This is a genomic window from Paraburkholderia acidipaludis NBRC 101816, from assembly GCF_000684975.1.
GTDB lineage: Bacteria > Pseudomonadota > Gammaproteobacteria > Burkholderiales > Burkholderiaceae > Paraburkholderia > Paraburkholderia acidipaludis.
Genome location: NZ_BAXZ01000009.1, coordinates 55,661 through 167,987, shown reverse-complemented (window position 1 = coordinate 167,987; position 112,327 = coordinate 55,661). Strand labels below are relative to the sequence as shown.

Annotated in this window: 106 protein-coding genes (2 of these 106 cut by a window edge); 50 read left to right on the top strand and 56 right to left on the bottom strand. The window is 67.0% G+C overall.

Going from position 1 to position 112,327, the window contains the following annotated elements; genetic code table 11:
* From BAC01S_RS12665 to BAC01S_RS12655, 3 genes are all read right to left on the bottom strand, one after another.
* A protein-coding gene (locus BAC01S_RS12665) for an enoyl-CoA hydratase/isomerase family protein (protein WP_027795102.1) crosses the window boundary here: on the bottom strand, positions 1-587 show its 5' portion. Its footprint begins 562 nt before the window's first position; only the first 587 of its 1,149 coding nucleotides appear in the window; the start codon lies at positions 585-587; its stop codon lies beyond the left edge, outside the window.
* Between the two features lie 34 nt (positions 588-621).
* On the bottom strand, positions 622-2,337 hold the full coding sequence (locus BAC01S_RS12660; RefSeq protein ID WP_027795101.1) for an AMP-binding protein: 1,716 nt from the start codon (positions 2,335-2,337) through the stop codon (positions 622-624).
* A gap of 76 nt (positions 2,338-2,413) precedes the next feature.
* Positions 2,414-3,547 (bottom strand): acyl-CoA dehydrogenase family protein, encoded by a 1,134-nt coding sequence (locus BAC01S_RS12655; protein WP_027795100.1) that lies wholly within the window; start codon positions 3,545-3,547, stop codon positions 2,414-2,416.
* Between the two features lie 266 nt (positions 3,548-3,813).
* Here BAC01S_RS12655 and BAC01S_RS12650 point away from each other — a divergent pair, with 266 nt between their 5' ends.
* The 4 genes from BAC01S_RS12650 to BAC01S_RS12635 all read left to right on the top strand — a co-directional run bounded on the left by BAC01S_RS12650 (position 3,814) and on the right by BAC01S_RS12635 (position 7,447).
* Positions 3,814-4,818 carry an AraC family transcriptional regulator gene (locus BAC01S_RS12650; protein ID WP_043202142.1) on the top strand — a complete coding sequence of 335 codons (1,005 nt, stop codon included), beginning with the start codon at positions 3,814-3,816 and terminating at the stop codon, positions 4,816-4,818.
* Between the two features lie 77 nt (positions 4,819-4,895).
* The gene (locus tag BAC01S_RS12645) at positions 4,896-5,153 is read left to right on the top strand and encodes a DUF4148 domain-containing protein (protein ID WP_027795098.1); all 258 of its coding nucleotides are present in this window, start codon (positions 4,896-4,898) and stop codon (positions 5,151-5,153) included.
* 331 nt (positions 5,154-5,484) lie between these two features.
* Positions 5,485-6,786 carry an NCS2 family permease gene (locus BAC01S_RS12640; protein WP_027795097.1) on the top strand — a complete coding sequence of 434 codons (1,302 nt, stop codon included), beginning with the start codon at positions 5,485-5,487 and terminating at the stop codon, positions 6,784-6,786.
* A gap of 130 nt (positions 6,787-6,916) precedes the next feature.
* A complete protein-coding gene (locus tag BAC01S_RS12635; protein ID WP_027795096.1) occupies positions 6,917-7,447 on the top strand; it encodes a cytochrome b in 531 nt (176 codons plus the stop codon).
* Between the two features lie 164 nt (positions 7,448-7,611).
* Here BAC01S_RS12635 and BAC01S_RS12630 read toward each other — a convergent pair whose 3' ends face one another.
* Complete coding sequence (locus BAC01S_RS12630) at positions 7,612-7,905, bottom strand: DUF1488 family protein (protein ID WP_027795095.1); 294 nt, start codon at positions 7,903-7,905, stop codon at positions 7,612-7,614.
* A 329-nt stretch (positions 7,906-8,234) separates the two neighbouring features.
* On the opposite strand from BAC01S_RS12630, the gene BAC01S_RS12625 reads away from it, so the two are divergent.
* The 3 genes from BAC01S_RS12625 to BAC01S_RS31165 all read left to right on the top strand — a co-directional run bounded on the left by BAC01S_RS12625 (position 8,235) and on the right by BAC01S_RS31165 (position 11,087).
* Positions 8,235-10,196 carry a sigma-54-dependent Fis family transcriptional regulator gene (locus tag BAC01S_RS12625; protein WP_027795094.1) on the top strand — a complete coding sequence of 654 codons (1,962 nt, stop codon included), beginning with the start codon at positions 8,235-8,237 and terminating at the stop codon, positions 10,194-10,196.
* A 21-nt stretch (positions 10,197-10,217) separates the two neighbouring features.
* Positions 10,218-10,517: a 2Fe-2S iron-sulfur cluster-binding protein gene (locus tag BAC01S_RS12620; protein ID WP_027795093.1), complete on the top strand. Its 300-nt coding sequence runs from the start codon at positions 10,218-10,220 to the stop codon at positions 10,515-10,517.
* Positions 10,518-10,823: 306 nt separating this feature from the next.
* Positions 10,824-11,087, top strand: coding sequence for a DUF4148 domain-containing protein (locus BAC01S_RS31165; protein ID WP_043202075.1), 264 nt, complete (start codon positions 10,824-10,826; stop codon positions 11,085-11,087).
* A 136-nt stretch (positions 11,088-11,223) separates the two neighbouring features.
* Here BAC01S_RS31165 and BAC01S_RS12610 read toward each other — a convergent pair whose 3' ends face one another.
* The 3 genes from BAC01S_RS12610 to BAC01S_RS12600 all read right to left on the bottom strand — a co-directional run bounded on the left by BAC01S_RS12610 (position 11,224) and on the right by BAC01S_RS12600 (position 12,502).
* A complete protein-coding gene (locus BAC01S_RS12610; RefSeq protein WP_027795092.1) occupies positions 11,224-11,418 on the bottom strand; it encodes a YqaE/Pmp3 family membrane protein in 195 nt (64 codons plus the stop codon).
* 32 nt (positions 11,419-11,450) lie between these two features.
* Positions 11,451-11,645, bottom strand: a complete 195-nt coding sequence (locus tag BAC01S_RS12605) for a DUF1653 domain-containing protein (RefSeq protein ID WP_027795091.1) — start codon at positions 11,643-11,645, stop codon at positions 11,451-11,453.
* Positions 11,646-11,776: 131 nt separating this feature from the next.
* Positions 11,777-12,502 (bottom strand): GntR family transcriptional regulator, encoded by a 726-nt coding sequence (locus BAC01S_RS12600; RefSeq protein ID WP_027795090.1) that lies wholly within the window; start codon positions 12,500-12,502, stop codon positions 11,777-11,779.
* A 170-nt stretch (positions 12,503-12,672) separates the two neighbouring features.
* On the opposite strand from BAC01S_RS12600, the gene BAC01S_RS31160 reads away from it, so the two are divergent.
* The 6 genes from BAC01S_RS31160 (at position 12,673) to iaaH (ending at position 18,452) form a co-directional block, all read left to right on the top strand.
* Complete coding sequence (locus BAC01S_RS31160) at positions 12,673-13,923, top strand: cyanate transporter (RefSeq protein WP_043202073.1); 1,251 nt, start codon at positions 12,673-12,675, stop codon at positions 13,921-13,923.
* Between the two features lie 180 nt (positions 13,924-14,103).
* Positions 14,104-14,490, top strand: coding sequence for a hypothetical protein (locus BAC01S_RS33300; protein ID WP_245616579.1), 387 nt, complete (start codon positions 14,104-14,106; stop codon positions 14,488-14,490).
* Between the two features lie 347 nt (positions 14,491-14,837).
* Positions 14,838-15,506, top strand: coding sequence for an NADPH-dependent FMN reductase (locus tag BAC01S_RS12585; RefSeq protein WP_156954400.1), 669 nt, complete (start codon positions 14,838-14,840; stop codon positions 15,504-15,506).
* Positions 15,507-15,762: 256 nt separating this feature from the next.
* Entirely contained in the window at positions 15,763-15,978 is a 216-nt protein-coding gene (locus tag BAC01S_RS12580) for a hypothetical protein (RefSeq protein WP_027795087.1), read from the top strand.
* A 65-nt stretch (positions 15,979-16,043) separates the two neighbouring features.
* On the top strand, positions 16,044-16,964 hold the full coding sequence (locus BAC01S_RS12575; protein ID WP_027795086.1) for a hypothetical protein: 921 nt from the start codon (positions 16,044-16,046) through the stop codon (positions 16,962-16,964).
* 33 nt (positions 16,965-16,997) lie between these two features.
* Positions 16,998-18,452 (top strand): indoleacetamide hydrolase, encoded by a 1,455-nt coding sequence (iaaH, locus tag BAC01S_RS12570; protein ID WP_027795085.1) that lies wholly within the window; start codon positions 16,998-17,000, stop codon positions 18,450-18,452.
* Between the two features lie 33 nt (positions 18,453-18,485).
* On the opposite strand, the gene ppk2 is transcribed toward iaaH, so the two are convergent.
* Complete coding sequence (gene ppk2, locus BAC01S_RS12565) at positions 18,486-19,316, bottom strand: polyphosphate kinase 2 (protein WP_027795084.1); 831 nt, start codon at positions 19,314-19,316, stop codon at positions 18,486-18,488.
* A 270-nt stretch (positions 19,317-19,586) separates the two neighbouring features.
* On the opposite strand from ppk2, the gene BAC01S_RS12560 reads away from it, so the two are divergent.
* The 4 genes from BAC01S_RS12560 (at position 19,587) to BAC01S_RS31150 (ending at position 22,900) form a co-directional block, all read left to right on the top strand.
* On the top strand, positions 19,587-19,832 hold the full coding sequence (locus BAC01S_RS12560) for a FeoA family protein (RefSeq protein ID WP_027795083.1): 246 nt from the start codon (positions 19,587-19,589) through the stop codon (positions 19,830-19,832).
* Positions 19,829-21,697 carry a ferrous iron transporter B gene (feoB, locus tag BAC01S_RS12555; protein ID WP_027795082.1) on the top strand — a complete coding sequence of 623 codons (1,869 nt, stop codon included), beginning with the start codon at positions 19,829-19,831 and terminating at the stop codon, positions 21,695-21,697. Before BAC01S_RS12560 ends, feoB begins: the two co-directional genes overlap by 4 nt.
* On the top strand, positions 21,694-22,002 hold the full coding sequence (locus BAC01S_RS12550; RefSeq protein WP_027795081.1) for a DUF6587 family protein: 309 nt from the start codon (positions 21,694-21,696) through the stop codon (positions 22,000-22,002). Before feoB ends, BAC01S_RS12550 begins: the two co-directional genes overlap by 4 nt.
* Before the next feature lie 124 nt (positions 22,003-22,126).
* Complete coding sequence (locus BAC01S_RS31150) at positions 22,127-22,900, top strand: CDP-diacylglycerol diphosphatase (protein WP_043202071.1); 774 nt, start codon at positions 22,127-22,129, stop codon at positions 22,898-22,900.
* An 83-nt stretch (positions 22,901-22,983) separates the two neighbouring features.
* On the opposite strand, the gene BAC01S_RS12540 is transcribed toward BAC01S_RS31150, so the two are convergent.
* The 4 genes from BAC01S_RS12540 to BAC01S_RS12525 are packed head-to-tail and all read right to left on the bottom strand — an operon-like array spanning position 22,984 to position 28,693.
* Positions 22,984-24,993 (bottom strand): acetyl/propionyl/methylcrotonyl-CoA carboxylase subunit alpha, encoded by a 2,010-nt coding sequence (locus BAC01S_RS12540; protein ID WP_027795080.1) that lies wholly within the window; start codon positions 24,991-24,993, stop codon positions 22,984-22,986.
* 10 nt (positions 24,994-25,003) lie between these two features.
* The gene (locus tag BAC01S_RS12535; protein WP_027795079.1) at positions 25,004-25,804 is read right to left on the bottom strand and encodes an enoyl-CoA hydratase/isomerase family protein; all 801 of its coding nucleotides are present in this window, start codon (positions 25,802-25,804) and stop codon (positions 25,004-25,006) included.
* Between the two features lie 52 nt (positions 25,805-25,856).
* Positions 25,857-27,464 carry a carboxyl transferase domain-containing protein gene (locus BAC01S_RS12530; RefSeq protein ID WP_027795078.1) on the bottom strand — a complete coding sequence of 536 codons (1,608 nt, stop codon included), beginning with the start codon at positions 27,462-27,464 and terminating at the stop codon, positions 25,857-25,859.
* 47 nt (positions 27,465-27,511) lie between these two features.
* Positions 27,512-28,693: an isovaleryl-CoA dehydrogenase gene (locus BAC01S_RS12525; RefSeq protein WP_027795077.1), complete on the bottom strand. Its 1,182-nt coding sequence runs from the start codon at positions 28,691-28,693 to the stop codon at positions 27,512-27,514.
* A 245-nt stretch (positions 28,694-28,938) separates the two neighbouring features.
* Here BAC01S_RS12525 and BAC01S_RS12520 point away from each other — a divergent pair, with 245 nt between their 5' ends.
* Complete coding sequence (locus BAC01S_RS12520; RefSeq protein WP_027795076.1) at positions 28,939-29,697, top strand: TetR/AcrR family transcriptional regulator; 759 nt, start codon at positions 28,939-28,941, stop codon at positions 29,695-29,697.
* Positions 29,698-29,742: 45 nt separating this feature from the next.
* Complete coding sequence (locus BAC01S_RS12515) at positions 29,743-30,753, top strand: DUF2891 domain-containing protein (RefSeq protein ID WP_027795075.1); 1,011 nt, start codon at positions 29,743-29,745, stop codon at positions 30,751-30,753.
* 19 nt (positions 30,754-30,772) lie between these two features.
* Here BAC01S_RS12515 and BAC01S_RS12510 read toward each other — a convergent pair whose 3' ends face one another.
* The 4 genes from BAC01S_RS12510 to BAC01S_RS12495 are packed head-to-tail and all read right to left on the bottom strand — an operon-like array spanning position 30,773 to position 35,327.
* Complete coding sequence (locus BAC01S_RS12510; RefSeq protein WP_027795074.1) at positions 30,773-32,266, bottom strand: chemotaxis protein CheW; 1,494 nt, start codon at positions 32,264-32,266, stop codon at positions 30,773-30,775.
* A gap of 14 nt (positions 32,267-32,280) precedes the next feature.
* Complete coding sequence (locus tag BAC01S_RS12505; RefSeq protein ID WP_027795073.1) at positions 32,281-32,787, bottom strand: chemotaxis protein CheD; 507 nt, start codon at positions 32,785-32,787, stop codon at positions 32,281-32,283.
* A complete protein-coding gene (locus BAC01S_RS12500; protein ID WP_027795072.1) occupies positions 32,771-33,613 on the bottom strand; it encodes a CheR family methyltransferase in 843 nt (280 codons plus the stop codon). Before BAC01S_RS12500 ends, BAC01S_RS12505 begins: the two co-directional genes overlap by 17 nt.
* Positions 33,614-33,629: 16 nt before the next feature.
* Positions 33,630-35,327, bottom strand: a complete 1,698-nt coding sequence (locus BAC01S_RS12495) for a methyl-accepting chemotaxis protein (RefSeq protein ID WP_027795071.1) — start codon at positions 35,325-35,327, stop codon at positions 33,630-33,632.
* A gap of 555 nt (positions 35,328-35,882) precedes the next feature.
* Here BAC01S_RS12495 and BAC01S_RS12490 point away from each other — a divergent pair.
* On the top strand, positions 35,883-36,260 hold the full coding sequence (locus BAC01S_RS12490) for a hypothetical protein (RefSeq protein WP_027795070.1): 378 nt from the start codon (positions 35,883-35,885) through the stop codon (positions 36,258-36,260).
* Between the two features lie 25 nt (positions 36,261-36,285).
* Positions 36,286-36,801, top strand: a complete 516-nt coding sequence (locus BAC01S_RS12485) for a YMGG-like glycine zipper-containing protein (RefSeq protein WP_027795069.1) — start codon at positions 36,286-36,288, stop codon at positions 36,799-36,801.
* Positions 36,802-36,880: 79 nt separating this feature from the next.
* On the opposite strand, the gene BAC01S_RS12480 is transcribed toward BAC01S_RS12485, so the two are convergent.
* On the bottom strand, positions 36,881-40,057 hold the full coding sequence (locus BAC01S_RS12480) for a transglycosylase domain-containing protein (protein WP_027795068.1): 3,177 nt from the start codon (positions 40,055-40,057) through the stop codon (positions 36,881-36,883).
* Positions 40,058-40,331: 274 nt separating this feature from the next.
* Here BAC01S_RS12480 and BAC01S_RS12475 point away from each other — a divergent pair, with 274 nt between their 5' ends.
* Positions 40,332-40,664 carry a hypothetical protein gene (locus tag BAC01S_RS12475; protein WP_027795067.1) on the top strand — a complete coding sequence of 111 codons (333 nt, stop codon included), beginning with the start codon at positions 40,332-40,334 and terminating at the stop codon, positions 40,662-40,664.
* Between the two features lie 218 nt (positions 40,665-40,882).
* Positions 40,883-41,092 carry a hypothetical protein gene (locus tag BAC01S_RS12470; protein WP_043202138.1) on the top strand — a complete coding sequence of 70 codons (210 nt, stop codon included), beginning with the start codon at positions 40,883-40,885 and terminating at the stop codon, positions 41,090-41,092.
* A gap of 82 nt (positions 41,093-41,174) precedes the next feature.
* Here BAC01S_RS12470 and BAC01S_RS12465 read toward each other — a convergent pair whose 3' ends face one another.
* Positions 41,175-41,894, bottom strand: a complete 720-nt coding sequence (locus tag BAC01S_RS12465; protein WP_027795065.1) for a response regulator transcription factor — start codon at positions 41,892-41,894, stop codon at positions 41,175-41,177.
* Between the two features lie 190 nt (positions 41,895-42,084).
* On the opposite strand from BAC01S_RS12465, the gene BAC01S_RS31145 reads away from it, so the two are divergent.
* Positions 42,085-43,569: an MFS transporter gene (locus BAC01S_RS31145; protein ID WP_043202065.1), complete on the top strand. Its 1,485-nt coding sequence runs from the start codon at positions 42,085-42,087 to the stop codon at positions 43,567-43,569.
* 58 nt (positions 43,570-43,627) lie between these two features.
* On the opposite strand, the gene BAC01S_RS12455 is transcribed toward BAC01S_RS31145, so the two are convergent.
* From BAC01S_RS12455 to BAC01S_RS34610, 3 genes are all read right to left on the bottom strand, one after another.
* Positions 43,628-43,897, bottom strand: coding sequence for a hypothetical protein (locus tag BAC01S_RS12455; protein ID WP_027795064.1), 270 nt, complete (start codon positions 43,895-43,897; stop codon positions 43,628-43,630).
* 44 nt (positions 43,898-43,941) lie between these two features.
* Positions 43,942-44,373, bottom strand: a complete 432-nt coding sequence (locus tag BAC01S_RS12450) for a DoxX family protein (RefSeq protein WP_027795063.1) — start codon at positions 44,371-44,373, stop codon at positions 43,942-43,944.
* A gap of 285 nt (positions 44,374-44,658) precedes the next feature.
* Positions 44,659-44,820 carry a hypothetical protein gene (locus BAC01S_RS34610; RefSeq protein WP_156954399.1) on the bottom strand — a complete coding sequence of 54 codons (162 nt, stop codon included), beginning with the start codon at positions 44,818-44,820 and terminating at the stop codon, positions 44,659-44,661.
* Between the two features lie 120 nt (positions 44,821-44,940).
* On the opposite strand from BAC01S_RS34610, the gene BAC01S_RS12440 reads away from it, so the two are divergent.
* The 4 genes from BAC01S_RS12440 (at position 44,941) to flhC (ending at position 48,084) form a co-directional block, all read left to right on the top strand.
* Positions 44,941-45,780 (top strand): helix-turn-helix domain-containing protein, encoded by an 840-nt coding sequence (locus BAC01S_RS12440; protein WP_043202062.1) that lies wholly within the window; start codon positions 44,941-44,943, stop codon positions 45,778-45,780.
* Positions 45,781-45,889: 109 nt separating this feature from the next.
* Positions 45,890-46,642 (top strand): 2OG-Fe(II) oxygenase, encoded by a 753-nt coding sequence (locus BAC01S_RS12435; RefSeq protein ID WP_027795061.1) that lies wholly within the window; start codon positions 45,890-45,892, stop codon positions 46,640-46,642.
* Between the two features lie 508 nt (positions 46,643-47,150).
* Positions 47,151-47,471, top strand: coding sequence for a flagellar transcriptional regulator FlhD (gene flhD / locus BAC01S_RS12430; RefSeq protein ID WP_027795060.1), 321 nt, complete (start codon positions 47,151-47,153; stop codon positions 47,469-47,471).
* A gap of 10 nt (positions 47,472-47,481) precedes the next feature.
* Positions 47,482-48,084: a flagellar transcriptional regulator FlhC gene (gene flhC / locus BAC01S_RS12425; RefSeq protein WP_027795059.1), complete on the top strand. Its 603-nt coding sequence runs from the start codon at positions 47,482-47,484 to the stop codon at positions 48,082-48,084.
* Positions 48,085-48,233: 149 nt separating this feature from the next.
* Here flhC and BAC01S_RS12420 read toward each other — a convergent pair whose 3' ends face one another.
* The 5 genes from BAC01S_RS12420 to BAC01S_RS12400 all read right to left on the bottom strand — a co-directional run bounded on the left by BAC01S_RS12420 (position 48,234) and on the right by BAC01S_RS12400 (position 56,665).
* A complete protein-coding gene (locus BAC01S_RS12420) occupies positions 48,234-49,559 on the bottom strand; it encodes an Nramp family divalent metal transporter (protein WP_027795058.1) in 1,326 nt (441 codons plus the stop codon).
* Positions 49,560-49,638: 79 nt separating this feature from the next.
* On the bottom strand, positions 49,639-51,189 hold the full coding sequence (locus BAC01S_RS31140; protein ID WP_084168561.1) for an efflux transporter outer membrane subunit: 1,551 nt from the start codon (positions 51,187-51,189) through the stop codon (positions 49,639-49,641).
* A gap of 14 nt (positions 51,190-51,203) precedes the next feature.
* The gene (locus tag BAC01S_RS12410) at positions 51,204-54,389 is read right to left on the bottom strand and encodes an efflux RND transporter permease subunit (protein ID WP_027795057.1); all 3,186 of its coding nucleotides are present in this window, start codon (positions 54,387-54,389) and stop codon (positions 51,204-51,206) included.
* Positions 54,390-54,479: 90 nt separating this feature from the next.
* Positions 54,480-55,721, bottom strand: coding sequence for an efflux RND transporter periplasmic adaptor subunit (locus tag BAC01S_RS12405; protein WP_027795056.1), 1,242 nt, complete (start codon positions 55,719-55,721; stop codon positions 54,480-54,482).
* Positions 55,722-55,753: 32 nt separating this feature from the next.
* On the bottom strand, positions 55,754-56,665 hold the full coding sequence (locus BAC01S_RS12400; RefSeq protein ID WP_027795055.1) for an alpha/beta hydrolase: 912 nt from the start codon (positions 56,663-56,665) through the stop codon (positions 55,754-55,756).
* A gap of 187 nt (positions 56,666-56,852) precedes the next feature.
* Between BAC01S_RS12400 and BAC01S_RS12395 the strand changes: the two genes are divergently transcribed.
* Positions 56,853-57,857, top strand: a complete 1,005-nt coding sequence (locus BAC01S_RS12395; RefSeq protein WP_027795054.1) for a LysR family transcriptional regulator — start codon at positions 56,853-56,855, stop codon at positions 57,855-57,857.
* Positions 57,858-58,011: 154 nt separating this feature from the next.
* The gene (locus BAC01S_RS12390) at positions 58,012-58,224 is read left to right on the top strand and encodes a hypothetical protein (RefSeq protein WP_027795053.1); all 213 of its coding nucleotides are present in this window, start codon (positions 58,012-58,014) and stop codon (positions 58,222-58,224) included.
* A 27-nt stretch (positions 58,225-58,251) separates the two neighbouring features.
* On the opposite strand, the gene BAC01S_RS12385 is transcribed toward BAC01S_RS12390, so the two are convergent.
* The 5 genes from BAC01S_RS12385 to pdxR form a co-directional block, all read right to left on the bottom strand.
* A complete protein-coding gene (locus BAC01S_RS12385; RefSeq protein WP_027795052.1) occupies positions 58,252-59,172 on the bottom strand; it encodes a cation diffusion facilitator family transporter in 921 nt (306 codons plus the stop codon).
* A complete protein-coding gene (gene selD / locus BAC01S_RS12380; protein ID WP_027795051.1) occupies positions 59,169-60,260 on the bottom strand; it encodes a selenide, water dikinase SelD in 1,092 nt (363 codons plus the stop codon). The genes BAC01S_RS12385 and selD overlap by 4 nt, the downstream gene beginning before the upstream one ends.
* 71 nt (positions 60,261-60,331) lie before the next feature.
* Positions 60,332-61,126, bottom strand: a complete 795-nt coding sequence (locus BAC01S_RS12375; RefSeq protein ID WP_027795050.1) for an alpha/beta fold hydrolase — start codon at positions 61,124-61,126, stop codon at positions 60,332-60,334.
* Positions 61,123-62,160: a M14 family zinc carboxypeptidase gene (locus BAC01S_RS12370; RefSeq protein ID WP_043202057.1), complete on the bottom strand. Its 1,038-nt coding sequence runs from the start codon at positions 62,158-62,160 to the stop codon at positions 61,123-61,125. The genes BAC01S_RS12375 and BAC01S_RS12370 overlap by 4 nt, the downstream gene beginning before the upstream one ends.
* 200 nt (positions 62,161-62,360) lie before the next feature.
* Complete coding sequence (gene pdxR / locus BAC01S_RS12365) at positions 62,361-64,004, bottom strand: MocR-like pyridoxine biosynthesis transcription factor PdxR (RefSeq protein ID WP_027795048.1); 1,644 nt, start codon at positions 64,002-64,004, stop codon at positions 62,361-62,363.
* A 158-nt stretch (positions 64,005-64,162) separates the two neighbouring features.
* Between pdxR and BAC01S_RS12360 the strand changes: the two genes are divergently transcribed.
* Both BAC01S_RS12360 and gabD read left to right on the top strand, forming a co-directional pair.
* On the top strand, positions 64,163-65,446 hold the full coding sequence (locus tag BAC01S_RS12360; RefSeq protein ID WP_027795047.1) for a 4-aminobutyrate--2-oxoglutarate transaminase: 1,284 nt from the start codon (positions 64,163-64,165) through the stop codon (positions 65,444-65,446).
* A gap of 27 nt (positions 65,447-65,473) precedes the next feature.
* Positions 65,474-66,925 (top strand): NADP-dependent succinate-semialdehyde dehydrogenase, encoded by a 1,452-nt coding sequence (gabD, locus tag BAC01S_RS12355; RefSeq protein ID WP_027795046.1) that lies wholly within the window; start codon positions 65,474-65,476, stop codon positions 66,923-66,925.
* 97 nt (positions 66,926-67,022) lie between these two features.
* Here gabD and BAC01S_RS12350 read toward each other — a convergent pair whose 3' ends face one another.
* The 6 genes from BAC01S_RS12350 to cyoA all read right to left on the bottom strand — a co-directional run bounded on the left by BAC01S_RS12350 (position 67,023) and on the right by cyoA (position 73,266).
* The gene (locus BAC01S_RS12350; protein ID WP_027795045.1) at positions 67,023-67,604 is read right to left on the bottom strand and encodes a hypothetical protein; all 582 of its coding nucleotides are present in this window, start codon (positions 67,602-67,604) and stop codon (positions 67,023-67,025) included.
* 343 nt (positions 67,605-67,947) lie between these two features.
* The gene (pcaF, locus tag BAC01S_RS12345; RefSeq protein WP_027795044.1) at positions 67,948-69,150 is read right to left on the bottom strand and encodes a 3-oxoadipyl-CoA thiolase; all 1,203 of its coding nucleotides are present in this window, start codon (positions 69,148-69,150) and stop codon (positions 67,948-67,950) included.
* 250 nt (positions 69,151-69,400) lie between these two features.
* The gene (gene cyoD / locus BAC01S_RS12340; protein WP_027795043.1) at positions 69,401-69,745 is read right to left on the bottom strand and encodes a cytochrome o ubiquinol oxidase subunit IV; all 345 of its coding nucleotides are present in this window, start codon (positions 69,743-69,745) and stop codon (positions 69,401-69,403) included.
* Positions 69,746-70,357 (bottom strand): cytochrome o ubiquinol oxidase subunit III, encoded by a 612-nt coding sequence (cyoC, locus tag BAC01S_RS12335; RefSeq protein WP_027795042.1) that lies wholly within the window; start codon positions 70,355-70,357, stop codon positions 69,746-69,748. It abuts the gene before it with no gap.
* Positions 70,357-72,366: a cytochrome o ubiquinol oxidase subunit I gene (gene cyoB / locus BAC01S_RS12330; protein WP_027795041.1), complete on the bottom strand. Its 2,010-nt coding sequence runs from the start codon at positions 72,364-72,366 to the stop codon at positions 70,357-70,359. The genes cyoC and cyoB overlap by 1 nt, the downstream gene beginning before the upstream one ends.
* Before the next feature lie 3 nt (positions 72,367-72,369).
* Positions 72,370-73,266 carry a ubiquinol oxidase subunit II gene (gene cyoA, locus BAC01S_RS12325; RefSeq protein WP_043202053.1) on the bottom strand — a complete coding sequence of 299 codons (897 nt, stop codon included), beginning with the start codon at positions 73,264-73,266 and terminating at the stop codon, positions 72,370-72,372.
* Between the two features lie 573 nt (positions 73,267-73,839).
* On the opposite strand from cyoA, the gene BAC01S_RS12320 reads away from it, so the two are divergent.
* Positions 73,840-74,664, top strand: coding sequence for an IclR family transcriptional regulator (locus BAC01S_RS12320; RefSeq protein WP_043202050.1), 825 nt, complete (start codon positions 73,840-73,842; stop codon positions 74,662-74,664).
* A 93-nt stretch (positions 74,665-74,757) separates the two neighbouring features.
* Here BAC01S_RS12320 and phnN read toward each other — a convergent pair whose 3' ends face one another.
* From phnN to phnF, 3 genes are read right to left on the bottom strand one after another with little or no spacing between them, the layout of a single operon-like run.
* Positions 74,758-75,312 carry a phosphonate metabolism protein/1,5-bisphosphokinase (PRPP-forming) PhnN gene (gene phnN, locus BAC01S_RS12315; protein ID WP_027795038.1) on the bottom strand — a complete coding sequence of 185 codons (555 nt, stop codon included), beginning with the start codon at positions 75,310-75,312 and terminating at the stop codon, positions 74,758-74,760.
* A complete protein-coding gene (locus BAC01S_RS12310) occupies positions 75,309-76,040 on the bottom strand; it encodes a DUF1045 domain-containing protein (protein ID WP_027795037.1) in 732 nt (243 codons plus the stop codon). Before BAC01S_RS12310 ends, phnN begins: the two co-directional genes overlap by 4 nt.
* Positions 76,037-76,795: a phosphonate metabolism transcriptional regulator PhnF gene (gene phnF, locus BAC01S_RS12305; RefSeq protein WP_027795036.1), complete on the bottom strand. Its 759-nt coding sequence runs from the start codon at positions 76,793-76,795 to the stop codon at positions 76,037-76,039. Before phnF ends, BAC01S_RS12310 begins: the two co-directional genes overlap by 4 nt.
* 200 nt (positions 76,796-76,995) lie before the next feature.
* On the opposite strand from phnF, the gene phnG reads away from it, so the two are divergent.
* The 11 genes from phnG (at position 76,996) to BAC01S_RS12250 (ending at position 87,469) form a co-directional block, all read left to right on the top strand.
* Positions 76,996-77,487: a phosphonate C-P lyase system protein PhnG gene (gene phnG / locus BAC01S_RS12300; RefSeq protein ID WP_027795035.1), complete on the top strand. Its 492-nt coding sequence runs from the start codon at positions 76,996-76,998 to the stop codon at positions 77,485-77,487.
* Positions 77,484-78,137 (top strand): phosphonate C-P lyase system protein PhnH, encoded by a 654-nt coding sequence (gene phnH / locus BAC01S_RS12295; protein WP_043202047.1) that lies wholly within the window; start codon positions 77,484-77,486, stop codon positions 78,135-78,137. The genes phnG and phnH overlap by 4 nt, the downstream gene beginning before the upstream one ends.
* Positions 78,137-79,273 (top strand): carbon-phosphorus lyase complex subunit PhnI, encoded by a 1,137-nt coding sequence (locus BAC01S_RS12290; protein ID WP_027795033.1) that lies wholly within the window; start codon positions 78,137-78,139, stop codon positions 79,271-79,273. The genes phnH and BAC01S_RS12290 overlap by 1 nt, the downstream gene beginning before the upstream one ends.
* A complete protein-coding gene (locus BAC01S_RS12285) occupies positions 79,270-80,166 on the top strand; it encodes an alpha-D-ribose 1-methylphosphonate 5-phosphate C-P-lyase PhnJ (RefSeq protein ID WP_027795032.1) in 897 nt (298 codons plus the stop codon). Before BAC01S_RS12290 ends, BAC01S_RS12285 begins: the two co-directional genes overlap by 4 nt.
* Positions 80,163-80,933: a phosphonate C-P lyase system protein PhnK gene (phnK, locus tag BAC01S_RS12280; RefSeq protein WP_027795031.1), complete on the top strand. Its 771-nt coding sequence runs from the start codon at positions 80,163-80,165 to the stop codon at positions 80,931-80,933. The genes BAC01S_RS12285 and phnK overlap by 4 nt, the downstream gene beginning before the upstream one ends.
* A gap of 10 nt (positions 80,934-80,943) precedes the next feature.
* Entirely contained in the window at positions 80,944-81,717 is a 774-nt protein-coding gene (phnL, locus tag BAC01S_RS12275) for a phosphonate C-P lyase system protein PhnL (protein ID WP_027795030.1), read from the top strand.
* 35 nt (positions 81,718-81,752) lie between these two features.
* Positions 81,753-82,886, top strand: coding sequence for an alpha-D-ribose 1-methylphosphonate 5-triphosphate diphosphatase (locus BAC01S_RS12270; RefSeq protein ID WP_027795029.1), 1,134 nt, complete (start codon positions 81,753-81,755; stop codon positions 82,884-82,886).
* A gap of 346 nt (positions 82,887-83,232) precedes the next feature.
* Positions 83,233-84,000 (top strand): ABC transporter substrate-binding protein, encoded by a 768-nt coding sequence (locus BAC01S_RS12265; protein WP_027795028.1) that lies wholly within the window; start codon positions 83,233-83,235, stop codon positions 83,998-84,000.
* A 259-nt stretch (positions 84,001-84,259) separates the two neighbouring features.
* Complete coding sequence (locus BAC01S_RS12260; RefSeq protein WP_027795027.1) at positions 84,260-85,375, top strand: succinylglutamate desuccinylase/aspartoacylase family protein; 1,116 nt, start codon at positions 84,260-84,262, stop codon at positions 85,373-85,375.
* Positions 85,376-85,698: 323 nt separating this feature from the next.
* Entirely contained in the window at positions 85,699-86,901 is a 1,203-nt protein-coding gene (locus tag BAC01S_RS12255; RefSeq protein ID WP_043202043.1) for a porin, read from the top strand.
* Between the two features lie 163 nt (positions 86,902-87,064).
* Positions 87,065-87,469 (top strand): DUF6232 family protein, encoded by a 405-nt coding sequence (locus BAC01S_RS12250; RefSeq protein WP_027795025.1) that lies wholly within the window; start codon positions 87,065-87,067, stop codon positions 87,467-87,469.
* 60 nt (positions 87,470-87,529) lie between these two features.
* On the opposite strand, the gene BAC01S_RS12245 is transcribed toward BAC01S_RS12250, so the two are convergent.
* Entirely contained in the window at positions 87,530-89,983 is a 2,454-nt protein-coding gene (locus tag BAC01S_RS12245) for a glycogen/starch/alpha-glucan phosphorylase (RefSeq protein WP_027795024.1), read from the bottom strand.
* A 407-nt stretch (positions 89,984-90,390) separates the two neighbouring features.
* Between BAC01S_RS12245 and BAC01S_RS12240 the strand changes: the two genes are divergently transcribed.
* A complete protein-coding gene (locus tag BAC01S_RS12240; RefSeq protein ID WP_027795023.1) occupies positions 90,391-91,743 on the top strand; it encodes an MFS transporter in 1,353 nt (450 codons plus the stop codon).
* A 22-nt stretch (positions 91,744-91,765) separates the two neighbouring features.
* On the opposite strand, the gene ltaE is transcribed toward BAC01S_RS12240, so the two are convergent.
* Both ltaE and BAC01S_RS12230 read right to left on the bottom strand, forming a co-directional pair.
* On the bottom strand, positions 91,766-92,773 hold the full coding sequence (ltaE, locus tag BAC01S_RS12235; RefSeq protein ID WP_027795022.1) for a low-specificity L-threonine aldolase: 1,008 nt from the start codon (positions 92,771-92,773) through the stop codon (positions 91,766-91,768).
* Positions 92,774-92,844: 71 nt separating this feature from the next.
* Positions 92,845-93,591: a M23 family metallopeptidase gene (locus BAC01S_RS12230; protein WP_027795021.1), complete on the bottom strand. Its 747-nt coding sequence runs from the start codon at positions 93,589-93,591 to the stop codon at positions 92,845-92,847.
* A gap of 204 nt (positions 93,592-93,795) precedes the next feature.
* Here BAC01S_RS12230 and BAC01S_RS12225 point away from each other — a divergent pair, with 204 nt between their 5' ends.
* Together BAC01S_RS12225 and BAC01S_RS12220 are read left to right on the top strand one after the other, a co-directional pair.
* Complete coding sequence (locus tag BAC01S_RS12225) at positions 93,796-94,116, top strand: hypothetical protein (RefSeq protein WP_027795020.1); 321 nt, start codon at positions 93,796-93,798, stop codon at positions 94,114-94,116.
* A gap of 152 nt (positions 94,117-94,268) precedes the next feature.
* Positions 94,269-95,000 (top strand): DUF2968 domain-containing protein, encoded by a 732-nt coding sequence (locus BAC01S_RS12220; protein ID WP_027795019.1) that lies wholly within the window; start codon positions 94,269-94,271, stop codon positions 94,998-95,000.
* Positions 95,001-95,403: 403 nt separating this feature from the next.
* Here the strand turns inward: BAC01S_RS12220 and BAC01S_RS12215 are convergent, their stop codons facing one another.
* The 7 genes from BAC01S_RS12215 to BAC01S_RS12185 all read right to left on the bottom strand — a co-directional run bounded on the left by BAC01S_RS12215 (position 95,404) and on the right by BAC01S_RS12185 (position 101,604).
* On the bottom strand, positions 95,404-95,706 hold the full coding sequence (locus tag BAC01S_RS12215; RefSeq protein WP_027795018.1) for a DUF4148 domain-containing protein: 303 nt from the start codon (positions 95,704-95,706) through the stop codon (positions 95,404-95,406).
* A gap of 225 nt (positions 95,707-95,931) precedes the next feature.
* Complete coding sequence (gene gndA / locus BAC01S_RS12210; RefSeq protein WP_027795017.1) at positions 95,932-97,341, bottom strand: NADP-dependent phosphogluconate dehydrogenase; 1,410 nt, start codon at positions 97,339-97,341, stop codon at positions 95,932-95,934.
* 111 nt (positions 97,342-97,452) lie between these two features.
* Complete coding sequence (locus BAC01S_RS12205; RefSeq protein WP_043202038.1) at positions 97,453-98,085, bottom strand: DUF938 domain-containing protein; 633 nt, start codon at positions 98,083-98,085, stop codon at positions 97,453-97,455.
* Positions 98,086-98,099: 14 nt separating this feature from the next.
* Complete coding sequence (locus BAC01S_RS12200; protein WP_027795015.1) at positions 98,100-99,008, bottom strand: NAD-dependent protein deacetylase; 909 nt, start codon at positions 99,006-99,008, stop codon at positions 98,100-98,102.
* Positions 99,005-99,229, bottom strand: coding sequence for an oxidoreductase-like domain-containing protein (locus BAC01S_RS31135; protein ID WP_043202036.1), 225 nt, complete (start codon positions 99,227-99,229; stop codon positions 99,005-99,007). The genes BAC01S_RS12200 and BAC01S_RS31135 overlap by 4 nt, the downstream gene beginning before the upstream one ends.
* A 107-nt stretch (positions 99,230-99,336) precedes the next feature.
* Complete coding sequence (locus tag BAC01S_RS12190; RefSeq protein ID WP_027795014.1) at positions 99,337-100,110, bottom strand: SDR family oxidoreductase; 774 nt, start codon at positions 100,108-100,110, stop codon at positions 99,337-99,339.
* Positions 100,111-100,191: 81 nt separating this feature from the next.
* Positions 100,192-101,604, bottom strand: coding sequence for a DUF2252 domain-containing protein (locus BAC01S_RS12185; protein ID WP_027795013.1), 1,413 nt, complete (start codon positions 101,602-101,604; stop codon positions 100,192-100,194).
* 297 nt (positions 101,605-101,901) lie between these two features.
* On the opposite strand from BAC01S_RS12185, the gene BAC01S_RS12180 reads away from it, so the two are divergent.
* Positions 101,902-102,879, top strand: coding sequence for a 2-dehydropantoate 2-reductase (locus BAC01S_RS12180; protein WP_027795012.1), 978 nt, complete (start codon positions 101,902-101,904; stop codon positions 102,877-102,879).
* Positions 102,880-102,951: 72 nt separating this feature from the next.
* On the opposite strand, the gene BAC01S_RS12175 is transcribed toward BAC01S_RS12180, so the two are convergent.
* On the bottom strand, positions 102,952-103,968 hold the full coding sequence (locus BAC01S_RS12175; protein ID WP_027795011.1) for a LysR family transcriptional regulator: 1,017 nt from the start codon (positions 103,966-103,968) through the stop codon (positions 102,952-102,954).
* Between the two features lie 150 nt (positions 103,969-104,118).
* Here BAC01S_RS12175 and BAC01S_RS12170 point away from each other — a divergent pair, with 150 nt between their 5' ends.
* Positions 104,119-105,063, top strand: coding sequence for a LysR family transcriptional regulator (locus BAC01S_RS12170; RefSeq protein ID WP_027795010.1), 945 nt, complete (start codon positions 104,119-104,121; stop codon positions 105,061-105,063).
* A gap of 43 nt (positions 105,064-105,106) precedes the next feature.
* On the opposite strand, the gene BAC01S_RS12165 is transcribed toward BAC01S_RS12170, so the two are convergent.
* The 5 genes from BAC01S_RS12165 to BAC01S_RS12145 form a co-directional block, all read right to left on the bottom strand.
* Entirely contained in the window at positions 105,107-105,919 is an 813-nt protein-coding gene (locus BAC01S_RS12165) for a fumarylacetoacetate hydrolase family protein (protein WP_027795009.1), read from the bottom strand.
* A gap of 73 nt (positions 105,920-105,992) precedes the next feature.
* Positions 105,993-107,240 (bottom strand): formyl-CoA transferase, encoded by a 1,248-nt coding sequence (gene frc / locus BAC01S_RS12160; protein ID WP_027795008.1) that lies wholly within the window; start codon positions 107,238-107,240, stop codon positions 105,993-105,995.
* Positions 107,241-107,542: 302 nt separating this feature from the next.
* Complete coding sequence (locus BAC01S_RS12155; protein WP_027795007.1) at positions 107,543-108,274, bottom strand: GntR family transcriptional regulator; 732 nt, start codon at positions 108,272-108,274, stop codon at positions 107,543-107,545.
* Entirely contained in the window at positions 108,252-108,479 is a 228-nt protein-coding gene (locus BAC01S_RS12150) for a hypothetical protein (protein WP_027795006.1), read from the bottom strand. Before BAC01S_RS12150 ends, BAC01S_RS12155 begins: the two co-directional genes overlap by 23 nt.
* A gap of 273 nt (positions 108,480-108,752) precedes the next feature.
* Positions 108,753-109,916 (bottom strand): porin, encoded by a 1,164-nt coding sequence (locus BAC01S_RS12145; RefSeq protein ID WP_027795005.1) that lies wholly within the window; start codon positions 109,914-109,916, stop codon positions 108,753-108,755.
* 266 nt (positions 109,917-110,182) lie between these two features.
* Between BAC01S_RS12145 and mprF the strand changes: the two genes are divergently transcribed.
* A protein-coding gene (gene mprF, locus BAC01S_RS12140; protein ID WP_027795004.1) for a bifunctional lysylphosphatidylglycerol flippase/synthetase MprF crosses the window boundary here: on the top strand, positions 110,183-112,327 show its 5' portion. Its footprint extends 465 nt past the window's final position; 2,145 of the gene's 2,610 nt are visible here — the first part of the coding sequence; its start codon is at positions 110,183-110,185; its stop codon lies beyond the right edge, outside the window.

The window sequence follows — 112,327 nt, the reverse complement described above, 5'->3', positions numbered from 1 at the left end:
TCCGCGAGTCCGCAATGGAGCGCGTCCGCACCGGAAAGCGTGATGCCGGTCAGGCCCACGTAAAGCTCCGTTTCCACCGGCATCACCGCGAGAAAATGCGTCGCGCCCACATCGGGCAAGAGGCCGATGCGCGTCTCCGGCATGGCGATCTTCGTGCGCGAAGTCGCAATTCGCAGCGCGGCCCCCTGGCCGAGGCCCATGCCCCCGCCCATCGTCACGCCGTCGAGCAGGGCGACGACCGGCTTCGAGAACGTATGCAGCGCATGGTCGAGCCGGTATTCGTCGACGAAGAACTGCTGCCAGCCGGTGTCGCCAAACCGCTCCCCGCGCCGGGCCAGCTGGTAGAGGGCGCGCACGTCGCCGCCCGCGCAGAAGCCTTTCGGCCCCGCCCCGTTGAGCACCAGGGCGGCGATTCCGTCGTCGGCCCGCACGCGTTCGAGCAGCGCGGCCAGGGTGCGCACCATGCCGTGCGAAAGCGCGTTGAGCGCGGCGGGACGGTTCAGCGTGACGATCGCGACGCGATTGACGACGCGAAACAGCACTTCGGCTTCCTGAGATGTCTGTGCGCACGCGGGTGTTGCATTCATTCCCTGGTTCTCCATTTCAATTTGCGGACGCGGATCAGCGCAGCTCGGGGAAATCCTCGTCCCAGTACTCGTCGGGCAGGCGCGCCATGTCGGCCGGGCGTTCCATCTCGCGGCGGCGCAGCTCGACGCGGCGAATCTTGCCGGAGATGGTCTTCGGCAGTTCGCTGAACTGAAGACGGCGAATGCGCTTGTACGGCGCGAGTTTTTCGCGCGAGAAGCGAAACACCTCGCGCGCCAGATCGGGACCGGCTTCGTAGCCCTGACGCACGATCACGTAGGCCTTCGGCACCGAAAGCCGCAATTCGTCCGGGCTCGGCACCACGGCGGCCTCGGCAATCGCCTCGTGCTCGATCAGCACGCTCTCCAGTTCGAACGGGCTCAGCCGGTAGTCGGACGACTTGAACACGTCGTCCGCCCGGCCCACGTAGACGTAGTAACCGTCGTCGCGCAGCATCGCGACATCGGACGTGTGGTAGTAGCCGTTGCGCATCGCGTGTTCGGTCGCTTTCGCATTGTTCGCATAGCCCGTCATGAGGCCGAGCGGCCGCTGCGTCGCACCGGGTCCCAACGGCAGTGCGATTTCGCCTTCGCTCGCGGGCTGGTCGTCGGTATCGACGAGTTCGACGCGGTAGCCCGGCAGCGGGCGGCCCATCGCCCCCGGCACCACGGGCTGGCCCGGCGGATTGCCCATCTGGCAGGTGGTTTCGGTCTGGCCGTAGCCGTCGCGGATCGTGATATTCCACGCATGGCGCACGCGCTCGATGATCTCCGGATTGAGCGGCTCGCCCGCGCCGACGATCTCGCGCAGCTTCACCGCATACGAGGCGAGCGGCTCCTGCACGAGCATGCGCCACACCGTGGGCGGCGCGCACAGCGTGGTCACGCCGCACTGCACGAGCGTGTTCAGCGTGTCTTTCGGCACGAAGCGCGCGTAGTTGTAGACGAACACGCAGGCCTGCGCGTTCCACGGCGCGAAGAAGCAGCTCCACGCGTGCTTGGCCCAGCCTGGCGAGCTGATGTTCCAGTGCACGTCGCCGGGCGTGAGGCCGATCCAGTACATCGTCGGGAGATGGCCGACCGGGTAGCTCTCGTGCGTATGCTCGACGAGCTTGGGCTTCGAGGTCGTGCCCGAGGTGAAGTAGAGCAGCAGCGTATCGCTCGCGCGCGTCGGAGCGTCGGGCACGAAGTCGGCGCTCGCCTCGCAGGCGCGCGAAAGATCGATCCAGCCCTCGCGCTGCGCGCCCACCGCAATACGTTTGATGCTCGCATCGAGCGCGTCGAATTTGGCCAGTTCCGCCGCGTCCACCACGACGTAGCGCGCCCCGCCCGTCTCGACGCGCTCGCGCACGTCGTCGGGCGAAAGCTGCGTCGTGGCGGGCAGCACCACGGCGCCCAGCTTCATCGCCGCCAGCATCACGTCCCACAGTTCGACGCGATTGGGCAGCATCAGGAGCAGACGGTCGCCACGCTTCACGCCCTGCTCGCGCAGGAAATTCGCCATGCGCGACGAACGCTCGGACATCTGGGCGAACGAGAGGCGCAGGCCGCCGCCCGCCGGATCGTCCACGATCCACAGCGCCGGGTTATCGTTGCCGCGCGCCATCACGTCGAAGTAGTCGAGCGCCCAGTTGAAGGCGTCGAGCTTCGGCCACGCGAATTCCTCATACGCTCGCGCGTAATCGGTACGATGGCGCAGCAGCAGGTCGCGGGCGTCGAGGAAAGCCCGCGCGGAAGGGGAATACCCGGTCATCGTCGTCTCCTTGATGGCTTTCGGCGCTCGCTTGCGCTCTGTCCGTGCCGTTCTTTTACTTCGCTATCCTTCGCATTCAGAGCTGCCGCGCAATCACCATGCGCTGCACTTCGCTCGTGCCTTCATAGATCTGCGTAATGCGTGCGTCGCGATAGTGACGCTCCACGGGGTAGTCGTTGAGAAAGCCATACCCGCCGTGAATCTGGATGGCATGCGAGCACACCTCCTCGGCCATCTCGGAAGCATAGAGCTTCGCCTGCGAGGCCTCGGAAAGACACGGCTTGCCCAGCGTGCGCAGCCGCGCCGCATGATGCACGAGATGGCGCGCGGCGTTGATGCGCGTGTGCATGTCCGCCAGCATGTTCGCCACGCTCTGGTGGCGGATGAGCGGCTCGCCGAACTGCACGCGTTCGTGCGCGTAGGCGCGTGCCGCATCGAAGGCCGCGCGCGCGATGCCGAGCGCCTGCGCCGCGATGCCGATGCGCCCGCCCTCGAGATTCGCCAGTGCGATCCGCAATCCCTCGCCGCGCTGGCCGAGCAGGTTCGCCTCGGGAATCGCGCAATCGACGAGCGCAATCGGGCAGGTATCCGAAGCGCGAATCCCCATCTTCTTCTCGGGCGGCCCCACGTTGAAGCCCGGCGTATCGGTCGGCACGATAAAGGCGGAGAGGCCGCGCTTGCCCGCGTCCGGATCGGTGACGGCGAATACGATCGCCACGTCGGCGCGCGCGCCGTTGGTCACGAACTGCTTGTTGCCGTTGAGCACCCACTGCCCGCCACGCAGTTCGGCGCGCGTGCGCAGGTTGTTCGCCTCGGAGCCCGCCTGCGGCTCGGTCAGGCAGAACGCGCCGATCAGCTCGCCCGCCGCCAGCTTGCGCAGATAGCGGTCCTTCTGCGCGTCGCTGCCGTACTGCAGGATCGGCCCGCACCCCACCGAGTTGTGCACGCTCACGAGCGTCGCACACGAAGCGCAGCCCGCCGCGATCTCCTCCATCGCGAGCGCGTAGGCCACGTAGTCGGTGTAGGCGCCGCCCAGCTCCTGCGGCACGATCATGCCGAGGAAGCCCAGTTCGCCCATCTGCTTCACCACCTCGTCAGGCAGCTTGCCGTCGCGGTCCCATTGCGCCGCATTGGGCGCGAGACGCTCGGTTGCGAAGTCGCGCGCGGCGTCGCGGATCATGCGCTGATCCTCGGTGTAGAAATCGTCCATCTGTGTCCCCTTCCGTCTCTTCCTTGCGACCGGCGTGCTGCAACGCGGCACGATGCGCGCCGCACGTCCTGCCATCCACTGTCGCGCCCCGCGGCCTTTGCCGCAAGACTTGCGAAAAGTGTAGGCATCCCGGCCGCGGCCTTCCATGTCCGCCGCGCTCAAACTCGCTGATCGGATTTACCATGTCGGGCACGACAACGCTTCCTGGAGCGCATTGCTTGCAGCACGACAAATCGACCCGCCTGAGCGAAAAAGGCACCATCGCAATGAGCCTCGTCAACGAGACGCTCACGCTCGCGCGTTCGCGCGGGCTCGATGTCGGCCCGGTACTGGAGGCCGCGGGCATCGCGCGAGCCGCGCTGACGTCGCCACGCGCCCGCGTGAGCGCGGCGCAATACGGCGCGCTGTGGTCCGGCATCGCCCGTGCGCTCGACGACGAATTCTTCGGCCAGGACTCCCACGCCATGAAGAGCGGCAGCTTCGTCGCCATGACGCGCACGGCACTCACCGCCCGCACGGGACGGCACGCGCTGCAGCGGGCGGCGGGCTTCATGCAGCTCGTGCTCGACGACCTGGCCGGCCACGTCGAAATCGACGCCGCGCGCGTGCGGATCGCGTTCGTCCACCGCGAAGGCACGCCCACGCCAACGCTGTTCGCCTGCGCGACGTGGTTCATCCTCGTGTACGGGCTCGTGTGCTGGCTCGTAGGGCAACGCATTCCGCTCATCGCGGCGCGCTTCCGCTGTGCGGCGCCGGCCGCCGTCGACGAGTACCGCCTGATGTTCTGCGACGACATGACCTTCGATCAGGAGGCGTCCTATGTCGATCTCGCGCCGGGCTTCCTCGAGCTGCCGGTGATCCAGACGAGCGCGTCGGTGCGCGCCTTCCTGCGCAACGCGCCCGGCAACTTCGTCGTGAAGTACCGCAATCCCGGCTCGTTCGCCGCACGCGTGCGCCGGACGCTGCGCGCGCTGCCCGCCACCGCCTGGCCCGATGCCGACGTCATCGCGCACCGGCTCAACGTGGCGCCCGCCACGCTGCGGCGCCGGCTCAGGCAGGAAGGCCACAGTTGCCAGTCGATCAAGGACGCCTTGCGCTGCGAGCTGGCGATCGCGGCGCTCGAAGATCCGGCGCGCTCGGTGGCCGACGTCGCGGCGGCCGTGGGATTCGCCGAGCCGAGCGCCTTCCATCGCGCGTTCCGCAAATGGACCGGCATGCGGCCGGCCGACTACCGGCTCGCAAGACGGCGCGAGGCGGGCCAGCGCAGCTGAGTGCACCCGTTCGCCTTTTGTTTATTGGGATAAGACCTATACTTATTAGGGTAATTCCTGGTACGAAAGGCATCGCCATGATTTCCCTCTCGCGTATCACGCTCGGCCTGCTCGTGGCCGGCTGCTCGGTGGCGTCGGCTTCGGCCCTCGCCCAGCCCTACAATCCCGCCGCGCCGATGACCCGCGCCCAGGTTCGCGCCGACCTGGCCGACTGGCGCGCCGCGGGCTACGATCCGCTCGACTGGATCGACTATCCCGAGAACGCCCAGCGTGCGGGCGCCATCGTGGCCGAGCGCCGCGCCGAGCGCGCGAACGCCATGGGACAGCCGAAATGACGCGCGGACCGCTCAGGTCCGCCCCCTCCTCGCCGGCGTGAGCCCGCGGCCCGCGCCGGCGCGCCCGAACGCATGAATCCTTGCGGACGCACCGGTGAGCCCTTGAGGCCGGCGTTCTCTTATTGTGCATCCGCACAAGCGTTGCCGGCCACCGCCCGATCCCGCCCCCCTGTTGCACCCGCTCCACGCCGGCAGCGGCATTTCGGCACTTTGCCGGCAAGCTTGATTACAATCCCGCCCGTAGCCGCGCGCTTCCGGCAGTCGCGAGACCCTGCCCGGCGGCGCCCTCCACAACAACGCAATCCGCTCGACACTCAAAGGCCCGATCCTCATGGACGCCATCAAACGCTATTTCGGTTTCGAAGAAGCAGGCACCGACCTGCGCACCGAACTGCTCGCCGGCTTCACCACCTTCCTCACGATGGCCTACATCATCTTCGTGAATCCGGCCATCCTCGGCGACGCCGGCATGCCGAAGGACGCGGTGTTCGTCGCCACCTGCCTCGTTTCGGCGCTCGCCTCGATCATCATGGGCCTCTACGCGAACTACCCGATCGCGCTCGCGCCCGGCATGGGCCTGAACGCCTACTTCGCCTACGCGGTGGTCAAGGGCATGGGCTTCACGTGGGAAGCGGCGCTCGGCGCCGTGTTCATCTCCGGTTGCCTGTTCTTCATCGTCACGCTGCTGCGCGTGCGCGAGGCCATCATCAACGGCATTCCGCATTCGATCCGCGTGGCGATCACGGCCGGCATCGGGCTCTTTCTCGCGATCATTTCGCTCAAGACGGCGGGCGTGATCGTCGGCAACCCGGCCACGCTCGTCACGCTCGGCAACCTGGGCGACCCGCATACGATCCTCGCGATCATCGGCTTCTTCGCGATCGTCACGCTCGACGTGCTGAAGGTGCGCGGCGCGATCCTGATCGGCATCGTGGGCGTCACGGTCCTCTCGTTCTTCTTCGGCGGCAACCAGTTCCACGGCATCTTCTCGGCGCCGCCGTCGATCGCCCCGACCTTCGCGCACCTCGACATCAAGGCCGCACTCTCGACCGGCGTGCTGAACGTGGTCCTCGTGTTCTTCCTCGTCGAACTGTTCGACGCCACCGGCACGCTGATGGGCGTGGCCAACCGCGCCGGCCTCCTCGTGCACGGCAAGATGCACCGCCTGAACCGCGCGCTGCTCGCGGACAGCACCGCGATTCTCGCGGGCTCGATTCTCGGCACCTCGTCGACGACGGCCTATATCGAAAGCGCCTCGGGCGTGCAGGCGGGCGGCCGCACCGGCTTCACCGCGCTGACCGTGGCCGTTCTGTTCCTCGCATGCCTGTTCGTCGCGCCGCTCGCGGGCGTGGTGCCCGGCTACGCGACCGCGCCCGCGCTGCTCTACGTCTCGTGCCTGATGATGCGCGAGATCGCCGGGCTCGACTGGGACGACGCCACCGAAGCCGTGCCGGCCGCGCTCACCGCGCTGACCATGCCGTTCACGTACTCGATCGCCAACGGCGTGGCGTTCGGCTTCATTTCGTATGCGGGCCTGAAGCTGCTGACCGGACGCGCGCGCCAGGTCAAGCCGATCGTGTGGATCATCGCGGCGGTGTTCCTGTTCCGCTTCTTCTATCTCGGCAGCGAGTAAGCGTGCGGAGGCGGGCTACTGCGAAGATACGGCGCCACGTCAAGCTGTCCGGCCGTCAAACTGCCGCGCCGGCCGCGACCTCCTTATCATAGGCAGCCAGATTCGACGTTCCCCGCCTACAGGAGCCCCCTTGGCCACCTACCCCGCCGCCGACCGCTACTCGAAGCCCGCCATCTTCTTCCACTGGGCCATCTTCCTGCTCGTCGCGCTCGCCTATCTCGCGATCGAAGTGCGCGGCCCCAAGGGCACGGACAGCCGCGTGTTCTGGAGCAACGTGCATTTCTGGGCCGGGACGCTCGTGCTTTCGCTCGCGGTCCTGCGGCTCTTGTGGCGCCTGTGGCACGGCGCCCCCGCCGACATCGACGCGAACCGCCTGCTCGCGTTCCTCTCCCGGCTCGTGCACCTCGCGCTCTATCTGTTCATCTTCGTGCAGCCGCTGCTCGGCATCCTGATGATCAACACGGGGGGACACCCGGTCACGCTCGCGGGCCTCGACCTGGAGATCACGCTGGTGGGCGCCGATCCGGTCGCGCGCAAGTTTCTCCATGGCGCGCACGTATTGATCGGCAATGCGTTCTATTGGGTGATCGGCGTGCACGCGCTCGCGGCCATCGGCCACCATGTCGTGCTGCGCGACAACACGCTGCGGCGCATGGTCTGAACGCGTGAAACGCGCCAGCGCGTACCAACAGGTCCAAGCGCATCTACGCACACAAGCCGCGCGAACAGGCCGCATAAACGCGCCGCCGGGCTTGCAGCCCGGCGGAAAAATCGATTCAGGAGAATACGCGGGGAAAAGCGCCCGCCGCGCGGGCGCCCAAAACTTCAGGACACCACGGCGTGCGCCTGCACGAAGCGGACATAGCCGCTGCGCAACACGAGGCATTGCGCGCGCGTCTCCGACAGCAGCCGGCGCGCGACCGCTTCGATCCGGTCGCGATGATGGTCGAATGCGTCGAGCATGTCTTCTGCACGCGTGGAAGCCGCGCCAAAGTGATCCTCAAGCGCCGCGGCCGTGATGGTGCACTCCACCCTCTCTCCATCGATCATCGCCGGAAACGCCAGGGTCAATTCGGGCCCCGAATACTCGGGGACTTCATCTGGAAACAGGATCTGCATGGTCTGGCCTTCGGGGTTGAGGGTGAACGGGCCGCGCTGCCTATGCCCCTCCCTGGCGCGCGCGCGGAACAACGCGTCAACCGCCGCGTGCACTGCCCGGCCTGATTCGTTTGCGACGGTTGATGGGATTCACTTTAGACGACTTCCGGCAAGCCGCAAGGCCAGCGTTGTCGCATGGGGGAAAATACGTGCCCGGGACATCTTCAAACCGTGGATCGTGAGCACCACGGCAATCCTGTACCATGGAGCGACGCAAGTGTGGCGAAGCGCGCCGTGCTGCAACGCAGCGGCGCGCGCACCGCAGCCACCCAGAACAACCGGAGACATGAGTGACCCGACGCCCCGTCACGCCGCACGACGCGGCCCGCGCGGACACCATCGCGCAAGCTCACGCGCGCTCGCGCGCCCTCGGGCTGCGCGCCGCCGAGGCGCCCGATTTCGAGCCGCTGCGCGCGGCGGCGCTGCGCGACCTCGTCGAAGCCAACCATGCGCTCTATCACCACGCACGCCCCGTGATGGACGCGCTGCACGCGCAGATCGTCGATACGCAGAGCATGGTGCTGCTGACCAACCGCAACGGCGTGATCCTGCACAGTCTCGGCGATACCGATTTCGTCGCGAAAGCGCGGCGCGTGGCGTTGCGGCCTGGCGTATCGTGGGCGGAGCAAGATCGCGGCACGAACGCGATCGGCACGGCGCTCGTCGACGGCCAGCCAACCACCATCCACGCCGACGAGCATTTCCTGCACGCTAACCACATCCTCACCTGCTCTTGCGCGCCCATCGCCGATCCTTACGGGCGCACGATCGGCGCCCTCGACGTGAGCGGCGATCCGCGCGGCTTCAACAAGCACACGCTGGCGCTCGTGCGCATGTCGGCGCAGATGATCGAGAACCAGCTCTTCAACACGGATTTCGCCGACGCCGTGAGGCTGCAGTTCCACGCCCGGGCCGAGTTCATTGGTACGCTGTACGAAGGATTGGCGGCCTTCTCTCCGGACGGGACGCTGCTTTGTGCGAACCGCAGCGCACTGTTCCAGTTCGGCGCGCCGCTTGCCGATCTGCAGCGGCGCGACTTCGCGGCGCTGCTCGGCATCGCCTTCCCGGCTTTCATGCAGCAGTTGCTGCGCGCCAATGGCGATCTCGTCACGCTCACGCTGCCGGGCGGGGTGCGCGTGCTCGCGCGCGGCATGCCCGGCGCGGCCTTCGGAACCTGGGCGCCGCGGGCCGCCATCGCACCGCAGCATGCCGAGCCTGCGGCGAAAACCACGCCGAACGCGACGCCGGCTACACCACCGGACGCGCCGCAACCCACACTCGCCGATCTCGACACGGGCGACGCGCGCATGCACGTTGTCCTGCAGCGCGTGGCGCGCGTGCGCGGCCGCGATATCCCCGTGCTCGTGCTTGGCCGCACGGGCACGGGCAAGGAATGGCTCGCGCGGGCGCTGCATCATGACTCGCCGCGCCGCGACGCTCCCTTCGTCGCGCTCAACTGCGCGGCCCTGCCCGACTCGCTGATCGAAGCCGAGCTCTTCGGCTACGAAGACGGCGCCTTCACGGGCGCAAAGCGGCGGGGCCATCCCGGCAAGATCGTGCAGGCGAATGGCGGCACGCTCTTTCTCGACGAAATCGGCGATATGCCGCTCGCCCAGCAGGTGCGGCTCATGCGCGTGCTGCAGGAGCGTGCGGTCGTGCCCCTCGGCGGAACCCGCGCGGTGCCGGTGGACCTGCGCGTCGTCTGCGCAACGCACCGCGATCTGCGCGCGATGATCGCCGAAGGTACCTTCCGCGAGGATCTTTACTACCGCATCAACGGACTCGCCGTGACGCTGCCGCCGCTCGCCGAACGCAGCGACCTCGACACGCTCGTCGAACGCCTGCTCGAAACCGTGCGGCGCGAGGTGCGCGACGCGCCGACGCGGCTCACGCCCGCCGTGCGCGCCCTGTTCGGACGCTGCCGCTGGCCGGGCAACCTGCGCCAGCTTGCCAACGTGTTGCGCACCGCGGCGATCCTGGCCGAAGGCGAAGCCGCCATCGACCTCGACCATCTGCCCGAAGATCTGCTGCCCGACTGCGCGGCGCCCCCCGCCGAAGCCGACGTGCACGCGGCCGGCGCGCCGGATGCGCCGCGCCCTTCATGCGCCTCGCGCCCCTCGCGGCTCGAAGACTGCCGGGCTGCCCTCGTCGAAGAGGCGCTTGCGCGGCATCGCGGCAACGTCTCCGCAGCCGCGCGCGAACTGGGGCTCGCGCGCAACACGGTCTACCGGCATTTGCGGCAGCGGCGCTGACCTCGTGGGAGCATCGATCTCGTGAGCGCCAATTCCCGGGGGCCGCACGTGCGCGTCGAACCGCTCGGCGTGACGTTCGAAGCGCCGCCGGAACTCACCTTGCTGGAGGCGGCGGGCTTCGCCGGCATCCGTCTGCCGCGCATGTGCCGCAATGGCACGTGCCGCACTTGCCTGTGCCGCGTGACAAGCGGCGAAGTGCGCTTCACGATCGAATGGCCGGGCCTCAGCCGGGAAGAAAAGGCCGAGGGCTATGTGCTGACCTGCGTGGCGGTCGCGCTGACCGATCTGGTGCTCGACGTGCCCGACGCCTCAATAGCCTGACCGGCAGGCATCGGTCTTCTTCCCGCCCCTTTACCGGTAGTCCGGCTCGCCCGCCAGCCGCTCCTCTCCGCCCAAAATCCGCAACAATCGCCCGCTCCGCGGCAAAGCGCGCCAGCACTCGCCATGCCCGGTGCAAGGCGTATTGAAGCCCGTTTTGTATGACCAATAGGGCGGACGATTGTTGTTTCCAGGAGAATAGTGAATTCGTTTTTTAGGTATTTACCCTAATCATGCAAACGCCTACATTGCCGTCATGGGCGCGACGCTTATGCACGCGCCTCTCATACAAGATATTGGAGGTACGTCATGAAGTCACTTCTCAAGGCAGCCCTGGTGGCCGCCGTCATCGCAGTCCCGGTAGCCTCGTTTGCCCAGGAACAGCAACAACAACCGGTCACCCGCGCCGAAGTGAAGTCCCAGCTCTCGCAGCTGCGCGCCGCCGGCTACGATCCGAACGACTGGATGCACTACCCGGAAAACATCCAGGCTGCCGAAGCCAAGGTGAACGCGCAAAACGCCGCTACGGCTTACGGTCCGGCGACGAACGGTACGTCGCAGTCCGGCCAGTAATTCCGCCTGACGCGTGCAGCTGCACGCGGTCAGACGCATCGGGCCCGCTTTCTCGCAAGAGAGGCGGGCCCGGTTGTTTTTGGGCGGCGTTCAATGCGGACGGTCGCCATCACCCCGGCTTCCCTCAGGACGGCGGTTATGAACGCCTGCCGAACGCGGCGTCGATCTTCTGGTCGGTGCGGAACTGGCTCAACGCATAGACGGCCCAGATGGCGGCAGGAATCCAGCCGATCAGCGTGATCTGCAGGATCAGGCAGACAATCCCCGCGACCGGACGGCCAATCGTAAAGAACAACAGCCAGGGCACGATAAGAGCAATCAGGAGACGCATATCCGGTTATTCCTTGCGGCGAGTTCGGGGAATCAGTTGACGGGGGCAAAGCGAGGCACGAGCGAGCCTTCATGCTCGACGAGTTCGAAGAAGACCGAAGCGGGCCGCGTCCAGATCGTGCCGTTCGCCGCGCGATACACGATCATCGTGACCGATGGATCGGCTTCGAGCGTCGCCTCGCAGACCAGTTCGTATATGCCGCCCTTGTAATGCCGATATCGCACCATGGCGTTCCCCTCATGGATGGCGCGAGTGGTCCCCGCGCAATCGCGCTAGTTTAGCAACGATCGCCGGATGGGCAGAACCGCCTGAAAGCACGAGCCGGCTGCGGCACGTACCGATGGATTGACGACGGCGCTCAGCGAGGCGCGAACACGGCCTTCAGATCGCGACCGGCGCGCATGCGCACCTGCTCGAGCACGCGCGCTTCCAGTTCTGCAAGATGCAGGCGCATGGCATCGAGCGCCGCCCCCGGCGCGCCGCGCTCCAGCGCGGCGATGATCTGCTCGTGTTCCTCGGGCGCGCACAGCGACGCTTTCGACGGATCGAACAGCGCCTTGTACAGCTCGGTCTTCGCCACGAGCGGCGCGAGCACGCCGACAAGCGCCGCGCCGCCCGCGAGCTCGGTCAGCAGCAGATGGAACTGACCGGCCAGCCGCACGGCCTCGTCCACGCGCGCTTCCTTATAGGCCTTTCTCTCGCTGCGCACGTGCGCGGCGAGGCGCCGCCGCGCCGTCGCATCCAGCGCACCGCACAAGCTCACAACGACACCCGCCTCCACCACCTGCCGCGCACGATAAACGGCGTGCACGTCCTCCTCCGAAGGCGACGGCACGAAGGCGCCGCGATTGGGCTCCAGCACGAGCTTGCCTTCGTGGCCGAGCCGCGCGAGCACCTTGCGCAGCGCGCCGCGCGTGCACCCGAGGGCGGCGGCGAGCTCGCGCTCCACCAACTGCTGCCCCGGTGCCAGCCGGCCTTGCAGCAAGGCCGACGAGATCGATGCGTAGACGAGCGCCTCGGCGTCGGCGGGATCGTCGGCTTGCGGAGCGGGAGACGGGGCGGCTAAACGGGATCGGGTGACCATGAAGCAATGCGCGGTAGCGGTATCAGGCTCGCATTGTAGCGACGCGCGCGCAGCGGCGAAACCTGCGCCATGGCGCGTCGTCGATCATTCGGCCTATGCCGGGTATAGCAATGCGGTTAACCATATTTTGTTATCATGGTTAACCAAAATGCTTCGCAAAGGTTGACCAGATGACGTCCCGTTCCGCCCCCACCGCCAGCGCGGCGACCACGTTCGCCTGGTACGCGACCATCGTCGCGATCGGCCTCAATCTGCGCCCGCTGCTCACCTCGCTCAGCCCGCTCATGACGACCATTCGCGGCGCAACCGGGCTCAGCTTCTCAGGCGCGTCGCTGCTCACCAGCCTGCCGGTCGTCGCGATGGGGCTCGGCGCGTTCGGCACCGGCTGGCTCGCGCGGCGCGTCGGCGAAGCGCGCGGCGTCGCGCTCGGGCTCGCCGCCATCGCGGCGGCCTGCGGCGCGCGCGCCGTCACGTCGAGCGGCGCCGCGCTCATGCTCTCCGCCGCCGTTGCCGGCGCCGGCGTCGCCGTCATCCAGGCGCTCCTGCCCGCCGTCATGAAGCAGCGTTTCGCGCAGCGCGTGCCGCTCGCGATGGGGCTTTTTTCGGCGTCGATCATGGGCGGCGGCGGCCTCGGCGCGAGTCTCAGCCCCTGGGTGGCGCGCCTGTGGGCCTCCTGGCACATGGCGCTCGCCGTCTGGGCCCTGCCCGCGCTCGCCGCGCTGGCGATCTGGGGCGCGCTCAATCGCCGCGCGCGCGGGGAGGCCGCTGCGTCAGGCGCCTCCACCGGTGCGCCCGCAACGGCCCACGTGCCGCTCTGGCGCAAGCGCCGCGCCTGGAGCCTCGGCCTGCATTTCGGCCTCGTCAACGGCGGCTATACGAGCCTCGTCGCGTGGCTGCCCGCGTACTACCAGCAGCATGGGGCAAGCGTCGCGGCAAGCGGCTCGCTGCTCGCCGCCATGACCGTCTTCCAGGCCGTCAGCGCCCTGCTGCTGCCGGTTGCGGCAGCCAACTTCACCGACCGCCGGCCGTGGCTCATCGCCGGGCTCTGCGCGCAGTTCGTCGGCGTGGTCGGGCTCGCCGCGCGGCCCGAGGCGGCGCCGCTCCTGTGGGTCGCCGCGGCGGGCGCGGGGCTCGGCGGCACGTTCTCGGTCACGCTCGTCACCGCGCTCGACCATTGCGCCGATCACCGCGTCGCCGCGCGGCTCGTCGCGTTCGTGCAGGGCGTAGGCTTCGTGATCGCCGCCCTCGCGCCGATCGTGGCAGGCCGCGTCCGCGATCTGACCGGCAGCTTCACGGCCGCGTGGCTCATGCTCGCCGTTTCCATCGCGGCGATGATCGTGCTCACCCTCGCTTTTTCGCCGCGCAGCTACGGGCGCTGGCTCGGCCTGCACAGCCCCGTCATCGGGGGCCAGAACGCCTGACCGCCGTGGTCGGGCATTGCGATACCTCCGCGCAACACCGCCTCGTCCGCATCTCTCCAAACGTTTGCATTAGCGGCTGTACGGATGTACAGTGCGTGCAGCCTGCCATCGGGCTGCCGCCACGCGCGTATCCTGTCCGCCGTGCCGGCCCGGACAGGTCATCAACACGGAGAAGACGACGTGCGATTCATCATGACGGGGACCTTGCTGTGCGTCCTCGCATCCTCCGCGCTCGCGGGGGAGCACTACATCGAGATCTGGAATCCGCCAGAAGCGCGCACGCCCGGAGGGCACCCGGGAACGCCCGGCAAGACCGCGCATGCCCACCACGGCACGAAGCACAAGCTCGCGTCGGCCGATAGCCTCACTACGCGCAAGGTCGCGGAGCCCGCCGTGCGCGCCAGCGCACCCGTCGTTCCGGTCACGCCCGGCAACACGGCACCGCACGAAAACCGGATGCCGGAAATCCCGCCGCAGATCGGCCCCGACGGCAACGTGCTCCAGGTGAGCTACCGGGTACCCGCCCAGTCTTCCCGCTCCCCAGCGCTCAAGCCCGGCGCGCAATGATCCCGGCGCGGCCGCGCCAGAACCCTCTCGCAAAAAAACGGCCCCGGTCACCATGCGGTGCGGGGCCGAATCCCATGTCGAGGAGACGTCATGGAGGAGACGGTTTGATCTTGGCCAGCCACCCTCGCATGGCCCAACCAATGTTTTCGCATATCCATATGGCGAGCCCCGCTGCAAAGCAGTCCACGGGATCGCGCATATCGGTGCGCATATATCGTTAGAACAAAAAGTCGGTTCGTGGCACTCCGCGCGCTGACTAAGATGGCGCATCGGCCTTCGTTATCCGGGCTCGGGGCGCGCCGGCCCGCGCGCCTCGCATCCAGAGCCCGTTCACGCCATCCAGGGAGATGTCCTTGAGCCTTTCCGATACCCCGCGCCGTCCGCTCGTCGTCGGCATCGGCGGCACGACGCGCGCCGCTTCGTCGACCGAACGCGCGCTCGGCTTCGCCTTGCGCGGCGCCGAGCACGCCGGCGTACGCACCCGCCTGTTCGGCGGCGCCTTCCTGCACAGCCTGCCGCACTATGCGCCCGAAAGCGAGACGCGCACCGACGAGCAGCTCGAACTGATCGAAGCGGTCCGCGCGGCCGACGCCGTGATCATCGCGACACCCGGCTACCACGGCGGCGTGTCGGGCCTCGTGAAGAACGCGCTCGACACGCTCGAAGAACTGCGCGCCGACGCGCGCCCCTACCTCGACGGCCGCGCCGTGGGCTGCATCGTGACCGCCTACGGCTGGCAGGCCGCGGGCTCCGTGCTGACCTCGCTGCGCTCGATCGCGCACGCGCTGCGCGGCTGGCCGACGCCGTTCGGCGCGGGGATCAACACGCTCGAAACGCGCTTCGAGAGCGCGCAGCATTGCTCGGATCCCAAGGTGATCGAACAGCTTTCGACAGTCGGTTTGCAGGCCGCGCAATTCGCGCTGGCCTTCAATGCGCATCGCATCGCGACGAGCGCGCCGGCAAGCGACGCGGCCAACGAGGCGCACAACAAAAACCGGCTCAGCCTCGCCGTCTGAGTCTCGATGCACCGGGCGGCGCCGGGCGGTCGTGCTCGTGCGCCATCCCACAGACAGCCCGGGCATGGCGGGTCCACATTGAAGCCGGACTCGCAACTCGCCTCATCCCGATCCCCCTGCTGACCGTTCCAGGCCGCCGGTGATTTGCTTGCGACGAAAGATTGGTTCCGTCCGCACGCGCCAGTGTCTACGCTGGCCCCGTGCCTGCGCCTCCCGCGTTGCGCGCCATCGCCAGATCAGCAGAGATCACAACGCCATGAACGCATTCATCCGCTACAAGGGCTACGAAGTCGCCACAGCGGCCCAGCGTCAGCCGAACGGCCTCTTCGCCGCCAACCTGACCATCGGCACGCAGCCGGGCCAGACGCGCTCGTTCGACGCGCTCGACTACTTCTTCGACGAAGAGCACGCACTCGCCTACGCATTCCGCTGGGCGCGCATGTGGATCGACGAGCAACGCCGCTGCGCGTGATCGCGCCAGCTGTCCTTACGGTTGTGACAGAATAGGAGCCACATCACCGCCACCGATCACGCTCCATGTCCGAAACCCTGACGCATACGGACGAAGCCGCCGCCTTCGCCGCCGACCAGGACGCTGCGCTGCGGCGCTGGACCTATGACACGCCAGGGCCCATCAAAATCGGATCGGAAGAGCATCGCAAGATGTTCTGCAAGATGCTGCTCGAAACGCACGATCCGTATCGCCCCGCCGTGCTCGACTGGCCCAAGCTTGCGCCCGACGCGCTCCAGCGCCTCACCTCGCTCCCCATCTGGGACATGGCCGTGCAGACCGAGGGCCGCGCGTCGATCCGCGTGAAAACCTATGCCGACACCGTGCGCGAGCCGTTGCTGCGCGAAGCGCTGCACATGGACGCCGACGAAGAGGCGCGCCACAAGGTCGTGCTCTCGCACCTGGTCGAGGCCTACGGCATCGCCCTCGCGCCCGAGCCCGCCTACCCGGCCCCGCCGAAGCCCGAATGGGCGTGGATGTTCACGGGCTACAGCGAGTGCATCGACAGCTTCTTCGCGTTCGGCCTGTTCCGCGCGGCACAGCGCTCGGGCTACTTCCCCGCCGAACTCGTGGAAACCTTCGAGCCCGTGATCCAGGAAGAGGCCCGCCACATCCTGTTCTTCGCCAACTGGGTTGCGTGGTATCGCAAGAACATGCCGTGGTGGCGCCGGCCATGGCATGCTGTGCGCGTAGCGGTGATCTCGTTCCTGCTCGTCTGGGAGCGGCTTGCGATCGCACGCGGCATCGACGCGGAAGGGGTCGCGCACGATTCGAACTTCCTGCCCGCGAACCGCGAGACGATTGGCGCCGCGCTCGGTCCGCGCGAGATGCTGGAACTGTGCCTGAAGGAAAACGACGAACGGATGAGCGGCTACGATTCGCGCCTGCTGCGCCCGACGTTCGTGCCCGCGCTCGCGCGATTCGCGCTGCGCTTCATGAAGCGCTGAGCGCCGGCGCCGCCGCTCAAGGAGAACGACTGCATGACATGGTCTGTCGACAAGCAGGTCGAACTCACCTCGACGCAAGCCGTCGAGGCGATCCAGGCCGGCAAGCTCAAGGCTGCCGATTACGCGGCGACGCTGCTCGCGCGCGCTCACGCGCTCTCGAACCTGAACGCGCTCACCGTGCTCGACGTCGAGGGCGCGCTCGCCGCGGCGCGCCGTATCGACGCGCTGGGGCCGAACGAGCGGGCCCGCCTGCCGCTCGCGGGGCTGCCCGTCGTCGTGAAGGACAACATCAACACGCGCGGCCTGCAGACGGCAGCCGGCACGCCCGCGCTCGAAGGCTTCGTGCCGGCGCGGCACGCGCCTTCGGTGCAGCGGCTCGTCGACGCGGGCGCGGTCATGCTCGGCAAAGCCAACATGCACGAACTCGCGTTCGGCATCACGAGCACGAACCTGAACCCGAGCGCCGGCCCCGTTCGCAATCCTTACGATCCTGAACGTATTCCCGGCGGCTCGTCGGGCGGCACTGCCGCCGCGATCGCCGCGCGCATCGTGCCCGCGGGGCTCGGCACCGACACCGGCGGCTCCACGCGCATTCCCGCCGCGCTGTGCGGCATCGTGGGACTGCGGCCCTCGGTGGGCGACGGCGGCACGCACCGGCGCTATCACGATCCGCAGGCCGTCGTGCCGATCAGCCACACGCGCGACACGGTCGGGCCGATGGCGCGCACCGTCGCCGACGTCGCACTGCTCGACAGTGTCATCACGGGACACGGCCCGCTGGCGCAGGCCGCGGTCTCGAACCTGCGCATCGGGCTGCCGGCGCCGCTCTGGGAAGGGCTCGAAATCGCGCTGGAAGACGCGCTGCGCGAAGCCACGGCGAAGCTCGAAGCGGCGGGCGTGACGCTCGTGCCCGTGGAGATGAACGAACTGCTGTCGATCAACGATCGCGTGAGCCTCGCCATCGCCCTGCACGAGCCGATCGAGGACCTGCATGCGTGGCTCGTGGCGAACCAGGCGCCGGTGCGAAGCGTGGCCGACGTGGCGGCGCGCATTGCGAGCCCGGACGTGCGCGCGGCCTACGACGCGATCCTCGCCGACGCGCGAGGCGGCGACTATCAAACGGCGCTCACGATCTGGCGCCCGCGCCTGCAGCAGCTTTACGCGCAGACCTTCTCGGCCTGCGGCCTCGACGCGCTGCTGTTCCCCACCACGCGGCTTGCCGCCGTTCGCATCGACGAACTCAACGGCTCGTCGCGCGTCTCGATCGACGGCGCGGCGCCCATCGACGAAATGGGCGCCTACCTGCGCAACACCGATCCGGGCAGCAACGCCGGGATTCCGGGCCTCGCGCTGCCCGCCGGCCTCGCGCATGGACGGCTGCCGGTGGGACTCGAACTCGACGGCCCGGTCGGCAGCGACCGGCGGCTGCTGGCGATCGGGCTCGCGTTCGAGCAGATTCTGGGCACGCTGCCCGCGCCGGTGATCTGAGGCGCGGCGCGCCCCCAACACCGGCGCGCGCCGTCAATACTTCTCGGGCACGACGCGGACCGTGTAGTCGGTCCCGCTATAAGCGCTCTTTTGCCGCTTCGGCAATTTCACCTTGTCGCGCGGCACGGGTTCGTAAGGGATCTGGCTGAGCAGATGGCTGATGACATTGAGCCGGACCCGGTTCTTGTCGTCCGAATGCGCGACATGCCACGGCGCAAAGTCCGTGTCGGTCCTCCGGAACATGTCGTCGCGCGCCCGCGAATAGTCGTCCCAGCGCCGATACGATTCGAGATCCATCGGCGAGAGTTTCCAGACCTTGCGCCCGTCTTCGATGCGGTCTTCAAGGCGCCGGGTCTGCTCCTCAGGACTGACTTCGAGCCAATACTTGAGGAGGATGATGCCCGAATGGATCATGGCGCGTTCGATGAGCGGCGTGCTCGCCATGAACTCCTCCACCTGCTCTTCCGTGCAGAAGCCCATGACGCGCTCGACACCCGCGCGGTTGTACCAGCTGCGATCGAAGATCATGACCTCGCCCGCCGCAGGCAGGTGCGGCAGATAACGCTGGAAATACATCTGGCTCTTCTCGCGATCGGTCGGCTTCGGCAGCGCGACCACGCGAAACACACGAGGGCTCACGCGCTCGGTGATCGCGTTGATCGTGCCGCCCTTGCCCGCGCCGTCGCGACCTTCCATCACGATGCAGACTTTGGCCCCGGTATGCTCGACCCATTCCTGCAGCTTGACCAGCTCGACCTGCAAGGGGCGCAGCGCCTTCATGTACGCCCTGTCGCTCAGCCGCCCTCCGGCATCGGCCTTGCCGCCCGCTTTTTTCACCTTTGCCGCTTTTTTGGTCTCAGCCATTTCTGTTCTCCTTAAGACGCCGTATGGAATATCGCTGTCGTTGGAGCCATGCGAGCCTGTCAGACGCGTTGAGAATAACAGTTGATGGCCGACGACGATCCGTCGCATGAACTTAGCGGTCCGCACCGGAATCGGCAACAGGATGGGGATCGGGCCCGTTGATCTCGCGCAGCGCTGCGACATTCGGGCTCGGGCGCTTGCCGACACAACATGATTACGCGGCTTTCCGTATAATGAGAACAGTTCGCATTCAAACTCTTATCTTGCCCCATGCTTCTGAGCGATCTGTCCAAAGGCGCGACCGCCTACGTCGAGCGCGTCGAGGACGCGCATGAGCGCGACCCCATCGCCCAACGTCTGCGTGACCTGGGTTTCGTGCCGGGCGAGCCCGTGCGCGTAGTCGCCCGCGCGCCCTGGAGCGCCGATCCCCTGCTCGTGCAGATCGGCTCGACGCGTTTCGCGCTGCGCCGCGCGGAGGCCCGGCGCGTGAGCGTTCGGGAGGGGGCGACGTCGTGAACCCGGCACCGCTGCGTATCGCCCTCGTCGGCAATCCCAACTGCGGCAAGACCGCGCTCTTCAACCTGCTCGCCGGCGCGCGCCAGAAGGTGGCCAACTACGCGGGCGTCACCGTCGAGCGCAAGGAAGGCCGCTTCGTCACCCCCTCGGGCCGCAAGATTCGCCTGCTCGACCTGCCGGGCGCCTATAGCTTCGCCTCCACGAGTCCCGACGAACGCGTCACGCACGACGTGCTGCTCGGCCGCTATCCGGGCGAAGCGGTGCCCGATCTCGTGGTTTGCGTTGCGGACGCAACCAATCTGCGCCTGCACCTGCGCTTCGTGCTGGAAGTCAAACGCCTCGGCCGGCCGGTCGTGCTTGCGCTGAACATGATGGACGCCGCGAAACGCCGCGGCGTCGTCGTGAACGTGCCCGAGCTTTCGCGGCGTCTTGGCGTGCCCGTGGTCGAGACGGTGGCCGTGCAGCGCGGCGGCGCCCAGGCGCTGATCGAACTGATCGACCGCACCGACGCCGCGGCAGCGACCGCCGCCGAGACAGCGGCCGCCAGCGAGGCAGGCGCCGATCCGGGCGCCGGCGGCGATCTGCACGAGACCGTGCGCGCGATCCTCGCGGCGGCGGTGACGATGCCGCGCGCCACCGACGCGCGCGACGACGCGATCGACCGCTGGACGCTGCACCCGGTCTTCGGGCCGCTGATCCTCGCGCTCGTGATGTTTCTCGTGTTCCAGGCCGTCTATTCGCTCGGCAAGCCGCTCACCGACGCGATCGGCGACGGCTTCACCGCGCTCGGCGCGCTGGCCGGCAACGTGCTGCCCGAAGGGCCGCTGAAGAGCCTCGTCACCGACGCGCTATTCGGCGGCGTGGGCACCGTGCTCGGCTTCCTGCCCGAGATTCTCGTGCTGTTCTTCTTCATCCTCGTGCTGGAGGAGTCGGGCTACCTGCCGCGCGCGGCTTTTCTGCTCGACCGCATGATGGTGTCCGTGGGGTTGACCGGGCGCTCGTTCATTCCGCTGCTTTCGAGCTTCGCCTGCGCGATTCCCGGCGTGATGGGCACGCGCAGCATCGCCGACCCGCGCGACCGTCTCGCCACGATGCTCGTCGCGCCGCTCATGACCTGTTCGGCGCGCCTTCCCGTCTATGCGCTGCTGATCGGCGCGTTCATTCCGCACCGCATGATCCTCGGCGTGTTCAACCTGCAGGGGCTCGTGCTGTTCGCGCTCTACGTCGCCGGCATTGTGGGCGCGATGGCCGTGGGCTGGGTGATGAAGCATCTGCGGCGCGACCGCAGCGAGCACGCCCTGCTCATGGAACTGCCCTCGTACCGCCTGCCGCGCGCACGCGACGTCGCGATCGGCCTGTGGGAGCGCGGCGCGATCTTTCTCAAGCGGCTCACCGGCATCATCCTCGCGCTGACCGTGCTGATGTGGTTCATCTCCACGTTCCCGTCGCCGCCCGCGGGCGCAGCCGGCCCGGCCATCGACTACACGTTCGCGGGCTATATCGGCCGCGCGCTGCAGTATCCGTTCGCGCCGCTGGGCTTCAACTGGCAGATCAGCCTCGCGCTGATTCCGGCGTTCGCTGCACGCGAAACGGCCGTGGCCGCGCTCGCCACGGTCTATTCCGTGGCGACGGGCGACGCCGATGTCGTCAGCCTCGGCAGCACGCTCGCGCATAACTTCTCGCTCGCGAGCGCGCTTTCGCTGATGGTGTGGTTCGCGTTCGCGCCGCAATGCATGTCGACGCTCGCGGTGATCCGCCGCGAGACGCGTGCGTGGCGCGCCGTGACGATCTCGTTCGGCTATATGTTCGTAGTGGCTTACGTGGCCACGTTCGTCACGTATCAGATCGCGAGGCACTTCGCATGAGCGCCGGGCTGGTCGCGCAGTATGCGGTGATCGCGGTGCTCGTGATGGCGAGCGCGCTCTATACGCTGCGCCGGCTCGCGCCGAAAGCGGCGGCGCGCGCGCAGGCGGCGTGGGCCGCGTCGCTGCTGCGGCCGCAGCGCGGGGCGCTGGCTCATCGGCTTGGGCGTTTCGTGCAGCCCAAGGGGGCGACGGGGAACTGCGGCGATGGATGCGGAACGTGTGGAACGTGCGGGCCGGCGGGCGAGGCAGAGACCGACGGCGCCGCGAGCGAGCAGCCGCTCACCTTTCATCCGCCGCGCAAATAGGCGAGCGCCCGCCACGCAGCCGATCCGCTTGATGCGGCATGTCGTTCATACGGCTGCCGCGCACGTTCGGCTACACTGCCCGCTGCAGCCAACCCCATCCCCCTTGCGATCCGCCGACACGCCGATGCGCCTTACCGCCCCGCTCCGGACTGCCTTCCTCGCTGCCAGCGCCGCAGCACTCGTCGCGCTCGCCACCTTGGGCGGCTGCGTCCACTTTTCCACGTTCGACCCCAACGGCCTCTGGAAAGTGGTGGGCGGCCAGTGCGTGCCGAACCAGCGCGACCACGGCACGCCCGCGCCCTGCACCACGGTCGACTTCCAGAAGCGCTATGCGGTGCTCAAGGACATCGCGGGCCGCGCGCAATATCTGCTGATCCCGACCGATCGCGTGTCGGGCATCGAAAACCCCGGGATCCTCTACGGCGGCGCGCCCGAATACTGGGTGGGCGCGTGGGATGCGGGCCGGTATGTCGACGCGAAGCTCGGGACGACGCTCGCCGCCAACCAGCTCGGACTCGAAATCAACTCGTCGGCACAGCGTTCGCAGAACCAGTTGCACATTCATGTGGACTGCATGCGCACCGACGTCACCACCGCGCTGGCGCCGCATCGCAGTGATCCGCCGGGCCAGTGGAGCGGGATCACGCTCGATGGCAGCCGCTATCGCGTGACGCGTGTGACGAACCTGCACGATAGCGATAACCCGTTCCGCGTGGTCGCGCGCGATCTCGGCGCGCAACAGACGATGGGCGCCCAGACGATACTCGTGACGGGCGCCGGCCCCGACGCCGCACGCGACGGCTGGCTCATCGTCAACAGCGGGCGCGACATGGAGGGCGGCACCGGCACGGCCGAAGGTCTGCTCGATCACGCCTGCGGTCTTGCCCACGCGCAGTAACGCTCACGCTTCGCGCGCCAGCAGCGAATCAGCTGTTCTTCGGCGGGCGTGACTAAAGGGGCCGCGTAAGAATCGATATCCCGTCAGCCGGCTTCGAGCACCAGCAATTGCGCGCCGTCGGCCACCTGGTCGCCCACGCCGTACAGCACTTCGGTCACTTTGCCCGCGGCAGGCGCGCCGATCGTGTGTTCCATCTTCATCGCCTCCATGACGATGAGCGGCGTACCTTTCTCCACCACCGCGCCGGGCTCGACCAGCACCGCGATCACCTTGCCGGGCATCGGCGCGGTGAGGCGGCCTTCGCCGTGCTCCGTGTCGGCCGCGTGGGCCAGCAGGTTCTGCCATTCGAGCACCACGGCCGTGCCGAGACAGAACACATGAAACACGTCGCCGTCGATGAACACGCGCCCTGTCACGCGCGTATCACCGATGGTCGTGCCGTATTCGTCCGCGCCCGCGCCGCGCCACCACGTCCAGGACTCCAGCCCGCCCGCGCACGCGAGCTTCTGCGTGTTGCCGTCCTGCGCGTAAGTTGCCGAAATCGCGGCATCGGTCTCCACGTCGCGCCAGGTGTGCGACTGCGTGTAGCCGCCATTCAGGCGCCAGTGCGAAAGCGCCGTCCACGGCGACACGTCGCGCGAGCGATCCGCCTCGCGCGCGAGCAGCGCGGCGCAGGCCAGCGCGAGCGCCTCGCGAAGCGGCTGTTGATGCGGTGCGAACAAGGCGTCGTGATGACGCTCGATCAGACCGGTATCGAGGTCGGCGCTCGCGAACGGCTCGCACGTCACGAGCCGGTGCAGAAACTCGACGTTCGTATGCGGCCCGACCACCTCGCACGCTTCCAGCGCGCGCTGCATGCGTGCCAGCGCGTCTTCGCGCGTCGCGCCGTGCACGATCAGCTTCGCGATCATCGGGTCGTAGAACGGCGTGATCGTGTCGCCTTCGCGCACGCCGCTGTCGATGCGTACCGACGCGCGCTGAAGCGCCGTGCCGATCGTGAATTCCCCCCCCGCCGGCATGCGCAGATGTTTGAGCGTGCCCGTGGAAGGCAGGAAGCCGCGCGAGGGATTCTCGGCATAGATCCGCGCTTCCAGTGCGTGCCCCTGCACAACGAGCTGCGACTGTTCGAGCGGCAGCGGCTCGCCGGCCGCCACACGCAGTTGCCACTCGACAAGATCGAGGCCCGTGACCATCTCCGTCACCGGGTGCTCGACCTGCAGGCGCGTGTTCATCTCCATGAAGTAGAAGTCCGCGCCCGTCATGATGAACTCGACCGTGCCCGCCCCCACGTACTGCACCGCGCGCGCCGCCGCCACCGCGGCCTCGCCCATCGCGCGCCGCACGCTTTCGTCGAGCCCCGGCGCCGGTGCCTCTTCCAGCACCTTCTGGTGACGACGCTGCACGGAACAGTCGCGGTCGAACAGGTACACGGCGCCGCCGTGTTTGTCGGCGAACACTTGTACTTCGACGTGGCGCGGCCGCGTCAGGTACTTTTCGATCAGCACGCGGTCGTTGCCGAAACTGCTCGCCGCTTCGCGCTTGCACGACGCCAGCGCCGCCGCGAAGTCCTCGCTGCGTTCCACCACGCGCATGCCCTTGCCGCCGCCGCCCGCGCTCGCCTTGAGCAGCACCGGGTAGCCCATCGCGTCGGCCTCGCGCTGCAGGAGCGCGGCATCCTGGTCGTCGCCGTGGTAGCCCGGCACGAGCGGCACCGCCGCCGCATGCATCAGCGCCTTGGCCGCCGCTTTCGAGCCCATCGCGGCAATCGCCTCGACCGGCGGCCCGATGAAGACGATGCCTGCCTCGTCGCACGCGCGGGCAAAATCTTCGTTTTCCGAAAGAAATCCGTAGCCCGGATGAATCGCCTGCGCGCCCGTTGCGCGCGCCGCCGCAATGATGCGCTCGATGCGCAGATAGCTCTGTGCCGCGGCGGCCTCGCCGATATGCACGGCTTCGTCGCAGGCGGCGACGTGCTTCGCGTTCGCGTCGGCGTCCGAAAAGACCGCCACGCTTTTCACGCCGAGCCGGCGGCAGGTCGCCGCGACGCGGCACGCAATCTCGCCCCGGTTGGCGATCAGGATCTTGTTGAACATGTTTTTCTCGCTATTGGGCGGACTGCTGTGCACGCCAGCGCGGCGCGCGCTTTTCGAGGAACGAGGACACCCCGTCGCGGCCTTCCTCGCTGGCGCGAATGCGCGCGATGCGGTTGGCGGTGTCCGCGATCAGCGCCTCGTCGATCGTCTGCCCGGCAATGTCCTGCACGAGCTGCTTGCACTCGCGCACGGCGTTCGGGCTGTTTGCCACGAGCGTTTCGACGATGCGCTGCACGGCGGCGTCGAGTCCCTCCGCGGCAACCGCTTCGCTCACGAGGCCGAGCCGCTGCGCCGTCGCGCAGTCGAAGGCTTCCGCCGTCACGAAGTAGCGGCGCGACGCCTGCTCGCCGAGCGCGCGGATCACGTAGGGCCCGATGGTCGCAGGCATCAGGCCAAGCCTCGCCTCCGAAAGACAGAAGTTCGCTGTTTGCGCGGCGACCACGATATCGGCCGTGCACACAAGGCCCATGCCGCCCGCGTAGGCGTCGCCGTGCACGCGCGCGACCACCGGCTTTGGGCAGCGATAGATGGCGGAAAGCATCTGCGCGAGACGCATCGCATCGGCGCGATTTTCGTCGTCGGAGTAGCCCGCCATCTTGCGCATCCAGTTCAGGTCGGCGCCCGCGCAAAACGCCTTGCCGTTACCGGCCAGCACGATGGCGCGCACGTCGTCGCGCCCGCCGAGCGCGACGAACGCCGCCGTCAGGTCGGCGATCATGGTTTCGTTGAACGCATTGCGCACGTCCGGACGGTTCAGCGTGACCGTCGCCACGTGACCCGCGACCTCGACCAGCAGCGTTTCGTATTGCATCGTCAGGGGCTCCTCGTGAGGTTCGCGCTCATTGACCGGCTCATTTACCACCTTACATGCGGAATACGCCGAAGCGCGTGTCCTCGATCGGCGCGTTCATCGCCGCGGAGAGGCCAAGGCCCAGTACGTCGCGCGTTTGCGCAGGGTCGATCACGCCGTCGTCCCACAGGCGCGCGCTCGCGTAATAGGGGTGGCCCTGGCGCTCGTACTGATCGCGAATCGGCTGCTTGAAGGCTTCCTCTTCCTCGGCGCTCCACGTGCCGCCCTTGCCCTCGATGCCGTCGCGGCGCACCGTGGCCAGCACCGACGCGGCCTGCTCGCCGCCCATCACAGAAATACGCGCATTGGGCCACATCCACAGGAAGCGCGGCGAGTAAGCACGGCCGCACATGCCGTAGTTGCCCGCGCCGAACGAGCCGCCGATGATCACCGTGAACTTCGGCACCTTCGCCGTCGCCACGGCGGTCACCATCTTCGCGCCGTTGCGCGCAATGCCTTCGTTCTCGTACTTGCGGCCCACCATGAAACCCGTGATGTTCTGCAGGAACACGAGCGGAATCTTGCGCTGGCAGCACAGTTCGATGAAATGCGTGCCCTTGAGCGCCGACTCCGAAAACAGAATGCCGTTGTTCGCGACGATCCCGACCGGATGCCCCCAGATATGCGCGAAGCCCGTAACGAGCGTCGTGCCGTAGCGCGACTTGAATTCGTCGAAGGCCGAGTCGTCGGCAATGCGCGCAATCACTTCGCGCACGTCGAAGGGCTTGCGCGTATCCACCGGAATCACGCCGTAGAGGCTCTTCGCGTCGTAGCGCGGCGGCAGCGGCTCGCGCAGCGCGACGGGCGGCGTCTTCACGCGGTTCAGGTTGCCGACGATCGAACGCGCGATCGCCAGCGCGTGCGGGTCGTTCTGCGCGAGATGATCGGCCACGCCCGAAAGACGCGTATGGACGTCGCCGCCGCCCAGGTCTTCCGCGCTCACCTCCTCGCCGGTCGCCGCCTTCACGAGCGGCGGTCCGCCCAGGAAAATCGTCCCCTGGTTCTTCACGATGATCGACTCGTCGCTCATGGCGGGCACATACGCGCCGCCCGCCGTGCATGAGCCCATCACCACGGCGATCTGCGGGATGTCCTGCGAAGAGAGATTCGCCTGGTTGTAGAAGATGCGGCCGAAGTGATCGCGATCCGGAAATACGTCGTCCTGATTAGGCAGGTTCGCACCGCCTGAGTCGACGAGATACACGCACGGCAAGCGGTTTTCCTGCGCGATTTCCTGCGCACGCACGTGCTTCTTGACGGTTACGGGGTAGTACGTGCCGCCCTTCACCGTCGCGTCGTTGCAGACGATCACGCACTCCTGGCCCGCAATGCGCCCGATGCCGGTGATGATGCCCGCGCCCGGCGCGTCGTCGTTGTACATGCCGTAGGCGGCGAGCTGCGAGAACTCCAGAAATGGCGTGCCGGGGTCGAGCAGCTGCGCGATGCGATCGCGCGGCAGCAGCTTGCCGCGCGAGACGTGCTTGTCGCGCGCGGCCGCGCCGCCGCCCAGCGAAAGCTTCTGGATCTTCTCGCGCAGGTCTGCGACCAGGGCTTCCAGCGCGGCGGCATTGGCCTTGAAGTCGTCCGAGCGCGGGTTCAGCTTCGATTCGATGATCGGCATCGCGTGCTTCCTTTCGTGACCGTTCTTGACCGTGACGAACGGCGTGGTTACATCGTTTCCGCGAACAGCTCGCGGCCAATCAGCATGCGCCGGATCTCGCTCGTGCCCGCGCCGATTTCGTAGAGCTTCGCGTCGCGCCAGAGGCGGCCCACCGGATACTCGTTGATATAACCGTTGCCGCCGAGGATCTGGATCGCCTCGCCGGCCATCCACGTCGCTTTTTCCGCGGTGTAGAGGATGACGCCCGCGCAGTCCTTGCGCACCTGGCGCACATGCTCCTTACCGAGCGTGTCGAGCTGACGGCCCACCGCGTAAAGATACGCGCGGCACGCCTGGAACGTCGTGTAGAGGTCGGCCATCTTGCCCTGGATGAGCTGGAATTCGCCGATGGCCTGGCCGAACTGCTTGCGGTCGTGGATATACGGCACCACCGCGTCCATCACGGCCGCCATGATGCCGGTCGGGCCGCCCGCGAGCACGGCGCGCTCGTAGTCGAGGCCGCTCATGAGCACCTTCACGCCGCCGTTGAGCTGGCCGAGGATGTTCTCTTCGGGCACTTCGACGTCCTGGAACACCAGTTCGCCCGTGTGCGAGCCGCGCATGCCGAGCTTGTCGAGCTTCTGCGCCACCGAGAAACCCTTCATGCCCTTCTCGACGATGAAGGCCGTCATGCCGCGCGGGCCCGCCTCGGGATCGGTCTTTGCATAGACAACCAGTGTGTCGCAGTCCGGACCGTTCGTGATCCACATCTTCGTGCCGTTCAGCACGTAGCGGTCGCCCTTCTTTTCCGCGCGCAGCTTCATGCTGACCACGTCCGAGCCGGCGTTCGGCTCGCTCATTGCGAGTGCGCCCACGTGCTCGCCGGACACGAGCTTCGGCAGGTACTTGCGCTTCTGCGCCTCGGTGCCGTTGCGGTGGATCTGGTTCACACAGAGGTTCGAGTGCGCGCCATAGGAAAGGCCGACCGACGCCGAAGCGCGCGAGATCTCTTCCATGGCGACCATGTGCGCCGTATAGCCCATGTTCGCGCCGCCGTACTCCTCCGAAACCGTCATGCCCAGCACGCCCAGGTCGCCGAACTTGCGCCACAGGTCCATGGGGAACTGATCGGTGCGGTCGATTTCTGCCGCGCGCGGCGCGATTTCCTTTGCCGCGAACGCGGCAAGGCTGTCGCGCAGCATCTCGACTTCTTCGCCAAGCGGGAACTGCAGTCCGGGTACGTTGCTCATGAGTGTCTCCTGTCGACGGCAGTTGGCGCTGAAGCGCTTACTGCCATCCCATACAAAGTTCCAAACGGGCGCGGGCGAGGTCCTGCGCGCTATCGACTGCCATTTCACGCCAGATTTACGTATACGTCAATAGAGAATATTGAGTAAGGCTCAAATCTTGAGATTCGCCTATATTTCTTGATTGCAAGCGTAGAAATTCGCTGATAATGAATCTTCCGTTACCCGATAACTGACCCATACTCAGAATGCCAGCCGCCACCCGAGCCGCCCTGCCCGCCTCCCGCCGGCAGCCCGCGGGACGCAAGTCCCAGCAGCGCGTGAAGGAGATCCTTCAGGCGGGCCGCGACGTGTTCTCCGAAAAGGGCTACGAGCGCGCGACCACGGCGGAGATCGCACAGCGGCTCGGCATTTCCGAGGCGACGGTGTTCAGCTATTTCCGCGGCAAGCGGGAGCTGTGCGCGCGCGTGATCGGCGACTGGTATGACGAATCGATCGAGGCCATCGAGGCCGGCATGCCGCGCGACGGCACCGTGCGCCAGCAGTTTGCATTCATCGTGCGCATGCATCTGCGGCTGATGCTCGAGAGCGGCACGGGCATCTGCGAGCTCGTGCTCTCCGAAGGCCGCACGCGCCATCACGACCTCAGCGAAGCGCTGGTCGAAATGCAGCGCCGCTATACGGCGCCCCTCATGCGCGTGCTGGCGCGCGGCCAGGAAAGCGGCCAGATCCGCAACGACATGCCGCTGCGGCTCCTGCGCTCGCTCGTGTTCGGGCCAATGGAGCACGTGCTTTGGGACGCGACGCTGGGCCGCCGCCGGACCGACATCGACGCCACGGCGCAGCGGCTCGTCGACGTGCTGTGGCCGGCGCTGCAGCCGCCGAATCTCGAACTGGCGGCGCTCGCGCAGTTCAGCCAGGACGTGGGCGACGCCGTGCGCAAGCTCGAACGCGAGCGCATGGCGCGCAAGACGGACAGTGCCCCCGGCTCGGCGCCCGCCGGCTGAATCTGCGTTACGCTGACGGCTCCGTTTCCGCCCTCACGCTCCACCATGTCCGATACGCTCACCGCGGCGCACGCCTCCCGCTTTGCCTCGCTCGCTCTCGCGCATCTCGCGCGCGAGTATCCGAACAAGCTCACGCACTCGCTCGCCGGCCCGCAAGACGTGCAGGGACCGCGCGCCTTGCACCCGGTGTTCTACGGCAGCTACGACTGGCATTCCTGCGTGCACGGCTACTGGCTCGTTGCGCATCTGCTCGCGCGCTTTCCGGACCTGCCCGAGGCGCCGCGCATCGTCGCCGTCATCGACGAGCATTTCACGGAAGGGAAGATGGCAGGCGAACGCGCCTACCTGGACCTGCCGCACAATCGCGGCTTCGAGCGCCCCTACGGCTGGGGCTGGCTGCTCGCACTCGCGGCGCAACTCGACTCGATGCCGACGCCCGAGGCCGCGCGCTGGGCAAGCGCGCTTGAGCCGCTTACGGAGGCCTTCGTCGAACGTTTCGAGGCATTTCTGCCGAAGGCAACGTATCCGCTGCGCGTGGGCACGCACTTCAACACGGCATTCGCGTTGACGCTCGCGCTCGATTTTGCACGCCAGACCGGGCGCGACACGCTCGCGACGCTCATCTCGGACACTGCGCGGCGCTGGCACGAAGCCGACGCGGAATGCCAGGCGTGGGAGCCTTCGGGCGACGAGTTCCTCTCGCCCGCACTGATGGAAGCCGTGCTGATGAGCCGGGTGCTGCCCGGCAACGAATTCGTCCAATGGTTCGGCGCCTTCCTGCCCGACCTCGCTACGCGGGCGCCCGCCATGCTCTTCACGCCCGCCACCGTCACCGACCGCAGCGACGGCAAGATCGCCCACCTCGACGGCCTCAACCTGAGCCGCGCATGGTGCCAGCGCACGCTGGCGCGCGCGCTGCCCGAGGGCGATGCGCGCGCCGCCGTGCTGCGCGAAGCCGCGCAGACGCATCTCGACGCCGCGCTCGATCACGTGGCGGGCGACTACATGGGCGAGCACTGGCTCGCCACGTTCGCGACGCTCGCGCTCGAAGCCTGAGCGCGAGCGCACCTGAGCCTCACGCCGCCACGGCCTCCGCCACGCGCTCGCAAAGCGAAGCCGGATCGAGCAGCATCACCGTGCCCTGGCCCGGCAGTTCGACTGCCTCGCGCATGTCGTTGCGGGCGCTCCCGCCGCCGCGCGTGAGCGCCGTGGGCACGGCCATCTGCATGCCGCCGTTGAGCGTCACGATGTCCTCCACCGAATCGACGAGCAGTCCGTATTTTTCCGCGCGATGCTCGACGATCAGGATCTTCGCGCGCGCAAGATCCTCGTAGGGCGGCATGGCATACATCGAACGCACGTCGATCACCGTCACGAGTTCGCCGCGCAGGTTCAGCACGCCGCGCACGAAGTCGGGCAGCCCCGGCGTCCTGACCACGTCGTCGCGATAGTCGATCACCTCGCGCAGTTCGCCAATGCGCACGCCGATCAGATGCCCGATGCGAAACGTCACGAGCGTCTGCCGCGTGCCGCCGCGCTTCTGGCTCCCCCCTGCCGCGCCCGTGCCGGCCGCCGCGCTGCGATACAGATCGCGATGTCCTGCCGCGAGCGTCGCAATGCGCTCGTTGGCGAACAGGGCGTCGGCGTCCATCAGCAGCACGCCTGTGTTCGTATCGGTCGCGAGATAGCCCGCGAACATCGAGCGATGGGGGCTGCCATACGACGGCATCTGCAGCAACTCGTCCTCGCGGCATGCCACGATGCTCGCCACTTCGTCCACCAGCAGTCCGAAATGCTGATCGCCGCGCGTGAGCACGACAATGCGCCGCTCGTCCGCCGCAACCCCGCCCTGCGCCTCGCGCGTGAAGCCAAGGAACGCGCAGAAGTCGATTACCGGCACCGTGGCGCCGCGCAGGTTCAGGAGTCCGATACATACATCGTCGGCGAACGGCGAGTGCTGCAGCGCCGGCACACGGATGATTTCCTGGATCGCGCCCATCGGCAGCGCGAGCGCCGTTCCGCCTACCTTGAACGACACGTTCTGCCGCCGCTGCCCCTGCTGGGCGCACCGTTGCGTGGCGCGCTCTTCGGCCTTCGCAAGGTGCGGCACGTCGCGCAAGCCGAGCAGCGCGGCCGGCGAGAGCACCTGAAGAATGCGCTCCCCGTCGTCCAGCTTGAGCACCGCGCCGACGGCCGAAGCATGGCTGCCTTCCACCATCTCCACCGCAATCACCTGATCGGCCGGCACGCGCAGGATTTCCCCCGTGCCGTCGAACTGCAACCCCACGCGCGTACCATCCGTCTCGACAATGGCGATCTTGCGCGCGGCGCTATCTCCCACCACCGGCAGGCTAAGGAGCTGGCGCAGATCCACCACCGGAATCAGCGTGCCGCGCAGATTGAAGAGGCCAAGCAGATAAGGCGGCGCGAGCGGGACCGGCGTGAAGGCATCCGGATGGTTGACGACCTCCTGCAAGGCCGCGACGGGCAGCGCAAGCTCCGTCCCGGCCAGGTGAAACGATCCGTACAGCTCGACGTTGCCGCCCGCGGCCAGCGAACGATGATTCATCTCGAAGCTCCGTATCAGATGGGCCGGGTGAACCGGCGAATCATGTACTGATGTTGCTGGCAGTCGATGGTCAACTGCCGGCCGCACTCGCCGCCCACGTCCACGTGCACCACGCGCAGTTTCGCCAGCGCGAGCTGCTGCTGCGCGACCCGGGCGTTCTGCTCGCCGATCGGCTCGTGGATCTGCGTGCGGTAGTGCATCATGTTGGCGCCGCCCGCCAGCACGGCCTCGATCTGGCCATCCGGCGCGTGCTCGGCGTTCATCAGCATGAGCAGCGCCGGCAGCGCCTCGATCACGTACTTCGCGCTGGGCGCGGCCCGGCCGGGGTCCGCCGCCCGCTTGCGGACATCGGCCGGCGGCTGAGGCAGCAGGCAGTGCGCAAGGCCGTACAGCGAGCGCTCGCGCCACATGAGCCCGATGCCGACGCACGATCCGAGCGTGGCGCGCAGGATCTTCGAGTCCTCAGCACTGCCAACCGCCAGCTCGCACATCCGCACCTGCACGTCACGCGAGCTGCTCATGATCGCGCTCCTCGTGACGGTAGATGAGCGGCTGCTCGAACGCGAAGCCATTCGCGACGCGACTGAGCGACTCCGATTCGCCGACGATCAGGACCCCTGCCGGACGCATCGCGCGGCGCACGTTCGCCAGCACGGCTCGCTGGCCGTCTACGTCGAAGTAGATCAGCACGTTGCGCAGCAGCACGAGATCGAAGGCGCCGACGTCGCGCGGCGCGTCATAGAGATTGTGGCGGCGGAACGCGACCTGCGCGCGCAACGCGTCGCTCACGGCAATCTCGCCGCCTTCGCTGCGGAAATACTTCTGCAGCAGCGCGGGATGATGCTGCCGCAGCCCCTCCATGCTGCGGCCGCCGTAACGGCCCGCGGCCGCGCTCGCGAGAATGCCGTCCGAAATATCGGTGCCGACAATGGCATAGCGGAACGCGGGATGCCGCGCGCGAAATTCCTCGCACAGCATCGCCATCGACCACGCCTCCTCGCCGCTCGAGGCCGCCGCCGACCACACGCGCAACGGCGTGCCTGGATGCGCGGCGGCCCACTTCGGCAGGTACTCGTTCGCGAGGTACTCCCAGATGCGCGGCGTGCGAAAAAACGACGTCTCGTTCGTCGTCACGAGGTCGATGAAACCGCGCACCTCCTCGGCGTCCGTATCCAGCACGCGCAGGTAGTCGCGATAGTCGGGCAGATCGAGCGCCATGATCCGGCGGCGCAGGCGCCCCTTCAGCATGGTCCACTTGCGATCGTTCATCGCAATGCCGGTGTGCCGGCGCACCTGTTCGAAAAGGGCGCGACGGACCGCCGGCTCGACGTCCTGGTCGAAATCCACGGCAGTCTCCCGGCACTCAGACGACGAAGCGCGCTACCGTCTTGTCGAGCCCTTCCGCGCCGCCCTTCAGCGAGGCCGCCGCACGCGCGATGGTGTCGCAGGCGCCCGCCGACTTCTCGGTCTCCTCCGCCACCTGCTGGATCGCCGTGCTGACTTCGCGCGCCGCGACGAGCTGCTCGTCGGCGCCGCAGGAGATTTCGGAAATTGCCTGCGTCGTGCGGCTCACGCCGGCCACGATCTTCTCGAACGCCTCGCCCGCCTGCTTCGAAATCTCGCTGCCCTGCGCCACGCGCTTGACCGACTCGTTGATGAGCTTCGAGATCTCCTTGGTGGCCTGGGAGGAGCGCTCCGCGAGCTTGCGGACTTCGTCCGCCACCACGGAGAAGCCGAGCCCGTGCTCGCCCGCGCGCGCCGCTTCGATGGCCGCGTTGAACGCCAGCAGATTGGTCTGGCTCGCGATCTCGCCGATCACCTTGATGATCTCGGCAATGTCTTCGGACGAACGGTTGATCAGCTCCATCGCCTCGATCGAGCGCGCCACGGCCTTCGCGCCGCGCTCCGCTTCCTGCTGGGTGTCCTTCGCGAGCTGGTCGGCGCCGCGCGAATTGTCGGCGATCGAATTGATCGAGGCGGTCAGCTCCTCGATCGAGGCGTTCATTTCCTCCACCGTCGCGCCCAGCAGCTGGGCGCCGCTTGCCACCGTATCGGCACGCGCGGCGATGTCCTGCGACGAGTCCTTGAACGTGCCCGCCGAATCGACCACCTTGCCGATCACGCCGGACAGATCGCTCATCATGCCCTTGATGCCGGCCGCAAGCTGATCGATCGGATCCTTGCCATCTACGTCCACCTCGCCCGTCAGGTCGCCCGAGGCGGCGCGGCTCACCACGGCCAGCAGCTTTTCAACCTTCGACTGATCTTCCTGCGCGCGGCGCTTGACGCTGTCCTCCAGTTCCACCTGCAGCGTCACGTCGATCGCGAACTTCACGACCTTGTAGAGCCGGCCGTTGACGTCGAAGATCGGGTTGTAGGTGGCCTGGATCCATACCGCGCGACCGCCCCTGGCGATGCGCTTGTAGCGCCCCGCATCGTACTCGCCGCGATTGAGCTTGGCCCAGAATTCGCGATACTCGGCGCTCGTCGCATACGCCTCTTCGCAGAACATGCGGTGATGCCGGCCTTGAATCTCGTCGAGCCGATAGCCGAGCGTGTCGAGGAAGTTCTGGTTGGCATGCAGCACGTTGCCGGACGTGTCGAATTCGATCACCGCCTGTGCCTTGTCGATGGCGCGAATGCGGCCTTCGTACTCCACGTGCTGCTGCCTGGCGGCCGTGACATCGGTGGCGAACTTGATGACCTTGTACGGGCGGCCGTCCTCGCCGATTACCGGGTTGTACGACGCATTGATCCATACCTCGCGCCCGTCGCGCGCAAGCCGGCGGTATTCGCCGCGATCGAACTCGCCGCGGCCGAGCTTTTCCCAGAACTGACGATACGCCGCGCTCTGCGCATAATCAGGATCGCAAAATATTCCGTGGTGCTTGCCGCGCACTTCGTCGAGCGTATAGCCCAGGGTGGAGAGAAAATTTTCGTTGGCGTGGAGTATGGTGCCATGCAGGTCGAACTCGATCACGGCCTGCACGCGGTTCAGCGCGGCGCTCACCGCGCTCAATTCATGCAACTCAAGCTGACGTTCGGGCGTCGAATGTTCCATCGTTTTTTCCCTCGCAAATGTTCACAGTCGGATCGATAGGGAATCCGTGTGCCGCCTGCCGGTTGACAAGCGGTTCTCTCATCTGTTGTTCATGGGCGCTCTGAGGTCGCCCTGTGTTGCACGCGATTTACCGATGGCGGGACATGCTTCTTGTCCGGTACTGCGCTCCCTGGCGGCATGTCCTACCTACGTCTTATCGGCCCGCTGCCAGGCGACTTGACCAGGGGTTTTCGATAACGCAAACGTTTCAACAAGGGGGTTTTTTGAGGGGGCAAGGCAATGCCGCTTTCTTTGGCGCGCGCCGGCCGCGCCCCGGAGTGTTACCGACAATTTCCTTTCAAAACGCCCTATAACCGCCGATCGCGCCACGATGCGCGAGGTTGCGCGCCGATACGGCCCCCATCGCCTGAAATTGCGGCAGACCATCCGTCCCCTGTAACAACTCGAAAAAACAGTGCAATTCAGGTAATTGCATTGGCCCCGGGGTTGTCATAGCGTTCGATAATCGAATGGCGTGTGCGTCCGCACATCGCCTGTCGCTCTGGAGAGATCGTTGTGAGAAGGTCGAAACTGTTACTCGGGGCCGCCGCGACTGCCATCGCGTGCGTGAGCGGCGCAGCGCATGCGTCGCATGTCGGCGTCTACGTCGGCGTCGGCGGTCCATGGTATTACCCCGTCGCGCCCGTGCCGTACTACTACGCGCCGGCACCCGTGGTGGTCGCGCCGCCGCCCCAGGCGCCGGACTACGTCGAGCAGGGCCAGCCCCAAGGAGGCGCGCCCGACCCGTCGTATTCGCAAGACCCGGGCGGGCCGGGCGGCGGCGGCGACGACACGTGGTACTACTGCGACGCCACCCAAACCTACTATCCCTACGTGAAGCAGTGCTCGTCGGGCTGGCGCGCGGTTCCCGCGCAAACGGCACCCGGAAACTGAACCTTTTGACGATATCGAGCTGCACATGAAGACCACTTATCTTGCGCTCCTCGCCACGGCGGGTTTGCTGAGCGCGTGTGCCGTCGTCCCGCAGGGGCCGAGCGTGATGGCATTGCCGGGCAGCGGCAAGACCTTCGACCAGTTCCGCGCCGACGACGCCAACTGCCGCGGCTTCGCCTACCAGCAGGTGGGCGGCGAAGGCAGCAATCAGGCGGCAACCAATAGCGCAGTCGGCAGCGCCGTGGTGGGCACGGCGCTCGGCGCCGCGGCGGGTGCGGCGTTCGGCGGCGGCCAGGGCGCGGCGATCGGCGCGGGCGCGGGCCTGCTCGCGGGTAGCGCGGTCGGTATGGGCAGCGCCCAGGGCTCGGCCTACGACGTGCAGCGCCGCTATGACTACGCCTATATGCAGTGCATGTATGCGAACGGCAACCGGATTCCCGTTCAGGGCCGTATGGTGACGACGCAGCCGCAGCAAGCGCAGCGGTATCTGCCGCCGCCGCCCCCGGGTTCGCCGCCCCCGCCGCCCGCCGGCACGTACTGAGCTTCGAAATGAAAGAGAGGCGCCGTTCGGCGCCTCTCTTTCAGCGGCTTGCTTTTATCCGTATCAAGCGCGGTCGAGACTACCGGTCCGCATCCCCCGAGATCACCTGCCAGGAAATTTGACGCAGCGTAACCGGCTGCGGACCGGGCAGCGTCACCGGCATCGGCCCGCTTTTCGCCGCCGTCTGCGCTCCGCCGGCCGCCGGTGCCGCGGGCGCCGCCTGCGGGTCGAGCAAAGGCTGCAGCTCCGGCGCCATCGACTTGAGCAGCTGCACCGCCATCGCGCTCGTGAACGTGTAGCGCGCCGCATACGGCTCGTGGACCCACGCCGTGATCGTGCCGTAGTAGCGGTCGCCGATCACGAACACGAAGGTCGCGCAGCGGTTCACCTTGCGCGACTCGATCAGCCGCGCGCCCGATGCATAGACGTTGAAGCGCTGGTCGCCCGTGCCGGTCTTGCCGTACACCGGCAGCGTATGGCCGTCGGAGAACGTCATGCCGTCGGCGAGACGCTTCGCCGTGCCGCCTTGCACCACCGAATCCAGCAGCTCGCGCACGACCTGCGTGATCTCCGGCGAGATCAGCGGCTGCGGCTTCACATCCGCGTGCACGAAACGCGTTGCGTAAGGCGTGCCGCGCGCGAAGTCGAGCGATTCGAAGCTATGCGTCGGCAGCTTCTGCCCGTCGCTCGCCACGAGGCCAATCAACTGGGCCAGCGCCGCGGGCCGGTCGCCCGACGCACCGATGGCCGCCCCATACGACGGCGTGATGTTGTCGAACGGATAGCCGAGCTCGCGCCACGATTTGCCGATCGCGTCATAGGCGTGCAGCTCGATCATGTGGCGGATGCGGCGGTTCTGCGTCGCGTAGTAGCGGGTCTTGAAGAGCCAGCTGTACGTGTAGAGCCGCACGTCCTTGCTGTCCTGCTGCACCTGCGGAAGCGTCGCGTCGGGATGCTGGCGCAGATAGTTCACGAGCCACAGTTCCAGCGGATGCACGCCTGCGATATAGCCGCGGTCGTTGAGGTTGAAACGGTCGATCGCGTACTTTTCGTAGTATTTCGCAAGGTCTTCGTCGTCGAGCCACTGGAACTTCGTGCCCTTCAGTTGCGCGCGCATCTGCGCGTTGAACCACGTCTGCGACCCGTCCGGCACGGTGCTGCGCAGCACCGTCGCAATGCGCGCCGGCCCCTTGCGCGTGTGCTGCAGCAGGGTCGCGACGGCGTCGTCGATGCTCATGCCCTGGTAGCGCGTGTAGAAGCGCTTCATGTACACCTGGCTCTCGCCGTCGGCGAAACGCGTGAGGTAGGCGCGGCGCACGTTCGGATCATCGAACCATTGCGAAGGCGGTCCCGATGTCTGGATCATCTCGTAGTGGACGATGTCTCGCATCAGCCGCACGAACACCAGGTTCACCGAATGCTGGAACGCGCGCTGCACCGTGAGAATCTGCGCGTTGTCGCTCGACTCGAAGTTGTTGAAGGTCTGCGCGCCGCCGCCCGTGTAGAACGTCTCGCCCGGATTCGCCGAGTACTTGCGCTGCACCGCCGCTTCGAGCATGGCCTGCAGCGAGCGGTCGTCCGTCTTCGAGAGATAATCGAGCGCCCAGCGCGAGAGCGCGTCGCTGGGGTCGGGCTGGATCGCTTGCAGCTCCTTGCTGTCGAGCGCCGCGTACTTCGCGTGCAGGTCGCTCACGATCTGCAGGTAGGTGATGAGCGTGCGCAGCTTCGCCGTCGAGCCCAGATTCAGGCGCGCGCCCGAATTGATGTCGAACGGCTGGTTCACGCTGTCGGTCTGCACGCGCACGAGGTTCTCGCCGTTGCGCCGCTCGAACAGCGTGAAGCTGTACGCGATCTTCGAAGGATCGTCCCAGGGCTGCAGCATCTCGAAGCCGACGAGCCCGGCCGCGCGCGCGCCGTCCTTCGTCGTCGCGGCGGCAAGACGCTGGCTCACGGCCTGCTGCACGCTGTCGTCGAGCGTCGCCGTGGCGGTGAGGTCGAGGCGGTCGACGTCGTAGAGCGTCTTCAGGCCGAGCGTCTGCATCAGTTGCGTGCGCAGCGTGAGCACGGCCTTGCGGTCGGCATAAGACGCCGTCGCGCTCGTGCGCGGCGGCGGCGAGGTGTCGAACGTCAGCTGCGTCGCGAGCGCGGCGTCGCGCAGCGCGGGCGTGATCACGCCGCCGCTCGCCAGCAGACGCAGATAGCTGTCCGTGAGCTTCGCGAGCGCGGCGTTGTCGTGCTGCAGGAAGTACGACGGCGCGCGCTGCGCGATCAGGAGCGAAAGCACCTGGCGGAACGCAAGCGCCTGTTCGTCGAGCGTGGCGGCCGTGACCGGCTGGCTCAGGATGCGATTGACGTCGCGGAAGTCGCGGCCATACCAGGCGGCGAGGCCGTCGCCGAGACCGTTCACTTCGCCCACGCCCGGCTTCGCCGAAAGCGGCACCGAATTCAGGTAGTGGACGAGAATCTGCTGGCGCGCCGGCATGGTCTGCGGACCGTTCAGGTAGGCGCGCACCGAAGCCGACGCGATCTGCCGCAGTTTCTCGGGCGGCGTCGCCGTGCGTCCGCCGTCCGAGTGGCGGAACTTTTCGATCTGCGTGGCGAGCGTGCTGCCGCCCGGCATGTGCTGATGACGATTCACGAGGCGCGCACCCTGATCGACGAGCGCGCGGCTGAAGCGGCCCCAGTCGATGGCGGGATTGCGGTTCGGCTGATCCTCGGCGAGCAGGTATTTGTCTTCGATGAACGTCAGCGAATCGCGCACGAGCGGCGGCACGGCGGCGAAGTTCTCGTAGGCGCGCTGCGGGTAGCGCGTATGAAACAGCATGGCGCCGTCGGCGTCGCGCAGCGCGACGCCCGCCTGGTCCTTTTCTTCATAGGGGAGAAAGAGACCTTCGTCGGCGAGCGAGAGCATGCGCTCCGAATCGCGCACCTGCTCCGCGACGACAAAGCCGCGTGCCTCGAGACGCTGCTCGAACGCCGGCAGTTCGGCATAGCCGAGCCGCACGTCATAGGGGCCGTTGGTAGTGGGGAAACGGATGCGGTGGCTAGGGCCGCTCTCGACGGTGTAGCCGATGTCGCGCGTCAATTCGGACAGATACCGCGCCTGCAGACGCGAGGTGTCGATTTCGATCTGGATCAGGCGCGCAATGATGACGACGGCCATGAGGAACCCGACAACGAATCCCCACTTGACCCATCGCAAAAGCGAGCCCGCGCCGACAGTACGAAGAGGAAAGCGGATCGACGGGCGGTTCATGTGTATTCTCCCTGACGTCTCGCCAGATCACGGAACGGCACCTCTCAGATAGTCTATCTCGCAATATAGGAAGTTGTGTGACTGCTTGCTCACCCGGAATCTGACAGTCGCGAGGCCGCAACACTCGTGCCTGCGCAACCTGCCGAAGCGAAAACTCCGTGCCCGGCCGGACCCGGCACGCCGCGTGCTGCCGATATAATTTCCGGCTGCTTTCGGCTGGCTCCGGGCCAACCGGGCCCCACGCGACACGCCGCGCGTATTTCTCAGGAGAGATATGAAGAAGTTTGTCTTGCCGCTTGCCTTTTCGCTCACGCTGGGCGCCTGCGCCTGGTTCCAGAGCAACCCGGATTCCGGTCAGCCCGTGATCGACACGACGACCAGCCGGTCGGTCCAGGACGTGGTCGCATGCTTGACGGTAGAGGCGTCGCGACATGGCGCAAGCTTCCAGACCACGCCGCTGCCCGAGGGCCAGATGCTCGATTTCGGCGACTCGAACGTGATCAAGATCCGCGCCGACAACGGCACCACGACGTACCGCTTCTACGCCGGCAAACGCCACACGTCCAATCTCTGGATCGAGGCCGCCAGCAAAACCTGTGCACCTTGACAGGGCGGCGCGTTACATCCGGCTACGCGCTGTAACGTCGTGTAGCACGGCGACACATTTTCGCGGGGCCGTTTTAAGAATCGCTTAAGTCTTCGTCCGCATCATCCGCTGACCGAAGAGAAACGCAGCAGGAGGTACCCGTGAGCAGGCTTGAACCGACCAGGCAGGACGCATTGAACAACGTGAGCACAGTTGCGGCGAAACCCGCAAAACGCACGATGCTGCGCCGGCTCTTGAGCCACCACGAACTGGCAACGCTGTTGCTGCTCCTGCACGCGCCTATCGACGCACATGCCAAGCCGGAAATCCCGACGCTTCGGGAAGCCGGGCTGGTGGAAGCGGTACCCAGCGAAGCCGCGGGCGCCGCGCAGATCCGCCTGACCCGGGAAGGCAACGCCGTGCTGCAGGGACTGGGCCTCGCTCGCTAAACTCCCGGTTCGAATCCAGATAAAACCGGCGGTGTGAAATGAACCGCCGGTTTTTTTATGCCTGCGGCATCAACGCGGCCCCTCACGCCGCGGCGCGCGCGAGCGACCGGCCCCCGCCATGCAGGCGCAGCAGCCGGTAGCCGCTCTTGTAGACGGGCTGCAACCGGTAGCCGTTCTCATCGTCGATTTCCAGCAGCACGCGCAAGCGGGACACATGACTGTCGATCGTGCGTGTCAAGGTCTGCAGCTCGCGGCCCCAAACCGCCGCATAGATATGGTCACGTGACAGCAGCCGCCCGACGTTGGCAAAGAACAGCGACGCAAGGCGGTACTGCGTGCCGGAGAGCAGCACCGTCTTGCCGTTTACCGTGACCGACTGGCGCCGCATGTCGAAGTGGTAGGGCCCCGTGTCGAACGATGCCGATTCGAAACGGTCGGGAAACGCGCGGCGCAGCAAGGCATTGACGCGCGCCCCGAACACCGGAGCGCAAACCGGCAGGCTGACGTAGTCGTCGGCGCCTACGGAAAAAGCATGCACGACGCTCTCGTCCGAAGCGTCTTCCGAGGCGAACAGCACCGGGATATGGCAGCCGTTCACCGCGCGCACGGTCTTGAGCACCTCGGCGCCGGATAGCCGCGTGCCTTGCCAGTCCAGCACCAGCATGTCGACCGTCGATGCGGCAAGCGCTTTGGTCAACGCAAAGCCGTCGCTGAAGAGCAGGCAGGTGTGGCCGCTCTGGGCAAGTACGCGTTCGATCTGGCCGCGTTGAGCCGCATCGCGCTGCAGTATCGCGATCCGCATAAGTGAGCCCCCGTATGGGTCGAGTGGGTCGGTGTTGGATGGGTGTGGGCACAATTCTGTGGAGATGTGCAAAACGCGCCCATAAGACGATTCCGAAAGTCGGAAGCACGAGTCCGGGCCGGACGCGCCGAATTCGACGATTCACATCAGGCTGAAACGTCGCGGCCAACCCGCGCCTAACATTGGACGCATGAAACCCGACCACCGCCCTCTCGTCCGCTTCACGCCCGCGCTCGCCCGTATCGTCGCGACCGTCAGCGTGGGCTTCGTCGTCACGCAGCTCGACGTGACCATCGTCAACATCGCGCTCGCGCGGCTCGCAACCGATCTCCACGCGAACGTCGCCCGCCTGCAGTGGATCGTCGACGCCTATACGCTCGCCTTCGCCGTGCTGATGCTCTCCGGCGGCGTGCTGGGCGACCGCTACGGCGCCCGTCGCATGTATGCCGCCGGGCTCGTCGTGTTCGCGCTCGCCTCGCTCGCGTGCGGTCTTGCTGCCCAGCCGTCCATGCTGATCGCCGCCCGCGCCGTCCAGGGCGCAGGCGCCGCGATGATGCTGCCGAACTCGCTGGCGCTTCTCAACGAGGCATGCCGGCACGATCGCACGCTACGTGCGCGCGCCGTGGGCTTCTGGACGGCGGCAGGGGCGATTTCGATCGCGGCGGGACCCGTCGCGGGCGGGCTGCTGATCGCGGCGTTCGGCTGGCGCAGCATCTTTCTCGTTAATCTTCCGCTCTGCGCGGCCGGGCTCGCCGCAACGCTTGCGTGGATTCCCGCACCGCGGCGCAGTCTCGCGGCCGGTGCCGCCGTTCCCCAACCGCAGCGCAGCGCCCCCGTGCGCAGCCTCGACATCCGCGGCCAGCTGCTTGCCGTCGTCGCGCTCACGGCCTTCACGGGAGCGGTGATCGAGTGGCGGCCGCTCGGCTTTGCGCATCCGGCCGTGGCGGGAGGCTTCGCCCTGGCGCTCTTGGCCGGCTGCGCGTTCGTCTTCCTCGAATCGCGCATCGCCGCTCCCATGCTGCCGCTCGGCATGCTGCGCCAGCGCACGTTCAGCGCGGCCGTGCTGTTCGGCGTCTGCGTGAATCTCACCTATTACGGCACCGTCTTCGTGCTCGCGCTCTATCTGCAGCACGCGCGCGGCGAAACACCGTTGCAGGCCGGGCTCGCGTTCGTGCCGCTCACCGCCGGATTCCTGCTCTCGAACATCGCCAGCGGCCACGCCGTCGCGCGCTTCGGCACGCGTGCGCCCATGATCGTCGGCGCACTTGTGGCGGGCAGCGGCTATGCCTTGCTTGGCCTCGTCGGCGCGACAACGCCGCTCGCCGCCCTGATGGCGATGTGTCTGCTGATTCCTTCCGGAATGGGGCTGGCGGTGCCCGCCATGACGACCGCCGTGCTCGCGAGCGTCGAGCCGGCCCGCGCGGGCACGGCCTCGGCGTTTCTCAACACGGCGCGGCAGGCGGGCGGTGCGGTGGGGGTGGCGGCATTCGGCGCCCTGACGGGCAGCGGCGGGGCCGTCCAGGTCGTGACCGGCCTGCACGCCGAAACGCTCGTCTCCACGGCGTTGCTGCTGACCGCGGCGGGGCTGGCGTGGTTCGTGAGAGCCGAGGCGGCGCATCCTCCGGCGCGGGAGGCGAACGCGCCGCGCTTCGAGACGTCGCGTCTCGACGGATAGCGGCAGGGCGAGAGCGCAGCCGCGCGCGCCGGATCGTACCGGATCGCCGCAACGAGACCTAGAGCGACGCTTCCTGAATCTCCCCGCTCGCCATCGCGCGTTCGATCAGCCCTTCGCTCCCGGCCTTGCGGATGGCATGGGCAATCAAACGGTCGGGCTCCTCGAGTTCGGCCTTGAGCGTGCCGAACAAGCCGGAAGCGTCGAGGATCACGAGCGTGCGCGCCGTATCGGCGTAACTGATCAGCACGCGATTCGAGCCGTCTTCGGCAAGGCTCGCGCATAGCCGCTCGATCTTGCCGTTCACGTTGAAGTCGAAGTTCTGTATCAAGGCCCGCTCCTTGTTCGCTCTGTGGAAGTCCGGCGCCGACGGCCTCAGCCGCGCAGCGAGCTCCGCGGCGCGCGCAAGCCGTCGACGGAAGCGCGCCCCGCCCCCGTCACGCCCAGCAGCAGCAGGCCGCCCGCAATCGCCACGTTCTTCCAGAAATGCACGGCAGCATCCTGCTGCAATGCAGCGTCGGCGATGTTCCAGAAGTCGTGGCCGACGACCGCCGTAACAACAGCGTACACGGCCAGCAGGAACGCCACCGCACGCGTGCGCACGCCAAACACGATCGCGAAGCCGCCGATCAGTTCGACCGCCACGGCCGCCGGCGCCGCAAACGCCGCGTAGGGCACGCCCCTCGTATGCAGCCATGCCACGAAGCCCGCGTAACCCAGGAGCTTCATGGCGCCGCCCCACAGAAACAGGATCGAGAGCGCGAGACGGGCGATGAAGACGATCAGGGAATCGGCAGGTCGTGACATGAAGGGCTCCGGTATGCGATGACGGAATGACCGCCGCATCCGCGCGCAGTTCCCGCCTGGCGCGGACAATTCCCGCCGCATCCCCTTACGCGCGCCGCCGCGTCAATCACTCGCTATGCGGCCGTAGCCGTCATGGCTTGCGCAGTCATTAGCATTCCCAGGTATTTTGCGTATGCGGCGAAACCGGCAAGCGCCACGGCCACTACGGAAATACGCGCAGGACGCCGGCGGCTGATCACGCGTTGCGCTGCGCCGCCTCGTGCCCGAGGCATCTGCCTGGCACGCTCAATGCTTGTGGCGCATGCCGTGGCCGCGATGAGCGTCGATCCACCGGACGAAGCGCTCTTCGAGTTCGCCCCGCGTGCGTCGCGACACGGCCCACATGGCGACGCACAGCACCAGCATCACGGCTGGGCCCAGCAGATAAGCAGCTACGGTTTCCCTCATGGCAATCTCTCCTCGCCACGCCGCTACACATCGAGATTATTATTCTAGGCGATTTGCGCGCTTCCCATTCGGCCTTACCCCTCCTCACCGCGCGGGCATTGCGCGCCTGGAATCAGCGACATGAACACGCTCGCCCCTTTCGTCGCGGCACCGACCATGGCCGCCGGCCGCCGCCGTGTCGGCGATCTGTTGCGCGACTGGCGCCAGCGCCGGCGCATGAGCCAGTTGCTGCTGGCCGTCGAAGCCGGCATTTCGGCGCGCCATCTGAGCTTCGTCGAGTCGGGCCGCTCGCAGCCCAGCCGCGAGATGGTGATGCATCTCGCCGAGCGGCTCGACGTGCCGCTGCGCGAGCGCAACACGCTCCTGATCGCGGCGGGCTACGCGCCGCTCTACCGTGAGCGGGGGCTCGACGATCCGCAACTGGCGGCGGCCCGCGAAGCGGTGGAACGGGTGCTGCATGGGCACGAGCCCTATCCGGCCGTGGCCGTGGACCGGCACTGGAACATCGTGGCCGGCAATCGCGCGCTCGCGCCGCTGATCAGCGACGCTTCTGCCGCACTGCTCGCCGCGCCCGCGAATGCGCTGCGGCTCTCGCTGCATCCCGAGGGCATCGCGCCGCGCATCCTCAACTGGCATGCGTGGCGCACCCACCTGCTCATGCGGCTGCAACGCCAGATCGACGCGAGCGCCGACCCGGCGCTCGCGTCGCTCCATGACGAACTGGCGGCCTACCCGCCGCCTCCCGGCGCGCCGGCCCCGCAAGACACGGCCGATGCGGTCGGCCACCACATTGCCGTGCCCCTGCGCGTGCGCACGTCGCTGGGCGACCTGTCGTTCTACAGCACGACGACCGTGTTCGGCACCCCCGTCGACATCACGCTTTCGGAGCTCGCCATCGAGGCGTTCTTTCCGGCCGATCCGCAAACCGCCGCGGCGCTGCGCGCGTCGACAGCCGGGTAAGCGACGGGCGAGGCAAGCCCGCCCGCGAATTGCAGCGCAAGAGCCGGAGTGCGCGCAGCGCCGTGCGGGCGCGACACTGCCGCCATGCCCACCTTACCCCGGAGCCGACATGTCTCTCGCCGCCCTGCGCCCGCCCGTCCAGCCGAACCGCTGTGCCTCCCTTGCGTCGCGCCTCGACACCCTGCCGTGGAACGGCATGGAGGACGAGCTCACCGAACATGGCTACACGCTGATCCCCAAGCTGCTGGACGACGCGGAATGCGACGCGCTCGCCGCGCTCTATGACCGCGAGGCGCCGTTTCGCAGCCGGATCGTGATGGCGCGCCACGGTTTTGGCCGCGGCGAGTACAAATACTTCGCCTACCCGCTGCCCGATCCGGTGGCCGAACTGCGCAGCCTGCTGTACGCGCGCCTCGTCGCATTGGCCAACCGCTGGGCCGACTGGCTCGGTTTCGACACCCGGTTTCCGCCGACCCACGCCGGGTTCATCGAGCGCTGCCATGCGGCGGGCCAGCAGCGCCCCACGCCGCTGCTGCTGCGATACGGCTCCGGCGATTACAACTGCCTGCACCAGGACCTCTATGGCGAGCACGTCTTTCCGGTCCAGGCAACGATCCTGCTGAGCGCGCCGGGCACCGGCTTCAGCGGCGGCGAATTCGTCTTGACCGAGCAGCGGGCGCGCCGGCAGTCGCGTGTGGAAGTGGTGCCGCTCGAAAAGGGAGACGTCGTGCTGTTCGCGGTGCACCACCGGCCGCTGCAAGGCGCGCGCGGCGCAGCACGCGCGACGTTGCGCCACGGCGTGAGCCGGATTCGTGCAGGGCAGCGTCATACTTTGGGTGTAGCCTTCCACGACGCCGCCTGAGCCGATCCCCGTCGCGGGGAATCTGTATCAGAGGGTCGGATCTCCAGTTACATTTAAATCTTCCGACTTATTAATTCTGCATTCGGCACTTCTTACCTCTTCCAGTAAATCCTTTCAAAACGTTTATTTACGTTGCGCTCTCGGATCTCCTGTGGCGCAATTCGTTGCGCATGCATCGAGTGCCCCGCAACCCCACCAACTGACAAGGCTTCGCGCCGAATCCCCGTTCGGCAAGAGTTTACGGAGCGCCTCAATTTGATGCGGAACAAACACAAGGAAAAATTACCGAAATTGCGTATGGCGCCCTCATTATTTTTTTATGACAGGGATTGATTTCCGAGATAAGCCCTCATACAATTCCGCCCAAGGTGTTACGAGTTGTAACACCTTGTATCAAACAGTCAGGCCCCGCCGGTTACACATGAGCGAGGACCGGCAAACAGACCAGACAAATACACGGCGGGAAACGCCGGGGGGTTAATAATTCGGGGCTTCGGAAACGAGAGAAATGGACCGTAGCAGCGAGACGCTGGAATCTATCCGCGAAATTAATTTGTCGTACCTGATGCTTGCGCAACGCATGTTGCGCGAGGACAAGCCCGTCGGCATGTTCCGGCTGGGCCTGTCGTCGGAACTGGCCGATCTGCTGGGCGGTCTCTCGCTCGCGCAAATCGTCAGATTGGCCGCTTCCGACCAGCTTCTTTGTTTTTTCCGCTTCGACGATCATGCGATGTTGTCCGCGCTCACGCAGACCACGAAGCATACCGACGTGGCGACCACTCACGCGGCCATCCTGCTTGCAGGACAGCCCGCCGGCCAATTCGCCTGAGGACGACGTCATGACCACGCGGCGCAGCCTCACCGAAGACGCCCAGGAAGTGTTCCGCGCGATCGCGTTGATCGAGCTGGGCGCGCGCATGCAGGTGCTCGAAAGCGAGCTCTCCCTGTCGCGCGACCGCATGATCCGCCTCTATCGCGAGATTCGCGGCGTGTCGCCGCCGAAGGGGATGCTGCCGTTCTCGGCGGACTGGTACATGACGTGGCTGGCGAACATTCACGCTTCGCTGTTCTACAACACCTACCTGTTCCTCAAGAACGAAGCGCGTTGCTCGCATCTCGACGCGCTCACCAAGGGGTTCCGGCTGTACCTGGAACACTGCCGCCACAGCGAGGTCGAGCCTGTACTGGACCTCACGCGTGCCTGGACCCTGGTGCGGTTTTTCGATGCCGATATTCTGCAGCTGACGCCTTGCTGCCGCTGCGGCGGCAAATTCGTCGCGCACCGCCACGACCTGCAGCACAACGTCGTGTGCGGCGCATGCCAGCCGCCTTCGCGCGCCGGCAAGACGAAAAAGGCAGCTGCGGCGCGACGGGGCGCCACGCAGACCGAAAGCGACCTTCCGGAAGTTGTCACGCCGGACGGCATCGCCGAGGCTGCCTAGCGAGGAGAGCAGATCCGGGACCACCCGGACACGAGACCAAGACGCGAAGCCGTCCGGCGCACCCACTCCGCTGGACGGCAAAGCGCTTTTCCTTGCGCCGTGCGTTTCCTTCCTGCCTGTTTCACTCCCGCCGCCTCAGTTCCCCCACCTCAGTTCCCGCCGAACGTCTGCCAGACGAGCCACAGGTTCGCGGCCGTGATCACGACGAAGAGCGTCCACGCCAGCATGCGCGTGGGCAGGCGGTTGGCAAACGCGCCCATCAGCGCGCGGTCGTCGGTCATGCGGATGAGCGGCCAGAGCGCGAACGGCAGTTGCAGGCTCAGCACCACCTGGCTTGCGACGAGCAGCTTGCCCACCGCCCCGTTGCCGAGCAGCGCCACGCCCGCGAACGCCGGGATCAGCGCGAGCACGCGCGTGATGAGCCGGCGCTGGTAGCACGGAATCTTCATCTGCAGGAAGCCTTCCATGATGACCTGCCCGGCCACCGTGCCCGTGAACGTCGAGCTCTGGCCCGAGGCGAGCAGCGTGACCGCGAAGAGCACCGCCGCCGCGCCCGTGCCGACGACAGGCGCCAGCAGTTTGTAGGCGTCTTCGATCTCGGTCACCTGGTTGTGGCCCGTGGCGTTGAACGCGGCCGCGGCGAGAATCAGGATGGCCGCGTTGATGAGCAATGCGATGACGAGCGAAACAACGGTGTCGAGACGCGAAAGGCCGATGGCCTGCGCGATGCTGGCTTCGTCGCGCTTCACGGCGCGCGTCTGCACGATCGACGAATGCAGATAGAGATTGTGCGGCATGACCGTGGCGCCGAGAATGCCGATCGCCAGATAGAGCGGCTCCTGCGTCGAGATCGCCTGCCACGACGGCACCACGCCCGCGAACACCGAGGGCCAGTGCGGCTTCACCAGCGCGAGCTCGACCACGTAGCCAAGGCCGATCGTCGCGATGAGCCCCGCCATGATCGCTTCGAGCGTGCGGAAGTTCTTGCCCTTCAAGCCGAGCACGATGAGCGTGTCGAACGCGGTGAGCGCCACGCCCGCCATCAGCGAGCAGCCCAGCAGCAAATGAAACGCGAGCGCCCCGCCCAGCACTTCGGCGAGATCGCACGCGATGATCGAAAGCTCCGCGAGCACCCACTGCCCCATCGCGACGGGCTTCGAATAGCGCGTGCGGGAAAGCTCGGCCAGATCGCGCCCGGTGACGATGCCAAGCCGCATGGAGAGGCACTGCAGGGCGATGGCCGCGAGGCTCGACAGCACGACGACGAACAGCAGGCTGTAACCGTAGCGCGAGCCGGCCTCGATGTCGGTGGCCCAGTTGCCGGGATCCATGTAGCCGATGGAAACCAGCAGCCCGGGGCCCGCGAACTGCCAGAACTTCTTCCAGAATGGCGCGGCCGACGAAATGTCGACGCTGCCCTGCACTTCCGACGGGCAAAACGGCGCCGTCGCGGTGGTGGGTAGGCGGAACTCCAACGGTTCGATCCTCGAGGAAAGGAAGCCGCGCGGCGTCATGCCGCGCGATCGGTCCCTCAAGTGTACAAGCGCTTGCGCCCTAGCGTGACGCCAGCGGCGCGGCAGGCGGCGCCCCGCCGTCGCGCTTCGGATCGTCGGCCTTGATGTCGCCCCAGCCGCCGCCCAGCGCGCGGATCAGGTTGACGGTCGCCACCGCCTGGTCGCCTTGCAGGTGGCTCGCCTGCAGTTGCGCGACCAGCACCGAACGCTCGCTGTCGATCACGTTCAGATAGCTCACCTCACCTTCTTCGTACTGCGTCTTCGAGAGATGCGCCGAACGTTCGGAGGCGTTCACGGCCTCGTCCTGCTCGCGGATCTGGTCGCCGAGCAGGCGCAGGTCGGAGAGGTTGTCCTCCACTTCGCGGAACGCCACGAGCACCTGCTGGCGATACTGCGCGACATCCTCGTCGTACTTTCCGCGCGCCTGCGCAAGATTGGCCTTGCGGCGCCCGCCGTCGAAGAGCGGCAGCGTGAGCGCCGTGCCGGCGAACGGTCCCAGCAGGAACGCGCGGCTCGACCACATGAACAGGTCGCCGAGCGTCGCCGACTCGTAGCCGAACTGGCCGGTGATATCGAGCTTCGGAAAGAACGCCGACTTCGCGAGCCCGACACGCGCGTTGGCGGCGGCCATCGAACGCTCCGCGGCGGCGATGTCGGGACGGCGCTCGAGCAGCGTCGAAGGCAGGCCCGGCGGCACCTGCACGTTCACGGGCGCAAGCGGTGTTTCCGGGAACGTGAAGTCCGCCGGCGCCTTGCCCAGCAGAATCGCGAGGCTATGCTCCGAAGCGGCGCGCTGACGCGCAACACCCACGGCGTCCGCGCGTGCGCTCGCCAGTTCGTTGCGCGCCTGCGCAACGTCGAGCTCGCTGATGTCGCCTTCCTTGAAGCGCCGCTGGACGAGCGCGAGCGCGTCCTCGCGCAGCGAAACCGTGCGGCGGTATAGATCGGTGTCCGAATCGAACTGGCGCAACTGGAAGTAGTTCTGCGCGACGTCGGCCTGCAGCGACAGCTGCACCGAAAGGAACAGCGCCTCGCTCTGCTGCGCGTCCGCCCGCGCGGCATCGACGTTCGAGCTCACGCGGCCGAACAGGTCCGCCTCGTACGAGACCGTGCCCTGCGCGCGCCAGAGCGTCTGCGCGGGCACGTCGGCGTTCTGCGGCAAATATTGCGAAGCCGGCGAAAGGCGTTCGTAGGTCGGCCCGAAGCCCGCATCGATCGACGGGAACCACGAAGCCCGTGCCGCCTGCGTCACCGCGCGCGCCTGCTGCACGCGTGCCGCCGCGGCCTTGAGATCCTGGTTCGCGGCCTGCGCCTGTGCTTCCAGGGCGTTCAGCGTGGGATCGTCGAACACGGTCCACCACTGGCCGCGGTGCGCGCCATCGGCGGGTTGCGCGGGTGTCCACGTGCCCACGTCGTGCGGGCCCGCGGGGGGCTGCTGCGCTTCCTTGAACGCCGCCGGCACGGCGGCGTCGGGTACGTGATAAGGCGGCTCGACCGAGCACGCCGCGAGCCACGCGAAGAGCGCCACGCCCGCCGCAAGACGTGTGCGGCGCAGCCATGTCGCGCCGCCTGAATGCGAGTAATTCGTCATGTTTTTCTTCTCCCTCAAGCGTCGACCGTCGGCAGCGCCGTGCGCGCGCTGTCCTTCTGCGCGACATGAATCTTGCCGCCCGCAATCGTTCGCAGCACGACATAGAACACCGGTGTAAGCAGCAGGCCGAACGCGGTCACGCCGAGCATCCCGAAGAACACCGCGATACCCATCGCATGCCGCATCTCCGAACCCGCGCCTGTCGAAAGCACGAGCGGCACGACGCCCATGATGAAGGCGATCGACGTCATCAGGATCGGCCGCAGACGCAGGCGGCTCGCCTCGATGGCGGCCGAGAGCGGCGAGTGGCCGTCGTGCTCCAGCTCGCGTGCGAATTCCACGATCAGGATGGCGTTCTTCGAAGCAAGGCCCACCAGCACCATCAGGCCGATCTGCGTGAAGATGTTGTTGTCGCCCTGGGTGAGCCACACGCCGGTCAGCGCGCACAGCACGCTCATCGGCACGATCAGGATCACCGCGAGCGGCAGCGTGAGGCTCTCGTAGAGCGCGGCCAGCACGAGGAACACGAGCAGCACGCTGATCGGAAACACCCAGATGCCCGAATTGCCCGCGAGAATCTGCTGGTACGTGAGGTCGGTCCATTCGAACTTCACGCCGCGCGGCAGCACCTCGGCCGCGATGCGCTCCGCCGCCGCCTGCGCCTGGCCCGACGAGTAGCCGGGCGCCGGGCCGCCGTTGATGTCGGCGGCGGTGTAGCCGTTGTAGCGCACGACCATTTCGGGGCCATACGTCGGCGTCACCGTCACGAGCGACGAGAGCGGCACCATCTCGCCCGCGGCGTTGCGCGTCTTCAGTTGCAGAATGTCGTCGGCGGTCTGGCGGAACGGCGCGTCCGCCTGCACGCGCACCTGGTACACGCGGCCGAAGCGGTTGAAGTCGTTCACGTACAGCGAGCCCAGATAGATCTGCATCGTGTCGAACACGTCCGTTACCGAAACACCCAGTTGCTTCGCCTTCGTGCGGTCCAGATCGACGTTGAGCTGCGGCACGTTGATCTGGTAGCTCGAGAACGTCGGGCCGAGTTCCGGCGTCGTCGCGGCGCGCTTGATGAAGTCCTGGGTCGCGCGGTTGAGCGCTTCATAGCCCACGGCGCCGTGGTCCTCCAGCTGCATCTTGAAGCCGCCCAGCGTGCCGAGACCAAGCACCGGCGGCGGCGGGAATACCGCTATGAAGGAGTCCTTGATCTGCGCGTACTGCTGGTTCAGCGCGCCCGCAATCGCCCCAGCCGAGAGCGCCTGACCATGACGTTCCTTGAACGGCTTGAGCGTGACGAACACGATGCCCGCGCTCGAACTGTTCGTGAAGCCGTTCACCGAAAGCCCCGGGAACGCGACGGCGCTCTCGACGCCGGGCTGCTTGAGCGCGATGGCGCTCATGTCGCGAATCACGTTTTCGGTGCGATCGAGCGACGCCCCGTTCGGCAGTTGCGCGAATGCGATCAAATACTCCTTGTCCTGCGCGGGCACGAAGCCTCCGGGCACGATGCGCGCCATCAGCACGGTCGCGCCGATCAGCACGACATAGACCATCAGCATCGCGCCCTTGTGGCGCAGCACGCCGTTCACGCCGCGCCCGTATTCCTCCGAGCCGCGATGGAACACCTTGTTGAAACCCCGGAAGAAACCGCCCAACACGCGATTCATCCCGCGCGTGAGCCAGTCTTCCTTCGCACCGTGGCCGCGCAGCAGCAGCGCGGAAAGCGCGGGCGAAAGCGTGAGCGAGTTGAACGCCGAGATCACCGTGGATATGGCGATGGTCATCGCGAACTGCTTGTAGAACTGACCGGTGAGACCGCTCATGAACGCGAGCGGCACGAACACGGCAACGAGCGTGAGCGCAATGGCGATGATCGGGCCGCTCACCTCCTGCATGGCCTTGTAGGTGGCGTCGCGCGCCGACAGCCCTCTTTCGATGTTGCGCTCGACGTTCTCCACCACGACGATCGCATCGTCCACCACGATCCCGATGGCGAGCACCATGCCGAACAGCGAGAGCGCGTTGATCGAGAAGCCGAACGCGAGCAGCAGCGAAAACGTCCCGATGATCGACACCGGCACGGCGACGAGCGGAATGATCGATGCGCGCCACGTTTGCAGGAACACGATCACGACGATCACCACGAGCGCGATCGCCTCGAGCAGCGTGTGCACGACCGCCTCGATACTCGCGCGCACGAACTGCGTGGGATCGTAGACGATGCGGTAGTCCACGCCCGCCGGCATGTCCTCCTTGAGCTCCTTCATGGCCGCGCGCACCTGGTCCGAGATCGCGAGCGAGTTCGCACCCGGCGCCTGGTTGATTGCGAGCGCGACGGCAGGCTTGTTGTCGAGCAGCGAGCGCAGCCCGTACTCGGAGGCCGCGAGCTCGATGCGCGCGATATCGCGCAGATACGTGACGCCGCCGTCCGGATTCGTCTTCACGATGATGTTGCCGAACTCGCTCTCCGTGTGCAGACGGCCCTGCGCGTTGACGTTCAGCTGCAGCGGCGTGCCCGGCACGCTCGGCGAGGCGCCGATCACACCGGCCGCCACCTGCACGTTCTGCTCGCGAATGGCATTGACCACATCCTGCGCGGTGAGATTGCGCTGCGCCACCTTCTGCGGATCGAGCCAGATACGCATGGCGTAGTCGCCCGAGCCCCACAGCTGCACCTCGCCCACGCCCTGGATATTCGCGAGCCGATCCTTCACGTTCAGGAGCGCGTAGTTGCGCAGGTAGGTCATGTCGTACTGGTTGTTCGGCGAAATCAGGTGCACGACCATCGTGAGCGTGGGCGAGCTCTTGATCGTCGTGATGCCCAGACGCTGGACATCTTCCGGCAGGCGCGGCAACGCCTGATTCACGCGGTTCTGCACGAGCTGCGTGGCCTTGTCCGGATCGGTGCCGAGACGGAACGTGACCGTGAGCGTGAGATTGCCGTCGCTGTTCGCCTGCGACTGCATGTAAAGCATGTTCTCGACGCCGTTGATCTGCTCTTCGAGCGGCGCCGCCACGGTTTCGGCGATCACCTTCGGGTTCGCGCCCGGATACTGGGCGTGCACCACCACCGAAGGCGGCACAACCTCGGGATACTCGGAGATCGGCAGCTGGAACAGGGCGATCACCCCGGCCAGCAGGATCAGCACGGACAGTACGCCCGCGAAGATCGGCCGGTCGATGAAAAATTTCGATATGTTCATGGGTCGCTCTTCAATTGACGCTTAGTAGCACTAAATGGCGTGCGGGGACGGGCAGACTGCGCCGGCAAGCGCGCCCCCCGCCGCCCGGCGTCAGGAGGTCTTGTCGTGCTTCGTGCCGGCCTGCGATTGCAGCGTTTCGCCAGCCGCGGACGCACCTTGCGGCGCGGCGGCCAGCGCATCGCCGTTCATCGGCACCATATGCGCGCTCACCACCTCGCCCGGACGCACGCGCTGCGTGCCGTTCACCACCACGCGCTCGCCCTGCTGCAGGCCGCCCGCGATCTCGCGCAGGTTGCCTTGCAGGCCGCCCAGCTGCACCGGGCGGTACGTCACGTGATTGTCGCGATCCAGCACGTAGACGAACTTCTTGTCCTGGTCGGTTCCGATTGCGGCGTCGTCCACGAGCAGCGCCGGGTGCGGGGCGCTCCCGCTCACCTTCACCCGCGCGTAGAGGCCCGGCACGAGCGCACCATCCGCATTGTCGAACCGCGCACGCACGCGAATCGTGCCCGAGGACGTGTCGAGGCGGTTGTCCACCGACTCGATCGTGCCCTGGCGCGAATAGCCGCTTTCGTTCGCGAGGCCCAGATCCACCGGCACCTTCGAGCCGTCCTTCATGTGGCTGATGTAGTCCAGATAGGTCTGCTCGTCGGCATCGAACTCGGCGTAGATCGGCGAGACCGACACCAGCGTCGTGAGCGGCGGCGCGTCCGCGCCGGCCGACACCACGTTGCCCACGGTGATTTCCGCCCGCGACACGCGGCCCGCCACCGGCGCCACGACGCGCGTGTAGCCCAGGTTGATCTGCGCGGCTTCGAGCGCCGCCTGCGCGGCCTTCACGTTCGCGCTCGCCTCGCGCGCGTCGTTCTGCTTCTGGTCGTAGTCGCGTTTGGCGATCGCATTGTCGCCAATGAGGCGCTGCGCGCGCTCCCAGTCGCTCTGCGCGTAGCCGCTGCGCGCCTGGGCCGCGGCCAGCTGCGCGGCGGCCTGATCGACGGCGGCCTGGTACGGGCGCGGATCGATCACGAAGAGCGTGTCGCCCTTCTTGACGAGCGCGCCGTCACGAAAGTCGACCGAAACGATCGTGCCGGAAACCTGCGGGCGGACGTCGACCTTCTCGACAGCGGCGAGGCGCCCCGAGTAGACCTGCCAGTCGGTGACGTTGCGCTGGACCACGGCGGCGACGTCCACCTCGGGCGCGGGCGGCGCCTCGGCCGCAACGGCCGGATGCGCGTCGAGCCGCATGGCGACGCCGGTACCGAGCCCAGCGACCGCGACGACGGCTAACGCCGCCATCGCGATACGCGTACGGGAATGCGAGTTCTGTGACATGTCGGGCTCCAAAGTGAGTGAATCAATGTTCGTTATCGTTGTGCACTGGCCTCAAAGCAGCACTTGAAGAAACGCACGGCTTCGCCCAGCGCGGCGGGATACGTTGCGATCTGCGCGTGCGACACGCTGGGGTAGCGCACGACCTGCGTGCGCACGCCCGCGTCGATCAACCGGCTCGCGTATTTTTCCGCCTCGATGTGCAGCACGTCGTTCTGGGCCGTGATGATGAGCGTGGGCGGCAGCCCCGCGAGCCGCGACGATTCGAGCGGCGCCGCGTACGGGTGCATGCGCTGCGAGGCCTCGGGCAGATAGGCCCGATAGCACGCGGCGCACTCGCCCGCCGTGATGTCCGAGCCAAGCCGCCGCTCGTCGCCGAGCCGCGTGAGGCTCGGGTCGAGCATCGGCGCGAACAGCGCCTGCGCGACGAGTCGCACGTCGCCGCGATCGCGCCCGATAAACGCGAGCACGTTCGCGATCTGGCCGCCCGCGTCGTGACCCGCCGTGATCACGCGCTTCGCGTTGCCGCCGAACGCCCGGGCGCGCGTGACGATCCACAGCGCGGCGCGATGCGCATCTTCCGGCGCGGCGGGAAAGGGAAACTGCGGCGCGAGCGAGTAGTCCACCGACACCACCAGCGCGGGCAATTGCGCCGCCAGGTAGCGCGCGGCTTCGTCGGCATCGTCGAGCGTGCCGCGCACGAAACCGCCGCCGTGAAAATAGAGCAGGACCGGCAGGCCGTGTGCGCCATCGGGCCGGTACAGGCGCAAGCCGATCTGCTGCGCGTAGCCTTCGATCGTGACGTCCGTCGCGAGGAGTGCGCGCGTGCCATCGGCGGTGACAGCCGAAGCCGGCATGGCGGGCGCCAGCGGCAGACCGCTGTGCACGCCGTCGGCCGTGTCGTCGGCCGCGACCCCAAACGTCGGCGTTGGCTTGAAAGCATCCATGTCGAAATGGCGCAATGCGCGATAGTGATTCGAATGGTGCGAATTGTGGGTTCGGCAGACTTTCAAATAAATGCCTATAATCCGGCAACACAATTCGGCGCACCTGAACAATCTGTCTCTTCTTTTTGCGCGCGGTGCGGTTTTGCCCGTGGCGCGCGGTGCAGCCGAACTCTTTCGGAGAGTGGCAATGGACCGCCTTCAGGCCATGCAGGTGTTCACCCGTGTCGTCGACACCAACAGCTTCACGCGCGCTGCCGAAACGCTCAACATGCCGCGCGCCTCGGTCACGACGATCATCCAGAATCTCGAAGCGTTTCTCGGCGTGCGGCTCATGCATCGCACCACGCGCCGCCTTTCGCTCACGCCGGACGGCGCCGCGTATTACGAGCGCTGCGTGCGCATCATCGCCGACGTAGAGGAGACCGAACAAACCTTCCAGAACGGCAACCGCAAGCCGCACGGCAAGCTGCGCATCGACATGCCGGGCTCGATCGGGCGCCTGATCGTGATCCCGTCGCTGTGCGAATTTCACACGCGCTACCCGGATATCGATCTGCAACTGGGGCTTTCCGACCGCCCCGTGGATCTGCTGCAGGAAGGCGTGGACTGCGTGGTGCGCGTGGGCGCATTGCAGGATTCGTCACTCGTGGCGCGGCGCATCGGCCTTTTCGAGGGCGTCTCGTGCGCGTCGCCCGGCTACCTCGAGCGGCACGGCATTCCGCACACGCTCGAAGACCTGGAAGGCCACCGCGCGGTGAACTACTTCTCGAGCCGCACGGGGCGCGTGATCGACTGGGCGTTTCTCGTCGACGGCAAGGAAGTGGAGGTCAAGCTCAAGAGCATGGTGTCGGTCAACGACGCGGATGCGTACGTCACCTGCGGCGTCGAGGGCTTCGGCCTGATCCAGCCCGCGCGCTACCAGGTGCTGCCGTACCTGAAGTCGGGCGAGCTCGTGGAGGTGCTGCCCGGCTTCAAGCCGCTGCCCATGCCGATCTCGGCCGTCTATCCGCACAGCCGCCATCTGTCGCCGAAAGTGCGCGTATTCGTGGACTGGATTGCCGAGGTGTTCGACCGCTGCCCGCTCCTCTCCGGCCGCGCGTCGCTCGACAAGGCCTGCACCATGCGCACGCCCGAGGACCGCGAATCGGCGCCGAGCCACGAAACGCCGGTGGTTTCGGAGTGGGTCGTCTAGCGCCTTTGGCAGACCTGCGGCGATTGTTCCGGATTTTCGACAATTCATTTCGCGTTCGTGCCGTTTATCGCCGCGGCGCGCTTGATTACATTAGCTCCTGTCGCCGCAGCCGGTGTTTTCACCCGGCCCGCGGCCCTCGCTACAGGAGCCAATCATGAAACGCACTCTCGCAACCGCCTCGGTCGTTGCACTGGCCGCGAGCGCGCCCGCCTTCGCCGAAGACATCGGCACGGCGGAAACGTGGCGCACGGCGCACGTTGCTCAGGATAACGAATCGATCAAGCGCGTGACCGTGAAGGCGGTGCAATCGTCGGAGCTGGACTACTGGAATACGACAACGGCAGTCTGGACGCCGTTCCGGCACTGAAGCGCAAACGGCAGACGCGCGGCGCGCTCAGGACCGCCGGTCCTCGCGATCCTCGAAGTCCGGCTCGAAGAACACCCAGCGCACTTCGGGAAAGCGCGCCTGCAGATCCGCCTCGATCACGTTGATCGCTTCGACCATCGCGCGGCTCTGCGCGTAATCGATCATTTCGGCCTGCACGGCCACGACGACCTCTTTGCCCCATTGCAGGGTAATCAGGTTGATGATGCTGCGTATCTCGGGCCGCCCGCGCAGGAACGCCTCGATCTCGCGCCGCCTTTCCGGGCTCGCCGATTCGCCGACGATCATCGACTTCACCTCGCGCGCGACGAACCACGCGATGAGCATGAGCAGCACGCCCACGCCGATCGAGCCGCACGCGTCCCACACGGGGTTGCCGGTGATCACCGTGAGCAGCACCGCGGCGAAGGCAATGGCGAGGCCCGCGAGCGCCGCAATGTCCTCGCCCGCCACGACGAGCAGGTCCGAATCGCGCGTCTCGCGCGCCCAGCGCCACAGCGATTTCGTGGGTGCGCCCGTGCGGATCTCGCGCAGCGCGCCGTAGAGCGAAAGCGCCTCCAGCACCACGGAAATGCCGAGCACGGCGAGCGCCACAAACACGTACTGCAGGGGCTCGCGCACGATCAGCCGATGGATGCCTTCATACACGGAAAATGCGCCGCCCACGAAAAACAGCAGCAGCGCGACGAGCAGCGAATAGAAGTTGATCGCGCGGCCCGAGCCCATCGGGTGGAGCGGCGAAGGCGGCCTGCGCGACTGCCGCAGGCCCAGGAGCAACAGCAGTTGATTGCCGCAGTCGGCGGTGGAGTGGATCGCCTCCGCGAACATCGAGCCCGATCCGGTGAACGCCGCCGCCGCGTACTTGAAAACCGCGATACCGACATTCGCCGCGAGCGCATAGAAAATCGCTTTCGGCGACTCCGCACTCATACGATCTCGACGCGGGCCGCGCTCGCGCCCGGCTCGCCGCTTGTTTCATCGCTCATTTCACCTATCACGCGCGCCTCGGCAAAACCGTCTGCCTGCATGATCGCGAGCACTTCGTCCACGCAGTCGGGCGCGCACGAGATCAGCAGGCCGCCCGAGGTCTGCGGGTCGGTCAGCAGCGCCTGCGCGACGACCGGCAGGCCGGCGCCCAGCATCACGCTCTCGCCATACGACGCCCAGTTGCGGCCCGAAGCGCCCGTGAACACGCCCTCGGCCGCGAGCGTCTCGACGCCGGGCAGGAACGGCAGGTCGGCATAGCGCACGCGCGCGGTCAGCCCGGCGCCGCGCGCGATCTCCAGCGTATGGCCGAGCAGGCCGAAGCCGGTCACGTCGGTCATCGCGTGAACGCCGTCGAGCGCGGCGAGCTGCGCGCCCGGCGTGTTCAGCTTCGTCGCGGCGGCGACCATGGCCTGATAGCCCGCTGCGTCGAGCCGGTCCTTCTTGAGCGCCGCCGAAAGCACGCCCACGCCTAGCGGCTTGCCGAGCACGAGCAGATCGCCCGCGCGCGCCGACGCATTGCGCTTCACGCGGTCCGGGTGCACCACGCCGATCGCCGCGAGGCCGTAGATAGGCTCGACCGAGTCGATCGAGTGACCGCCCGCGACCGGAATGCCGGCGGCGGCGCAAACGTCCTCGCCGCCGCGCAGCACCTGAGCGATCACGTCATGCGGCAGCACGTTGATCGGCATGCCCACGAGCGCGAGCGCGAGGATCGGCTTGCCGCCCATTGCATAGACGTCCGAAAGAGCATTCGTGGCGGCGATGCGGCCGAAGTCGTAGGGATCGTCGACGATCGGCATGAAGAAGTCGGTGGTCGCGACGATAGCCTGCTCGTCGTTGAGCTTGTAGACGGCCGCGTCGTCCGCCGTTTCGGTGCCGACCAGCAGGTTCGGAAAAGCGGCCGTAAGCGGCGTGCTGCGCGCGAGCAGCGCGGAGAGCACACCCGGCGCGATCTTGCAGCCGCAGCCGCCGCCATGCGAGAGGCTCGTGAGGCGCGGCGCGGCGCCGGTTTGGGAGGTGCTTGCGTTCATAGGCGGAAATCGTTCGCGATGAGGCTGAGTGAGGCTGAATGAGGCAGCGGAAGGCTGGATAACGCGCCCTATTATGAGCCAACGGATCGCGATGCGCCCATCGCGGCGCCTGGCAACCCTTCCTCCTCCAGCGCGAGCAGCGCCGCCACGAGCCATTGCGGGTCGTCATGCGGCAAGTCGTGCCCGGCCCATGGATGCGCCGCGTGCGGCGCATGCCATGCGCGTGCGAGCCGCGCCGAGCACACGGGATTCACGAGACGATCGCCCCGTGCCGACACCACGAGCACAGAGCAGTTCGGCACGCCTCGCGCCGCATAGCGCGCGGCGGCCCACAACTGGCGCAATGCGTTCGCGCGGCTAACCGGTGTGCCGGCACGGATCGCGCGCCATGCATCCAGATCCGCAGCGAGCGTATCGCGACGCTCGCAGGTACGCGCGTGGATCAGCGCTTCGGCCGGCCCCGCAGCATCGCGCCAGGCGAGCGCCGCCCGCATGAGCGACGGCCACGCGGCCGGCCGCAGACGCTCGTAGAAGCGGCTGTATGGCCGCATGCTCGTGTTCACGAGCACGAGCCGTTCGATTTCGCCGGGATAGCGCAGCGCCCAGGCCGTCGCAACCATGCCGCCCAGCGACATCGCCAGCACGCGGTACGGCGCCCGCCCACCGCACCGCTCGATCTCGGCACGCACCGCGTCGACGAACGCCTCCACCCGCGCAGGCGAGCGCATCTGCGCCGCGGCGCCGTTGCCCGGCAGGTCGATGGGCAGCACGCGGCCCGTCGCCGCTTCGAGCATCGGCACAAACGCGCCCCAGTGACGCGACTCGCGCGTGAGACCGCGCAGCAGGATCCAGGGGCCCGCGCTCATGCGCCCGGCTGCCGGTACCAATGCCCGATCGCGTTTTGCAGCAGCTGTTGGCGCTGCGCGCCCTGGGGCAGCCAGCACCGCGCGGAGTACGCGGCGCGCGTGAGAAACTCGAACAGGTTCGCATGACGACGCAGTACGCGCGCGGTGCGATGCTGCATCACGGGATTGAACATGCCCTGGCGCGAGAAAATCTGGCGCGGATTCTTCTTGATCCACAGCCACGAACCGAGTTCGAGCGTGAGCGGCAGAAACACGTTCTGCGAGGGCGCGCGATCGTAGGCGCAGTCCCAGAGATCGCCGTGCAGCAGATACTGGTGGCTCTGCGGTTCGAAGGTATAGCCGTGATGCGGATGCGCGCGCTCGAACATCGTCTTGAGCATGTACATCTCCGGCAGATGGCGCATGAGCTTGCGCGTGCGCGCGTACGGAAACCAGATGCTGTCGTTCCAGCCATAGCCCGAATGACAATCGAGCGCGAAGCTGAGCGTGCGCGACGCCAGCTCTTCGTCCACGATCTTCAGGAGCGCCGCCGCTTCCACTTCCATCGGCGCGCCGCGCCGGCCGCGATACCATGGCAGCCACGAGCCCACCCGCTGGCCGCCCGCGAGAAACGGCACGCGCTCGTCGGCGTCCTGCGGCGCGTTGCGCATCAGGTCCACGCCGTTCGGATTCGCGCGCGTGGCGAGCCACATGCCGCCCGGATTCAGGATGGGCACCATCACGAGCCGTATCGATTCGAGCTGCTGCATGAGCAGCTCGTCCCACGCCAGCCGCCCCACGAGCGCGCGCATGTAGTCGAGCACGAGTTGCGAGCCGATCCGCTCCAGCCCATGTATGCCGCCGAAAAAGCCGATGGCGGGCGCGCAAGGATCGTTCGATCCAATGCTCGCGGCGTAGAGCTCGAACGAGCGGCCGCGCACTTCCACCTCTCCCGCGCTGCGGATCGAGAGCCAGCGGCTGCCCGCATCGAGGATCGCCTTGAGATCCTCGTACTCGGCAAAGCTGTCGGGCAGAAAGCTCAGGGCCTGGCGCATCGATGCACTCGGTGGGCGATGATGGAAGGGTTGTCGAAAGGAACCGCGGCGGCACGCACGCCGCCCACAATATAGCGCCTTGGGGGTGCCTTGCGCATGACAGATCCGCGGCGTCACGCAGTCGTCACATAACGTCAGCATTCCTTCGCATGACGACAGGCTTCGGGCGATGCGCCGCGTGCGCGGACTTCAAACGAAACTCAGGCAAAGAGCGGCAGCGTCGCGTCGATCGCCTCGCCGAGCGTGTCGAACGCCGGGGCGATCTCCTCGTCGGGCACGCAGGCATAGCCGATCAGCAAACCCGACGCGGCGCGGGCGCGCGCTGCGTAATAGCCCGACAAAGGCCGCACGACGATGTTGCGTGCGAGCGCAGCTTCCGCCACGGCGCGGTCGTCGCAGCCCTCGGGCAATTGCATGACCACGTGCAGGCCGGCGTCGCCGCCCATCGCGGGCAGCGCCTCGCCGTAGCGGCTCGCGGCGGCGTCCAGCAGCGCCTGGCGGCGCTGCCCATAGAGCCCGCGCATCTTGCGGATGTGCGACGTGAAGTGCCCCTCCGCGATGAACTCGGCCAGCACCGCCTGCTGCAACAGTTGGCCCTCGCGATAAAGCTCCGCGCTCGCGGTCGCGAAGCTTTCCGCCAGCCCCTCCGGCGCGACCAGATACCCCACGCGCAAGCCCGGAAACAACGTCTTGCCGAAGCTCCCCACGTAGATCACCTGCCCCGCCGTGTCGAGGCCCTGCAGCGACGCGAGCGGGCGGCTGCCATAGCGGAACTCGCTGTCGTAGTCGTCCTCGATGATCCAGCACTGGTGCTGGCGCGCGTATTCGAGCAGCATGCGGCGGCGCGCGAGGCTCATCACCATGCCGAGCGGGTACTGGTGCGAGGGCGTCACGAGGATCAGCTTCGGCGGCACGGCGAAGTCCTCGGCCGACGGGTTGATGCCTTCGCCATCCACGGCGATCGGGCGCGGGTTCAGCCCCGAAACCTGCAGCACGCTGCGCAGGCCCCAGTAGCAGGGATCCTCGGTCCAGATCACGTCGCCGGAATCGGTGAGCAGGCGCACGGCCAGGTCGACCGACTGATGAATGCCGGTCGTGATGATGATCTGCTCCGGCGAGCACCGCACGGAGCGCGCCGTGCGCAGATAGTCGGCCAGCACATGGCGCAGCAGCGCGAGCCCGCCGCCCGGCGCATAGGTGAGCAGATCGGGGCGCAGGCTGCGCCAGTACTTGTTGTGCAGACGTGTCCAGACGCGCGACGGGAAGCGCGAGACATCGGGCACGCCCGGCATGAACGCGCCGCCCTGGCGCTTCGAGACGCCCGCGCCCGCGATCAGCCGCGCGCCGCGCGCGGAGAGCGCCCGTACCGCTTCGCGCGAGGCATGCGTAGCGCCTGGCGTAGCGGGCGCGCTTAAGGACGCGGCCGTGCCGGCAGCGGGCGCCGCCGTTCGCTCGGCAGCCGGCGGAGCGATGCGCGGCGCGGCCTGCGTGAGACCAGGCAGGCCGCCCGCAATCGCACGCCTTGTTTGATCCAGCCCCAATGAGCCGGGCTCGTTCGCCCCGACGATCTCGTCCGGCGACGTGTCGGCCACGTAAGTCCCGCGCCCGGTCGTCGAGATCACATAACCTTCCAGCACGAGCTGCTCATAGACCTGGGTGACGGTGTTGCGCGCAATGGCCAGTTCCGCCGCCAGCAGCCGCGACGAAGGCACGCGCGCCCCGGCCGGCAGTTCGCGCGAGAGGATAGCCTGCTGCAGCAGCCGGTGAAGCTGCCGGTACACCGGCTGAGTGCTCCCGCGGTCGAGCCGCTGGGCCAGCCAGTCGGACAGGACGCTCGCTCGCATCGAATTGGCTCCTGATAATTTCATTGAATGGCTCTGAAACTTGGAGCCAAATGTCAGTATAGTCGCTTCATCGGCTGCCCTGTTGCCCGTTTCCGGCTCGACGGCGGCCTGAATACCCGCCACCGATACCCCAAAATCGTCTGCCAAGGAGATGAACCGTGAAGAACGCTGAACTGGTAAGCCGCAAGGACGCCGCCACCCCGCGCGGCGTGGGCGTGATGTGCAACTTCTACGCCGCGCGCGCGGAGAACGCGGAACTGTGGGATGTGGAAGGCCGCCGCTTCATCGACTTCGCGGCCGGCATTGCCGTGTGCAACACGGGCCACCGCCATCCGAAGATCGTCGCGGCGATCAAGGAACAGCTCGACCGCTTCACGCACACCGCCTACCAGATCGTGCCTTACGAGTCGTACGTCTCGCTGGCCGAGAAGGTCGCGAAGCGCGCGCCGGGCCACTTCGCCAAAAAGGCCGCCTTCTTCACGACCGGCGCCGAAGCCGTCGAAAACGCCGTCAAGATCGCGCGCGCCTCCACCGGCCGTCCGGGTGTGATCGCCTTCGCGGGCGGCTTCCATGGCCGCACGATGATGGGCATGGCGCTCACGGGCAAGGTCGCCCCGTACAAGCTGAACTTCGGCCCGTTCCCGGCCGACGTCTACCACGCCCCGTACCCGAACTCGGTCCACGGCATCACGACCGCCGACTCGCTGAAGGCGATCGAAACGCTGTTCAAGGCCGACATCGATCCGAAGCGCGTGGCCGCGATCATCTTCGAGCCGGTCCAGGGCGAAGGCGGCTTCTACCAGGCACCCGCCGACTTCGTGCGCGGCCTGCGCCAGATCTGCGACACGCACGGCATCCTCTTGATCGCCGACGAAGTGCAGACGGGCTTCGCGCGCACCGGCAAGCTGTTCGCGATGGAACACTACGACGTCACGCCCGACCTCATGACGATCGCCAAGAGCCTGGCAGGCGGCATGCCGCTGTCGGGCGTGGTCGGCCGCGCGGAAGTCATGGACGCGGCCGCGCCCGGCGGCCTCGGCGGCACGTATGCGGGCAACCCGCTGGCCGTCGCTTCGGCGCACGCGGTGCTCGACATCATCGACGAAGAAAAGCTCTGCGAGCGCGCCACGAGGCTGGGCGACAAGCTCAAGGCCAGGCTCGACGCGATGAAGGCCGACGTGCCGCAGATCGCGGACGTGCGCGGCCCGGGCGCGATGAACGCCGTCGAGTTCTGCAAGCCGGGCTCGAACGAGCCGGACGCCGACTTCACGAAGCGCGTGCAGACGGCGGCGCTCGAGCGCGGTCTGCTGCTGCTCGTGTGCGGCGTGTACTCGAACGTCGTGCGCTTCCTGTTCCCGCTGACGATCCAGGACAACGTGTTCGACGAAGCCCTCGCCATCCTCGAAGAGTCGGTCAAGGAAGCGGTCGGCGTTACCGCCTGATCATCGCAAGCTGCCTGGAGTTCAACCATGAACCTGAAAGACGCATCGCTGCTGCAAAACAAGGCCTTCCTCGCCGGTGAATGGCAGGGGGCCGAAGACGGCGCCACGTTCGACGTGACGAATCCCGCCACCGGCGCACTGATCGGCACGGTGCCGAAGATGGGCGCAGCCGAAACGCGCCGCGCCATCGCGGCCGCCAACGCAGCATGGCCGGCATGGCGCGCGAAAACCGCCAAGGAGCGTGCCGCGATCCTGCGCAAGTGGCACGACCTGATGCTGGAACACGCGGACGACCTCGCGCTGATCCTCACGACCGAACAGGGCAAGCCGCTCGCCGAAGCAAAGGGCGAAATCGGCTACGCCGCCTCGTTCCTCGAATGGTTCGCCGAAGAAGGCAAGCGCATTTACGGCGACACGATCCCCACGGTCGCGAACGACCGCCGCATCGTCGTCACGAAAGAGCCGGTGGGTGTCTGCGCCGCCATCACGCCGTGGAACTTCCCGGCCGCGATGATCACGCGCAAGGTAGGCCCGGCGCTCGCCGCGGGCTGCCCGATCGTCGTGAAGCCGGCCGAAGCGACGCCGTTCTCGGCGCTGGCAATGGCCGTGCTCGCGCAGCGTGCGGGCGTGCCGGCCGGCGTGTTCAGCGTCGTGACCGGCGACCCGAAGTCCATCGGCGGCGAAATGACGAGCAACGCCACCGTGCGCAAGCTCTCGTTTACGGGCTCGACGCCCGTTGGCCGCCTGCTGATGGGCCAGTGCGCGCCGACCGTCAAGAAGGTCTCGCTGGAACTGGGCGGCAACGCGCCGTTCATCGTGTTCGAAGATGCCGATCTCGACGCGGCCGTCGCGGGCGCGATCGCTTCGAAGTACCGCAACAGCGGCCAGACCTGCGTCTGCACGAATCGCTTCTACGTGCACGACAAGGTGTACGACGCTTTCGCCGCGAAGCTGCGCAACGCCGTCGAGCAGTTGAAGGTCGGCCTCGGCACCGAGCCGGGCGTGACGCAAGGCCCGCTCATCAACGAAGCGGCCGTGCTGAAGGTGGAATCGCACATCGAAGACGCGCTCGCGAAGGGCGCGCAGGTCGCGACGGGCGGCAAGCGCCACGCGCTCGGACACGGCTTCTTCGAGCCGACCGTCCTCACGGGCGTAACGCCCGCGATGAAGGTCGCGCGCGACGAAACGTTCGGCCCGCTCGCCCCCCTGTTCCGCTTCTCGTCGGACGAAGAAGTGATCAGGATGGCGAACGATACCGAATTCGGTCTCGCGGCGTACTTCTATAGCCGCGACATCGGCCGCGTATGGCGTGTGGCCGAAGCGCTCGAGTACGGCATGGTGGGGATCAACACCGGCCTGATCTCGAACGAAGTCGCGCCGTTCGGCGGCGTGAAGCAGTCGGGCCTCGGCCGCGAAGGCTCGCACTATGGCGTAGACGACTACGTGGTCGTGAAGTACATGTGCATGGGCGGTCTGTAAAGCATAGCGGGCTCCCGCCTCGCATGAAAAAGCGCCGGGGTGCAGCGATCGACTCGCTGCACCCCGGCGCTTTCATTTGCCGCGCGGGAAACCGCGCTTATTGCGTCGCGCCGACCGGCGTAACCTGCGTCGCGTAAGCGGACACGAACACGGCGTGGATCGTGTCGCCAACCTTCAGCGACTTGAGGTCGATGTCAGGCGTGGCATCCAGCGTCACGGTCTGATAGGCGCCGCGCAGCGTCACCTTGCGCTTCTTCACATCGATGTGCTGAACCGTGGCCTGCACCTCGACCTGGCGCGCCGTGCTGTAACCCGACGACGCCGGGATATAAACGCTCGTATCGACGCGCTTGCGAATCCCCTTGTCCTTGCCCGTGACCTTGTCGGCCGTGACGAGCAGCGCATTCTTGTAGAGCACGTCGACGGTATCGCCGACATTTAGCTGATCGAAGTTTCCGACCTGCGGCCCGATGCCGATATCCACTTCGTTGCCGCGCGGACCGCGCAGCGTCACCACGCGCGCCGTACGGTCGATGCCGACGATCTGTGCCTGGACATGAACCGGCTCGGCGTTGGCGACCACGGCCTGCGCAGCGCTTGCGAGCGCGTCTTGCGCGATAGCCGGTTGCACGGCCGCCATGCCGAGAACCAAGGCTGCACCAAACGTTGCTGCTTTCATCATCCGCGTTCTCCTCATCAAGTTAGCCTGAAATGCCGCTGCAATCGACGGTGCAGCGTAGGTGCACCGAAGTGCGGACGATTCTACGCGAGCGTTAAAAAAAGCTGACCGTTAGTGGGCCGGAATACTTTCACGTTATCCACCATGGATCAAGGTAAGTGAATTCCTCGCATCTGGTGTTCACAAATTCGATACGAATTCGGTAATTGTTTTGCATCTCGAAATGCTTCGCGACGGAGTCGGCCGCAGCACGTTCGCGCACGGGAAACAAAAACGCCGCGAATCATTCGATTCGCGGCGTCTGTGAATCTGGCCCTGCAGGATCAGGCGAGCAGGGCGGCAATCAGAGTCGTTCGATCGCCATCGCAATGCCCTGTCCCACGCCGATGCACATCGTGCACAGTGCGTAGCGGCCTTGCGTGCGCTGCAACTGGTACATCGCCGTCGTGACGAGACGCGCGCCGCTCATGCCGAGCGGGTGACCGAGCGCGATCGCGCCGCCATTGGGATTCACGCGAGGATCGTCGTCCGCTACGCCGAGCATGCGCAACACGGCCAGCCCCTGCGACGCGAACGCCTCGTTCAGCTCGATCACGTCGAACTGGTCGATCGTCATGTTCAGGCGCGCGAGCAGTTTTTGCGTTGCGGGCGCCGGACCGATGCCCATCACGCGCGGCGCAACGCCTGCCGTGGCAATGCCGAGTACGCGCGCGCGCGGCGTCAAGCCGTAGCGCTTCGCGTTCTCCTCGTTGGCGAGCAGCAGCGCACAGGCGCCGTCGTTGACGCCGGAGGCGTTGCCGGCCGTCACCGAACCGTCCGGGCGCACCACGCCCTTGAGCTTCGCGAGCGCTTCGAGGCTCGTCTCACGCGGATGCTCGTCGCGCGAAACGACGATCGGATCGCCCTTCTTCTGCGCGATGGTGACCGCGACGATCTCCTGCGCGAGCGTGCCGTCGGCCTGGGCGCGTGCCGCCTTCTGCTGGCTGCGCAGGGCGAAGGCGTCCTGATCGGCACGGCTCACGTTGTAGTCGACCGCAACGTTTTCGCCCGTTTCCGGCATCGAATCGACGCCGTACAGCTGTTTCATCAGCGGGTTCACGAAGCGCCAGCCGATCGTCGTATCGTAGATCGCGGCGTCACGCGAAAAGGCGCTCGCGGCCTTGCCCATGACGAAGGGCGCACGGCTCATGCTCTCGACCCCGCCCGCCACCATCAGCCCGGTCTCGCCCGACTTGAGCGCGCGCGCGGCGATGCCGACCGCATCCATTCCCGAACCGCACAGGCGGTTGACGGTCGACCCCGGCACGGCCTGCGGCAACCCTGCGAGCAGCAGCGACATGCGCGCCACATTGCGGTTGTCCTCGCCGGCCTGATTGGCGCAACCGTAGATCACGTCGTCAACCGCCGACCAGTCGACTTCCTTGTTGCGCTCCATCAGGGCCTTGAGCGGCACGGCGCCGAGGTCGTCGGCACGGACCTGCGCGAGAGCGCCGGCATAGCGCCCGATGGGGGTGCGAATCGCGTCGCACAGAAAAGCTTCCGTCATGAACGTCTCCAGTTTGACGGACTGCGCGGACGAAACCCAACTTCGAGCGCGCCGGTCCAGATGCATTTTGTTCTATATACGAACCATTGGTCGTTTATCGAACAATTGCCATGCATGATAGGCGGCGTGCGCAAACGGTGTCAAGCACAAGGCCTCGCACCGGAAACAAAACGGCCGCACAGACTGAGAGTCTATGCGGCCGGTCGATACCCGGGCAAGCCACGCACTGCCCCCCCCGAAAGGGGTGGGATCAGCGCGACATCATGTTCAGGCTGACGTTATGCATCACCCAGATCGTGCCGAAAATGAGGAAAGCGGCGGCGAGCACGGTATAAGCGAGCGACAGCACGTTCCAGCCCTGCCCCGCCGACGCGTTCAGGTGCAGGAAGAACACGAGGTGGACAACCACCTGCACGAACGCCAGCACGGCCAGCACGATGATCGCCGTAGTGGGATCCAGCGCACCGTGCAACACGATGCCGAACGCGCCCGCCGTAAGGATTACGGAAAGAACGAAGCCTGTGAGATAGCTGCTGAATGTGCCATGAGCGGTGCCATGGGCGGCACCGCCGGCGGCCGAGGAAGAATGAGCCATTTAGAGCACGCTCCCGAGATAGACAAAAGTAAACACGCAGATCCAAACGACGTCGAGGAAGTGCCAGAAGAGGCTCAGGCAGGTCAGCCCGCGAATTTCCTTTTCGCCGAGTTCCGGCTTGCGAAGCACGTGGATCATCATCACGACCATCCAGACGAGGCCGAAGAACACGTGCAGCCCATGGGTGCTGACCAGCGTGAAGAACGAGGACAGGAATGCACTGCGCTGCGGGCCGGCACCGTCCGCGATCAGGTGCGAGAACTCGCGCAACTCGAACGCGAGGAAGGTCACACCCAGTATGAACGTGACGGCGAGCCAGCCAAGCACGACACCGCGCTTGCCCTGGTGAGCGCCCAGCATCGCGAAGCCGTACGTGATGCTGGAAAGCAGCAGCACCGCCGTCTCGATCGCGACACCGGGAATATCGAACAGGTCCTTGCCCGTAGGCCCGCCCGCGTACTGGTGCCCCAGCACGCCGAAGGTAGCGAACAGCGCCGCGAACAGCACGCAGTCCGTCATCAGGTACACCCAGAACCCGAATACCGAGTTCGAAGGCGGATGATCGTGATGATCGAGTTCGGCAAGCGTTGCCGCGTTGGTTTTCTGTAACATCAGTAAGCCTCCTCAGCGACCATTTCGCGACGATTCACCGCGGCAGCGGCGCCATGGCGTCGCTCCTCGATCTCGCGAACCTTTGCCGCCGGAATGTAGTAGCCGTCGTTATCGCCGAAGCTGCGAATGGCGATGGTCAGCACCACCGCCGCGAACGCGAGCACGCCGAGCCAGGTGATGTGCCACACGCCGGCAAAGCCGAGCACGAGGCTGAACATGCCGACGAAGAAACCCGCCGCGGTGTTGGACGGCATATGGATATCGCTGTATTTGTCCGCAAGGCCGAGGCCCTGGCCCGACTCCTTCATGTGCGCGAACGCGTCGATATCGCTAACCTGCGGGATGACCGCGAAGTTATAGACCGGCGGCGGCGACGAGGTCGACCACTCCAGCGTCCGGCCGTCCCACGGGTCGCCCGTGACGTCCTGCCATTCGGCCTTGTTGCGGTTCACGAACGCCATCACCCACTGCAGCACCTGGAACACCACGCCGAGCGCGATGATCGCGGCGCCGATCGCGGCCACGATCAGCCACGACTGCCAGTCGGGGTTGTCGTAGTGGTTGGTCCGGCGCGTCATGCCCATGAAGCCGAGCACGTAAATGGGCACGAACGCCACGTAGAAACCGACGAACCAGCACCAGAACGAGGCCTTGCCGAGCTTTTCGCTGGGCTTGATGCCGAACACTTTCGGGAACCAGTAGTGAACTCCCGCGAGGTAGCCGAACACCACGCCGCCGATGATTGCGTTATGGAAGTGCGCAACGAGGAAGAGCGAGTTGTGCAGCACGAAATCCGCGCCCGGAATCGCCATCATCACGCCCGTCATGCCGCCGATCGAGAACGTCACCATGAAGCCGATCGTCCAGAGCACCGGCGCCGTGAAATGCACGCGGCCGCGATACATCGTGAACAGCCAGTTGAAGATCTTCACGCCCGTGGGGATCGCAATGACCATGGTCATAATGCCGAAGAACGCGTTGACGTCGGCGCCCGACCCCATCGTGAAGAAGTGGTGCGCCCACACGAGGAACGCGAGAACCATGATCACGCACGTGGCATAGACCATCGTCTTGTAGCCGAACAGCGGCTTCTTCGAGAACGTGGCCATGACCTCCGAATAGATGCCGAACGCGGGCAGCACGAGGATGTACACCTCGGGGTGGCCCCAGGCCCAGATCAGGTTCAGATACAGCATCGGGTTGCCGCCGGCATCGTTCGAGAAGAAGTGCATGCCGAGGTAGCGGTCGAGGCCGAGCAGCGCGACCGCGATGGCGAGGATCGGGAACGTGGCCATGATGAGCACGTTCGAGCAAAGCGCCGTCCACGTGAACACGGGCATCTTCATGAGGCTCATGCCCGGCGCGCGCATCTTGATGATCGTGACGAAGAAGTTGACGCCGGTGATCAGCGTGCCCACGCCCGAAAGCTGCAGCGCCCAGATGTAGTAGTCCACCCCCACGCCCGGGCTGTATTGCAGCTCGGAGAGCGGCGGATAGGCGAGCCAGCCCACCTGCGCGAACTCGCCGATCACGAGCGACAGGTTGATCAGAATCGCGCTGATCGCCGTCATCCAGAACGACAGCGAGTTCAGGAACGGGAACGCCACGTCGCGCGCGCCGATCTGCAGCGGCACGACGAGGTTGAAGAGGCCGACCATGAGCGCCATCGCCATGAAGAAGATCATGATGACGCCGTGCGCCGTGAAGATCTGGTCGTAATGATGCGGCGGCAGGTAGCCCGGCCCGTTGAAGGCGATGGCCTGCTGGATGCGCATCATCACGGCGTCGGCGAAGCCGCGCACCAGCATGAGCACGGCCACGATGATATACATCAGGCCAATGCGCTTGTGGTCGACGCTCGTGAGCCACTCGCTCCAGAGGTACTTCCACTTCCCCGTCACGGTCACGAGACCGAGCACCGCGACGACGATCAGCGCCATGAACGCCGCGGCGCCCATGATGATCGGCTGATCGAACGGAATCGCGTCTAATGTGAGTTTGCCGAACATGCGTTACCCCTTCGTACCGCAGGCAGCGTCACTGAAGTCCGTGACGTGGCCGTTGTTGTACTTCGCAATGATGTTGTTGAAGAGCCTCGGGTCGACCGTCGAGAAGTACTGCACGGGCGCCTTCTCGCCGGGCTGCGCGACTGCGGCGTACTGGTCCATGCCGAGCGAGCCGGCCGAGGCCTTGACCTTCCTGACCCATGCGTCGAAGTCGCCCCGGCTCGTCGCGAGCGTGCGGAACTTCATGTCCGAGAAGCCGCGGCCGCTGTAGTTGGCCGAAAGGCCCTCGAAGTTGCCAGGTTCATCTGCAATCAGGTGCAGGCGCGTCTGCATGCCCGCCATCGCGTAAACCTGGGTGCCCAGCTGCGGGATGAAGAACGAGTTCATCACCGAATCCGACGTGATGCGGAAATTGACCGGCGTGCCCACCGGCACGGCCAGCTGGTTCACCGTGGCGATGCCGAGATCCGGATAGATGAAGAGCCACTTCCAGTCGAGCGCGACGACTTCGACGTTGATGGGCTTCACATTCGACTCGAGCGGCTTGTACGGGTCGAGCTCGTGCGAGGTCCGCCACGTGAGGACGCCGAGGAAGAGAATGATCACGGCGGGAATGGCCCAGACCACGACCTCGATGGCCGTGGAGTGCGCCCACTTCGGCGCATAGACGGCATGGCGGTTCGACGCGCGGTAGCGCCATGCGAACAGCAGCGTAAGGATGATCACGGGCACCACCACCAGCAGCATGGCGCCCGTGGCCGTGGCGATGAGCGATTTTTCGGCCACGCCCACGCTGCCCTTGGGGTCGAGCAGCGGGAAGTTGCCGCTGCACCCCGAAAGCGTTGCGGCCAGCCCGCTGCCGAGGGGGATGAGCCACCTTTTGAAGGCCTTTCTGTCTGTCATGTTTGCCCGTCTTTCCGTTAAACGATTTTTGGACGCTTTAACGCATTTACATCGCAAGAAATCGCGAGAAATGCACCCGTATCGTGCTCGGCAAAATTCTACGGAAAGATATTCGAATCTAATTTGATCTCGATTCGCTAAATCTCGCTCAAACTGGCGCGGCGGATGGACGCATTATGCTTTCTAAAATCTTTCACCCCAGCTATGAGAACGCGCCGCGGCTCGTTCCAGGCTGCCGGCGAGGCTGACGCGAAAGCGTCGACCTATCCTTTTATTCACCACTCGACGTTTCCCGGCACGCCATTAATTCGAATCGGCATTCACTGCCGAGCGAAAGCATATTTATAAAATCAAGCCAATATCCGCGCGCACACCCTTGGACCCAAAGCAAGGCAGATGCAAAATCAAAAATAAAGAGATAAACAATTGACCAAAATCAATGACGCTTGAGCGCTTTCGCCACTTCCGGCACTCTCGCGCGCAGCGGCCCCCCGCGCCGCCGGTTGGCGAAACAGGGCGCTTGCGCTATCGTCATGGGTTCGTTACGCGCCGCCGAGCCCTTTTCCGACGCCCATGACCTCTGCATCCAGTGCCTCGCCCGACCGTCCCGCCGAGCAGCCGGAGATCCCCGACAAGCCGGGCGACTCCTATGTGCAGTCGTTCGCCCGCGGACTTTCGGTGATCCGCGCGTTCAACGCCGAACGCCCCGAGCAGACCCTCACCGACGTCGCCGCCGCCACCGGCCTCACGCGCGCCGGCGCGCGCCGCATCCTGCTCACGCTGCAGACGCTCGGCTACGTCGAGGCAGAAGGCCGCCTTTTCCGCCTCACGCCGAAGATCCTCGACCTGGGCTTCGCCTACCTCACGTCGATGCCGTTCTGGAACCTGGCCGAACCGGTCATGGAAGAGCTCTCGGGGCAGGTGCACGAAAGCTGCTCGGCAGCGGTGCTCGACCGCACGGAAATCGTCTACGTCCTGCGCGTGCCCACGCACAAGATCATGACGATCAACCTCTCGATCGGGAGCCGCCTGCCGGCGTATTGCACGTCGATGGGGCGGGTGCTGCTCGCGGCGCTCGACGAGGACGCGCTCGACGCCACGCTCGGCGCCTCGCCGCTCTACGCGCACACGCCGCGCACCGTCACCGACAAGGACGAGCTGAAGAAGGTCATCGCCCAGGTGCGCCAGCAGGGCTGGGCCATCGTCGACCAGGAACTGGAAGGCGGCCTGATCTCGATCTCCGCGCCTATCCGCAACCGCCAGGGCCGCGTGATCGCGGCAATGAACATCAGCGGGAATGCGCAGCGGACCTCGGCGAAGCAGATGGTCAAGACCTTCCTCGAACCGCTCCAGCAGGCCGCGCAGCGCGTCTCCGGCATGGTGGCGCGACGCACCTGAGCGTCGCTGCGCGGCCAGGTGGCGGCACACCACGGCGCCGGGCGCGCGAAAGGCGCCGCATCCCCGGCTTCCAGGCCACGCGCGAACCCGCGCTCAGCGGCCCGCCGCCACGCGGCGCACCACCTCCACGAACGCCTCGCCGGCCTCTTCCAGCCGCCCCGAATTGTCGATGCGCGCCAGGCACGCGCCTGCCGGCACCTCGAACGGCGCCTGGCGCGCGAGACGCGCGGCGATCTGCGCGGGCGTTTCGCGTCCGCGCGAGGCGAGGCGCGCCGCCAGCACGGGGTGCGCCGCCTCGACATGCACGAGCGTCATCTGCGGATAGCGCTTGAGCGCCTCGCCCATGTAGGCGCGCGAGCCGTTCACCACCACCGTGCAGCCGAGCCCGAGCCACTGGTCGATCTCCACGCCGATCCCGTAGCGCAGCGCATGGCTGCGCCACTGCAGCGCGAAAAGGCCGAGCCGGGCGCGTGCGTCGAACTCGTGATCGGTGAGCGCAATGTGGTTCTCGCCGCCGCCTTCGGCGCGCGTGATGTAGCGGTGCGCCAGCACCACGCCCTCGGCCGCGAGGCGTGCGCGCGCAAAACCCAGCAACGAGTCCTTGCCCGCCCCCGAAGGCCCCATCAGGTAAATCAGCCGGTCGTTCATCGGCGCGGCCTCCCTCCCGCGAACGCCACCCGGCGCCACAGCGCAAACGGCGCACCCGGCCGCGGTTCGACGAAGAGCGCGACACCGTCCACCGGCAGCGCACCCGCTTCCGCCATCTGCGCGTTCCACGCCGCCACGAGCGCGTGCCGCTCGTGCGCATCGTCGAGCGAATCGGAGAGCGTCATGTGGAACCGGTATTCGTCGAAGATGTACGGGTAGCCCCATGCCTCGACATAGGCGCGCTGGCGCGCCGTGAGCGGCGCGTCGAGCCGTTGCGCGAGCTCGGCCGGAGTCTGCGCGGCCCGCAGCGCCGCCAGCGTGCGCAGCGCGTCGGCAGCGAGCTCGCACACGGCGGCGTCGCCCGCTTCGTCGGCGGGACGCAGGGCGACGAAGCGGCCGAGCGTCGCCGCCTCGACGGTCAATGCAAAGGGCGACCGCGTCGCGGCCCATTGCTGCGCGGCGGCCAGCAGCGCCTCGGGGGTCACGCCGGGCGCGAGGCGAAACGGCGGCACTAGCGTGCCGTGCCAGCCATAGCGGCGCGGCGCGACGGTGACCTCGGCGAGCGGCCGGGCAAGACCCGCAGGCTGCGGCGCATGCAGCGCTTCACCGCTCTCCGGATCGCGGCCGAGCCACGCGCAGCCCGCTCGCCAAAAGGCCGATTCGCGCGGCGGCGCATAGTAGATCGCGAAGCGCGCGGCGTCGCCCAAGGCTTCGGCTGCGTCCGTCATACGTCGTGCTCCACCATCAGCTGCACGCGGTCGGCCGCGAAGTGCGTGATGCCGTACTTGATCGGCGTGCCGTCCATGTCGACGTCCACATTTTCGACCACGAGCACGGGCTGCTGCCGGTTGATGTTCAGCCGCCGCGCCACCTCGGGCTCGGGCAGCGCGCTGCCGATGCGGCTCCATTTACGCAGATAGTCCGCCACGCCGTATTCGGCCAGCGCCTTCGAGGTGCTGTCGAAGCGCTCCATCACGGCGGGCAGGTCGGCGAAGCGCGCGGCCGGATACCAGTTGCGCGCATAGGTGAGCGGCACGCCGTCCAGCTCGTGCAGCGTCTCGATCCGATAGACCAGCGCGCCCGCGCGAATGCCCAGCGCCTTCGCGACGGTCGGCTCCGCTTTCACGCGCGACGACGACAGCAGCTTGCCCACCGCCGCTTGCTGGTGCTGCCGGAGGTTTTCGGTAAAGCGCGTGCGCCTGCCGATCGTATAGTCGATCGCGCCCGGCTGAACGAAGGTGCCGCGCCCCTGCTCGACGCTCACGAGCCCGCTTGCCGCGAGGCCGAGCATCGCGCGCCGCACCGTGTGGCGGTTCACGTCGAAGCGCCTGGCCAGCTCGCCTTCGCTCGGCAGGCGGCCGTCCTCGCCGAAGCCCTGCGCCGCGATTTCGGCCGAGAGTATCTGTTCGATCTGCCGCCACACCGCCACGCCTGCGCCGCGCTCGAGCCGGGCGCCCTGCGGCGCGTCGTCGTTCGATGTCATGGTGCTGTCATTCCTTCCGGGTTCAATAGCGCTTCCCGCATTGTAGTGCGCAAGGCGTGATGGAAATATGAAAACATCCCCTTCGCTGCATGTAGACGACTGCATGACCAGACGTCTAGACGTTTAGATGAATAGATGGTCCAATAACGAACTGCAGCGACGTTCGCAGGACTCTCCCGTTCACGACACAGGAACCGCAGATGAACGCTACCTCCGTCCCGCCCCCGGCCGCATCGCGGCGCGCATGGATGGCGGTGCTCGCCCGCACGCCGCGCGAGGATCTCGAAGCGGCGTTCGCGGCCGCGCTGGAAGGCGCCGCCGCGCCTGCCTTCGACTGGCTGCGCCCGCCGCAAACGGGCCTCGCGATGGTGCGCGGCCGCATCGGCGGCACCGGCAATGCCTTCAATCTCGGCGAAGCCACCGTCACGCGCGCCACGCTGCGCCTGCGCGGCGCGAACGGCGCTGGCAACGGCACGGTGGGGGTGGCCTGTCACCTGGGACGCGACAAGCGCCGCGCCGAACTGGCCGCGCTCGCCGACGCGCTCCTGCAGCAGCCCGAGCGCCACGCCTCGTTGCACGCGCAACTGATCGTGCCGCTCGCCGCGCGCGCAGAGGCGCAACGTGCCGCGCGCCGTGCCGCCACTGCCGGCACAAAAGTGGAGTTTTTCACCATGGTTCGAGGTGACGCATGATCGACGAACGCCAAACCGCCCTTAACCCGCAAGCCGCACACCTCGCGCTCGACACGCTCGCGCCCGGTTTTGCCGATCCCGTTCACGACACCCAGGCCGTGTTTCGCACGCTGCTCGACGCGCTCGCGCGTCCGGGCCGCATCGGCGTGATCGAAACGGTGCTGCCCGCCGCCGGCGCCACGAACGGCGGCGAACGCGCCGGCCTTGCGGCGTTCGCTTCGCTGCTTGCGCTCGCCGACTACGCCACGCCCGTGTGGCTCGCGCAGCCCGACGCCGCGCTCAGTGCCGCACTGCGCTTTCACGCGGACGCGCCGCTCGCCGCCGCACCTGGCGAAGCCGCGTTCGTCTACGTGCACGACGCCGCGGCGCTGCCGCCGCTCGCTTCGTTCGCCATCGGCACGCCCGAATCGCCCGAGCTGTCGGCTACCGTGTTCGTGCGCGTCGCCTCGCTCACGGGCGGCGCGCCCGTCACGCTGCGCGGGCCGGGCATCGAAAATGCTCGCACGATCGCGCCGGTCGGCCTGCCCGAGCGCTTCTGGCAGGAACGTGCCGCGCTGGGCCCGCTCTTTCCGTGCGGCATCGACTTCTATCTCGTCTGCGGCGGCCGGCTGGTCGGCCTGCCGCGCACTACCCGCGTGGAGATGAACTGATGTACGTCGCCGTCAAAGGGGGAGAGCGCGCGATCGAAGCGTCGTGGCGCCTGCTCGACGAGGCGCGCCGCGGCGACACGCGCGTGCCCGAACTGAGCGTCGCGCAGATTCGCGAGCAGTTGCGTCTCGCCGTCGCGCGCGTGATGGCCGAAGGTTCGGTGTACGACGAAGAGCTTGCCGCACTCGCCATCAAACAGGCCGCCGGCGATCTCGTCGAGGCCATTTTTCTGCTGCGCGCCTATCGCACCACGTTGCCGCGCTTCGGTTATACGGAGCCCGTAGAAACGGAACGGATGGACGCGGCACGCCGCATTTCGGCCACCTTCAAGGACGTGCCGGGCGGCCAGGTGCTTGGCGCGACCTACGACTACACGCAGCGCCTGCTCGATTTCGCGCTGCTGGCCGAAGGCGGCGACGTTGGCGAAGGCGCGGAAAGCCCGGAGTCGCACGCAGCCGCATCGCCTGACGCCGCAGCGCAGGCACCGATGCCGCGTGTCATTTCGCTGCTCGACAAGGAAGGCCTGATCGAGCAGGAAACGCCTGCACCCGGCGCGCCCGAACCCGGCGATCTTTCGCGCGAACCGCTGTCGTTTCCGGCCGACCGCGCCGTGCGCCTGCAGAATCTCGCGCGCGGCGACGAAGGCTTCCTGCTGGCGATGGGCTATGCGACGCAGCGCGGCTACGCGCACTCGCATCCGTTCGCGGGCGAAATTCGATTTGGTTCGGTCTCCGTAGAAATGATGCTGGACGAGCTCGGCGAAGCCGTCGAGATCGGCGAAATCGAGTTGACGGAATGCCAGATGGTCAACCAGTTCGCGGGCAGCAAGGACGTGCCGCCCGCCTTCACGCAAGGCTACGGCCTCGCCTTCGGCCACGCCGAGCGCAAGGCGATGGCGATGGCGCTAGTGGACCGCGCGCTGCGTGCCGAGGAGCTGGGCGAAACACTCGCCTCGCCCACCCAGGACATCGAGTTCATGCTCTCGCACAGCGACAACGTCGAGGCCTCGGGCTTCGTGCAGCACCTGAAGCTGCCGCACTACGTCGATTTCCAGGCCGAACTCGAACTCGTGCGCCGCCTGCGCGCACAACACGAGCGGCACGGACAGCCGGACCCGACGAACGAGGAGGCCGCATGAACGCGCCCGCCACGCTCGCCGCGCCCATCGCCTCCCACGAAACGCAGGCCGCCGAGGGCTACAACTTCGCCTACCTCGACGAGCAGACCAAGCGCATGATCCGCCGCGCGCTGCTCAAGGCCGTGGCGGTGCCCGGCTACCAGGTGCCGTTCGCCTCGCGCGAGATGCCGCTGCCCTATGGCTGGGGCACGGGCGGCATCCAGGTGAGCGCGGCGATCATCGGGGCGAACGACACGCTCAAGGTGATCGACCAGGGCTCGGACGACACCACGAACGCCGTGAACATCCGCCGCTTCTTCGCGCGCACGACGGGCGTGAAGACCACGCGCCGCACGCGCGAGGCGACGATCATCCAGACGCGCCACCGCATTCCGGAAACACCGCTCACGGAAAACCAGATTCTCGTCTATCAGGTGCCGATGCCCGAGCCCCTCTTCCGGCTGGAGCCGCGCGTGGCCGAATGCCGGAAGCTGCACGCGCTCGCCGACTACGGCCTCATCAGCGTGAAGCTCTACGAGGACATCGTGCGGCACGGCAGCATCGCGACGACCTACGACTATCCGGTGACGGTCAACGGCCGCTATCTCACCGCGCCTTCGCCGATCCCCAAGTTCGACAATCCGAAGCTCCACATGAACGCCGCGCTGCAGTTGTTCGGCGCCGGCCGTGAGCGCCGCATCTACGCGATTCCGCCCTGGACGCCGGTCAAGAGCCTCGACTTCGACGATCATCCGTTCGAAGTCCAGCGCTGGGAGCATGCGTGCGCGCTCTGCGGCTCGCGCGAAAGCTTCCTCGACGAAATGATCGTGGACGATGCGGGCAAGCGCATGTTCGTCTGCTCGGACAGCGATTACTGTCACGAGCGCCGTGAAGCACAGGGAGAGCCGACATGACGCCCCTGCTGAGCGCCCGCCGTCTCACGAAGCAATACGGCGGCCGCAATGGCTGCCGCGACGTGAGCTTCGACCTGTACCCCGGCGAGGTGTTGTGCATCGTCGGCGAGTCGGGCTCGGGCAAGACCACGCTGCTCAATGCGCTCGCCCTGCGCACCGAGGCCGATTCCGGCGAACTGCGCTACGTGAGTTCGGGAGGCGAAGCGCTCGACCTGCGCGCGCTCTCCGAGCCGCACCGGCGCCGCATCATGCGCACCGAATGGGGCTTCGTGCAGCAGAACCCGCGCGACGGACTGCGCGCCGGCGTTTCCGCGGGCGCGAACATCGGCGAGCCGCTCATGGCCGTCGGCGCGCGTCATTACGGCCAGATCCGCCACACCGCCCAGCAATGGATGGAGCGCGTGGAACTCGACGCCACGCGCATCGACGAACTGCCCTCCGCGTTCTCGGGCGGCATGCAGCAGCGTTTGCAGATCGCGCGCAATCTCGTCACGGGCCCGCGCCTCGTTTTCATGGACGAGCCCACGGCCGGCCTCGACGTCTCCGTGCAGGCGCGCCTGCTCGATCTGCTGCGCACGCTCACGACCACGCTGCATCTTTCGGTGCTGATCGTGACGCACGATATCGGCGTCGCGCGCCTGCTCGCGCACCGGCTCATGGTGATGCAGGGCGGCACGGTGGTCGAAGCGGGCCTGACCGACCAGGTGCTCGACGACCCTCAGCACCCCTACACGCAGACGCTGGTGGCCTCCGTGCTGCCGGTCTAGGATGATCGACATGATGCGTACCGCCTCCTCCCCCCACGCAAGCGCCTTTGTCGAGCGCCCCGCGCTGATGCTGCGCGCGCAGGATGTGCGCAAGACGTTCACGCTGCACGGCCAGGGCGGCATCGGCATCGAAGCGCTCGCGGGCGTCTCGCTGGACGTCGAGCGCGGCGAATGCGTCGTGCTCGTCGGGCCGTCCGGCGCGGGCAAGAGCACGCTGCTGCGCTGCCTCTACGGCAATTACCTCGCGAGCGGCGGCTCGATCGCCATTCGCGACGACGATGCATCGGAGCAGCACCTCGAAATCACGGGTGCGGCGCCGCATGACGTGCTGCGCCTGCGCCGCAACGTGGTGGGCTATGTGAGCCAGTTCCTGCGCGTGATTCCGCGCGTCGCCACGCGCGACCTCGTCGCGGCGCCGCTTGTGGCGCGCGGCGTGGCGCAAAGCGAGGCGCACGCGCGCGCCGAAGCGCTGCTCGCACGGCTAAACGTGCCGCGGCGGCTCTGGTCACTCGCCCCCGCGACGTTCTCGGGCGGCGAGCAGCAGCGCGTGAACATCGCGCGCGGCCTGATCGCCGGGCATCGCGTGCTGCTGCTGGACGAGCCCACGGCCTCGCTCGATGCGGAGAATCGCGAGGTGGTGTCGAGCCTGATTGTCGAGGCGCGCGAACTCGGCGCGGCGATCGTCGGCGTCTTCCACGACGAAGACACGCGCGAGCGCGTCGCCACGCGCCGCCTTGCGCTCACCGCGCCGCGCGCGCAGACGGCATTGAACGAAGCCGCCTGAAACCGCTCTACCTGTTCTGCTTACGGAGCCAGACGATGTTGATCAAGAACGCTCGCATCGTGACGCGAGACGAGGTTTTCACCGGCACGCTGCGCGTGGAGGACGGCCGGATCCGCGAGCTGTCGCGCGGCACGACGTCCGCCCCCGAGGCCGAGGACTGGATGGGCGACTATCTGCTGCCCGGCCTTGTGGAACTGCACACCGACAATCTCGAGAAACACCTCGCGCCGCGCCCCGGCGTGCACTGGAATACCGACGCCGCGTTTGTGATCCACGACGCGCAGATCGCGGCGGCCGGCATCACGACCGTATTCGACGCGCTCGCCATCGGCACGCGCCTTTCGGTGGGCGTGCGCGGCCGCGAGGTGCAGCTCGCCTGCGCGGGGGCGCTCTCGCGCTTCTCGGAGCGCGGCCTGCTGCGCGCCGAGCACTTCCTGCATCTGCGCTGCGAAATCGCGACCCAGGACGTGATCGAACTCTTCGACACGCTGAGCGCGCACCCGCTTTTGCGCCTCGCCTCCGTGATGGACCACACGCCGGGCCAGCGCCAGTGGCACGACCGCGAGCAATGGCGCCGTTTCCAGGAGCGCTACGGCAAGTGGACCGACGAAGAGGCCGCGACAATGCAGGCCGAACTGGCCGACGAGCAGCAGCGCTTCGCCGACGCGCATCGCCGCCAGATCGTCGAGCGCTGCCGGGCGCGCAACCTTCCGCTCGCAAGCCACGACGACACGCTGGTCGAGCACGTCGAGCAGGCCGCCGCGGAAGGCATCGTGCTGGCCGAATTCCCGACCACGCGCATCGCGGCCGAGGCCGCGAAAGCGCGCGGCATCTCGACCATCATGGGCGCGCCGAACCTCGTGCGCGGCGGCTCGCATTCGGGCAACGTTTCGGCGCTGGAGCTCGCGCAGGCGAACCTGCTCGACATCCTCTCGTCCGACTACGTGCCGTCGAGCCTCCTCACGGCGGCATTCGACCTCGTGACCAAGGCCGGCTGGCCGCTGCCGCGCGCAATGGCGACGATTTCGTGGGAGCCGGCGCGCCGCGCCGGGCTCACGGACCGCGGCGCCATTACGCCAGGCCTGCGCGCGGACTTCGTGCGCGTGACGATGCTCGACGATTTGCCGGTGCCGCGCGCCACGTATCTCGCGGGAAGGCGGGTGGTCTGAACCGCACGGCGGGCGCCGCTTGCCGTCGACTGTTGCAACCAGGCATCGCATTCCGCTTTTCGCAGACAATTCATGCCGATCGCATAGCTTCCTGCCCGGGCCTTGCCCAGCAAGGCTTTAGGCCCCTCGCCAGCGGGCGTCGGCGGTTCCTTTCGGCGCGCATTCTTGCGCTATCCGGTATTACACTAGCGACGCAGCAATTTTGACCGGGTAAGCTTCTGCCCGCGCCGCCGGCTCTCGCGCCGGCAAGCCCAAAGAAAGTCCGGGATGCACAACGCGCCGGACAATGCGCCGCGGCGGCATGACCGCACGCGGCGCTCCATGAACCATCCGAGGAGTACACATAGTGAAAAAACTGCTTGCCGCCCTGTCGGTTGCCCTGCTGGCCGTATCGGCCGGCGCCGCCCACGCGAAAGACTGGACGACCGTCCGCTTCGGCGTCGATGCCAGCTACGCGCCGTTCGAATCCAAAGCACCGGATGGCAAGCTCGTCGGCTTCGACATCGACCTCGGCAACGAAATCTGCAAGCGCCTGAACGCCAAGTGCGTGTGGGTCGAGCAGGACTTCGACGGCATGATCCCGGCCCTGAAGGCGAAGAAGTTCGACGGCGTTCTCTCGTCGATGACGATCACGCCGCAGCGCGAAGAGCAGATCGCGTTCTCGGCGAAGCTGTTCAACACGCCGACGCGCCTCGTCGCGAAGAAGGGCACGAACCTCCTGCCGACGGCCGATTCGCTCAAGGGCAAGTCGGTGGGCGTGGAGCAGGGCACGATCCAGGAAACCTACGCGAAGGAAAACTGGGCGCCCAAGGGCGTGAACGTGGTGCCTTACCAGAACCAGGACCAGGTCTACGCCGACCTGATCTCGGGCCGTCTGGACGCCGCGCTGCAAGACGAAGTGCAGGCCGACCTGGGCTTCCTGAAGACCCCGCGCGGCGCGGGCTTCCAGTTCGCCGGCAAGGAAATCCCGACGGGCGCGGCCGCCATCGGCCTGCGCAAGGAAGACGCCGACCTGAAGACGAAGATCGACAAGGCCATCGCCGACATGATCAAGGACGGCACGTACAAGAAGATCGAAGCGAAGTACTTCGACTTCGACGTGTACGGCGGCTGATCGACGCGCGTTCCGAGCCTCGCGGCGTGTTCCCCGAGGTGAGAGAAAAACCCGGACGGCGATCCGGGTTTTTTTTCGCCCCTGCTTCGTCTGCTTCGTCCGCGCAATCCGCGCGCTCCACGCCTCGGCGCGTTTCCACCGAAGTTACGGCGCCAGATCGAATCCGCTAAGATCGCTTCTTGCAGCCCGGCTGCGGGCTTTCCTTTCACGAACCCACTACCCACGTGTGCCGCGGCCTGCCGCAGCGCGCGTCTCCCACATGCGTACCCAGAACCATCCGTTGATAGCGCCCGCCCTCGGCACCGCCCGGCAGATCACGAGCTTTCACTACGGCACGGGCGGCGGCCAGAAGGTGTACGTGCAGGCCTCGCTGCACGCGGACGAACTGCCGGGCATGCTCGCCGCCTGGGCGCTGCGGCGCAAGCTCGCCGCGCTCGAAGCGGCCGGCCGCATCCGCGGCGAGATCGTCGTGGTGCCGGTGGCCAATCCGATCGGCCTGAACCAGCAGTGGCTCGGCCATCTCGTCGGGCGCTTCGAATCGAACACGGCGCAGAACTTCAACCGCAACTTCTACGACCTGACGGCGCTCGTGCTGCCCGCCATCGAGGAACGCCTCGGCCCGGACGCCGACGCCAACCGCCGGGCCATCCGCGCGGCCATGGGCGAGGCGCTCGCCGCCCAGAAGCCGAAGAACGAGCTCGATTCGCAGCGTCTCGCGCTGCAGCGCCTCTCCTACGATGCCGACATCGTGCTCGACCTGCACTGCGACTGGGAAGCGGCGCTGCACCTCTATACGAACCCCGAGCTGTGGCCCGACGTCGAGCCGCTCGCGCGCTATCTCGACGCGAAGGCGTCGCTCCTCGCGTTGAACTCGATCGGCAACCCGTTCGACGAGATTCACAGCTTCTGCTGGACCGAGTTGCGCGAGCGCTTCGGCAAGCGCTTCCCGATTCCGCACAGCGCCATCTCCGTGACGGTGGAGCTGCGCAGCCAGCGCGACGTCTCGCACGACTTCGCCGAGCACGACGCGCAAGGCATCGTCGATTACCTGATCCATCGCGGCGTGATCGAGGGCACCCCGGCGCCGCTGCCGGCGCTGGCGTTTCCGGCCACGCCGCTCGCCGGCACCGAGCCGATCGTCGCGCCCGCCAGCGGCGTGATCGTGTTTCGCGCCGATACCGGCGCCTGGATCGAGGCCGGCGCGCCCGTGGCCGACATCGTCAACCCGCTCACCGACGAAGTGCTCACGCTGAACAGCACCGTGAGCGGCGTGATGTACGCGCGGCACAGCGCGCGCTTCGCGACGGCGGGCATGGAAGTGGCCCACATCGCGGGAGACCGGCCCATCCGCAGCGGCTCGCTCCTGTCGCTCTAATCCGTCTGTCCATCCGGCTCATGCGGCTGCATGAGCCGGCTTCGCGCCGCTCCGGCGACCCTCCCCAATACTTCGCACTCCGCATCAAGACCGGCCGGACGAAACTTAAACGCTCAATGAACAAATTTTCATATTGAAAGATTAAAAGCTGAAAAAGAGCGTCTGGACGGCCATTCGAGGCGCGCGACGAATCGCTAAAATCCCCGCCACAAAAGGCGTTCAAGGCTGATGTCTTATTTATGCAACATAAATAAGACATATCAGTAATATTAAAATAATGCCACATACCTTTCGCGATTGATGTTTAAATTTCAGCGCGTCGCATGACCCTGTCCGCCAGAAACGGGGCATTCGAATCTTTCCTCAATCCGGAGAATGTTTTGAAGAAAATTTTGACCACCGCCGTTTTTGCCTCGGTCGCGGGCGGGGCGCATGCGCAAAGCAGCGTCACGCTGTCCGGCCTGATCGACGCGGGTATCAGCTACAACAGCCACATCAAGAACGCCACGGGCGGAAGCAGCAGCTACTGGGGCTACGGCGACGGGGTCGCGCAGGGCAGCCGCTGGGGCCTGCGCGGCACGGAAGATCTGGGCGGCGGCACGCAGGCCATCTTCGTGCTCGAAAACGGTTTCGTCAGCGGCACGGGCGCAGCAGGCCAGGGCGGTACGCTGTTCGGCCGCCAGGCCTACGTCGGCCTGACGCAAAACACGATCGGCTCGCTCACGTTCGGCCGTCAATACTCGTTCAGCACGGACTACCTCGGCGGCTACTACTCGAACGGCGGCAACACGGCCGTGGGCAACTGGGCCTATCACTTCAACGATATCGACCAGCTGACGTCGAGCCGCATCGACAACTCGGTCAAGTTCTCGAGCGTAAACTTCGCAGGCCTGACCTTCGGCGGCTTGTACGGCTTCTCGAACACGACTTCGTTCGCCGGCGCACCCACCACCTCCGCGGAAGCTTCGTCGCGCACGTACAGCTTCGGCGCGAACTACGCCTACGGCCCGTTCGGCCTCGGCGCCGCCTACACGGATATCACCTACCCCGGCGCGGCCTCGCCCGCCTTCACGACGACCATCGCCGGCATTGGTGGCGCGCTGAAGGACCTGCGCACGTTCGGCGTGGGCGGCCGCTACGCGCTCGGCCCGGCCACCGTGTGGGCCCTCTGGACGAACACGCTGCTCTCGCAGATCGCCTCCTCGTCCTACCTGTACAACGCCTACGAAGTGGGCGGCAAGTACACGTTCACGCCGGCGCTCTCGGGCCAGCTCGGCTATACGTACTCGCGTGCCTCGGGTCTCTTCGGCGCGCACTGGAACCAGGTCGACGCCGCCGTCGACTACCTGCTCAGCAAGCGCACGGACGTCTACCTGGCCGTCGCTTACCAGGACGCGTCGGGCTCGTACAAGGGCGCGCCGGTGCAGGCGCAGATCGGCGACTCGAACTCGAGCATCTTCCAGCCCTCGGGCTCCGGCTCGCAGAATCAGGTCGCCGTGCACGTCGGCATGCGCGTCAAGTTCTAGGCAGGCCAGCAACGGCCAGGCGCCGGTCCGCGACGCGGGCGGGCGCCACGTGCCGACGGGGCATCCGGCAGGATGCCCCGTTTCCTTTGCGGCGTCACGCCGCCGGGCGCGACGCACGCGCTTCTGGTACGCTGCGCCCTTTCCCTTCGCAGCTTTCTCATCGATGGAACTCCCCTTCAACGAAGCCGGCGTATCGGTCACGCGCAACGCGCTCTCCGTCGCGGGCCAGGTCTTCGCCTTGCGCGACATCGAGGACGTGCAGGTCGTGACCGGGCGCCGCAACCGCATCCTGCCGGTCGCGCTCTCGGCAGCCGGCGTCGTGCTCGGCGCATGGGGCGGCCTTCACGGTTCCGGTGGCGGGCTCGTCTGCGGGGTGATGCTGTTCGTGGTCGGGCTGATCGCGTGGTTCACGCAGGACGTCACGCACCGGCTGATCGTCGTGATGGGGGGCGAGCGGCGCGAGGCGCTGACGAGCCTCGACCGCGGTTTTGCCGAACGCGTCGAGCAGGTCGTGCGCCTCGCCATGGCGGGCCGCCCTGACGCGGCCGCGCGCAGCCCGGCGCATTGAATCGCGGACCGGGCCGCGCACTGACCCGACACGAAGCCCGGCAGGAACGCAGCCAGCGCGTCAGCCCAGATCGATCGGCTTGACGTGCCAGATATCGCGCCCGTATTCGGCAATCGCGCGATCCGACGAGAACGGCCCCATCGCCGCCACGTTCTCGATCGAGCTCGCCGTCCATCCCGGCACGTCGAGAAAGCGCCGGTCGGCCGCTTCCTGCGCGGCGACGAAGGCCGCGAAATCGGCAAGCACGAGGTAGTGGTCGCCCCAGTCCACGAGCGTGTGGAAAATTTCCGTGAAGCGCGCCGGGTCGCCCGGCGAGAAGAAGCCCGTGCGGATCTGGTCGAGCGCGGTGCGCAGCTCGGCGTTCTCCTCGTAGATCTGGCGCGGCCGGTAGCCCGTGGCGCGCAGCGCATCCACTTCGTCCGACGTATGGCCGAAGATGAAGATGTGCTCCGGCCCCACCGCCTCGCCGATCTCGACGTTCGCGCCGTCCAGCGTGCCCATCGTCAACGCCCCGTTGAGCGCGAGCTTCATGTTGCCGGTGCCGGAAGCCTCCGTGCCCGCCGTCGAGATCTGCTCGGAAAGATTCGCCGCCGGAATCAGCACCTCGGCCACGCTCACGCCGTAATTGGGCACGAACACCACCTTGAGCCGGTCGCCCACCCGCGGGTCGTTGTTCACCTTCGCGGCCACGTCGTTGATGAGCCGGATGATCATCTTGGCCATGCGGTAAGCCGACGCGGCCTTGCCCGCGAACACCACCACGCGCGGCACCCAGTCGCGCTGCGGGTTCTCGACGATGCGGTTGTAGCGCACGATCACATGCAGCACGTTTAGCAGCTGCCGCTTGTATTCGTGAATGCGCTTTACCTGCATGTCGAAGAGCGCGTCCGGGTCGACCGTCACCCCTAGACGCTGAGCAATGCGCTGCGCGAGCCGCACCTTGTTGCTGCGCTTGGCCGCGCGAAACGCCGCTTCGAACGAAGCGTCGCCGCGCAGCTTGCGCAGGCCGTGAAGCTCGAGCAGATCGCTGCGCCAGCCCGTGCCGATGCTTTCGTCGATCAGCCGCGCGAGCGGCGGGTTCGCCTGCGCGAGCCAGCGGCGCGGCGTGATGCCGTTCGTGACGTTCGTGAAGCGCTCGGGAAAGAGGCGCGCGAAGTCGGCGAAGATGTCGCGCTGCATGAGCTGCGAATGCAGCTTCGAAACGCCGTTGACCTTGTGGCTCGCCACGATCGCGAGATAGGCCATGCGCACGCGGCGCGGGCCGTATTCGTCCACGAGCGAGATGCGGCGGATCATGTCGAGGTCGTGCGCGCCCTGTTCGTTCGCCTCGCGCAGAAAGGTCGCGTTGATATCGAAGATGATTTCGAGGTGGCGCGGCAGCAGGCGCGCCAATAGTTCGATATCCCAGGTTTCCAGCGCCTCGGGCATCAGCGTGTGATTCGTGTACGAGAACACGCGGCCGACATGGCGCATGGCTTCGTCCCACGGCATGCCGTGCACGTCCACTAGCAGACGGATCAGCTCGGGGATGGCGAGCACCGGGTGCGTGTCGTTCAGGTGCACCGCCACCTTGTCGGAGAAGCGCCCGAACGTGCTGTGCGTGCGCAGGTAGCGGCGGATCAGATCCTGCATCGTGGCCGAGACGAAGAAGTACTCCTGGCGCAGGCGCAGCTCGCGGCCGGCCATGGTCGAATCGTCGGGATAGAGCAGGCGCGAGACGTTCTCCGACTCGTTGCGCGCTTCCACCGCGCGCTGATAGTCGCCCCGGTTGAAGGCGGAAAGGTCGAGCTCCTCGTCCGCGCGGGCGGACCACAGGCGCAGCGTGTTGGTCGCGCTCGTGGCGTAGCCGGGAATCACGGTGTCGTAGGCCATCGCGTTGACGTGCTGCGTGTCGATCCATTCGACCGTGCCGTTGCGCTGCACCGTGCGCCCGCCGAAGTGCACGTGATATTGCACCTCGGGCCGCGGAAATTCCCACGGATTGCCGGCGTGCAGCCAGTAATCGGGCGCCTCCACCTGCTCGCCGTCGACGATCTGCTGCCGGAACATGCCGTAGTCGTAGCGGATGCCATAGCCGAAGCCCGGAATCCCGAGCGTCGCCATCGAATCGAGAAAGCATGCGGCGAGGCGCCCGAGGCCGCCGTTGCCGAGCGCGGCGTCCGGTTCGAAGTCGATCACCGACTCCATGTCCACGCCGACGTCGGCCAGCGCCTCTTTCATCTGGTCGTAAATGCCGAGCGCGAGCAGCGCGTTGGAAAACGTGCGGCCGATCAGAAATTCCATCGAAAGGTAGTAGACGCGTTTGACGTCCTGGTCGTACTGCCGGCGCGTGGTGACCATCCACCGTTCGACGAGCCGGTCGCGCACGGCCAGCGCCGCGGCATGCAGCCAGTCCTGCGGGCGCGCCGTGACGGCGTCCTTGCCGACGCCGTACATGAGGCGATTGGAAATGGAACGGCGCAGCGCCTCGGCGCTGTTCTTCAACTGGTCGAATTCCAGACCTATGGCTGTCATCGATACCTCCTGTCGACCGGAGTTGGTGTGCTGCAGCGATCCGCCGGGCCGCGAGCACAGATCAAGTTTGCAGAGTAGGACATTTTCCCGGCGCTTGCGGCGGCGCGCCATGGGACGGGGCGCTGTTGCAAGCGGCGTGCCGCAGTGCGGCATTCGTATCGCCCAAGGTCGCCGGTAAAGGCCGTTAGTTGCATTGCCGGAACCCATCGACCCGGATCGCCGCCCCGTCTCGCGGCCAGCCTTACAGTCAGCCCACGCCATGGGACGCTTCCTGCACGATCCGCTGTGCTCTGCAACAATCGCAGATCGGCACGCCGCGCGCCGCCGCCCCCTTTCTTCCGCCTGAGACCGCCTTGCCCGAAACCACGTCCGCGACCCGCGAGGTGCAGTCCGACGGCGACGCACCGATATCCGCAAAGAATCGCCGCGCGATGGCCGCGGTGATGCTGGCCGTCGCGCTCGCCACGCTCGACACCGCCATCGCCAATACCGCCCTGCCGGCCATCGCCGCCGACCTGCACGCGGCGCCCGCGGCTTCGGTCTGGATCATCAACGCCTACCAGCTCGCCATGGTCGCGACGCTGCTGCCGCTCGCCGCGCTCGGCGACATCGTCGGGCACCGCCGTGTCTACGTGAGCGGGCTCGCGATCTTCACGGTGGCGTCGCTCGCCTGCTCGCTCTCGCCCACGCTCGGCGCGCTCGCCGCCGCGCGCGTGCTGCAGGGCCTCGGCGCGAGCGCGATCATGAGCGTCAACACGGCGTTGATCCGCTTCCTCTATCCGCCGCACCGGCTCGGGCGCGGGCTCGGCATGAACGCGCTCGTGGTGGGCGTCTCGTTCGCCATCGGGCCGACCATCGCCTCGGTGATCCTTTCGCTGGGCACCTGGCCGTGGCTCTTCGCGGTCAACGTGCCGCTCGGCGCCCTCGCGCTCGCATTCGCACTGCCGGCGCTGCCGCACACGGCCACCGGGAAGCACGCCTTCGATCCCGTCGCGGCGGTCCTGAACGTCGTCGCGTTCGCCGCGCTGATCTTCGCGCTCGGCGAATCGGCGCAGCGCGCGAGCGCCGGCGTGGTCGGCATCGCCGCGGCGATCGCGCTCGTCTTCGGCGTGCTGCTGATCCGGCGCGAAGCGGGCCATCCTGCGCCGATGCTGCCCGTCGATCTCTTCAGGCGGCCCGTGTTCACGCTTTCGGCCTTGACGGCGGTCTGCTCGTTCGCGGCGCAGGGTCTCGCGTTCGTCTCGCTGCCGTTCTATTTCGAAACCGTGCTGATGCGCAGCCAGGTGGAAACCGGCTTTCTCATGACGCCCTGGTCGGTGGTCGTGGCCGCCGCCGCGCCCATCGCCGGGCGGCTGTCCGACCGCTACCCGCCCGGACTCCTCGGCGCGATCGGGCTCGCGATCCTCTCGGCAGGCATGGCCTCGCTCGCGCTGATGGCGCCGCATCCCGGCGTGGAAGCCATCGTGTGGCGCATGGCGATTTGCGGCGCGGGCTTCGGCTTTTTCCAGTCGCCCAATCTGCGCGCGATCATGTCGAGCGCGCCGCCCGAGCGCAGCGGCGGCGCGAGCGGCATCATCGCCACCGCGCGGCTCATCGGGCAGACCACGGGAGCAGCGCTCGTCGCACTGTGCTTCGGCCTCGCGGGACGCCACGGGCCCACCCTCGCGCTGACGCTCGGCGCCGTGTTCGCAGGCGCCGCGAGCGTGGTGAGCGGTGTACGCCTCTTCGCGCCGTCGCACCGGGCGGTGCGCCGCGCCTGAAGCATGGATTATCCGCAGCGCGCTAGCGGCTCGCGAAGTAAGCCTTCACGGCTTCGACGAACGTGTCGATATCGGCCGCCGACACATCGAGATGCGTGACGAAGCGCGCTGCATAGAGCATCTGCGTGAGGATGCCGCGCTCCTTGAGCCACGCTTCGAGCGGCGCGCAGTGCATCTGCGGGAACTGGACGAACACCATGTTCGTGGCCTGCGACATGACCTTGACCTCGCCGACCTGCGAGAGACCCGCGGCAAGCCGGGCGGCATTCGCGTGGTCGTCGGCGAGGCGCGCGACGTTGTGGTCGAACGCATAAAGGCAGGCGGCCGCGAGCACGCCGGACTGGCGCATGCCGCCGCCCAGCACCTTGCGCCAGCGGTGCGCCGTGTCGATCAGCGCGCGGTTGCCCACCAGCACCGACCCCACCGGCGCGCCCAGCCCCTTCGAAAAGCAGATGGAGACCGAATCGAAGCCCTCGGCCAGCGCCTTCAGCGGCTGGCCCGATGCGACGGCCGCATTGAATACGCGCGCGCCGTCGAGATGCGTGGAGAGCCCGCGCGAGCGGGCAAGCTGCGTTGCCTCGGCCACGTAGGCCGCGGGCAGCACCTTCCCGCCGATCGTGTTCTCCAGTGCCAGCAGGCGCGTACGCGCGAAGTGGTCGTCGATCGGCTTGATCGCGGCGGCGATGCGCTCGAGCGCAATCGTGCCGTCCTCGGCATTGTCGAGCGGCTGCGGCTGGATGCTGCCGAGCACGGCGGCACCGCCTCCTTCGTATTTGTAGGTGTGCGCCGCTTGCCCGACGATGTATTCGTCGCCGCGCGCGCAGTGGGCCATCAGCGCGGCAAGATTGCTCTGCGTGCCGCTCGGGAAGAAGAGACCCGCCTCCTTGCCCGCTTCCTCGGCAACGCGCGCCTGCAGGCGCAGGACGGTGGGATCGTCGCCCCAGACGTCGTCGCCGGTTTCGGCTCGCGTCATGGCGGCGAGCATGGCCTGGCTCGGGCGGGTGACGGTATCGCTACGCAGATCGATCATGCTAAGGACTCCTTGTGTCTGGCGCTCGCACGACGGCGACCGCCCGCGCCGGACGAGACCGGCGCGGCGGCTTAGCGCGGCAGCAGCGGAAGCGGGTCGACCGGCTTGCCGCCGCTGCGCACTTCGAACTGCACGCCCGCGACGCCATGCGAATCGAGGCCCATTTCGGCGATGGGCTGGCCCTGCGCGACAACGTCGTCTTCCTTCACGAGCAGCTTGCTGTTGTGACCGTAGGCGGTCACCACCGTATCGTTGTGCTTGATGATGACGAGCGGCCCGTAGGCCTCGATACCCGTGCCCGCATAGACCACGCGGCCCGCCGCGGCGGCCTTCACGGGCTCGCCCACCGAGCCGCCGATCAGGATGCCGGTGGACTGGCCGGGCACGAAACGCTGCACGATCGGCCCGCGCGCGGGCCAGTTGAGCGCGAGGGAAGCGTTGACCGGCGCCGGCATCGCGACACCCGCCGCCGCTGGCGCGCCCGGCACCGCCGAAGGCTGCTGCGGCGGCACGGGCGACGGCGCGTAGGCCGAAGGAGGCGCGACCCTCAGCACCTGGCCGGGCACGACGGAGGCGTTGGGCGGCAGCTGGTTCCAGCCGGCGATATCCTGCGACCGCTGCCCGAAGGCATTGGCAATGCGGCCGAGCGTATCGCCGGGATTGACGCGGTAATAGCCGGCGGGCACGCCGCCGTTCGAGGTCGCGGCAGGCACTGCCGGCTCGCCCGACCAAGGGGGGCTCATCGTGCAGGCGCTCATCAGGAGCGTCAGCGCGGCCCATGCCGCAGCCACGCCCGGGTTTCGCCGGTATCGATTCATCTTGCTGATCCTCGCTGGTTCCTCGCGAACGGCCCCCATTATATCGCCCGACGCCTCTCGTCCCCCGTCAGGCGCCCCCTGTCGGGCCACGTCGAGCCGGCCGGCTCTCACTTGTCGCGACGCTCGCCTATACTGCCTCGTGCTGCCTCAGAAAAACAATGCCAGGTCTCTCGCTGCGGTGCCACGTCCGTGAGGAATCCGAGGATGAACAAAGCCACCTTCCTTTCCGTGCAACTCAGTGTCGAAGACGTTGCGGCGTCACCTGGTCTCGTTGAATTGTTGAACAACCATCTTGTTTTTGCGGCCGACGTGGCCGAGGCCGCGGACGAGCTGGTCCAGCATGCCAGCGTCGCGCGCCTGTCCGGCGGCGTCGAGGCAACCGTCGAAATTCCGGCCGTGGTGCTGGAGCGCCTGCGAGACGCGCTCGATACGCTCAGCGGCTATGACGAAACCTGGCTTTTCGCGCTAGAGCCCGGCCGTGCGCTCTTCGACGACATCGCACGCCGCCGGCGCCTGCTGCATTAAGGCCAGCCCGGAGCGGACGGCGGATGGCAGCCTGCGGTTGTCATCCCCCCGCCTGCCCCGTTTTGACAGCACGCCTGCCCCGGCGGCTCGCCTCGTTTCGAGGCGTATGACCGGCCGCCGGCAAGAAGGCGTGTCATTCTGGGGGAAACGCCGTGAAAACCTTCCTGAACCGCCGTAACGCCGTGCTCTCGGGCGGACCGTCGCACCTCGTCGCCGTGTCGCACAAAGGGCATCTGGCATCCGCCGAAACCGTTGCAGAAGACATGCCGTCCGAAGCGCTCGAAGCCGAGGTGGGCAGCGCCGTGCGCCCGGTGCCCACGCTGCGCGCGGTGCCCGTCGTGCCGTCGCAGTTGAACGGCCGCCCCGTGCAGATCGCCGACGGCGCTGAATTCGCGGCGCTCGCCACCGCGAACGAACTCGCGACATTCCGCGTGTTCCGCAGCTTCGACTACACGGTGAACCTGCTTTTCCACGCGCGCACGCTGAGCTATTACGTGGCGTTGCATCAGGACGGCTTGCTCTGGCGCGCGCTGAAGGCCGCCGATCTCGACGCCGCAGCGGCGGCGTTTCACCTCCTGGAAGAGCAGGCCACGCGTCTCGCGGACGGCGAAACGCGCCGCGCCTGGCTGATCGCCCAGAACGAGCAACTGACGCGGCAGATCGAGGAATCGGAAGAGCAGGCGGAACGTCTGCGCACGGACCTGCAGCGGCACACGGAGCAGGAGCACCGCGTGACGAGCCGCCAGCACCAGGTGCGCAAGGAAGTGGCACAGCTGGAAGCCCAGCGTATCGCCGCCCAGGCGCAGCTGAACAAGGCGCACCGCACGATCCATCAGCTCAGCGTGACCAGCAACGAAGGCGTGCCGCATCTGCCGGGACGCTGAAAGCGACGCGACGGCCCGCGCGAGGCAGGCCAGGCGCGGATTGATTGCGGCAAAGAAAAAGCGCGGGCCGGTTCTGGACCGGGCCGCGCTCGACTGCGTACTGCGGGTACAGCAAACATCTGTCCTGCTCGTACTGCTACTTCTTTACTGCAACTGCAAGCTCTCTCTGCTCACTTCTGCACTGCAACCACTACCGCTGCTTGAGACTGCAACTTCTCTACTGCAAGCTTTCTACTCACTTCTGCACGGCAACCACTGCTACTGCTTGAGACTGCCACCTCTACCGCCACTGCGAGAACTTCACTACGAGGCAGTGCAACTTCTACAGCTGGCTACTGCAAATTCCAGGCGGTACTGCTGCCCCGGCCAACCGGACTGCCCGGTGGCCGAAGCACCCTGACTGTTACGGGGTGACGCGGGTGGGCTGCGCCGGGGCGCCCGATTCCGAGGTGCCGGCCGCCGGTGCGCCGTAACCGCTGGTATTGCCGTTGGCCAGCTTTTCGGCGCTCACGCGGGCCTCTGCGGCTTGCAGATCCTGCGGGTAGTTCACACGGTCGCTTTGCGGCTTGTAGCCGGCTTGCTCGAGTTCGACGAGCTGCGCGCGAACCTCGGCGCGGGTCAGGCCTTGCTGGCTCGACTGGGCGAACGAAATCGCCGGGGCGGCAAGCATGGCAGCAACAACAACTGCGGGAAGAAGCTTCTTCATGATCGGACCTCCGTCTGTTTTCTTTCGCTTGGAACACCCTGTTCGTCAGCGAGTGATGACAGTGTAGGAGTAAACCCGATATAGGGAAAACCCTTAATTTGGAAAACACCTTTGCGATTCCGGCAATAAAAAAGGTGAGCCCGAAGGCTCACCTTTCAATTCCTACAAAGACCGCAACAACAATGCAGCCTTTAGATGCGTACCGCAGCCGGCGCTGCGCTGCCGTCAGGCCCAGTCGGCGTGGAAACTGCCGGGCTTGTCGATGCGCTCGAACGTGTGCGCGCCGAAGAAGTCGCGCTGCGCCTGCACGAGATTCGCCGGCAGACGCTCCGAGCGATAACCGTCGAAGTAGGCGACCGCCGACGAGAACGCCGGCACCGGCACGCCGGCCGCCACCGCCTGGATCACCACGTCGCGCAGCGCCGCCTGGTAGTTCGCCGCGACGTCACGGAAGTACGGGTCGAGCAGAAGGTTCGCCAGCTGCGGATCGTTGGCGTAGGCGTCCATGATCTTCTGCAGGAAGCGCGCGCGGATGATGCAGCCCGCGCGGAAGATCTTGGCGATGGTGCCGTACTGCAGATCCCACTTGTACTCGTCGGAGGCGGCGCGCAGTTGCGCGAAGCCCTGCGCATACGAGATCACCTTGCTCAGATAGAGCGCGCGGCGCACCGCCTCGATAAAGGCCGTGCGGTCGCCCGTGAACGGCTTGTGAGCCGGCCCCGAGAGCACCTTGCTCGCCGCCACGCGCTGCGTCTTCAGCGAAGAGAGCACACGCGCGAACACCGACTCGGTGATGAGCGGCAGCGGCACGCCAATGTCGAGCGCGTTCTGGCTCGTCCACTTGCCGGTGCCCTTTTGCGCGGCGCGGTCGAGGATCACGTCCACGAGATCCTTGCCCGTCTCCTCGTCCTTCTTGCCGAAGATCTTCGAGGTGATCTCGATGAGGTAGCTGTCGAGCTCGCCCTGGTTCCATTCGGTATAGACCTTGCCGAGTTCCTCGTTCGAGAGGCCCAGCACCTGCTTGAGCACCGCGTAGCTTTCGGCGATCAGCTGCATGTCGCCGTACTCGATGCCGTTGTGCACCATCTTCACGTAGTGGCCCGCGCCGTCCGGCCCCATATACGCGACGCAGGGCGCGCCGTCCGGCGCCTTGGCGGCGATTTCGGTAAGGATCGGCGCGACCAGGTCGTAAGCGTCGCGCGGGCCGCCGGGCATGATCGAGGGGCCCTTCAGGGCGCCTTCCTCGCCGCCCGAAACGCCCGTGCCGATGAAGTGCAGGCCCGCCTTCGCGAGTTCCTGGTTGCGGCGGATCGTGTCGGTGAAATGCGTGTTGCCGCCGTCGATCAGGATATCGCCCTGGTCCAGCAGCGGCTTGAGCGCGGCGATGGTGGCGTCGGTGGGCTCGCCGGCCTTCACCATCAGCAGGATGCGGCGCGGCTTCTCCAGCGACGCGACGAATTCCTCCAGCGTATAGCTCGGCACGAGCTTGCGATCGGGGTACTCGGCGATCAGCTCGTCGGTTCTCTCGCGGCTACGGTTGAACACCGACACCGCATGGCCTCGGCTCTCGATGTTGAGCGCCAGATTGCTGCCCATCACGGCAAGCCCTACCACGCCGATTGGCTGTTTGCTCATGTTGTTTCTCCACTCCACTTCAGAATGACGGAGACGCCCGGGGGCGTCGATCGTGCAAGCATAAGGGAAACGCCGGTGCGATGCGCGAATGCCTGCACATGGCCCCCGGATTCAGCGCTTTCGGAACACGAGGCTGAAGTTGTTCGCGGGCATCGGCACACGCGCTTCGCAGACGAGGCCCGCCGCTTCGGCCAGCGTTTCCACGGCTTCCATGTCGCGCACGCCCCACGCGGGATTGCGCGCGCGCAGGTCGGCATCGAATGCCTCGTTGCTCGGCGCAGTATGCGCTCCGCTGCGCCGATAAGGGCCGTAAGTCATCAGCACGCCGCTCGTAGCAAGCCGCGTACCGGCACCTTGCATGAGTGCAAGCGCCGCTTCCCAGGGTGCGATGTGGATCATGTTGATGCAGACGATCGCGTCTGCCGCGGCGATCGGCCAGGGCTCGCGCATGACGTCGAGATCGAGCGGCGCCAGCAGATTCGCCAGGCCCGTCTGCGCGCGCCAGCCCGCGATCGACGCGCGGGCGCGCGGGTCGGCGTCGCTCGGCTGCCAAAAAAGATGCGGCAGCGCCGCGGCAAAATACGCCGCGTGCTGGCCGGTGCCGCTCGCGATTTCCAGCACCGTGCCGTGCGCAGGCAGCACAGCCTGCAACACATCGAGGATCGGCGCGGCGTTGCGTTCGGCGGCGGGTGCGCTCAGGCGCGAGTCGCGTTGGTCGCGTGGGTTGGTTTGCGAATCGTTCATCGTGGTCCGGGATTTCACTGCGGGTCGATGCCGAGGCGTTCGACGAGTGCTTCGAGCGCCGCGGCGCACGGCGCCTCGACCTTGAGCGCGAGGAGCGGGTCGGCGCGCGTGCGCCCGAGGTTCACGGCCGCGACCGGCTTGCCGCGCTGCTGCGCCCAGGCGCAGAAGCGGTACCCCGAAAACACCATCAGCGACGAGCCGACGACGAGCACGGCGTCCGCCTCGTCGAGCGCTGCCGAGGCCTGCGCCACGCGCTCGCGCTCGCGCGGCACATTTTCACCGAAGAACACGACCGAGGGCTTGAGCATGCCGCCGCAGGCGGCGCATGCCGGCACCGCGAACGGCAGATTGCCGTCGAAGTCGAGATGGGCGTCGCCGTCGGCGGCGGGCTGGGCGATCAAAGCCGCCACCTCGGGGTTGTTCGCTTCGAGCAGCGGCTGAATCGACGCGCGCGTATAGCGGGCGCCGCAGTCGAGGCAGTGCACGTGGCCGATGCTGCCGTGCAGCTCGACGACGTCGCGGCTGCCGGCGCGCTGGTGCAGCCCGTCCACGTTCTGCGTGACGAGCGCGCGGACGTACCCCGCGGTTTCGAGCCGCGCGAGCGCGCGGTGCGCGCCGTTGGGCTGCGCCAGGCCCACGGTCGGCCAGCCGAGCAGACTGCGCGCCCAGTAGCGGCGGCGCCACGCTTGCGAGCCGAGAAACTCCTGCAGCGTGATGGGCGGCGAGCGCTTCCAGGCGCCGTTTTCGTCGCGATAGCCGGGGATGCCGGAGTCGGTGCTGATGCCCGCGCCGGTCAGCACGAACAGGCGCGGATGGCGCTCGACGTAGGCCTGCAGCGCGTCGAGCGCGGCGGCGTCGAGCGCGGGTGCTTTAAGCGGGACGAATTCGGGCGGAGCGGGTTCGGGCAGGACGGATTCGGTCATGACGGCTTGGCTGGAACGTTGGGCTTGCGCTTGCGGCGCGCCGCGCGGCGGTCGGCCTCGCGCGCCTCCCACGCCGCCAGCCCGGTGCGCCATCGGTCTAGCGCCTCGTCGTAAAGATCGAAGATGCACGGGTCGCAGCCGCTGTGGCAGCAGGCGTCGTTGTCGGGACACTCGGGCGGTTCGGGGCGCGGGTCCTCGTCGGGACGCGGGGGCTTGGACATGAGTGCGGGCGTCGGGGCGCGTCGGGGCGGATCGGCGTCCAGTATACGAGAGCCCGCGCAACCTCGCCGGAGCGCGCCGCTCCCCGCCGCAGGATGCGCCGCCTTACCTAGCCGCGGCCGACGAAGGGCATTTTCGTGGCCATGATCGTCATGAACTGGATATTCGCTTCGAGCGGCAGCTGCGCCATCTGCAGCACCGCATCGGCCACCCTTTCGACGTCCATGAGCGGTTCGACCGCGATCTCGCCGTTCGCCTGCGGCACGCCGCGAGCCATGCGCTCGGCCATTTCGGTGGCGGCATTGCCGATGTCGATCTGCCCGCACGCAATGTCGTAGCGGCGCCCGTCGAGCGAAACCGACTTCGTGAGCCCCGTGATGGCGTGCTTCGTCGCCGTGTAGGCAATGCTGTGCGGGCGCGGCGCGTGCGCCGAAATCGATCCGTTGTTGATGATGCGCCCGCCGCGCGGCGTCTGCCGCTTCATGAGGCCGAACGCGCCGCGCGTGCAGAGGAACACGCCGGTCAGGTTCGTATCGACCACGGCGCGCCAGTCGGCCACGTCGATCTCGTCGATGTCGACGGGCGGCGCGTTGCGCCCCGCATTGTTGAACAGCAGATCGAGGCGGCCATAGCGCGCGCGGATGGTCTCGAAGAGGGCGTCGACGGCCGCGGCGTCGGTCACGTCGCACGGCGCCGCGAGCGCCGTCTGGCCGGCCGCCGCGGCTTCGTCGGCCAGCGCGCGCAGCGGTTCGGCGCGCCGCCCCGCCAGCACCACGGTAAAGCCGTTCGCGAGCAGCCTGCGCGCGCAGGCGCGCCCGATGCCGCTGCCCGCGCCCGTGACGAGCGCAACCTTGCGCGGCGAAGCGGTCTGGGATTCGTTCATGATGAAGTTCCTTGCCTGTGGTTTAGCGGAGAAGGCAAATCTGCGAGACGCGGCGCAGACGCATGGCTACGCGCGGTCTCGTCAGACCCGGAAATCGGCGGCCATGTCCTCGTCGCTGCGCGCCAGAAGCTTGCCGCCGCGCACGGCCTTCAGGAACAGGTCGTAGTCGCGCTCGACCTGGTCCGCATAGGCAAACGCATAGCCCACGAGCGCCTCGGCAAACTGGTCGTGGCGGCCGATATACGCGGCGATCTCGATAGCCGTGTTGCCCGACTTCGCGTGCGCGCGCGCCATCGCCCAGCCGCACAGGCGCGCGTAGCCTTCGAGCAGGGTGCTGTCGAGCAGTTCCAGTTCGACCGAAAGCTTCATGTCGCGCAGCTGCCGGAAATAGAAGTGACGCCCCGAGGGCCCCGTGGACCAGCCGAGGAAGATGTCGCTCGCCGCCTGCAGGAGCCGCTGGCCCTGCACGACGCGCGCCCCCTCGTGCCGGAACGCCGGCGACTTGTAGAACTGCTGGATCACGGACCGGCGCGCTTCCTTGATCTGCAGGAAGAGCGGCTTGTCGTGGTGATCGGTCAGGAGCGCGACGAGGCAGCGCGTCCCCACGCTGCCCACGCCCACCACCTTGAAGACGAGGTCCTGCAGCGCGAAGTGATCGAGCAGCTCGCGGCGGTCCTGCGCGAGCGTCTTCTTGAAGGCGTCGTACATGGGCTCGACGAGTTCGAGCCAGTCGCCGATCCTGAACCAGTCGTCCTCGGCCTCGAACAGCGTATTCGCCCCGTGCACGTGAAAGAGCGCCGGAGGGGTGTCGCGCACGGTCCAGCGGCCGCCGGCGTCGCGCTCGGCGAGCTTGTCGAGCATGCTTTCATGGGTGCGGCCCGCCGCCTTCTCCATGCCGCGCCGGATCAGGCGGCGGCCTTCGGGCGTGAGCGCCGTCTCGACCATGCGGTCGAACGTGATCCTGTCGTACCAGAGATCGAGCGCGCCGAATTCGGCGTACTGGCACATGCGGTCGCGGTAGGTGGTCACCGCCGCCGTCACGAGCGCTTCCGCGACGCCGCGCGAATAGCGCATATGCCGCGCGGCCACGACGAGGCTGGCCGTGAGACGCTTGAGGTCCCACTCCCACGGGCCGAGCGCGACTTCGTCGAAGTCGTTCAGGTCGAAGACGAGCTGCCGCTCGGGCGTGGCGAAACCGCCGAAGTTCATCAGATGCCCGTCGCCGCAGATTTCCATCGCCATGCCGGTATTCGGCACGAGCGAGAGGTCGTGCGCCTGCAGGATCGCGCTGCCGCGAAAGAACGTGAACGGCGAGACGAGCATGCGCCCGTAGCGCAGCGGCACGAGGTTCGGCACGCGGCCCTCGCTGTTTTGCCGCAGCAGATCGAGCGGATCGCGCCCGAGATCGCCGATATGCCGGTGGCTGGAACGCTTGACACGCTCGCGCACGGCACGGCCGGCCGCCTCGCGTTCAGCAATGGTGCTCGTACCCATGAACGTCTCCGGTTCCTTTCGATGTCACGATTCGCCATGCATGGACGCGCGCTCCTGCGGCCCCTCGCGTGCGCCACCTCTCGGGCACTATTTAAGCGTGCGCGCCAAAATCGTGCAAGCCGGGCCATTCCCGGGCCGGTTGCGGGCGGCCGCCCATCCATAAGTTTTCCCTGATGATCGCACCGACAAACTTTAACTGTCGATAATCGAGCCGCGCCCCTATGCTCGAACCATCGCCCGCCGCGCATGACGGAGCAGCGACGGACAAGCGGTTCTCAACGTCATTGGGGTTTCACCATGAAGATCTGCATCTTTGGAGCGGGCGCGATAGGCGGCATGATGGGCGTGCAGCTCGCGCGCGCGGGTGCCGACGTGAGCTTCGTCGCGCGCGGGCCGCATCTGGCCGCCATGCGCGAGCGCGGCGCGCGTCTTCTTATGGATAACGAAGAGTATGTCGCCAACGTGCGCTGCACGTCCGATCCGCGCGAGCTGGGCGTGCAGGACGTCGTCATCATCACGCTCAAGGCGCATTCGGTGGCCGGCGTGATCGACGCCATGGAGCCGCTGATCGGCAAGCACACGGCCATCGTGACCGGCACCAACGGCATCCCTTACTGGTACTTCCACGAGCACGGCGGCAAATTCGAGGGCACGCGGCTCGACAGCATCGACCCGGACGGCTCGCAATGGACCCGCCTCACGCCCGAGCGCGCGATAGGCTGCGTGCTCTATCCGGCCGCCGAAATCGAAGCGCCCGGCGTGATCCGCCACGTGTACGGCAAGAAGTTTCCCATCGGCGAACCCTCGGGCGAGCGCACGCCGCGCCTCGTTCAGCTGCACGAAATCATGCAGGCCGCCGGCTTCGAAGCGCCGATGCGCGAGAACATCCGCGACGAAATCTGGCTGAAGCTGTGGGGCAATCTCTGCTTCAACCCGATCAGCGCGCTCACGCACGCGACGCTCGACATCATCACTTCCGACCCGGCCACCCGCAACGTCGCGCGCACCATGATGCTGGAAGCGAAGCGCATTGCCGGGCAATTCGGCGTGCAGTTCCGCGTGGACGTCGAACGGCGCATCGACGGCGCCGGCGCGGTGGGCGCGCACAAGACCTCGACGCTCGTCGACCTCGAAAACCGCCGGCCCATGGAGATCGATCCGCTGCTGACGGTGGTGCAGGAGATGGGCCGGCTGGTCGGCGAACCCACGCCCGCGATCGACGTCGTGCTCGCGCTCGTCAAGCAGCGCGAGCGGATGGCGCTGCAAGCCGCGTGATACGAGGCAGGCGGCCGCGCGTTGCCGGCGCGGCCGCGGTCGGCCCGAAGTCAGCCCGAAGCCGCCCCTCGATCAGTCGACGCTTACCTCGTCGGGTGCCGTCGCGCCGGCACCGGCGGGCATCGCGCCACAGCGCGCGCTGCCCTCTTCCTCCACCGCCGATCCGTCGGCGACGAACTGCGTCCACGCGGCCTGCGCACAGGGGCGCAGCGAACGGTGACGGCGGCGCACGAGCATCGTGCTCACGGTGACGACCGGGTGCAGCACGCGCGCCGCGAGCGAGCCCGGCGGCACAGGCCAGTGGCAGGTGGCGTCGGCCGGATCGACGGCATGTGCGTGGCCCGTGCAAACCGGCAGCACACCTATGCCTAGCCCTAGCTGCGCCATACGCGCCACGCCCTCCACGTGAGCGAACTCCTGCGCGGGCCTGCCCTCCGGTCGGCGGCCCGCCAGCGCACGCATCACGGCACCGTGACACCCCGCGTCGCGATTGAGCGTCACGAGCGCTTCGTCGGCGAGATCGTCCCAGCGCAGCGTGCCGTGCTGGGCGAGCGGATGACGCGGCGGCAGCACGGCGCACAGCGGCGTGGCGGCGAGCGGCTGCGCTTCGAGGCTGCCGTCGCCGGCAAACGGCATTGTCTCGGCAATCACGCCGAAGTCCGCTTCGCCCTGTTCGACCGCGTGAATGACGGCAGCCTGCGGCAAATCCTCCAGCTGCAGCGTGAGATCCGGAAACGCCGCCGCGCAGCGCGCGAGCGCGGCCGGCACCCAGCCCGAGGACAGCACCGGATTGCTCGCCACGAGCACCACGCCGCTATGCGATTGATGCGCCGCGCGGCCTTCGTTGAGCGCCATGTCGATCTCGTCGAGCAAGCGGCCGATGCGCCGCTCGAACCCGCTGCCGGCGAGCGTGAGTTCGACCTGGCGCGTGGTGCGGTCGAACAGTTTCAGTTCGACGGCTTCTTCGAGATCGCGCACGCAGCGGCTCACCGCCGACTGCGTGAGACCGAATTCGCGCGCGGCGCGCGTGAAGCTGCGCGCCCTTGCCACGGCCACGAATACCTTGAGCTGCTGAAGCGATACGTTCATCGACATCTCTTACTCCCGGGTTCCGGCGCCTTTCCGCGCGCCTCATTCAGCACATTCGGAGTCCTTCTTATTTCACGCCAGGGTCATTGCTGAATGACTCACGATTGAATGTTGTTACCATGGCAATTCGCACTCCTTTATGGATCGGCCATGACCATGCGAAACGCCACGCTGCGCCAGCTGAAAGTCTTCGAGACGGTGGCGCGTCACCTCAGCTTTTCGCGCGCGGCCGAGGAGCTTCATCTCACCCAGCCGGCCGTTTCCACCCAGGTCCGCCAGCTCGAAGACCATGCGGGGCTGCCGCTCTTCGAGCAGCTCGGCAAGAAGATCTACCTCACGCCGGCAGGCAGCGAAATGCTTCACTACAGCCGCGCGATCATCCAGCAGTTCCACGAGGTCGACGAGGCGATGGGCCAGTTGAAGGGCATTTCGGGCGGCAAGCTCAACGTCGCCGTCATCAGCGCCGGCGACTACTTCTTCCCGCGCGTGCTGGCCGAATTCACGCGCCGCTACCCGGGCGTGCAGCTCAATCTCTCCGTGCATAACCGCGAGCAACTGCTGCAGCAACTCGCGACGAACCAGACCGATCTCGCCGTGATGGTGCGCCCGCCGCAGGGCACGGACGCCGTCAACGCAGCGTTTGCGCCGCATCCCTACGTGATCGTGTCCGCGCCCTCTCACCCGCTCGCGCACCGGCGCGGCATCCCGCTCGAGGCGTTGGCCAGCGAAGCGTTCGTCGTGCGCGAGCGCGGCTCGGATACGTGGAACTCGATGGAAGAGGCGTTCGCCGGCAAGCTCGCGAACCTCAAGATCGCCATGGAGATCAAGAGCACCGAGACCATCAAGCAAGCCGTGATCGCCGGCATGGGCATCGCCTTTCTCTCCGCGCACACGATCAGCCTCGAGAGGCAGGTCGGGCATCTGACCGTGCTCGACGTCGAGGGCTTTCCGGTCATGCTCAACTGGTACGTCGTGCATCGCAAGAACAAGCGGCTGCCGCCCGTCGCCCTCGCGTTCGAGCGCTTCCTCATGGAAGACGGCGCGCAGCTCATCGAGAACATCACCCGCGTCTCGGAATCGAGCTTTCATAGGTAAGGCGCTGAAGGTCGGGACGGTTCCGGTGGCGATCGTGGCTTCCTCAGACGGCGTCTTCGGCCACGGCGCTCGCCCGCACGTCGGCCCGCACGCCGGTTAGCGTATTGACCAGCGTGCCGATACCCTCGATCGTGATTTCGACCGTTGCGCCCGCACCGATCGAGCCGACTCCCAGCGAAGTGCCGCACGCGATCACGTCACCCGGCTCGAGCGTGAGATCCTGCGAAATCAGGCTCACCTGCCGGGCCGGGGCGAACACCATGTCGTCGAGGGGATAGTTCTGGCGTTCGACACCGTCGAGCCGCGTCACCACGCGCGCGCGCCGCCAGTCGAAGCCGGAGACGATAACCGGCCCCAGGCAGCAGAACGTATCGAATCCTTTGGCGCGGCACCACTGCGGAAAGTGCGGGTTCTCGGCCAGAAGGCCCGCTGCCGTGACGTCGTTGACGATCGTGTAGCCGAAAATCGAAGCTTCGGCCTCGGCCTCGCTCACGTTGCGGCAGCGCCGGCCGATCACGATGCCGAGCTCACCTTCGAAGACGATCTTGCCCGCATAGTGCGGAGGCCGAAGGATCGGCACGTCCGATCCGATCACGGATTCCGGCGGTTTGAGCAGAAAGAGCGGATGCGAAGGCACCGGCTTTTCCAGCTTCGCGGCCAGCGCGTGAAAGTTGTTCCAGAGGGCAATCACCTTGCCCGGCGCGCAGGGGGCGAGCGGCGTCAAGGTGCGCAGCGAAAGCACCGCGCCGGTCGGCATGGGTTGATCGAGTCCGTCGTACTCGTGCAGATAGCCGTTCTCCACGCGACCGAACACGATACTGCCGTCGTTCGCCATCAAGCGCATCCAGGTGTTCATGCTTCGCTCCCTCGTTGCCGTGCATGGCGGGCGTTCGGCCCGCCGCTTCCATCCCGTTTCCTTCCCGCTTCGTTCAAATAGCGCCGGCAACGCGCAGCGCCAGGATTTCGTCGTGCGAATAGCCGAATTCGGCGAGGACTTCGTCCGTATGCTCGCCAAGCAGCGGCGAACGCATCACTTCGGTGGGACTGTCCGAAAGCTTGATCGGGTTGCCGACGGTAAGGTACTTGCCGCGCACCGGATGATCGACCTCGACGATCGTGCCGCTCGCGCGCAGCGACTCGTCGGTGGCGATCTCCTTCATCGAGAGAATCGGGCCGCACGGAATGTCGTAGCGGTTGAGCACGGCCATCGCCTCGAACTTGCTGCGCTTCATGGTCCAGCACTCGATCTCGCCGAAGATCTCCTTCAGGCGCGGCAGGCGCGCGTTCGGCGTGGCGTAGTCCGGGTGGTCGATCCATTCCTCGCGGCCGATCAGCTTGCAGATGCGCTCCCACACCGGCGCCTGCGCGATGAAGTAGATATACGCATTCGGGTCGGTTTCCCAGCCCCGGCACTTGAGGATCCAGCCCGGCTGCCCGCCGCCCGAGGCGTTGCCGGCGCGCGGCACCGCCTCGCCGAAGGACGCGTTCGGATACTGCGGGTACTCCTTCATCACGCCCGTGCGCGCGAGCCGCTGCTGGTCGCGCAGTTTCACGCGGCACAGGTTCAGCACGCCGTCCTGCATGGCGGCGAGCACCTTCTGGCCGCGCCCGGTGTGCACGCGCTGATAAAGCGCCGTGACGATGCCGAGCGCGAGATGCAGGCCCGTGCCGCTGTCACCGATCTGCGCGCCGCTGACCACCGGCGGCCCGTCGTCGAAGCCCGTCGTGGAGGCCGCGCCGCCCACGCACTGCGCCACGTTTTCGTACACCTTGCAGTCTTCGTAGGGCCCCGGACCGAAGCCCTTCACGGAGGCGACGATCATGCGCGGATTCAGCGCCTGGATGCGCTCCCACGAAAAACCCATGCGCTCGAGCGCGCCGGGCGCGAAGTTCTCGACGAGCACGTCGCAGTCGCGGATCAACCGCTCCAGCACGCCCTTGCCTTGCGCGTGCTTCGTATCGATCGTGACGGAGCGCTTGTTGCCGTTGAGCATCGTGAAGTAGAGGCTGTCCGCGTCGGGGATGTCCCGCAGCTGATCGCGCGTGATATCGCCGGCGCCCACGCGCTCCACCTTGATAACGTCCGCGCCGAACCACGCGAGCAGCTGCGTGCAGGTCGGACCCGACTGAACATGCGTGAAATCGAGAATGCGCACGCCATCCAGTGCCTTGCCCATGTCATGTCTCCTTGTCGGTCGTGGCCGGGAGCGGCTGCACCATTCATCAATACAGTATGTGATATATCAAAACACGGCAAGAGAAAAACCTCCCCGCCGCAATCGCCGGGAAATCGTGGCGAAGCCTTATCCAGACAGGGCCCGGTGCGATTTCAAAACGCGGCGCTGCGATGCGCACTGGGGAAAATCCTTAGGCGCGTCCGCCCCGAAGCGCGGGCCGCAGGCCGTAAACGCGGAACGGGAGACCCGTAGGTCTCCCGTTCCGCGATGCCGCCGGACCACCCAGGCCCGTTATACGCGCCTCAGTCGAGGAAATCGCAGTACTTCTCCACGTGCGCGGCAAGATCGAGCGAATGCTGGCGCACGAGCTTTTCCGCCAGTTCGGTGTCGCGCTTCTCCAGCGCCTCGATGATGCGCAGATGGTCGACGATCGAGCGCGACGCGCGGTCGCTCTGCGAGATCGTCAGGCGCCGGATGGCGCGCACGTGCACGAAGATGTTCTTGATGGTGTCGAGGATCACCTGCGACTTCGAAAGCTCGACAATCGCCTGGTGAAACGCGATGTTGGCCTCCGAATACTCGGCAATATGCTCGGCGGGCGTGCTGTCGCGAAAGTTGTCGAACATATGGCGCAGCTTCGCGATTTCCTCGTCGCTGGCGTGGAGCGTGGCGAGCCGCGCGGCCATGCTCTCCAGCGCGGCCCACATCTGGATCATCTCCACGATCTCGCGCTTGCTCTTGCGCACGATATAGATGCCGCGGCGCGGCACCATGCGCAGGAAGCCCTCCTGTTCGAGCAGCGTCATCGCCTCGCGCACCGGCGTGCGGCTCACGCCCAGCGTTTCGCTGAGCACGCGCTCGTCGAGGCGGATTTCCTCGCGCGACTGGTAGATGTCGGCGTCGGCGATAGCCTGGCGCAGCATGGCGTAAGCCTGGTCGCGCAGGCTCAGCGTCGCGCTGATCGGTTGCAGCGCCAGCTTGAGCGGCGCCGGGGGGGATTGAGTGATGGCTTCAGTTCGAAGTTCTGACGACATTCATTGCCTCTTTACGGACCTGCTGACGATACCCCGGCGTCGCGGCCGGCGCCTCGCCCAGACCGGCGAACCGGCCGTGCTCCGCGGCCTGCTCGGCGGCCGGCTTCGGCAGCCACGTGGCAATCAGCCAGGTGGCGGCGGCGCCAAAGCCCACGGCAGCCGCGCCAAAGAGCGCGAGAGACGCGTAATCCGACAGGTAATCCATGTAAAGCTCCACGAGATTCAGTCATTCAATGACTCAATCTTATGATGCACCGCGGCAAAAATCAATATTCCGTATGTGATATATCATACATCGTCGTTTGCCAACGACAAAGGCTGACAAACGCTTCAAGGATGTGCGCCTGGCGTCCCCGCAGGCCGGGTTCGTCCAGGTGCATCCCGTGAACAGCCCATCCTGGAGGAAATCGCCCACGGCGGCAAGGGGCCCGATGCCGGGCGAGTGCCGGGCATCCGGGGCGGGGAGCGCGTCGGAGCGTCAGAACTTGTGACGCAACCCCAGGTTGAACAACGTCTGCGTGCTCGTGCCCGGATAGCCATATGAGCCGATCGACGCATCGGCCGGCGCCGCCCCGCCCGAGCCGTCGCCCGTTTCGCCGCTCGCGTGCTGCCAGGCGGCCGTCATGTAGAGGTCGGTGCGCTTCGACAGGCTGTAGTCCGCGCCGATCGACACCTGATGGTAGTTCGCCGAGGTGTCGCCGTTGGCGTGCGTATAGCTGTAGCCAATGCCGAGCAGCAGCACCGGACTCAGGTGATAGTCCACGAAGCCCTGGCCGGTGTTGTACCTCTCGGTGTCGCGGAACACGGAGCTGGCATCCGGCGCGTACTGCGCGTTGCTGTAGCCGAGGCCCATCGTGAACCGGCCGATCTCGTACTGCGCGGCGGCGCGCGCGATCGCAAGCGAGTGCGCCGAGGCATAGCCGGCGTTGATCGGCCCGTCGAAGGTGCCGTCCGAGGTGCCGGTCCAGCCGTCCGTGCGAATGCCGAGCCCAGCCTGGCTGTTGGCCGCGTAGAAGTAGCCGCCCGCGAGTCCCATCGGCCCGTTGTTGTAGGCCACGGCCGCCGCCCAGGACTGTTCGGCGCCCGTGGCGCCCGCCACGCCGCCGAATGCATACATCGTTTCCGCCTGAAGTCCGTTGAAGGACGGCAGGGTGTACTTGACCGAGCTGTTCACGCGAAAGCTGTTGTCGTAGTTGTCGACGTCGCCCGGCGTGGCGAAGGCCGAACCGAAATAGTTGTCCGCCGTGATGCCCTGAACCAGGTCCACTAGCGGATCGTACTGGCGGCCAAGGGTGAGCGAGCCGTACTGCTCCGCGGTCAGCCCGACGAAGGCCTGGCGACCGAACAGCCGACCGTCCTGCTCGCTGCCGCCCGTGGATGGATTGAAGCCGCTTTCGAGCAGGAAGATCGCCTTCAGCCCGCCGCCGAGATCCTCGGCGCCCTTGAGACCCCAACGCGATTCGGAAAGATTGCCCGAGCTGCTGTTGCCGAGCGACCACTGGTTGGCGTTGCCCTGGGCATGATTGATATAGGTGAGGGAAGTATCGATGGCGCCGTACAACGTCACGCTGGTCTGTGCGTGGGCCACGCTGGCGGCGCCGGCCACCGCCAGCGAAAGAGAAGTCAAGGCGATTCTTTTCACGTCGCTCTCCCTTCTGGCTTGTTGCTCCACCAGTGACTTGAGACTACCTCTCCCGCACGACGAAGTAAAAAAATTAAAGGTGATGTCTCAAATTGTTAACAGCCGCCCGGCCGCTGCCTACCTGGGTCCGACCCCAACCTGCCCGATTTGACCCGACTCGGTCAACCGCATCGCGCTCTGAAGCGTTTGCTGATTTTTACCAGTCCATTACCAGACGTTTACGCAGATGTTTACGCGAATATTGACGTCCGGCGCCGGACCCAGCCATGCCTGAATCACAATCCTCGCGCGCGGCGCAGGCCATCGCCGCGTTGCGACGCCGCTTCGCCGCCTTGCAACCCCAGCGCTTTGTCGCGCCCATCCTCACGCTCGGCATCTGCGCGCTCCTGCTCGTGGTGTTCCAGCACCTCTCGCAGTCCGTCGACTACCGCTCGGTCGCGCATCAGCTCGAGCATCTGGCGCCGTCCGAATGGACCGGCGCGCTGGCGGCCACGGCCATCAGCTTCATCGCGCTCGTCGGGCGCGACGCCGTCGGGCTGCGCTATCTCGGCGCCACGGTTTCGCGCGGCGCGCTCTGGGTCGGTGCGATCGCCGGCTCGGCGCTCGGCAACGTCACCGGCTTCGGCGCGCTCACGGGCGGCGCCGTGCGCTGCCGCGTGTATGGCGGCGCGGGCGTCACCGCCGCCCAGATCGGCCGCATGACCGTGTTCACGAGCGTCACGCTCGCGCTCGCCCTCGCGCTGATGACGGCGCTCGGCATGGTGGGCGCCGCCGGCACGCTCGCCGGCATGCTGCATCTCGCGCCTCACACGCTGCGTTGGATCGGCGGCGCGCTGCTCGCGCTCGGCGCGGCGCTCGGCGCCGCCTGCCCGGCGCAAGCGCGCGAAATCGAGCCGTTCGGCCGCGCCGCACTGCGCTTTTCCGTTCCCGCGCGGGGCGACCTCGTCGCCCAGCTGCTGCTCGCCGCGCTCGACGTGGCGGGCGCCGGGCTCGCGCTCTGGTCGGTGATGCCGCACGCGCAGGTCGGCTTCGGCGGCTTCCTGACCGTCTATTGCGCGGCCATGCTGCTCGGGATGATCGGCCACACGCCGGGCGGCATCGGCGTATTCGAGGCCGCGATGGTCTACGCGCTCGGCCCGGACGTGTCCACCTCGCAGGTGCTCGCCGCCCTGCTCGCCTACCGCGCCATCTACTTCGGCGCGCCGCTCGCCGCTTCGGCCGCCCTGCTCGCGGCGTTCGAAGGCCGCGCGCTCGCAAAGCCGCTCGGCACGACGCTCGCGCGCCGCGGCGCCGACGGCGTCTCGCAGCTCGCGCCGCTCTTTCTCGCGATCGTCACCTTCGTCACGGGCGGCATGCTCGTGATCTCGGGCGCAACGCCCGCCTTCGAGCACCGCATCGCCATGCTGCAGACCTTCCTGCCGCTCTGGGTACTCGAAAGTTCGCAACTGCTCAGCAGCCTGTTCGGCGTGCTCCTGCTGTTCGTGGCGCGCGGCCTGCTGCGCCGCCTCGACGCCGCCTGGTGGCTCGCACTCCTGATTGCTTTCGCCAACCTCGCGCTTTCGCTGACCAAGGGCCTCGCGTTCGTCGAAGCCGGCGTGCTGGGCGTGCTCATCGTCCTGCTGCTCGCCACGCGCGGCCGCTTCAACCGTCATTCGTCGCTCTTCGCCGAGCGCTTCACGCCGGGCTGGCTCGCCTCGGTGGCCTGCGTGATCGCGCTCGCCGTCTGGGTGCTCTTGTTCGCGTTCCGCGACGTGCAGTACTCGCATCACTTGTGGTGGCAATTCGCCTTCGACGGACGCGCCCCGCGCGCGCTGCGCGCAACGCTCGGCGCAGTCGTGCTGGCGGCCACGCTCGCGTCGTGGCAATTGCTGCGGCCGGCGGCGGGCCGCTTCGTGAGGCCCGCGAGCGAGGATCTCGAGAAGGCCGCGCGCATCGTGCGCGCCCAGGAGCGCAGCGATGCGGGTCTCGCGCTGATGGGCGACAAGAGCTTCCTGTTCTCGGATTCGCGCAACGCCTTCCTCATGTACGCGAAGCATGGCCGCACGTGGGCCGCACTGCACGACCCGGTGGGCCCGCGCGAAGAATGGCCCGCGCTGATCCGCACGTTCGTCTCGCTCGCGCACGCTCACGGCGGGCGCGCCGCGTTCTACCAGGTGCGCGCCGAGGCGCTGCCGCTCTATCTCGACGCGGGCCTCACGCTGATGAAGCTCGGCGAGGAAGCGCGCGTGATGCTGCAGGCGTTCGACCTCAAGGGCGCGCAGCGCGCGCATTTGCGCTATGCGCTCAAGCGCGGCGAGCGTGACGGCTTCTCGGTCGAGCAGATTGGCCGGGCGCAAATGGCGGCGCATCTCCCGACGCTGCGCGCCATCTCCGACGCCTGGCTCGACAGCCGCGACGCGCGCGAGAAGAGC

Bases quoted from the DNA above. Each gene is read 5' to 3' on its own strand.
- BAC01S_RS12550 (WP_027795081.1), top strand. From the start codon at position 21,694: ATGAGCGCCGGGCTGGTCGCGCAGTATGCGGTGATCGCGGTGCTCGTG.
- BAC01S_RS12215 (WP_027795018.1), bottom strand. From the start codon at position 95,706: ATGAAGAAGCTTCTTCCCGCAGTTGTTGTTGCTGCCATGCTTGCCGCC.
- BAC01S_RS12485 (WP_027795069.1), top strand. From the start codon at position 36,286: ATGAAGACCACTTATCTTGCGCTCCTCGCCACGGCGGGTTTGCTGAGC.
- BAC01S_RS31150 (WP_043202071.1), top strand. From the start codon at position 22,127: ATGCGCCTTACCGCCCCGCTCCGGACTGCCTTCCTCGCTGCCAGCGCC.
- BAC01S_RS12320 (WP_043202050.1), top strand. From the start codon at position 73,840: ATGACCTCTGCATCCAGTGCCTCGCCCGACCGTCCCGCCGAGCAGCCG.
- BAC01S_RS12200 (WP_027795015.1), bottom strand. From the start codon at position 99,008: ATGACCGAATCCGTCCTGCCCGAACCCGCTCCGCCCGAATTCGTCCCG.
- phnH (WP_043202047.1), top strand. From the start codon at position 77,484: ATGATCGACGAACGCCAAACCGCCCTTAACCCGCAAGCCGCACACCTC.
- flhD (WP_027795060.1), top strand. From the start codon at position 47,151: ATGGACCGTAGCAGCGAGACGCTGGAATCTATCCGCGAAATTAATTTG.
- selD (WP_027795051.1), bottom strand. From the start codon at position 60,260: ATGAACGCAAGCACCTCCCAAACCGGCGCCGCGCCGCGCCTCACGAGC.
- BAC01S_RS12510 (WP_027795074.1), bottom strand. From the start codon at position 32,266: ATGAATCATCGTTCGCTGGCCGCGGGCGGCAACGTCGAGCTGTACGGA.
- phnF (WP_027795036.1), bottom strand. From the start codon at position 76,795: ATGACATCGAACGACGACGCGCCGCAGGGCGCCCGGCTCGAGCGCGGC.
- BAC01S_RS12655 (WP_027795100.1), bottom strand. From the start codon at position 3,547: ATGGACGATTTCTACACCGAGGATCAGCGCATGATCCGCGACGCCGCG.
- BAC01S_RS12395 (WP_027795054.1), top strand. From the start codon at position 56,853: ATGGACCGCCTTCAGGCCATGCAGGTGTTCACCCGTGTCGTCGACACC.
- BAC01S_RS12645 (WP_027795098.1), top strand. From the start codon at position 4,896: ATGATTTCCCTCTCGCGTATCACGCTCGGCCTGCTCGTGGCCGGCTGC.
- cyoA (WP_043202053.1), bottom strand. From the start codon at position 73,266: ATGACAGACAGAAAGGCCTTCAAAAGGTGGCTCATCCCCCTCGGCAGC.
- BAC01S_RS12385 (WP_027795052.1), bottom strand. From the start codon at position 59,172: ATGAGTGCGGAGTCGCCGAAAGCGATTTTCTATGCGCTCGCGGCGAAT.
- phnN (WP_027795038.1), bottom strand. From the start codon at position 75,312: ATGAACGACCGGCTGATTTACCTGATGGGGCCTTCGGGGGCGGGCAAG.
- BAC01S_RS12250 (WP_027795025.1), top strand. From the start codon at position 87,065: ATGGAACTCCCCTTCAACGAAGCCGGCGTATCGGTCACGCGCAACGCG.
- BAC01S_RS12450 (WP_027795063.1), bottom strand. From the start codon at position 44,373: ATGTCACGACCTGCCGATTCCCTGATCGTCTTCATCGCCCGTCTCGCG.
- BAC01S_RS12515 (WP_027795075.1), top strand. From the start codon at position 29,743: ATGTCCGATACGCTCACCGCGGCGCACGCCTCCCGCTTTGCCTCGCTC.
- cyoC (WP_027795042.1), bottom strand. From the start codon at position 70,357: ATGTTACAGAAAACCAACGCGGCAACGCTTGCCGAACTCGATCATCAC.
- BAC01S_RS12520 (WP_027795076.1), top strand. From the start codon at position 28,939: ATGCCAGCCGCCACCCGAGCCGCCCTGCCCGCCTCCCGCCGGCAGCCC.
- cyoD (WP_027795043.1), bottom strand. From the start codon at position 69,745: ATGGCTCATTCTTCCTCGGCCGCCGGCGGTGCCGCCCATGGCACCGCT.
- ltaE (WP_027795022.1), bottom strand. From the start codon at position 92,773: ATGATCGATCTGCGTAGCGATACCGTCACCCGCCCGAGCCAGGCCATG.
- BAC01S_RS12230 (WP_027795021.1), bottom strand. From the start codon at position 93,591: ATGAATCGATACCGGCGAAACCCGGGCGTGGCTGCGGCATGGGCCGCG.
- BAC01S_RS12585 (WP_156954400.1), top strand. From the start codon at position 14,838: ATGTCCTTGAGCCTTTCCGATACCCCGCGCCGTCCGCTCGTCGTCGGC.
- BAC01S_RS12530 (WP_027795078.1), bottom strand. From the start codon at position 27,464: ATGCCGATCATCGAATCGAAGCTGAACCCGCGCTCGGACGACTTCAAG.
- BAC01S_RS12650 (WP_043202142.1), top strand. From the start codon at position 3,814: ATGAGCCTCGTCAACGAGACGCTCACGCTCGCGCGTTCGCGCGGGCTC.
- gndA (WP_027795017.1), bottom strand. From the start codon at position 97,341: ATGAGCAAACAGCCAATCGGCGTGGTAGGGCTTGCCGTGATGGGCAGC.
- BAC01S_RS12205 (WP_043202038.1), bottom strand. From the start codon at position 98,085: ATGAACGATTCGCAAACCAACCCACGCGACCAACGCGACTCGCGCCTG.
- BAC01S_RS12465 (WP_027795065.1), bottom strand. From the start codon at position 41,894: ATGCGGATCGCGATACTGCAGCGCGATGCGGCTCAACGCGGCCAGATC.
- BAC01S_RS12185 (WP_027795013.1), bottom strand. From the start codon at position 101,604: ATGGGTACGAGCACCATTGCTGAACGCGAGGCGGCCGGCCGTGCCGTG.
- BAC01S_RS12260 (WP_027795027.1), top strand. From the start codon at position 84,260: ATGCGTACCCAGAACCATCCGTTGATAGCGCCCGCCCTCGGCACCGCC.
- BAC01S_RS12575 (WP_027795086.1), top strand. From the start codon at position 16,044: ATGTCCGAAACCCTGACGCATACGGACGAAGCCGCCGCCTTCGCCGCC.
- BAC01S_RS12290 (WP_027795033.1), top strand. From the start codon at position 78,137: ATGTACGTCGCCGTCAAAGGGGGAGAGCGCGCGATCGAAGCGTCGTGG.
- BAC01S_RS12600 (WP_027795090.1), bottom strand. From the start codon at position 12,502: ATGGTCACCCGATCCCGTTTAGCCGCCCCGTCTCCCGCTCCGCAAGCC.
- BAC01S_RS12630 (WP_027795095.1), bottom strand. From the start codon at position 7,905: ATGCAGATCCTGTTTCCAGATGAAGTCCCCGAGTATTCGGGGCCCGAA.
- BAC01S_RS12480 (WP_027795068.1), bottom strand. From the start codon at position 40,057: ATGAACCGCCCGTCGATCCGCTTTCCTCTTCGTACTGTCGGCGCGGGC.
- BAC01S_RS12540 (WP_027795080.1), bottom strand. From the start codon at position 24,993: ATGTTCAACAAGATCCTGATCGCCAACCGGGGCGAGATTGCGTGCCGC.
- BAC01S_RS12610 (WP_027795092.1), bottom strand. From the start codon at position 11,418: ATGCGTCTCCTGATTGCTCTTATCGTGCCCTGGCTGTTGTTCTTTACG.
- phnK (WP_027795031.1), top strand. From the start codon at position 80,163: ATGACGCCCCTGCTGAGCGCCCGCCGTCTCACGAAGCAATACGGCGGC.
- BAC01S_RS31160 (WP_043202073.1), top strand. From the start codon at position 12,673: ATGACGTCCCGTTCCGCCCCCACCGCCAGCGCGGCGACCACGTTCGCC.
- BAC01S_RS12605 (WP_027795091.1), bottom strand. From the start codon at position 11,645: ATGGTGCGATATCGGCATTACAAGGGCGGCATATACGAACTGGTCTGC.
- BAC01S_RS12150 (WP_027795006.1), bottom strand. From the start codon at position 108,479: ATGGATTACCTGTCGGATTACGCGTCTCTCGCGCTCTTTGGCGCGGCT.
- BAC01S_RS12660 (WP_027795101.1), bottom strand. From the start codon at position 2,337: ATGACCGGGTATTCCCCTTCCGCGCGGGCTTTCCTCGACGCCCGCGAC.
- BAC01S_RS12405 (WP_027795056.1), bottom strand. From the start codon at position 55,721: ATGTCACAGAACTCGCATTCCCGTACGCGTATCGCGATGGCGGCGTTA.
- BAC01S_RS12225 (WP_027795020.1), top strand. From the start codon at position 93,796: ATGAACAAAGCCACCTTCCTTTCCGTGCAACTCAGTGTCGAAGACGTT.
- BAC01S_RS12375 (WP_027795050.1), bottom strand. From the start codon at position 61,126: ATGAGCGCGGGCCCCTGGATCCTGCTGCGCGGTCTCACGCGCGAGTCG.
- cyoB (WP_027795041.1), bottom strand. From the start codon at position 72,366: ATGTTCGGCAAACTCACATTAGACGCGATTCCGTTCGATCAGCCGATC.
- BAC01S_RS12155 (WP_027795007.1), bottom strand. From the start codon at position 108,274: ATGTCGTCAGAACTTCGAACTGAAGCCATCACTCAATCCCCCCCGGCG.
- BAC01S_RS12170 (WP_027795010.1), top strand. From the start codon at position 104,119: ATGACCATGCGAAACGCCACGCTGCGCCAGCTGAAAGTCTTCGAGACG.
- BAC01S_RS12175 (WP_027795011.1), bottom strand. From the start codon at position 103,968: ATGAACGTATCGCTTCAGCAGCTCAAGGTATTCGTGGCCGTGGCAAGG.
- frc (WP_027795008.1), bottom strand. From the start codon at position 107,240: ATGGGCAAGGCACTGGATGGCGTGCGCATTCTCGATTTCACGCATGTT.
- BAC01S_RS12580 (WP_027795087.1), top strand. From the start codon at position 15,763: ATGAACGCATTCATCCGCTACAAGGGCTACGAAGTCGCCACAGCGGCC.
- iaaH (WP_027795085.1), top strand. From the start codon at position 16,998: ATGACATGGTCTGTCGACAAGCAGGTCGAACTCACCTCGACGCAAGCC.
- BAC01S_RS12390 (WP_027795053.1), top strand. From the start codon at position 58,012: ATGAAACGCACTCTCGCAACCGCCTCGGTCGTTGCACTGGCCGCGAGC.
- ppk2 (WP_027795084.1), bottom strand. From the start codon at position 19,316: ATGGCTGAGACCAAAAAAGCGGCAAAGGTGAAAAAAGCGGGCGGCAAG.
- pdxR (WP_027795048.1), bottom strand. From the start codon at position 64,004: ATGCGAGCGAGCGTCCTGTCCGACTGGCTGGCCCAGCGGCTCGACCGC.
- BAC01S_RS31135 (WP_043202036.1), bottom strand. From the start codon at position 99,229: ATGTCCAAGCCCCCGCGTCCCGACGAGGACCCGCGCCCCGAACCGCCC.
- BAC01S_RS12165 (WP_027795009.1), bottom strand. From the start codon at position 105,919: ATGAACACCTGGATGCGCTTGATGGCGAACGACGGCAGTATCGTGTTC.
- gabD (WP_027795046.1), top strand. From the start codon at position 65,474: ATGAACCTGAAAGACGCATCGCTGCTGCAAAACAAGGCCTTCCTCGCC.
- BAC01S_RS31140 (WP_084168561.1), bottom strand. From the start codon at position 51,189: ATGACGAATTACTCGCATTCAGGCGGCGCGACATGGCTGCGCCGCACA.
- BAC01S_RS12440 (WP_043202062.1), top strand. From the start codon at position 44,941: ATGAACACGCTCGCCCCTTTCGTCGCGGCACCGACCATGGCCGCCGGC.
- BAC01S_RS34610 (WP_156954399.1), bottom strand. From the start codon at position 44,820: ATGAGGGAAACCGTAGCTGCTTATCTGCTGGGCCCAGCCGTGATGCTG.
- flhC (WP_027795059.1), top strand. From the start codon at position 47,482: ATGACCACGCGGCGCAGCCTCACCGAAGACGCCCAGGAAGTGTTCCGC.
- BAC01S_RS12560 (WP_027795083.1), top strand. From the start codon at position 19,587: ATGCTTCTGAGCGATCTGTCCAAAGGCGCGACCGCCTACGTCGAGCGC.
- BAC01S_RS31145 (WP_043202065.1), top strand. From the start codon at position 42,085: ATGAAACCCGACCACCGCCCTCTCGTCCGCTTCACGCCCGCGCTCGCC.
- BAC01S_RS12470 (WP_043202138.1), top strand. From the start codon at position 40,883: ATGCTGCGCCGGCTCTTGAGCCACCACGAACTGGCAACGCTGTTGCTG.
- BAC01S_RS12180 (WP_027795012.1), top strand. From the start codon at position 101,902: ATGAAGATCTGCATCTTTGGAGCGGGCGCGATAGGCGGCATGATGGGC.
- BAC01S_RS12505 (WP_027795073.1), bottom strand. From the start codon at position 32,787: ATGAGCAGCTCGCGTGACGTGCAGGTGCGGATGTGCGAGCTGGCGGTT.
- BAC01S_RS12350 (WP_027795045.1), bottom strand. From the start codon at position 67,604: ATGAAAGCAGCAACGTTTGGTGCAGCCTTGGTTCTCGGCATGGCGGCC.
- BAC01S_RS12435 (WP_027795061.1), top strand. From the start codon at position 45,890: ATGTCTCTCGCCGCCCTGCGCCCGCCCGTCCAGCCGAACCGCTGTGCC.
- BAC01S_RS12535 (WP_027795079.1), bottom strand. From the start codon at position 25,804: ATGCAATACGAAACGCTGCTGGTCGAGGTCGCGGGTCACGTGGCGACG.
- BAC01S_RS12270 (WP_027795029.1), top strand. From the start codon at position 81,753: ATGTTGATCAAGAACGCTCGCATCGTGACGCGAGACGAGGTTTTCACC.
- BAC01S_RS12400 (WP_027795055.1), bottom strand. From the start codon at position 56,665: ATGGATGCTTTCAAGCCAACGCCGACGTTTGGGGTCGCGGCCGACGAC.
- BAC01S_RS12245 (WP_027795024.1), bottom strand. From the start codon at position 89,983: ATGACAGCCATAGGTCTGGAATTCGACCAGTTGAAGAACAGCGCCGAG.
- BAC01S_RS12310 (WP_027795037.1), bottom strand. From the start codon at position 76,040: ATGACGGACGCAGCCGAAGCCTTGGGCGACGCCGCGCGCTTCGCGATC.
- BAC01S_RS31165 (WP_043202075.1), top strand. From the start codon at position 10,824: ATGAAGTCACTTCTCAAGGCAGCCCTGGTGGCCGCCGTCATCGCAGTC.
- BAC01S_RS12640 (WP_027795097.1), top strand. From the start codon at position 5,485: ATGGACGCCATCAAACGCTATTTCGGTTTCGAAGAAGCAGGCACCGAC.
- pcaF (WP_027795044.1), bottom strand. From the start codon at position 69,150: ATGACGGAAGCTTTTCTGTGCGACGCGATTCGCACCCCCATCGGGCGC.
- BAC01S_RS12525 (WP_027795077.1), bottom strand. From the start codon at position 28,693: ATGAGCAACGTACCCGGACTGCAGTTCCCGCTTGGCGAAGAAGTCGAG.
- BAC01S_RS12255 (WP_043202043.1), top strand. From the start codon at position 85,699: ATGACCCTGTCCGCCAGAAACGGGGCATTCGAATCTTTCCTCAATCCG.
- BAC01S_RS12370 (WP_043202057.1), bottom strand. From the start codon at position 62,160: ATGCGCCAGGCCCTGAGCTTTCTGCCCGACAGCTTTGCCGAGTACGAG.
- BAC01S_RS12475 (WP_027795067.1), top strand. From the start codon at position 40,332: ATGAAGAAGTTTGTCTTGCCGCTTGCCTTTTCGCTCACGCTGGGCGCC.
- BAC01S_RS12285 (WP_027795032.1), top strand. From the start codon at position 79,270: ATGAACGCGCCCGCCACGCTCGCCGCGCCCATCGCCTCCCACGAAACG.
- BAC01S_RS12495 (WP_027795071.1), bottom strand. From the start codon at position 35,327: ATGGAACATTCGACGCCCGAACGTCAGCTTGAGTTGCATGAATTGAGC.
- BAC01S_RS12410 (WP_027795057.1), bottom strand. From the start codon at position 54,389: ATGAACATATCGAAATTTTTCATCGACCGGCCGATCTTCGCGGGCGTA.
- phnL (WP_027795030.1), top strand. From the start codon at position 80,944: ATGATGCGTACCGCCTCCTCCCCCCACGCAAGCGCCTTTGTCGAGCGC.
- phnG (WP_027795035.1), top strand. From the start codon at position 76,996: ATGAACGCTACCTCCGTCCCGCCCCCGGCCGCATCGCGGCGCGCATGG.
- BAC01S_RS12190 (WP_027795014.1), bottom strand. From the start codon at position 100,110: ATGAACGAATCCCAGACCGCTTCGCCGCGCAAGGTTGCGCTCGTCACG.